Genomic DNA, 107,183 nt, shown 5'->3' with positions numbered 1-107,183 from the left:
CCCGTTCCGGGGAGGAGTTAGGCATTCGCCCCAACCTCTCGCAGCATGTTTTTCGCAATCACCAGTTGCAGAATCTGCGTCGTGCCTTCGTAAATCCGATAAATCCGCACGTCGCGGTAGAAGCGCTCGGCCAGATACTCCTTCAGATACCCCGCGCCGCCGTGAATCTGCACCACCCGATCCGCAACGCGCCCGCACATTTCGGAGGCGAACATCTTCGCGGCCGCGGCCTCGACGATCACATTCTCGCCGCGGTCCGCACGGGCGCAGGCGTCCTTCACCATGCAGTCCGCCGCGTAGATCTCGGCCTTGGAGTCCGCCAGCATCGCCTGGATCAGCTGGAAGTTCGCGATCGGCTCGCCGAACGCCTTCCGCTCCGTCGCATATTTGAGGCCGGTGTCCAGGATGCGCTTCGCATAGCCGACGCTCGCACCCGCGACCGACAGGCGCCCGTTGTTCAGGCTGGTCATCGCTGCGCGGAAGCCGATGCCTTCCTCACCGCCCAGCAGCGCCTCGCCGCCGACATGCACGTCCTCCAGGATCACGTCGGCGATCTGCGCGCCCGCCTGGCCCATCTTGCCGTCCGGCTTGCCGATCGTGACACCGGTCGTGTTGCGAGGGACGAGGAAAGCGGACACGTGCGCGTTCTTCGGTAATGCCTCGGCATTGGTGCGCGCCATCACCAGGATCATGTCCGCGAACGGCGCATTGGTAATGTAGCGCTTGGTGCCGTTCAGGACGTAGCCGTTGCCGCTCTTCACGGCCCGCGTCTTCATCGCGGCAGAGTCGGAGCCGCTGTCCGGCTCGGTCAGCCCGAACGCCGCGACCATGCCGCCGGCGAGCTTCGGCAGCCACTCGCGCTTCTGCTCTTCCGTCCCGAAATTCGAGATCGCGGAGTTCACCATGCCGACATTGATCGACAGGATCGAACGGAAGGCGGGGGCGGCATAAGCGAGCGCCTGGACGAAGCCGATATACTGGCTGACGTTCATGCCCGCGCCGCCATACTCCTCGGGCATCGTCACGCCGAACAGGCCCATGTCGCGCATTTCGGCGAGGATATCGTCGGGCACGCGGCCGAGCTCCTCGACGCGATCCTCGGCCGGGATCAGCCGCTCGCGCACGAAGCGGTCCAGCTGCTCGATGAACGCGTCGTAGATGTCCGGGTCCATGCCCTTGCGGGTGACGTCAAGCATGGCTGTCTCCTCTGACCGGTACGGCCTTCCAGAAATATTTGGTGAAGTGGCGCGCCTCATCCTCCGCCTTGATGCGGAACACCATCCGCATCTCGGCCCCGACCTCGACATCCTCGGGCGCGACCTCGGCGAACTCCGCGACCATCCGTCCGCCATCTTCGAAATCGATCGTACCGTAATAGGTCGGTGGATCGGGCGAATAGGTGAGGGCGTCGGCGGTGTAGGTGACGATCCGCGCGCGCTTGTCGGCCAGCGGATAGTCCTCCATCGGTCCGGTCGACCGGTCATTCGGGTTCACGCCGATTTCGGACTTCGGGAACTGCACCGTGCCCGTCTTGACGTCGCGCCCGCCGACCAGGCCCAGCACAGCCTTGCGGTTACGGTAGAGCGTCGTGCCCGGCTGCTTCTGGTCCATTTCCGCGCGCATGCCACGTTCCACGTCGAGCACGCCTCGGTGGAACAGAAAGCGCATGTAGTTCGCGTCTTCCTGCCGGTCGGCGAGATGGCCTGCAACGCCCTTCCGCGCGGCAAGACGGGCCAGGGCGTCGGTCGCCTCCAGGATCAGCACGTCCGCACCCTGGCCGAAACCGGCCACGAGTATGCGGTCGCCGGGGCGGGTGCGCTCCAGCGCGGCGCACAGCAGGAGCACCGGATGCGCGGCGCCGCTGTCCCCGACCGTCGCGCCCATCGGGTCGAGCACGGCTTCGGCGGCGATCCCGGCCCGCTTCGCAAGCGCCTCGGCCACGCCCTTCGCAGTCACTGGAATCGCCGCGTGCCGGATCGCGTCGCCGCTCAGCCCCGCGCCCTTCAACGCCGCGGCAATCGCGCCGCCGAGCAGCTTGGTATAGCCTTCGTCCCTGATCCAACGGGCTTCCCAGCCATAGGCGTACGGCTCGCCCGACTGGCGGAAATGATCGACGAAGTCGACCGTGCTGCTGTGGACGTGCAGCACCCGCGCGACCAGCTCGCCGGGGCCGACGAAAATGGCCGCCGCAGCATCGCCATAGGCCAGCTCGCCTTCGGACGCGGCGCGTGCCTTGCGTAGATCGGCCGCGGCGATCAGGCATGTGCGGCTGCCATCCAGTGCCTGGATCAGCGCCGACGTTGCGGCACGCAGGCTTCCGGTCACATCCGAAGCGGCCGTCTCATCGGGGAGGTTCAGCGCCTCCTTGACCACGCCTGCGTTCAGCCGATCGGCAAAGGGCAAGGTGGTCGAAGCCACCGTCACGCCGAGCACGCGCGACCGGTCAAAGCCGGTGAGGCACTCCCGCGCCGCCTCGACGGCCATGGTGATCGAATCTTCGTCCCAATTCGCGACCGCTCGCTCGCCCTTGGCCAGGCCGCCCAGACCGGGCGCGAACCATCTGTTTGCCGCAAAGATGGCCGAGCGCTGCAACCGGCGCCGCGGGATATAGGCACCGAAAGCGAGGATCCCGGTTTCGCTCATCCAGCCTGCATAACCGGGCGAAAGGGCGAGTAAAGGGCGGCGATCTACCCGGCCAGGCGCGCGGCGGCGCAGAGGGCGCTGATTAGCAGCCAAGGCCCCATCAGCATCGTCCGGCGCCGTAGCGTCGCGCGCGTCCGCACCAGCGCATCCGCCGCGAAAGCGAGTGCAAGCCCCGCGCCGATCATTGTCCAGAGATAATAGCGCAGTTCCGCTGCGACGCTCGTCGGGAAATAGCTGAGCCCGTAGAGCAATGCTGATGCTGCAAGCGGAAATGCCGGTCCTGCTTTCGCGGATCGCCACGTCGCGAGCAGTACGCCGAGGGCGAGCGCCATCCATGCCGCCGGCCAGCCGAGCGGGGTCGCCGCGCTGGTCAATGCCGCGTCATCGACCCATCGCTGCGCAATTGTGCCGGGCAGGCGGAAGCCCCAGTCGTTAGGGGGCGCCTCCTTGGGGACGGGGCGGTCAATGGCGACATCATGCTGCACGAACAGCCGCGTGTTGATGTTGTAGTGAAGGAGGCGATGGTGAAGATACGCCAGCGGGTGCGCCGCAATGGAGCCTAGCCACCAGCGCACCGGGCTCTGGTGCGCATCCTGGAAGGCATCGTCTATGTCGTAGAAGGTGATCGGGCACGGGGTGCGCGCCCAGAAGCTGTAACTGTCCCATTTTATCGGCGAATAGCAGCGGCGGTTGACCGCCACCGGGTTTGCGACGCCGGTATCCGGAAACTGGTTTTCGCCGGAAAAGCGCGTGATGCCACCCAGATCGAAGATGATCAGCGACAGCTCGACGCCGCTGCGCTTTGCACCCAGCAGGCGATTGGCAACCGGCATGGCCGCGACGAGCACCGACAGTCCGACCAGCATAGAAAGAGTGAGGCGGGGCCGCGTCCGCTTGGCCGCGCCCGGAAGCAAAGCCAGCATCAGCGGCAGGCAAGCGGGCCACGCGTTGAACCGCAGCATCGCCGCAAAGACGAGCAGCGCGATGCCGATCGCGCTCGCCCACACGCCCAGCCGTTCGCGCCAGACCAGCAGCGCCGTCGCTGCGACGAGAGCGCCCGCCATGAGGCTGTCTTTCAGGATCGCTCCCAGCAGCGCGAGAGGGATGGGGAGCAATGCTGTGGCAAGGACGCCCGCAAAGGCGAGGATGCGCCGCTCTTTCAGGCACCAGGCGGCAATCGCGACGAAGCCGCCCCAGTAAAGCGCGATCTGAAGAATCAGCATCGGCGCGGTGCCTGGCTGGATCAGGATCAGCTTGCTCCAGATCCACTCCATCACCGGCGGGTGCCAGTCGTCATAGTCGCCGGACAGCGCCTGGGCGTATTGCCGGATCGAATCCCAGGTGATCAGCCCCGGCCAATAGCCGGCAAGCTGGACGGCCACTGGCAGGCCGAGCAGCGCAAGCGGCGCAAAGCGGAGACGAGCATCACTCATCCGGCCCGCGCTTGACGCGGTTCGGCCGCCGCCGCAAGGCCGAGGCATGAGCGACGATTTCGCCCGCTGGATCGAAGACACGCTCGGCGCGCAGCCCGGGAATCTCAGCCTCTACGAGCGCGCTGCCACGCACAGCAGTCGCGAGGAGGATAATTACGAGCGCCTGGAATTTCTCGGCGACCGCGTGCTCGGCCTGGTGGTGGCGCGCTGGCTCTACGAGCGCCACCCCGACGAGCCGGAAGGCAAGCTGTCCTGGCGCCTGAATGCATTGGTGACGGGCACGGTCTGCGCAGAGATCGGACGCGAAATCGGGCTGCGCCCGCACCTCCGCCTCGGCAAGCAGGCACGAGAGGATGGGGCGGCCGACAGCGACAACGTGCTGGGCGACGTTGTCGAGGCGCTGATCGGCGCGCTCTACCTGGACCACGGCTTCGATGTCGCCGAACAGTTCGTGCGAGCGCGTTGGGAAGGCCGGATCGATCACCAGCTCCGCGCGCCGCAGCACCCCAAGTCCGCGCTCCAGGAGTGGGCCGCAGCCCACCGGCGCAAACCGCCTTCGTATTCGGTCACCGCGCGTGAGGGGCCGCAGCACAATCCGCGCTTCACCGTCACCGTCTCGATCAAAGGCGCGGGCGAAGCGAGCGCGGAGGGGACCTCGAAGCAGGAAGCCGAGACCGCTGCCGCCAAGGCATTGCTGGAGCAATTGGGATGAGCGAACGCTGCGGCCTGGTCGCGATCGTCGGCGCGCCGAATGCGGGCAAGTCCACCCTCGTCAATGCGCTTGTCGGCCAGAAAGTCGCGATCGTCAGCCCCAAGGCGCAGACCACGCGCACGCGGCTGATGGGCGTCGCGATCGAAGGCGAGGCGCAGATCATGCTGGTCGACACGCCCGGCATCTTCGAGCCGCGGCGCCGCCTCGACCGGGCCATGGTGCAGGCTGCGTGGGGCGGGGCGACCGACGCCGACCTGATCGCGCTGATCGTCGATGCGAAGGCGGGCCTGGGTCCCAAAGTGATGAGCATCGTCGAGGGGCTGAAGAACCGCCCGGAGCCGAAGCTGCTGGTGCTGAACAAGGTCGACATCGCGGCCAAGGACAAGCTCCTTGTCCATGCCCAGCGGCTGACCGAGGCGCTGCCGTTCGAGGCCGTGTTCATGGTGAGCGCCGCGACCGGCGACGGCGTCGCCGACCTGAAGCGCGCGCTCGCCGAACGCGTGCCGGAGGGGCCGTGGCATTTCCCCGAGGACCAGGTCAGCGACATCACCGACCGCATGCTTGCGGCGGAGGTGACACGCGAACAGCTCTACCTCCAGCTCCACGCCGAGCTCCCCTATGCCAGCGCGGTCGAGACCGAAGCTTATAAGGAACGCGAAGACGGCTCGGTCGAAATTCACCAGCAGATCCTGGTCGCCCGCCCGACGCAGCGCGCGATCGTGCTCGGAAAGGGCGGCGCGCAGATCAAGGCGATCGGCGAACGCGCCCGCAAGGAAATCGCGAACCAGCTCGGCCGCAAGGTGCACCTCTATTTGCACGTGAAGGTGAAACTCGACTGGGACGAGGACCGCGGCCTGTACCGCGATATCGGCCTGGAGTGGGTGGAGTGACTTAAACTCCTCCCCGTTCCGGGGAGGAGTTAGCGTTTCAGCACCTCATCCACCCACGCCGGCACCTGTTCCCCCGCGGGCCCCATCCGGCTTTCGGAGAACAGATAGCTCCCCGCCGATGGTTCCAGGTTCAGCTCCAGCGCCCAGGCGCCGCAGTGGCGGGCGGTCTGGACGAAGCCGGCGGCGGGATAGACCGCGCCCGAGGTACCGATCGATACGAACAGGTCGGCTCGCGAGAGCGCCGCGTCGATCCGGTCCATCTGATATGGCATTTCGCCGAAGAAGACGATGTCGGGACGGAGCTTCGCGGCCCCGCATCTCGGGCACTCCGGGGCTGTAAAATCCCCGTTCGCTTCGAGCGAAGTCGAGAAGCGCGCGCTCGGACTAGTCGTTTCTCGACTTCGCTCGAAACGAACGGAATTGGGAGACATAGGACGGTCCCAAGGCATCCGCGCCTCGCACCCTGCGCAAAGCGCCGATTTCAGCTCGCCATGCATGTGCAGCAGTCGCTTCGCCCCGGCGCGTTCGTGCAGGTCGTCGACATTCTGCGTAACGATCAGCAGCTCGCCCGGCCACGCCGCGTCGAGACGGGCCAGGGCCTTGTGCGCCGCATTCGGCTCGACCTCCGCCAGCCTCGCTCGCCGCGCATCGTAGAAGGCGTGCACCAGCGCCGGATCGCGCGCCAGCGCCTGCGGCGTGCACACCTCCTCGACCCTGTGCCCCTCCCACAATCCATCGGGACCGCGGAACGTCGCCAGGCCGCTTTCGGCCGACACGCCCGCGCCGGTCAGCACGACGATGGTCTCGATCCTGCGCATCAGGCGATGATGAACAGCTGGCCGTCCGACGTCCAGCCCGCCAGCACGTAGCGATCCCGATTTCCGGCCGAGACCCGGTATCGCTCCATCGTCCCGCCCACGGCCGGGTAGGATTCGACCAGCCGAATGCCCGCGATCGGCGAATAGATCGCGGGCGGGTCATGCGGCGCGACGGCCCGGAACTCGCGGGCGAGTTCGGGCGCGATCCAATCGGCATCGCGTCCGCCGCCGGTCAGCATCGCAACAAGGCGGGAGCGGCGCGGTTCAGTCGCTTCGGGGCCGTCCGGCAGCGACAGATAGGTCGATCCCGGCGCGATCGCCTCCATCGCCATCATCGGCACATCGGCCAGCGTGCCGTCGCCGGTCGTGCTGTTGATCGTCAGCACCGCCAGCAGGTCGCGCGCGGGGAGCCGCGTCACCTGGGTGACGAAACCCGGCACGCTGCCGCTGTGCCAGTGATAAGGGGCACCGCGCGTTTTACCCAGGAACCAGCCATAGCCGTATGGCACCTCGCGGCCGGTGCTGAGTATGGCCGGAGTGAACATCGCATCGAGCGAGCCCTGTGAGACGAGGCCCGGGGCAGCGAGCGCGCGGCTCCACGGCGCCCAGTCCCGGGCGCTGAACAACAGTCCGCCGTCCGCGGCGGCGGACACGTCGTCGGCCATTCGCACCGCATGCCGTACCTCCCCCTCGGTCGCGTCATACGGTTCGGCGCGGTTCGCGACAGGGTGCTGTGCCGCGTCGGCTCGCGCCTCCGGCAGGCGGGCCGGCGCGAACAGGCGCAGGCGGACATAATCGGCATAGCTCTGCCCGGACACGTCCTCGATAAGCCAGCCGAGCACGAGATAATTGGTGTTGGAATAATGCCACGCCTCGCCGGGCGCGAAGAGCAGCGGCATCATGCCGAGCGCGAAGGTGACGACGTTGCGGGGTTGCCGCCGGTCCCAGTCGGACAGGAAATCGACATAGTCGGGAAGGCCGGAGGTCTGGTGGAGCAGGTTGCGGATCGAGATCCGTCGCCAATGTTGCGGCAGATCCTTCACGTGCCGCCCGATCGGGTCGTCCAATGCGACCCGACCCGCTTCCATCAGCTGCAGCACGGCCAGCGCGGTCACGTGCTTTGCGACCGATCCGATCTGGAACAGCGTGTCCTGGCGCACGGGCACGTCGAACGGAATCGAGGCGAGCCCGTGCGCCCAGAATGCGACAATCGCGCCGCCACGCACGACGCTCAGCGCCGCGCCCACGACCTTGTCTTCTGCCATTCGGGCGGTCAGCGTATCGGTCAGGCTTCTCGGCAGGCGCGGCGCCGCCTTCCCGGTTCCGACCAGCGCCAGCGCGGCGCCGCCGGCAATCAGGCCGCGCCTGTCGAACATTCCGACTTGGGCACGGCGCCTCTCAACTGACGACGATCTCGCCGGTCATGCCGAAGCTGCTGTGCAGGAAATGGGAGCAGTGGAGCTTGTAGGTGCCCGCCGCCGGCGCGACGAGCCGGATATCGACGGTCTCGCCGCCCTTCAGCTCGACCGTGTCCTTCTTGACCTTGGCCTGGTCCGACGGCGCGATCTGGGCTGCCGCGAAGAAAGTGCCGGCATCGAAATTATGGCCGCCGCTCGCGTCGTTGACGAGGTGCAGGCGGTACGCCTCGCCATGCCTCATCTGGATCTTGTCCGGCGTGAAATGGAAGTTCGACAGGTGCACGTCGATCTCATGCGCGGTGCCCCAGTCCGGCGCCTGCGCGCGGGCGGAGGAAGTGAGGGCGAGCAGCGTCAGGGCAAGCAACAGATAGCGCATCGAGCGACTCCGTTTCGGCATCGTCATCATAGACCTGTTCACCCGCCTTGTTCATCCCCGGATTTTCCCCGAAGAAGGGGGGCATGAAGGGGATCGGGATTCTGGGCGTCACCGGCCGGATGGGGCACGCGATCGGCAATGCCGCCGCCGAAGCCGGCATTCCGGTGACCGGCGGCATCGATCGCAAGGGAGGCGTGCACGGCGATCACGCCGATGCTGCCGCCCTTGCTGCGGCGAGCAGTGTGCTGATCGACTTTTCCGCGCCCGCCGCGCTGGAGCGCCATTTGCGGATCGCTGTCGATGCGGAGCGGCCGATCGTCGTCGGGACGACGGGGCTCAAGCCAGAGCATCATGCCGCGATCGACGAAGCAGCCAGACATGTCGCGGTGCTGCAGTCGGCCAACACTTCGCTGGGGGTGAACCTGCTGCGCGGGCTGGTCGAGCAGGCGGCGGCGCGGCTGGGGCCGGATTGGGACATCGAGGTGCTGGAGATGCACCACCGCGACAAGGTCGATGCGCCTTCGGGCACAGCCCTGCTCCTCGCGCAATCGGCAGCCAAGGGCAGAGGGTCGATGCTGAAGGAGCTCGCCCGCTTCGACAGGATGGGGGATCATCCCGAGGGGCGCGAGGAAGGCACGATCGGCTTTGCCTCGCTCCGCGGCGGTTCGGTGGCAGGTGATCACATGGTCATCTTCGCTACCGAAGGCGAACGGATCGAACTCGGCCATCGGGCCGAAAGCCGCGTCATTTTCGCGCGGGGAGCGGTCCAGGCCGCGCTGTGGCTCCGCGACAAGCCGGTGGGCCGCTACACGATGCAGGACGTGCTCGGCCTGTGAACGAAGCGCCTGCCGAGCCGACGCTGGTCCGGCGCCTTGGCCTTTTCGACGTCACCATGCTGGTGATGGGCGGCATCATCGGCTCCGGCATCTTCGTCAATCCGGCCGAGGTCGCGCGGCACGTCTCGACGCCGTTCCTTATCGTTGGCGTCTGGCTGATCGGCGGGCTCATCGCGATCGCCGGCGCTTTCGTTTATGCGGAGCTTGCGGGACGCCGGCCCGAAGTCGGTGGCCAATATGCCTATATCCGCGACGCCTGGGGTCCGGTGCCGGCCTTTCTCTACGGCTGGGCGCTGCTGCTGGTGATTCAGTCCGGGGGCATGGCGGCCGTGGCGATCACGTTCGCGCGCTATGTCCTCGATCTGGGGGCGCTGGGCGCGCCCGAATGGTCCCTTGCGGTTGCCGCGCTGGCGCTGCTGACCGCGATCAACTGCCTGGGCGTGCGCGCGGGCGGGACGGTGCAGAGCCTGCTGATGGTGCTGAAGATCGGCGCGATCCTGATGCTGGTGGCGTGCGGATTGCTGCTTGCGCCGCCTTCGTCCGGAACCCCCGCCGCGCCGTCCGGACTGGCACAGGTCGGCACGCTCGCCGCGATCGGCGCCGCACTGACGCCTGTCATGTTCTCCTATGGCGGCTGGCAGACCTCTGGCTTCGTCTCGGGCGAAATGCGCGATCCCAGGCGCGACCTGGTGCGCGGGCTGCTGTTCGGCGTGCTGGGCGTGGTGACGCTGTACGCGCTGGTCGCGCTGGCCTGTGTAGTCGTGCTCGGGCCGGCGGGTCTGGCGCAATCGCCGACGCCGGCGAGCGACGTCATGCGGGCGGCGCTTGGCAACAAAGGGGCGGCGCTGATCGGGCTCGGCATCGCGATCTCCGCGCTCGGCTTCCTCAGCCAGGGCATGCTGACGACGCCGCGCGTCTATTTCGCGATGGCGGAGGACGGCCTGTTCTTCCGCCGGATCGCCGCCGTCAGCCCCAGTACCCACGCGCCCGTGGCGGCAATCGTGCTGCAGGGCCTCGCGTCCTGCCTGATCGCCGTGAGCGGCACTTACGGCCAGATCCTCAGCTATGTCGTCTCGGTCGACTTCATCTTCTTCGGCCTGACCGGCGCGGCTTTGTTCGTGTTCCGCCGCCGCGATCCGGCCGGCGGCTCGTTCCGTGCGCCGGGCCATCCCTGGACGACCCTGTTCTTCGTGCTCGCCTGCGCCGTAACGGTCGCGGGAACGATCTGGAACAATCCCGTAAACAGCGCGATCGGTTTCGGTATCCTGCTTGCGGGCGTGCCGGTGTGCCTGTTCTGGCTGCGACGGAGGACACGGGCGTGAGAGTGATGGCGTCGGAATACATGTATTGGGCGAAGAACCAGGCGCCGGTCCGCTATGCGCTGGGTTCGAGCGAAGTGCCGCCCTGCCATCTGGATCGCTTTCCGCTCGATATCGCCGACCTCGAGCTGGATGGGCAGAGCCGCTATCGCTATCCGCCGCTGCGCGAGGCGATCGCGCGCCATGCCGGCGTGACTGCGGATCGCGTCGTGCTCGCCGACGGAACCTCGATGGCGAACATGCTGGCCCTCTCGGCGCTGATCGCACCGGGCGACGAGGTCGTGGCCGAGCACCCGGTCTATGAACCGATGGTCGCGACTGCCGAGCATCTTGGCGCGACGATTCGCTCGCTCGAGCGCCGCGCCCCCGATTTCGCGATCGACCCGGCTGCGGTCGAGGCGGCAGTGACGGAGCGCACGCGTGTCATCCTGCTCACCAACCTGCACAACCCGACCGGCAACCTTGCCGACGTGACGGTGCTGCAGGAGATCGGCGCGATCGCCGAGCGCGTTGGCGCGCATGTGGTGGTGGACGAAGTGTATCTGGACGCCGCCATCCCGCCGCAGCGGACCTCGGCGCTGCTCGGCGACCGCTTCGTCGTCACATCCAGCCTCACCAAATGCTATGGCCTGAGCGGCATCCGCTGCGGCTGGATCCTGGCCGATCCGGCGCTGGCCGAGCGCATCTGGCGGCTGAACGAACTGTTCGGCGTCGCTCAGTCCCACGCGGCCGAGCGGCTGGCGCTGGTCGCATTCGAACATCTGGACGAGATCGCCGCCGGCAATGCCAAGTTGCTGCAGCGCAACCGCGCGCTCGCAAATGCCTTCTTCGCCAGCCGCGACGACCTCGAATACGTGCCGATGACCGGCGGCATCACGGCCTTTCCGCGGCTGATCGACGGCGACGTCGATGCCCTGAATCGCCTGCTTCGCGAGCGCTACGATACCTCGATCGTGCCCGGCCGTTTCTTCGGCGCGCCTGATCGGTTCCGCATGGGCGTGGGCGGCCGGACCGACATCGTCGAAGCGGGGCTGGAGCGGCTCGCCAGCGCGCTCGATTCGATGCTATGAAGAAGGCGGACGTGTTCGAGTTCTTCCGCCGCCTGGCGGAAGACGACCCCTCGCCCGAAACCGAGCTCGAATCGATCAACACCTACACGCTGCTGGTAGCGGTCGTGCTCTCCGCCCAGGCGACCGACGCCGGGGTCAACAAGGCGACGCGACGACTGTTCGAAAAGGTGACGACGCCCCAGCAGATGGTCGCGCTCGGCGAGGCGCAGCTGAAGGAGCACATCAAGACGATCGGCCTGTTCAATACCAAGGCGAAGAATGTGATCGCCTTGAGCCAGGCGCTGATCGACGAGCATGGCGGCGAGGTTCCTGCGGACCGCGCGGCGCTGGAGAAGCTGCCCGGCGTCGGCCGCAAGACCGCGAACGTGGTCATGAACACCGCATTCGGCGCCGAGACCTTTGCCGTCGACACCCACATCTTCCGCGTCTGCAACCGCACGCGCCTCGCGCCGGGCAAGACACCGCTCGCGGTCGAGCTGGGGCTGGAAAAGGTCGTGCCGCAGCCGTTCAGGCTCGGCGCGCATCATTGGCTGATCCTGCATGGCCGCTACACTTGCAAGGCGCGGAAGCCCGACTGTTGGCGCTGCGTGGTCGCAGACCTCTGCCCCTACCAGCCGAAGACGCCGCCGCCCGCTTGACGGCACCTGCTGAGAGGCAGAAGCGTTATCATCGATCAATGGGAGGACGTCCGATGCGCGCATTCCTTCTCGTCGCCGCCGCCGCCGTGAGCCTGTCGGCCTGCATGATGTCCAGCAACCAGCAGGCCCGGACAGAACGCAACGAAGCGGCGGCGGTGCTGTCCGCCGACGGCCAGAGCTATGGCGACGGTGCCCGTCTGACCGGCGCGCCGCAGAGCTGCGTCCCCCTGACCGCGATCCGCAACAGCCGGGTGCTCAGCAATCGCGTGATCGATTTCGGCAACGGCCATCGCTGGAGCTACCGCGTCGTGCTGCCGCAGGATTGTCCCAATCTCGGCTTCGAGCAGCGCTTCACCTATTCGACCTCGCTCAGCCAGCTGTGCGCGACCGACATCATCACCGTGCTGCAAAGCCCCGGCATCAGCCGCGGCGCGAGCTGTGGCCTTGCGCCGTTCCAGCCGATCGAGCTTCCGCCGCGCGGCTGAGCGAAAGGCTTGGACAGCGCGAACGAGCCTGCTAAGCGCGCGCCAACGCACCCATAGCTCAGCTGGATAGAGCGCTGCCCTCCGAAGGCAGAGGCCAGAGGTTCGAATCCTCTTGGGTGCGCCATTTCCGTTTATAGAGTGAGCGCTTCAATCCGCGGTCAACGCGCCGAAGCTGCACTGCGGGGGGCCGCTTCGGGATCGCCTGACCGCTCCCAAGGTTCCGCTCGATCCCGATTTCTACCTCGGCGAGCGATACATGGGGCGCGATCTTGTGATCGAGGAAGGCAGTCTTGGACCACGCTCAATTGCCGTCGGTCGTCCGTCCTTCGGGCAGTCGAAGACCGTACGCTGCAAGCGTCGCGAAATGTGGGAACCTCAGCCTGGGAGCGGCATCCAATACCTGGGCAACCCGAACGCAAGGATCGTTACGCAGCGCGTTGCGGCGGGGACGGTCTCGAAGGGAGCAGGACTGATGCGAACCGCTATCCTGTCCGTATTTCTTTGTGCCCTTCCGCTGTGCGACGCGGCGCTTGCGCAAGCGTCGCCTTCGGGAGCGCGGGAGATCGAGATCGATCTGTCCAGCTTCAAATTCACACCGGCGATAATCAGCCTGCAGGACGGGCAAGTCTATCGCCTGCACTTCGTGAACCGGGCCGATGGCGGCCACGATTTCGTCGCCAAGGCCTTCTTCGCCGATGCCCGGATCGCGCCCGAGGATGCGGGCAAGATGAAGGGCGGCGAAGTCGAGCTGAAGGGCGGCGCGCCGGTCGACGTGATGCTGACGCCGCAAAACGCCGGGAGTTACAAGGTCCATTACTCGCACTTCATGCATTCGGCGTTCGGTATGACCGGCAAGATTATCGTTTCTTGATCGGGAAGGAGAGAAGAGAGATGGCGACCGTACCCGAGGCGACCGATCAGCGAAGTGCGCTGCTGCGCTACAACAACGGCGCGATCACGCTGCATTGGCTGACGGTCGTGCTGGTGCTCGCCCAGCTGTATTTGGGTTTCACCTTTGCCGACATGGAGCGCGGGCCTGCACGGAGCGAGTTGTTCACCTGGCACAAGACGGTGGGCGCGACGATCCTTGTATTAAGCCTGATCCGGCTCGCCTGGCGGCTGATGCACAAGCCGCCGCCCTTTCCCGAGAGCCTGCCGCGCTGGGAACGGATCGCGGCGGTTTGGAACCACCGCGCTTTCTACCTGTTGCTGATCGCACTGCCGCTGACCGGGTTGGCGACGATCTCGGCCGGTCATTCGGGCGTGACGAAGCTGGCCGGCGGCGTCTCCCTCCCGCTGATCCCGGGCCTACCGGTATCCGCCGGCGACGGGCTTGGCACGACTCACATGCTGCTGGTTTTCGTGACGATCGCGCTGGTGGTGCTGCACGTCGGCGCGGCGCTGAAGCATCAGTTTATCGACCATGCTCGTGCGTCCGGACGGATGCCGCCATTCCAGGTGCCCGGCAACGAGCCGGTGGAGGTGCCCCAGCGATAACCAGACCGTTGGCGCAGACCGACGGCGAGTAACACGAGCGGGGACAATGAGAGGAGCACGCATATGCGAAACTATCTTGCGTTCGTCGCACTCGTTCGCGTTGCGTTGGCGTGTACTCCGGCCGTAGCCGCGACCGTGTCCGATCCGTTGGGCGATTTCCTGCCCAGCTATATCGGACCACACGACGCGGATCTCGACGTCCTCAGCTTCTCGGCGAAATTCGACAGCGCTGCGTCGCAATTCCTGCTCGGGGTACGTTGGCGGGGACGATCAATCCTGCAGATCCCGGCCTTTATGTAATCGGCGTGGATGCGGGGGCGGGGGCCATCGCTCCGTTCGCCGACATCGGTCGATTCAGGCCTAAGCCCCTCCTGGTCTGATCTGGGCGCCGCCACGGCGGCGCCTTGTTGTGGTCGCGTGTGAATCCCGCTTTATGAGAGGCGAAGTTGTCCCGAGCTGAGATGGCCAACGAACTGTTGTGCGGCCAAGTCGCGCCTTTGCCGATCTCATCAGGCGCCTTCGACGGCCGACCGGCCGCAGCAGATCGATACCCGGCTCGGTTACCTACTCTTTGATCCGATCGGGGCTGCCTTCGTCTTGGCAATCGGTCCTCAAGAGCTTAGCTGAGCTGCTGTTGGGAAGTAGCTTCCGGCGCGAATTGCCGGGGAGGCGTCAACATACTCGCGCCTTGGGGCGCGTGGCGCGCCGGCGGGACCGTTCCGCTTTGCAAGACCAGCGCGATCCGGGGCCGTGCCGGCCGGACCGGACGCGCGGTTTTGCGTCCGGCGGAGATATGCGTGAGTCTCTGTCCATTGCCGTGCGGCGCTGAGTATGTCCGCCGACGCCTGTGCTGCTGCGATCGGTAGGGGCGCCTCGAAGCGGCCGGGTCCGGTCGAGGCAATCCGAGCCGGGCTTGTATTCGGTCTCGCCGAGAAAATCACGCCGCTGATCGGCTGGGTCTTAGGTGTCGCTGCGGCGGGCTATGTCGCGGCGGTCGACCACTGGATTGCCTTCGCGCTGCTCGCCGTCATCGGTGGCAAGATGGTAATCGAGGCGGCGCTCGATAGCGAGGACAGCGCGGACTCCGCGCCATCCCGATCGCGAAATGCGTTCGGCTTGTCGTGACGGCGTTGGGCACCAGCATCGATGCAGCCGCTGTTGGCGTGACGCTCGCGCTGTTGAACGCAAACATCATCGTCATTGCCCTTTCGATCGGTGCTGCCACTTTCCTGATGTCGACCGCAGGCATGCTCGTCGGCCGCGCGATCGGCGCACGTTTCGGCTCGGTCGTGGAGTTCATCGGGGGCGTTGCCCTAATCGGATTGGGTGCCAAGATCCTGGAGCACACCGGCTATCTCCGCTGACCAATCGCTTGGCGGCTCGGGCTTTGATGGAACATGTTGCGATCCCGTAACAAAGCTTAAGCAGAGGTTAACGGCGCCGGGGTAGACGAGCGACTCGTAGCCGGAGGTCGGTAGTGCAGGATCGCCCGAACAAGCATGCTCGATGGACTTCGGAAGATGACGATGAGCTTCGCCGCCGCTGCGAGGCGGGCGAGTACCTCGTCGATATCGCGAGAGTCCTGGGTCGCTCGCAAGAAGGGTTACGGACGCGCTGCAATCTGCTCGGCATTCCGTGCCGCTCCGCACCCAGCCAGCGGGGCCGCGCCATTGCGGCTGAATGACCTGAAGAACGGGCACAGAATACTGCGAGCAGCAACAGGCCTGACCTACTGATTTCTCGCATTGAGCGGGGGGTTATACGGCTCGCTTTAACGAACAATGAGAAGTTCGGCGCGTGCATGGGCTAAAATCTTGGCGGCCCCACTCACGCCGAGAGCGGCAAGAATCGTGGCGACGATTAAATCGGAACGTTCGTTTCGAGCGAAGTCGAGAAACGATTAGCTCCGAGCTCGTGCTTCTCGACTTCGCTCGAAGCGAACGGGGTGGGGTGACGAGCTACCCACCCTTCCAGATCCCGCCGCGCCCGCGACGTCAGCGCCAGCTTGCGTTCGGCCTTTTTCGACTCCGTTGCGAGCGGCGGGAACAGTCCGAAATTGACGTTCATCGGCTGATAGCTGTCGGCCGCCGCGCCGCCGGTGATGTGACCGAGCAAAGCGCCGAGCGCGGTAGTGGAGGGCGGCGGCTCCAGCGCGTGGCCGGCGAGCTCGGCTGCGGCGAAACGTCCTGCCAGCAGGCCGACGGCGGCGCTTTCGATATAGCCCTCGCAGCCGGTGATCTGGCCCGCGAAGCGGATCTGCGGGGCGGAGCGGAGCCGCAACTGCGCGTCGAGCAGCTCGGGCGAGCGGATGAAGGTGTTACGGTGGAGGCCGCCCAGCCGCGCGAACTCGGCGCCTTCAAGGCCGGGAATGGTGCGGAACAGGCGCACCTGCTCGGCATGCTTCAGCTTGGTCTGGAAGCCGACGATGTTCCACAGTGTGCCGAGCGCATTGTCCTGGCGAAGCTGGACGACGGCATAGGGACGCTTGTCCGTCCGCGGGTCGCGCAGGCCGAACGGCTTCATCGGGCCGTGGCGCAGCGTCTCCACCCCGCGCGACGCCATGACTTCGATCGGCATGCAGCCTTCGAAATAGGGCGTGTCGCGCTCCCAGTCCTTGAACTCGGTCTTGTCGCCGTCGATCAGCCCTTGGACGAACGCCTGGTACTGGTCGCGGTCCAGCGGGCAGTTGATGTAGTCGGCGCCGTCGCCCTTGTCCCAGCGCGACTGGAACCAGGCGACCTCCATGTCGATGCTGTCGCGGTGCACGATCGGCGCGATTGCGTCGAAAAAGGCGAGACTGTCGCGCCCGGTTGCAGCGCCGATCGAGCCGGCAAGCTGCGCAGCCGTCAGCGGCCCTGTCGCGACGATCGCCGGCCCGGCGGGCAGGGCGTCGACCCGCTCGCGCATGATCTCGACATTCGGGTGCGCTGCGAGTGCTGCCGTTACGCCTGCCGAAAAGCCGTCGCGGTCGACCGCTAGCGCGGAGCCGGCGGGCACGCGGTGCCGGTCGCCCTCGCGCATGATCAGCGAACCGAGCGCGCGCATTTCGGCATGCAGCAGGCCGACCGCATTGTTATCGGCGTCATCCGACCGAAAGCTGTTCGAGCAGACCAGTTCCGCCAGACCGTCCGTCTGATGCGCGGGCGTGCCCTCGACGCCTCGCATCTCCGACAGCCGCACGCGAAAGCCGGCTTCGGCCAGCTGCCACGCCGCTTCCGATCCGGCGAGGCCGCCGCCGATGATGTGAATGTCGTGTGTTGCCATGTCGCGTGCGGCGATTAGGAGCGCGGGGAAGGGGAGGCAAGGTGGACGCACTGTTCGTGGCCGCGCTGGTTGCGGGGCTGAGCTATTGGCCGGGATCGCACCTGGCGCTCGACCCGGTTCTGCTCGTCGCCTGGAAAGGTGCCGGCGTAGGGCTGCTCGCGCTCTGGGCGGCGGTGCGGGCGCGTGACGCCAACGGGCGGCTGCTGGCGGCCGTGCTGGCGCTCGGTGCCGCAGGCGACGTGCTGCTGGAGGCAGCGCGGCTGGAGATCGGCGGCGCGGTGTTCCTGGCCGGACATCTGGTCGCGATCTTCCTGTATCTGCGCAATCGACGGCCCAAGGCGGGCTGGTGGCCGCTGCTGCTGGTGCCGGCGGTGGTCGGCGCCGCGGCGTTGCTGCCGGCCGATCGCTCGGCAGCACCGGGCGTAGCGGTCTATGGGCTGGCCGTATCGGCGATGGCGGCGGCGGCCCTGATGAGCCGCTATCGGCTGGCGGCGGTGGGCGCGGTGATGTTCGTGGTATCCGACCTGCTCATCTTCGCGCGGCTGGGGCCGCTTGCGGGGTCGATCGTGCCGAGCTTGCTGGTGTGGCCGCTCTATTTCGGCGGCCAGGCACTGATTGCCTGGGATGTAGGTGGACGGTGGCGGCCTTAGCCGGCGACCCGGCGGGCGAGCGCGAACACGGCAAGGGCGACCGGAAGCAGCACGATCGCCCAGATCAGCAGGTTGCACACGCGCACGAAGGTTGGCGATTCATCAAAGCTGACATCGTCCTCCACCGCAGGCTGCTGGCGGCGAAGCTGGTCTTCCGCTTCAAGCTTGGCGAGATGACGTCGGGCGCGGTCGAGTTCGCGCTGGAAAGCCGACGGGCCGGACGGTGAGGGAAAGCCCGGCCCCTCCGGAGCCGACGAGCCCGAATGCAGATTGGCGGCAGGAACTTTCCCCAAGCGGTCCTCCCTATGATTCCCCTGTTCTTTCAACGAGTGTGGCACAGGATGTATCCTGCGGAAAGAGGGCGTTGGACAGGAGACCGGGATGCGCGTGTTCACGATCGGCTATGAAGGAGCGACTGTCGACGAGGTGCTGGCGGCGCTGGCGCGGGCCGGGGTGGCGCAGGTCGCCGACGTGCGCGCGATCGCAGCATCGCGCAGGCCGGGGTTTTCGAAGACATCGCTCGCCGCCAGTCTGGCCGAAGCGGGGATTGGCTATCGTCACCTGCGCGCGCTCGGCACGCCCAAGCCCGGCCGCGATGCGGCGAAGAAGGGCGACCGCGCGACCCTAGAACGCGTCTATGCCGGCCAGCTGGAGCTTCCCGAAGCGCAGGCCGAAACGGCGGCGCTGGAGGGGATGATCGCAGACAAGCCGACCGCATTGCTGTGCTTCGAACGCGATCCGGCAATGTGCCACCGCACGCTGCTGATCGCTGCCGCATTTCCGAATGCGGAGGTGGTCGACCTGTTCGCGGGCTGAAAAGGCCAAGTAAAGCAGCAGGCGACTGCAAGCGGGAAGAGTTAACGTGCCGTATGGAGACGGTTTGAAATAGTTAGGTTAACGCGTTCGTAAGCAGGCTTCATGCGCGGTATGAGTCTCGCACCAGATTGGACTGCGTGTGAGAAGGGGTTGAGCATGAACGGGTCTGTTGCTTTTGCGGCCGGAGCGATGGCTGTTGTCCTCGCGTTGCCGGCGTCGGCGACCACGACGGTGTCGTTTCACGGTGGATCGGGCGCGCTGCCCGCCAACGCCAGCATCATCGAGGATTTCGAAGGGTTCGCGCCCGGCACGCCCGGCGGAGCAATCGGACCAAGCGCATTCGTCTACAACGACAGCGTGAGCGGCCAGTCGGCACGCCCGGCGTTCGGCAGCACGGGCAATTTCGCTTCGGTGCTGACCGGCGGCGCCTATACCGCGGACTTCGGGCCGACCAAGGCGTTCTCGTTCGTGCTCGGGTCGCTCGACACCTACAACACGCTGACGCTGAAATATGAAAACGGCACCAGCCAGGCCTATATCGGCGGCCAGATCATCAACGATCTGAACTTCCCCAGCGGCAACCAGATCAGCGGCGAAACCAATGGCGTCGTGACGTTCACGGCAGCGGCCGGCCCGCGCATCGTGGGGGCCGTGTTCCAGTCGTCACAGAACTCGTTCGAGTTCGACAATCTTGCGACCGGCGCGGTGCCGGAACCTGCGACCTGGGCGCTGATGATCGGTGGCTTCGGATTGATCGGCGCGGCCTCGCGCCGGCGCAATCGCCCGGTCGTCACCTACGCCTGAACCATCACCAAGGGGGGTGAAGGAAGCGCCGCCGGCCCTGAACCGGCGGCGCTTTTTGCTACTGCCAGGATAGCCCCCGGCGTGCACCTCGGCCGCTCTACTGGATGCGCTTTGCCGAGATGATCGGGATGCGCTGCTTGATGACCTGGTTCTTCATCGCGCCGCGGCCGCGGCCGATCCAGGTCGGGGCGGCAAGGATCTTCTTCACCACGCCCATGCCGCTGACGACGTGACCGAAGGCGGCGTAGCCGGGATATTGGCCGCGCGCATCCAGCGAGGGCTGGGCGCCGACGCAGATGAAGAAGTCGCCCATCGCGGTGCCCGGCGCGTTGCGCGCCATCGATATGGTGCCGTCGAGATGCTTCAGGCCGGTCTTGCTGGTCGGCTCATGATCGATCGAAAAGAAGGCGCGGCGCATATTGTGATCGATGCCGCCCTGGATCAGTCCGAATTGCGGCGCCGAAGGCGAGCGCGCGGCGCGGTAGAAATCGGTGCCGTCGAACTTCCCCGCCTCGACATAGTGCAGGAAATTCTTGGTCGTGATCGGCGCCTGCTTTTCGGCGAGCTCGACCACGATCGTGCCGAGCGTGGTCTTGATCGCCACCCGCGGCGCGGCGAGCGCAGGGGTGGCGACAAGGGCGACGATCAGGGTGAGCAAACGCAACATGAGCGGATCGCAATAGCCTTTCGAATCTGAACGAACTCAGACCCGTTAAGAGACGTCGGGATCAGGTGACGGAGAGCCGTCCTCCTCACCCGAGGCCAGGTCCTCGCCCACCGTCGCGCCGGGTTCGGGCGCGATATCGCGATTTTCCTCGAAAGCATCCTCTTCCTCGCTTTCGTCGATCTTCGCCGCGGCCACGACATGTTCGTCGTCGGCCACGTGGAAGAGGCGGACGCCCTGGGTGTTGCGGCCGATCACGCGAATATCGCCCACGGTCGTGCGGATCAGCTTTGCCTGGTCGGTGACGAGGATGATCTCCTCGCCGTTCTTCGCCGGGAAGCTGGCGACCACGTCGCCGTTGCGCTCCGACATCACGATGTTGGTGATGCCCTGGCCGCCACGGTTGGTGCGGCGATATTCATAGGCGGAGCTGCGCTTGCCATAGCCGTTGGCGGTGACGGTCAGGATGAACTGCTCCTTGTCCGCCATTTCGGCGAACCGGTCGGCGGACAGCGACGGCTCGCCATCCTTTTCGGCCTTCCACGGCGCGAAGCGGAGATAATCCTCCTTCTCTTCCTGGGTCGTCCCGGCACGCTGCAGGATCGAAAGGGAGATCACTTCGTCTCCCGCTGCAAGGCTGATGCCGCGCACGCCGGTGGCGGTGCGGCTCTGGAACTCGCGCACCGCCGTCGCCGGAAAGCGGATCGCCTTGCCCCCGCGTGTGGCGAGCAGCACGTCGTCACCTTCGGTCAGCAGCTCGACCCCCACCAGCCGGTCCGAAGCATCGCCGTCCTCATCCTCGCCGAAGCGCATCGCGATCTTGCCCGCCGTCGGGATGTTCTTGAACGCATCCATGGAGTTGCGGCGGACAGTACCATGCGCGGTCGCGAACAGGATGTGGAGATCGCCCCAGCTCTCCTCGTCTTCCGGCAGCGGCAGCACGGTCGTGATCGTCTCGCCTTCGGCAAGCGGGAGCAGGTTGACCATCGGCCGCCCGCGTGTCGCCGGGCCGCCTTCGGGCAGGCGCCAGACCTTCTTCCGGTAAACGCGGCCGAGGGTCGAGAAGAACAGCACCGGCGAATGGGTCGAAGTCACGAACAGCTCAGTGACCGCATCCTCATCCTTGGTCGCCATGCCGGCGCGGCCCTTGCCGCCACGCTTCTGCGCGCGGAAGGCATCGAGCGGCGTGCGCTTGATATAGCCGCCAAGGGTCACGGTCACGACCATATCCTCGCGCTCGATCAGGTCCTCGTCCTCGATGCCGTCGAAGGCGGGAGCGATCTCGGTCTTGCGCGGGGTGTCAAACTCGGCGACGACAGCCTCGAGTTCGGTGCGCATGACCGCGTAGAGCTTCGCGCGGTCGCCAAGGATCTCGAGCAGCGCGCCGATGCTGGTCGCCAGCTCCTGCAACTCGCCGCCGATTTCGTCGCGGCCGAGCGCGGTCAGGCGATGCAGGCGCAGGTCGAGGATCGCGCGCACCTGGGCGTCAGAAAGACGATAGCTGTCGCCCTCCACCTCATGCTCGATCGCCTCGACCAGGCGAATATAGGGCGCGATTTCGGCGATCGGCCATTCGCGGTTGAGCAGCGCGGCGCGCGCTTCGGCCGGGCTTGCCGAGGCGCGGATGATCCGCACGACCTCGTCCAAGTTGGTGACCGCGATGACGAGGCCGAGCAAGATGTGCGCCCGGTCGCGGGCCTTGGCGAGCTCGAATTTCGACCGCCGCGTAATCACTTCCTCGCGGAACTTCACGAAGGATTCGATGATGTCGCGGAGGTTCAGCAGCTCCGGCCGGCCGCCGCGGATCGCGAGCATGTTGGCGGAAAAGCTCTGCTGCGCCGGCGTGTGGCGCCAGAGCTGATTCAACACCACGTCGACCTGCGCGTTGCGCGCCAGGTCCAGCACGATGCGGACGCCGAGCCGGTTCGATTCGTCGCGGATGTCTGATACGCCTTCGATCCGCTTGTCCTTGGCGGCCTCGGCGATGCGCTCGACCAGCGCGTTCTTGCCCTGCTGGTAGGGAATTTCGGTCAGCACGATCGAGCGGCGGTCGCCCCGGCCTTCCTCGATCGTGTGGCGCGAGCGGACGATCACCGATCCGCGGCCGGTGGTGTAGGCGTTGCGGGCACCGCCCTGGCCAAGGATGATCGCGCCGGTCGGGAAGTCCGGGCCCGGCACATACTGGATCAGCTCTTCGGCGGTCAGCGCGCCATTGTCGATGAAGGCGAGGCAGGCGCGGACGACTTCGCCGAGATTGTGCGGCGGGATATTGGTCGCCATGCCGACGGCGATGCCGCCGCTGCCGTTGACCAGCAGGTTCGGGAATCGCGCGGGAAGCACCTGCGGCTCACGTTCTGAGGCATCGTAATTGGGCTGGAAGTCGACCGTGTCCTTGTCGAGGTCTTCCAGCAGGGCGTTGGTCACCTTGGCCAGCCGCGCCTCGGTGTAGCGCATCGCCGCCGGCTCGTCCGGGTCCATCGATCCGAAATTGCCCTGGCCGTCGACCAGCATCACCCGCATCGACCAGTCCTGCGCCATGCGCGCCAGCGTCATGTAGATCGCGGCGTCGCCGTGCGGATGATATTTACCCATCACGTCGCCGACGATGCGGCTGCACTTGCGGTACGGCCGGCCGGCGACATAGCCCGCCTCCTGGCAGGCATAGAGGATGCGGCGGTGAACGGGCTTCAGCCCGTCGCGCACGTCGGGAAGCGCCCGCGCGACGATCACCGACATCGCATAGTCGAGATAGCTCGACTTCATTTCGTCGACGATATTGACGGGTTCGATGTCGCTGGACGGGGCAGAAGGCGGCGGCAGAGTGGCCAAGTTTCGGTTCCGGTGATTGCTGATGGGGCGCAGGATGCGCCGGATCACATTGTCCTAACGGGGCTGCGCCGGAAACGCCACCCCGCGCGCACGCGTACGCGCGAGGGAGCTGTGGACAATCGTCCGCATCGCATCGCGCCGGAGCGGTAACGTGGTGGCCCGACTGCGTCAAAACGGGTTCAAGTCGCGTTCAGTGGCGGAACGCCAAATAGGCCGTCGATCCCGCCGCTTGTCCGGCGGTGGGCCGAAGTATAGGGGGGCGATGAGCGACCGTGATCGCGCGAGATGTCCCCCTCGAGAGGAGAGAGTTGGAATGAAGGTTTCGAAACTGGCGCTTGGACTGGCGCTGGCCGCCGGCTTCGGCATGGCGAGCCCATCGCTGGCGAAGGACAAGAAGGACGCTGCAGCGGCGCAACCCGCGGCCTGGGCGCCCAAGCTGGACAAGGGATTCCGCAACGCCGCTGCCCCGCTGCAGAAGGCGATCCAGGCGAAGGATTATGCGACCGCGCAGACGCTGCTGCCGGCGGCCGAAGCCGCGGCACAGTCGCCCGACGAAAAGTTCGTGCTCGGCCAGTTCAAGCTGCAGATCGCGACCGGCACCAATGATGCCGCCGCCCAGGCGACGGCGGTCAACGAAATGATCGCCTCGGGGTCCGGCCCCGCCGACATGAAGGGCCAGCTGCTCTTCTACCAGGGCCAGTTCGCGTACAAGGCCAACAACTTCCCGGCGGCGATCCAGGCGCTGAGCGCGGCGCAGCAGGCGGGGTATGCGCCCAAGGACGCGAACGGCCAGCCGACGCAGGATCTGAACCTGCTGCTCGCGGAATCCTACTTCAAGACGAACCAGGTGCCGCAGGGCCTGGCCGCGGTCGACAAGGCGATTCAGGCCGAAAAGGCCGCAGGCCGCAAGCCGCCGCAGGAATGGTACGGCCGCGCCGCTTCGATGGCCTACAAGGCAAAGCTGATGCCCGAAGTGGCGAAGTGGACCCGCGCCCAGGTGCTCGAATATCCGTCGCCTGAAAATTGGCGCAGCGCGCTCGTCATTTTCGGCGACGCCAACCATTTCGACGACCAGACCCAGCTGGACCTGATGCGCCTGCAGCGCTTCGCCGGCGCGCTGTCGGGCGAACGCGACTATTACGAATATGCGGTGCTGGCCGACAAGGTCGGCCTGCCGGGCGAGGCCCAGGCCGTCGTCAACGAAGGCAAGGCCAAGGGCGCCTACAACGCCAGCAGCAAGGCCGTGAGCGACATCGGCACGGCCGCAGGTGCCAAGGTCGCGGCCGACAAGGCCTCGCTGGCCGCGGCCGAGAAGAGCGCCGCCTCGGCGCCGACCGGCAAGGCCGCGCTCGGCACCGCCGACGCCTATTTCGGCTATGGCGACTATGCGAAGGCGGCCGCGCTGTACAAGCTGGCGCTGCAGAAGGGCGGCGTCGACGCGAACACCGCCAATCTGCGGCTCGGCATGGCGCTTGCCAAGGCCGGCCAGCCCGCTGAAGCGAAGCAGGCGCTGGCCCAGGTGACGTCCGGCCCGCGCGCCGAACTCGCCCAGTTCTGGACCCTGTGGGTCGATCAGAACGCGGGCAAGGCCGGCTGATCAGTCGCGGTCGAACGAAGGAGCAGCCCCGGCGATCGGAACGCCGGGGCTGTCTTTCGATGTGCGGATGGTGAGCGAGGTCTTGACGCTCGCCACATTGGGGGCTGTGGTCAGCTCCGAGGTCAGGAAGCGCTGGAACGACTGAAGATCGGGCGCGACGATCTTCAGGATGAAGTCGATCTCGCCATTCAGCATGTGGCATTCGCGCACGTCCGGCAGGCCGGCGACATGCTCCTCGAATGCGCGCAGTTCATGCTCGGCCTGGCTCTTCAGGCTGACCATTGCGTACACGGTGATGCCATAGCCGAGCGCGGCCGGATCGAGCCGCGCATGATAGCCCCGAATCACGCCCGCCTGTTCGAGGCCGCGCACGCGGCGCAGGCAAGGCGGCGCGGTCAGCCCGACCCGGGCGGCCAGATCGACATTGGTCATCCGTCCGTCCTCCTGGAGCGCGGACAGGATTTCGAGATCGACCGAATCGAGCGACTGGGCCGGCATACGCAATACCTCGCGAGAAGCTGAGGGGCGGCTTATAATATAATTACGGCCGCTCGCAATTGTCTCACTTTGCTACGGCAATTTTTCAGGCCTGTCGGTCGGGTCCGGGCCGCGCTATCCCGTGCATCGGGGTGGAGGAAAGGGCTCAGGTGCGATTCGACGACAGGCTTGCGACGGCGCTCGGCCAGCCGGCGGACGTTCCCGCCGCGCGGCAGGTCGTCTGGCGCCAGCTCGTCGACCTGCTGAGCCAGGGGGACGACGAAGCTTCGGAGCTGCGCGACCTGGCGTTCGAACGGCTACGGCAGTGGCGCGGGGAGGTGCCGATCATCGGCCGCCAGAGCGCGGCGATGCTGCTGCTAGGCGACCAGCCGGTCCCGACCGATCTGATCGAATTCTTCGCCGAAGACGCGACGGTCGTGTTCGCGCCGTTGCTGGCCGGGGTCGAGCTGCCCGGCAAGGTGTGGCGCAAGCTGATTCCGCGTCTTTCGCCGGTTGCCCGCGCACTGCTCCGCCACCGCCGCGACCTGCCCAACGGCGCTCTCCGGGCACTCGAGGCGTTCGGGCCGGCAGATCTGGTCATCGAGGGTCCGGCGGCGCCCGAGCTGCCGCCTGAACCGGAAGCGGCGCACGAGGAGCACTATGCGGCGCCCGACATCCGCGAGCTGCGCGCCCGCATCGACGCGTTCCGGGAACGGCAGCTCCACGCCGAGCTGACCGAGCAGACCGAATTCAGCTTCGAGACCGGCGCCGACGGCGTGATCCGCTGGTGCGACGCCGCGGCGCGCGGTGCGATCGTCGGCCTGTCGATCGCCGATGCGGCACCTGGACAGGCGCACGGGGTGGACGGGCAAGCAGCGGGCGCGTTCCGCCGGCGTGCGCCGTTCCGCGACGCGCGGCTGACTGTCGCTCGTGCGGGCCCGGCCGGGGGTGCCTGGTGCATTTCCGGAGTGCCGAGCTTCGACGCGGCGACGGGGCGCTTCACCGGCTATCGCGGGACCGCGCGCCGGCCGCGCGTTGGCGAGCGCGCCGAAGACGTCGGGCTGCTTGGCTCCGCGCTGTCCGGCGATTCGCTGCGGCAGCTCGCGCACGAGGTTCGCACACCCCTGAATGCGATTGCGGGCTTTGCCGAGATGATCGAGCGGCAGATGCTCGGGCCTGCGCCGCGCGCCTATCGCGATCGCGCGACCGCGATCCTTGAGGAAACGCAGCGCCTGCAGGACGTGCTCGACGACCTGAACGAAGCGGCGCAGCTCGACGGCGGGGTGCCGCCGCTGGCCGCGGAAGAAGTCGATTGCGCGATGCTGCTGGCGCGCGTGACGTCCGCGCTTGGACCGCTCGCCACCGATAAGAAGGTGACGATCGCGCTGGCGATCGCCCCCCATTGCGCGTCGGTGATGATCGATCCCGGCGCGATCGAGCGGATGGCGACGCGACTGGTCAGCGCAGCGATCGGGCTGGCGCGCCCGGGCGAGCGGATCGCCGTCGAGCTCGCACCTGGGGACGGGGCGAAGCCGGAAACGCTGCTGGCCGTCGAACGGCCGGCCCTTGTTACAGGCCAGGACGAGGCATCGCTGTTCGAAGCCTGCGACATCGCCGGCGAGGAGGAAGGCGCACCGCCTCTGCTCGGCCTTGGCTTCACGCTCAGGATGGTGCGCGGCGTCGCTCGCAGCGCCGGGGGAGACCTGGCGATCGCGCCGGACCGGTTCCGCGTGCGCCTGCCGGCGGTCGCCGTGCAGCATGCGCCCCGCCCGGCAGAGCACGCTGCCTGCTCGCCGGGTGCCGGGCCGCTTGCCTAGCCGCCCATCGCTCCGCTATCGCGCGCCGACCGGGCGGGGCCTGTAGCTCAACGGTAGAGCCAGCCGCTCATAACGGCCAGGTTGGGGGTTCGAATCCCTCCGGGCCCACCGGTGCGCCGGGCTAGGTCGCAGCGTCGCTGCGACCAGCCGCAGGCGCACCCGGCCGGCCTCGCCAGCAGCGAGGACCGACGGCGTGGCTTCGCCACGCCGCTTGCCCAAGCAAATGGAGAAGAGCCGTCGCGGCAAAGCCGCGCCGTCGGTCCTTGTTGCACAAGGCCGGCCCGTCCGGTTGCGTCGTTGAGATAGCTTCGCTATCTCGCCGCGCAGCCGGACGGGGAGTAGCGCAGCCTGGTAGCGCATCTGCTTTGGGAGCAGAGGGTCGCAGGTTCGAATCCTGTCTCCCCGACCATCCTCCTCCGCCGCACATAGGGCACCAGCCATTCATTCCGGGGGCCGGTGCTGATAGTCTGCCCGGCATGATCGAGATCAGGACCGAGCGACTGCGGCTTCGCCCTGCCACGGCCGCCGATCTTCCGTCGATCCATTCGATCCTCAGCGATCCCCGTGCGACGGCCTATTGGTCGACGCCGCCGCATCAGTATCTGGAGCAGTCACGCGCGTGGTTGCGCGGGATGATCGACATTCCTGCCGATGAGGGCGAGGATTTCGTTGTCGAGCAGGATGGGCGTGTGATCGGCAAGGCTGGCTTGTACCGGTTTCCCGAGATCGGGTTCATCTTCAATCCCGAGATGTGGGGGCGCGGTTTCGCCGCAGAGGCGCTTCGGGCCGTGCTCGACCGCGCTTTCAACCTTCACGGGCTTGCATTCGTCGAAGCCGATGTCGACCCCAGGAATGAAGCTGCGTTGAAGCTTCTGGCTCGGCTAGGCTTCCGCGAGTCCGGCAGAAAAGAGCGAACCTGGCTGGTCGGGGAGGAATGGTGCGACAGTGTGTATCTGCGCCTCAGCCGCGCCGACTGGCTGAAGCAGAATAGAATCTGAGTCGTTCGTAATCCATGCCGGTCTGGGCAAACGAAAAAGGGCGGCTCCTTTCGGAACCGCCCTTCGAAAGCCTTGAAGCAGCGAAAGCTTACTTCTTCTTCGCGGCCATCGTGTTCGCTTCGGCAGCGTTGACGGCAACGTTGTTGTCGCCCGCTTCCTTCGCGGCGTCGGCAGCGGCCGAGGCGTTGTTGGCAGCGTTCTCGAGCGTGTTCTCGGTCGCGGTGTTGGTCGCGTTGTCGGCGGCCGCTTCGAGGTTGTCGGCGGTGTTGTCGAGCGCCGCGGCGGTGTTGTCCGACGCGTTCTCGGCCGGCGTGCTCTTGTTGCAGGCAGCCAGCGAGATCAGGCCGGCGGCAGCAACAACAACGATCAGCTTCTTCATTCCTGTGCTCCCCAAGGGAAATAACGTGCGCCCGGCCCGATGCCGTCGCGCCGGCGGTAATTAGCGGGAACAGAGACTTAGTCAAACTGTTTCGGTAGAGATTAATCGCGACCGCCGGCGAGGGATTCCGGAGCGTTCGCCACGATCGCCAGCATCGCCGTCCAGGCGGCCACGTTCTGCGCCAGCTGATCCGGATCGATCTTGTCGAGCGTGTCGTCGGACGTGTGGTGGACATCGAAATATCGAAGGCCGTCCTGGTCGAGATCGATGCCGTTGCTGCCGGCGCGCACCCAGGGGCCAAGATCGGCCCCGGCGCTGGCGGTGCCCGAGCCCTTGGTGATGCCGAGCGGCGCGAGCGCGGCCTCCAGCCGGCCGGTCAATGGCGCGGACGCGGCATTCAGCTTGGTCTCGAACCGCCAGACGCGATCGGCGCCGAAATCGGATTCGCTGACGGATGCGTGCGGTTCGGCCTTGTGCCGGTCGAAATAGGCCTGCCCGCCATTGCCGCCGATTTCTTCACTGCCGAACCAGATCACGCGGATCGTGCGGCGCGGGCGGCCGGCGTCCATGATCTGCTTGGCGGCGGCCGCGGTGATCGCCACGCCCGCGGCGTCGTCGATCGCGCCGGTGCCCAGATCCCAGCTGTCGAGGTGACCGCCGATCGCGACGATGCCGGCGCCGGGATCCGTCCCTGGCACTTCCGCGATCACGTTGCCGGACTGGCGCGGGCCGGTCCTGCGCGGCGTAACCAGCAGGCGCAGCGTGATCGGCTTGCCTTGCGCGACGATCCGCTCGATCTGGTCCGCATCGGGGTTGGAGAGCGCGGCTGCCGCGATCGGGGTCACGCCGGCTTCGAAGTTGGTGACGCCGGTGTGCGGCACGCGGTGGCTGTCGGTGCCCAGCCCGCGGATCACGATCGCGACAGCGCCTTTCTGCGCGGCGATGCTGGGCGCAGAGCGGCGGACGGCGCCGAAATAGCCGTAGCTCGATCCGTCCTGCGCCGGCCGCATTTCGTTGCCGACATAGACGATCTTGCCCTTGATCTGGTCCGCGGGCGCGGCTTGCAGCGCGGCGACGTTCGCAAACGCGACCAGCGGCGCCTCGACGCCGTCAGCCGGGGTCGCGCCGCTGTTGCCGAGCGCGGTCAGCGCGAGCGGCTGCGGATAGGGCGTAACGATCGCGCCGCGCTCCTCGCCCCGCTCCCAGCCGGGGATATCGAACGTCTCGACATGCACATTCTTGAAGCCGAGGCTTTTCAGCTTGGCAACGGCCCAGTCGCGTGCGCGTGCTTCCTGCGCGCTGCCGGCGAGGCGAGGGCCGATCTCAGTCGTCAGCCCTTCGGCAATGGTCCAGGCGGTGTCGTCCTTCAGCGCTGCATCGCGCAGCTTCGCCGGATCGTGCGGCGGCGCCGCGGCGACCAGAAGGAAGGGAAGGGCGAGCAGGGCGAGCCGTTGTTTTTGCATGGGTGCGCCCTAACTATCCGAACACATGTTTGCCAAGCCCCGGACGCTTCGCTACGGGCGCGCGCAAATCCGTACATTCTCGAACACCGGAGACCGTGGCCGATGGCCGTGCAGTATAGCTTCGTCATGAAGGGTCTGACCAAGACCTTCCCGGGTGCGCCCAAGCCGGTGCTCAACAACATCCACCTGCAGTTCCTGCCCGGAACCAAGATCGCGATTATCGGCGTCAACGGCGCCGGCAAGTCGACCTTGATGAAGATCATGGCCGGCTATGACACCGAATATCAGGGCGAAGCCTGGGCGGCGGAGGGCATCCGCGTCGGCTATCTGGCGCAGGAACCGGCGCTCGATCCGAACAAGACAGTCAAGGAAAACGTGATGGACGGCGTTCGCCCCGTTGCGGACCTGGTCGATCGGTTCAACGAAATCTCGAACCTGATGGCCGACCCGCCCGAGGACGCCGATTTCGACGCGCTGATGACCGAAATGGGCGAGTTGCAAGAGAAGATTGACGCGGTGGACGGCTGGACGCTCGACAACCAGCTCGAGATCGCGATGGATGCGCTCCGCTGCCCGCCGGGCGACTGGCCGGTCACGAATCTGTCGGGGGGCGAAAAGCGCCGCGTCGCGCTCTGCCGCCTACTGCTCGAAAAGCCCGAAATCCTGCTACTCGACGAGCCGACCAACCATCTCGACGCCGAGAGCGTCCAATGGCTGGAAAAGCACCTGATCGACTATCCGGGCAACGTCATCCTCGTCACCCACGATCGCTATTTCCTCGACAATGTCGTGAACTGGGTGCTGGAGCTCGATCGCGGCCGCGGCATTCCGTTCGAGGGCAATTACTCCAAGTGGCTCGAGGCGAAGGCCAAGCGCATGGAGCAGGAAGAGCGCGAGGAAGCCGGCCGCCAGAAGGCGATCAAGGACGAACTGGAGTGGATCCGGCAGAGCCCGAAGGCGCGCCAGACCAAGTCCAAGGCCCGCATCCGCGCGTTCGACGAGCTGGTCGAAAAGCAGAACAATCGCGCGCCGGGCAAGGCGCAGATCGTCATCCAGGTCCCGGAACGGCTCGGCGGCAAGGTCATCGAGGTGAAGAACGTCTCGAAGGCCTATGGCGACAAATTGCTCTTTGAAGACCTGAGCTTCACCTTGCCGCCGGGCGGCATCGTCGGCGTGATCGGTCCGAACGGCGCCGGCAAATCGACCCTGTTCCGGCTCATCACCGGCCAGGAGAAGCCCGATTCAGGCGAGGTCGATATCGGCCCGACCGTGCAGCTCGGCTATGTCGACCAGAGCCGCGACGCGCTCGACGCCGGCAAGAATGTCTGGGAGGAAGTCTCGGGCGGCCACGACCTGATGACGATCGGCAAGCACGAGATGTCGACACGTGCCTATGTCGGGGCGTTCAACTTCAAGGGCCCGGATCAGCAGAAGAAGGTCGGCCAGCTCTCGGGCGGCGAACGCAACCGCGTGCACATGGCCAAGATGCTGAAGAAGGGCGGCAACGTGCTGCTGCTCGACGAGCCGACCAACGATCTCGACGTCGAGACGCTGCGCGCGCTGGAGGAAGCGATCGAAAGCTTTGCCGGCTGCGCGGTGGTCATCAGCCACGACCGCTTCTTCCTCGATCGCCTCGCGACCCACATCCTCGCGTTCGAAGGTGACAGCCATGTCGAATGGTTCGAAGGCAACTTCGAAGCCTATGAGGAAGACAAGCGCCGCCGGCTCGGCGACGAAGCCGACCGTCCGCATCGGATGAGCTACAAGAAGCTGACGCGGTAGGCTTGGTCGGCGCCTGACAGGCGTTCGTCGAGCGGGGCTTTGACAGGTAACGTCCGGCGTGTTGCTGTTCGCGCACGTCGGAGGACCATCGATGCGCCAGCTTGTTGCCGCCTGCCTGCTTGCCTTTTCGCCCATGGCCGGGTTCGCGGCGACGACGTCGGTCTCGAGGCTCGTCGAACGCGCGGTCGCCGATCCGTCGCGTCCGGGCGACCAGCGCGCGGCGGATGCGTTCCGGAAGCCGGCCGAGACGATCGCCTTTGCCGGCGTTCGGCCGGGCATGGTCGTCGGCGAATTCTATCCCGGCGGCGGCTATTTCACGCGAATGCTGAGCGACGTGGTCGGGCCCAATGGTCACGTCTACGGGATCGAGAACGATCGCTGGAAGAGCGCGGTAAAGGCCAACGCGGCGCTGCTGGCCGACGGACGGCTGAACAATGTTTCGATCGAAGCGGCGCCGTTCGGGACCGCCCGCTTTCCGCGGCCGCTCGACCTCGCCTGGGTGACGCAGAATTATCACGACCTCAAGATCCCCGAATATGGCATTGTCGACACCGCTGCATTCAACCGCGCGGTATTCCAGGCGCTGAAGCCGGGCGGGACCTATTTTGTGCTCGACCACGAAGCGCCTGCGGGGACCAGCGATGCAGCGATCGCGAAGCTGCACAGGATCGAGAAGGCCCGAGTCATCCGCGAAGTGACCGCTGCCGGGTTCAAGCTGGCCGCCGAAGGCAATTTCCTGCGCAATCCGGCGGACGATCGCAGCCTCCCGATCTTCGACAAGAAGGTGCAGGGCAGGACCGACCAATATGCGCTCAAATTCGTGAAGCCGCGCTGACCGAAACCTAGCCGAACTTTGCCGCCTGTCGCTCGTTCCCTCGTTTGAGGAGCGAGACATGACGACCGAGGTTCTCAGCGCCGGCACGGCGGAGCTGATCGCAAGGGCGGCCGAGCCGCTGCCCGATATCGCCGACCCGGAGTTCGGAGCCTTCTTCGACCGCTTCGGCGACGCGCGCGTGGTGTGCCTGGGCGAGGCGAGCCACGGCACGTCGGAGTTCTACCGCGCGCGCGCCGCGATCACGCGGCGGCTGATCGAGCGTCACGGCTTCACGATGGTCGCGGTGGAGGCGGATTGGCCGGATGCGGCGGTGATCGACCGGATCGTGCGCGACAAGCCCAAGCCGGCCGAGGCGGAAGCGCCATTCAAGCGCTTCCCGACCTGGATGTGGCGCAATGCCGAGTTCGCGGCCTTCGTTGCCTGGCTGCGCGTGCATAACCGCTCGGCCGAGCGGCAGGCGAGCTTCCATGGGCTCGATCTCTACAACATGAACGGGTCGATCGGCGCCGTGATCGGCTATCTCGACCGGGTCGATCCGGAGGCGGCCGCCGACGCGCGGCGCCGCTACGGCTGCCTGAAGCCGTGGAAGGAAGAGCCGGCGATCTATGGCCGCATCGCGCTCAGCGAAGGCTATGGGCGGTGCGAGGAGCCGGTCGTGCAGATGCTGCGCGACCTGTTCGCCAGGCAGCAGGCCTATGTCGACGACGATCCCGACGCCTTTATAGACGCCGCCCAGAATGCGCGCCTGGTCGCCAATGCGGAGGCCTATTACCGGGCGATGTATCATGGTTCGGCGGCGAGCTGGAACCTGCGCGACGAGCATATGGCCGACACGCTGGAGCTGCTGCTGCGCTGGAAAGGCCGCGATGCGAAGGCCGTCGTGTGGGCGCACAACAGCCACATCGGGGATGCGCGATTCACCGACATGGGCGCGACCCGCGACGAGCTGAACCTGGGGCAGCTGGTCCGGGAAACGCATGGCGAGGAAGCGCGGCTGATCGGTTTCGGCACGCATGACGGCACTGTCGCTGCGGCGGACGACTGGGACAGGCCGATGAAGATCAAGCAAGTCAATCCGTCGCGGCCCGACAGCTATGAGCGGCTGATGCATGATAGCGGTGAAGCCCGCTTTGCTCTTGATTTGCGCGAGGGCGAGCATGCCGAGGCGCGGGCAGCGCTGATGGAAGAGCGGCTGGAGCGCTATATCGGCGTCATCTATCGCCCCGAGACCGAGCGCTGGAGCCATTATTCCGAAGCGACGCTGCCGAAGCAGTATGACGCGTTCGTCTGGTTCGACCACACCCAGGCGGTCACGCCGCTGCCCGGCCCGGAAGAGCATGGCAGCGACGAAACCTGGCCGTTCGGGCTTTAGGCGCTCAGGCCGGAACCGGCTCGGCGTTGGTGGGCTCGCCGGTCGGCACGTTGTTCGCCTGCCGGCGCTTGTCCGCCATCACCTTGTAAACCCGCATCCGTGCGCGGTTGACCGAGCCCAGCGGCCGGTGCGCCTCAAGACTGTGCGCGGGCGAGAAGGACAGCCGCTCCTCGTCGCCGCGATGCGGGCCCGTCGGATCCGCGTCCTGCGGCTTGATCACCAGCCGCGCGACTTCGCGGTACGGGCTTTCCTCCTGCGACCAATGGGCGGTCGCGTTCTCGACCGGCATCTTGTCCAGATCGGTGCAGAGCTGCACTTCGACCGCATATTCGGCGCCGCGCGCGCGCAGTTCCGGCGCGACGGTTTCCCGCAGGCCATTCTCGCTCTGGATGTCGATCTGCTGATCCGGATCGAACGAAACCGGGCGGACGCGCAGCTTGGCGATATAGTCGCCGAAGCGGAGCGGCGTCTGGCTGAAATAGGTTTCGGTCAGCGGGTTGAGCTTCGGATGGCCGTAGAAATCCAGCACGTCGCTGTTGAGGCCGATCGCGTTCAGCGCAGCATTCGTCACACGCGACGTTGTCGACACGGCCTGCTTCACACCTTCCGGCATGGGCGTCGCCATTTCGGTCTGCGTGATTTCGGCAACGAACGTTTTTGCGCTGCGAGCGATGAACGTCTCGCCGGTGTCGAGCACCCAATCCTGCGTCTGGTCGCCGTGCAGGGTCGGACCTTCGACCTCCAGCACCTTCATCGCAAAGCCGCGCGGCGTCGAGACGCGGCGATCATCGAGAAACTCGCCCGGCACATGCGCCATGCGGATGATGACGGGGTAAGTGTTGGCCTTGGCGAACAGGCCCTGCCGCAATTCCTCCGGCAACCCGTCCGAGACGCGCAGCTCGCCGGTTGCGAGCGCATGCGCCTTGGCGTGCGAGGTGCGCAGCGCATGGTCCTCGCGCTTCTCGACGATCTCGCCGCCCTTGCTCATCACCTTGATGATCTTTTCGGCCGTCTCGACTTCGTCATCGCCGATCTTTTCGACATCGTCGCTGTACCGCACATACCGGTCAAACATGCTAGCCTCCAGTGGTTCGGGACGTGAACGAAGCCTGTCCGGCTTCGTTGCCCGGCCGCTGATCTTTCCCGTGACGGGGCCTGTTCGTTCGGGTTTTGATCTTCTAACATCGGGGCATGGCGAAACCTCAGAAACGCTATGTCTGCCAGGTCTGCGGGTCCGTCTCACCGAAGTGGGCGGGGCAATGCCTCGATTGCCAGGAGTGGAACACGCTGGTCGAAAATGCCGGCGCGGTCGTGACGCCGTTCCAGGCGCGGCACAATCTCCAGTCCGGCGGTCGCGCGATCACGCTGGTCGGGCTGGATGCCGATGTGCCGCTACCCGACCGGATGCCGACCGGCATCGCCGAGCTCGACCGGGCGCTGGGCGGCGGCTTCGTCGCGGGGTCGGCAACGCTGATCGGCGGCGATCCGGGGATCGGCAAGTCCACGCTGCTGCTCCAGGCGACGGCGAAGCTTGCCGCGGCGGGCAAGGCTGTCGCGTATGTGTCGGGCGAGGAAGCGGCGGATCAGGTGCGGCTGCGTGCACGCCGGCTCGGCCTGGGTCAGGCGCCGGTGCAGCTGGCGGCGGCCACCTCGGTGCGCGACATCCTCACCACGTTGCAGGGTGCGGCGCCCGACCTGCTGGTGATCGATTCGATCCAGACGATGCATTCGGACCTGATCGAAGGGGCGCCGGGTACGGTCAGCCAGGTCCGCGCCTCAGCCGGCGAACTGATCCGGTTCGCAAAGGAACGCGGGACCGCCGTCGTGCTGGTCGGGCATGTCACGAAGGACGGGACGATCGCCGGGCCGCGCGTGCTGGAGCATATGGTCGACACCGTGCTGAGCTTCGAAGGCGAGCGCAGCCATCAATACCGCATCCTTCGCGCGATCAAGAACCGGTTCGGCGGCACCGACGAGATCGGCGTCTTCGCGATGGGCGAGCTGGGATTGGACGAAGTTTCAAATCCTTCCGCGCTGTTCCTCACGCATCGTGACGAGACGGTGAGTGGCGCGATCGTGTTCCCCGCGCTGGAGGGCACGCGCCCGGTGCTGGTCGAGATCCAGGCGCTGACCGTGCGGCTGGCGAGCGGCGCCACACCCAGGCGAGCGGTGGTCGGCTGGGACGCCGGCCGGCTGGCGATGATCCTGGCGGTGCTGGAAGCACGCTGCGGCCTCAGCTTCTCCAGCGCCGAAGTGTATCTGAACGTCGCCGGCGGATACCGCTTGTCCGATCCCGCGGCGGACCTGGCGGTGGCGGCTGCGCTGGTCTCTGCCCTGACCGAGCGGCCGCTGCCGTCCGACGCGGTCGCGTTCGGCGAAGTGGCCTTATCGGGCGAAGTGCGGCCGGTGGCACACGGGGCCCTCCGGTTGAAGGAGTCGGCAAAGCTCGGCTTCGAGCGGGCGCTGGTGCCGGTGAGCGCGAAGGAAGGGGCGGGAATGAAGCTCTCGAGCTTTGCGCGGCTGGGCGCTCTCGTTGACCATCTTCTTGGGCGCGGGTAGCCAGCCCGCCATGACCGCTCTGGATATCGTCGCGTTGGTGTTGCTGGGCGGAGGCGCCGTGTTCGGCGCGATGCGCGGGTTCGTGCACGAGGCGCTGTCGCTGATCGCCTGGGTGCTGGCGGTGATGGCGGTGACCTTCTTCCACACGCCGGTGATGAACGCCTTGGCCGCGCCGATCGGATCGGTGTCCGGCGCCGCAGTCGCGGCCGTCGTGCTGCTGTTCGGCGGCACCTTCGTTGTCGGGCGACTGCTTGCGAGCGCGCTTGGGAAACGGACGCGGCAATCGGTACTGGGGCCGGTCGACCGCGTGCTCGGCTTTGGCTTCGGCTTTGTGAAGGGACTGATTCTGGCCGCGCTGCTGTTCCTGCTGGCGACGCTGGTGATCGACACGGTGCGTGGCGGTCCCGCCCACCGGCCGGACTGGATGCGCAAAGCGCGGACCTATTCGCTGATGAGCGCGACCAGCCGGGCGATGGTCGACTATATGAACCAGCGGCGCGGCGCGCTTCGAGCCTCCGACAACAGCGCGGCGGCCCGATGAATGCGCCGCTCTACGATGCCGCGTTGCTGCGGCTGGCGACGACGATCCCGCATCTCGGGCGGCTGCCTGAGCCGCAAGGCTCGGCCGAGAAGCGCTCAGCCGTTTGCGGCAGCCGCGTCGCTGCGGACGTGGTGCTGGACCGCGATGGACGCATCGCCGCGCTTGGCCTGGACGTCTCCGCCTGTGCGCTCGGGCAGGCTTCGGCCAATCTGATGGCGTCGCACGCGATCGGCCGGTCGCCCGAGGAGCTCGCTGACGCCCGCGACGCTCTCGCCGCCTGGCTCGCCGGTGAGCGGGAGACGCCAGGCAGCTGGCCCGATCTCGACCAGCTCGCACGCGCGCTGCCGCACACCGGACGGCACGCCGCGATCCGGCTGCCGTTCGAAGCGGTCGCCGAGGCGGCAGAGCGCGCGCGGGGCTGATGGAGGCGCACGGGCCCGGATCGCTGCTGCGCGACGGGTTCGTCATGCTGGGCGCCGCGCTGGTGCTGGTGCTCATCTTCCGCCGGTTGGGACTGGGCGCGACGCTCGGCTATCTGATCAGCGGGGTTATTATCGGCCCGCAGGTGCTCGGCCTCGTCGGCGATGCGCAGGGCAAGCTCGGCATTGCCGAGATCGGCATCGCGCTGCTGCTGTTCCTGGTCGGGCTCGAGCTGTCGCCCGCGCGGCTGTGGCGGTTGAAGCGCGACATTTTCGGCTTCGGCCTGATGCAGGTCGTGCTCTGCGGCCTGGCGCTTTCGGCGTTCGTTTATGCAGTGACGCCGCTCACGCCCGCGGCGGCACTTGCGATCGGGTTGCCGCTCGCTTTGTCCTCGACCGCGCAGGTGCTGCCGATGCTCGAATCGGCGGGGAGACTGCGGACGCCGTTCGGGCAGCGCGCCTTTTCGGTGCTGTTGTTCCAGGACCTGTCGATCGTGCCGCTGATCACGATCGTCGCCGCGATGTCGCGCGCACCCGACGCAGCGAATGCGCCGCCGGGCTGGCTGCTCGCGCTTTACACGGTGGGCGCGGTGATCGGCCTGGTGCTGGCCGGCCGATACATCCTCAATCCGCTGTTCCGGCTGATCGGAGGCTTGGGCGAGCGCGAATTATTCGTCGCCGCGGGACTGTTCGCGGTTCTGGCCAGCGCGGCGGCGATGCAGTCGCTGGGCCTGTCGACAGCGCTGGGCGCTTTCGTGGCCGGCGTGATGCTGGCCGATTCGCCCTATCGGCACGAGCTCGAGGCCGACGTCGATCCGTTCCGGTCGATCCTGCTCGGCCTGTTCTTCATCGCGGTCGGCATGCTGCTTGACCTCCACGCGATCGCCGAGCGGCCGCTGTTCGTGATCGCGATCGCTGCCGGGCTGGTCGTGATCAAGACCGCGATCATCCTAGGGCTGGCGCGGCTGTTCGGGCAGGATTGGCGCACTGCGCTCGCGACCGGGCTGCTGCTGAGCCAGGGCGGCGAGTTCGGGTTCGTGCTGTTCGCGCAGGCGCAGCGGGCGCTGCTGATCGCGCCCGAAGCGGCAAGCCTGTTCGGCGCGGTGGTGACGCTATCGATGGCGACGACGCCGTTCCTGATGATGCTCAGCCGCCGTTTTCGCGAGCCGCCGCCCAAGCAGCGCGCCGATCTCGAAGGCCCCCGGAACGACTGCGCCAACGCGATCGTCGTCGGCTGGGGCCGGTTCGGCCAGACGGTCGGCTTCATGCTGGCGCTGCAGGGCATTTCGGTGACGATTATCGACCGCAAGGCGACCCAGGTCGATGTCGGTACGGAGTTCGGCGTCAAAGTCTATTTCGGTGACGGCACGCGGACCGACCTGCTGCGCCAGGCCGGGGCCGAGCAGGCGCAGCTGCTTTTGTTCTGCATCGACGGCGGCGCGCTCGATCGGGAAGCGATGGAGGCGATCGTCCAGTCGTTCCCGAACGCCCAGATCTTCGTCAGGGCCTATGACCGGCGGCAGCTGATGAAGCTCGACGGTGCGCCGATCGCCGGCACGGTGCGCGAAGTCTATGAATCGGCGATCTGCATGGGGCGGATGGCTTTGGCCGCGGTCGAGGTGGACGAGGACGAGATCGACCGCACGGCGGAGCGTTACCGCGAAATCGACACCAAGCGCCTCGCGGCCCAGTCGAAGGCCGGCGACCTGCATGCGGGCGACGAGCTGATGATCCGCCCCGCGGAGCCGGCGCCGCCTGGAGATGCCATTCCCATTCCGGCGGAGAGCGGTTGATGTTGTGGCTGATGCGATTGGCGGCCTTGTCCGCGGCGATAGCGATCGGTGCAGGTGCGTTCGGCGCGCACCGTTTCTCCGGCAAGGAAGCTGAGTGGCTGCGGACCGGCGGCCTTTACCAACTGATCCATGCCGTCGCGGTGCTGGCGCTTGCCCGCGCGGCGGCGGCGGGCCCGCTCTGGACCTTGCTCGGCGGCGCAGCTCTGTTCGCGGCAACTTTATACGCGATGGCGTTCGGCGCGCCGCGCTGGCTGGGAGCGGTCACGCCGATCGGCGGCGCGCTGATGATCGCTGGTTGGATCTGGATGGCGCTGACCATCCGAAGTTGACATGTATTGTAAGGCGCCGGCGTGCCGACATTGCTGGTTGCGGTTTCAAGGAGTATAAATTGCGTACCTGATCCTGGGGATGAGGAGAGCAACGATGGCCATCGCTCAACCTGCCGGCCAAGTCGCCGCGCCTGTCTATGACGTTCGCAAGATCACCAGCGCTGACATTCGCGAGTCCCTCGCTCAGGGATGGGACGACTTTCTCAGCAAGCGCGGCGACCTGATTTTCGTCGGCATTCTCTATCCGCTGATCGGCCTTTTTGCGGCCGTGGTGGCTTTCCAGGGACCATGGCTGCCGCTGTTCGTGCCGGTCGCGGCCGGCGTCAGCCTACTGGGCCCGGTCGCGGCGATCGGTTTCTATGAGCTCGCCCGCCGCCGGGAGGCGGGGTTGGAATCCGACTGGTCGCATTTCTTCGATGTGCGCAAACGCCCCGCCTGGGATTCGATCCTGGGCGTCGCGGCCCTGCTCGTCATCATCTTTGCGCTTTGGGTCGCAGCCGCCGGTGCGATCTACACCGCGCTGATCGGCCCGGCTCCGGAATCCGTGAGCGGCTTTCTCGGGACCGTGTTCACGACGCGGGAGGGCTGGGCGTTGATCGTGATCGGCAATCTGGTCGGCCTGTGCTTCGCAGCGCTCGTGCTGACGATCAGCGTGGTTTCCATGCCGATGCTGGTCGACAAGGACGTGGACGCACGGACGGCGATCGGCACGTCGGTGAACGCGGTCATGGCCAACAAGGGCACGATGATCGGGTGGGGCCTGATCGTGGCCGCTCTGCTGGTCATCGGCTCGATCCCGGCCTTTATCGGCCTGGCGGTGGTGCTGCCGGTTCTCGGTTACGCGACCTGGCACCTCTACACGCACCTGGTCGCGCGCTGAGCCGCCCGGCTCAGGGCGTCACGCTGGTGACCTTCGCCGGAGATGGGGGAGGGGCCGCTGCGGGCGCCGGAAACGGCGGCTTGCTCGCGCTCATCGTCGCGAGATAGGCAAGCACATGCGCCCGGTCGCGCGGGTTGCGGAGACCCGTGAAGGTCATCTTCGTACCTGGCACGGCGCGCCCTGGGCTCGTCAGGAAATGGTCCAGTTCCTGATAAGTCCATTGCCCGCCAACCGCCTTCAGCGCCGGCGAATAGGCGAAACCCGCGTGGCTCGCGACCGGACGACCGACCACGCCCCATAGATTGGGGCCGATCCGGTTGGGGCCGTTCTGGCTCAGGTCATGACAGGCCATGCAGACTTGCGCCGTCCGCCGCCCCTTTTCCGGATCGGCCGAGGCGAGCAACGTCCCCAGATCGGTTGGCGCTTCGGCCGACGCGATCCCCGTATCGGCGGAAACAAATACCGACGCCTTTTCGATATGGCCGATATAGCCCTTCAGCTGCTCACGTTCTTCCTTGCTCCCGACCACAGGCCATTCGCGCTGCACGGCGGCGAGGTCGACCGGGGGCACGCCGGTCGGGGCATAGCTTCGCTGCTGCGGGTAGGTTGGCGAGACCAGCACGCTGCCGATCCACATGCTGACCGCCATCACGCTGCACGCGAGCCCGATACCGGCGCCGATCTTGGTCTTTTCCCAGCGGTCCATGGTCAGCCGCCTCCGCCCAGGAAGATGACGCGCGTCCAGAAAGTGTAGCCGGATTCGATCGACATCAGCAGGATCAGCGTGCCGAGCGCCAGCGGCGGCACCAGGATCGCATAGACGAGCGCCAGCCGCTCCCAGGCCATGTGCATGAAGATCGAGACGATCAGCCCGGCCTTCAGCACCATGAAGGTGATGATCAGCGTCCAGCGCAGCGCCCCCTGCAAGTGAAAATAGTCGACCAGGTACGACATCGTGCTGAGCACGAACAAATAGCCCCAGACCTGCAGATAGACTTTGATCGGATGCTGCTGCCCTGGCGCGTGCGTGGCCGGTGGCGGATTGTCTTCGACGATGTGCATCGGCGCGTGGTTCATGCCCGCCTCACCACAGATAGAAGAATGCGAAGATGAAGACCCAGACCAGGTCGACGAAGTGCCAGTACAGGCCGGCGATCTCGACCGCGCTATAGTCGCCCTTGCGGTCGTAATGGCCGCGCCACACTTTCGAGGCGACGATCAGCAGCATGATCACACCGATCGAGACGTGCAGCCCGTGGAAACCGGTGATCATGAAGAAGGACGCGCCGAACTGCGCCGCGCCCATCGGATTGTACCAGGGCCGCACGCCTTCGGTCAGGATCAGCTTCGACCATTCGAATGCCTGCATGCTGACGAACGTCGCGCCGAACAGCGCCGTCGCGACCATCAGCCGGGCCGTGGCCTTGCGGTTGCCGCGGTAACCGAAATTCACTGCCATCGCCATCGTGCCTGACGAACTGATCAGCACGAACGTCATGATCGCGATCAGCAGCAGCGGCACGGAGACGCCGAACACGTTCAGCCCGAACACCTCGGCCGTGTTCGGCCAGGGCGCGGTCACCGACGACCGCATCGTCATGTAGGAGACGAGGAAGCTCGAGAAAATGAATGTGTCGGAGAGGAGGAAGATCCACATCATGGCCTTTCCCCAATGGACGCGGCGGAACACTTCCTGGTCCGCCGCCCAGTCGCCGGCAAAATCGCGCAGGCCCTGCGGCACCCCGCCGGGCTCCGTTGTCACGATCGTCGTGCGCTGATCCATCGCAGCTCCTTCACGTTTCAGGTCGACACGAACAGCCCCATCATCACCGTCCAGACGAACAGCAGGAAATGCCAGTAGCGCGCGCAAAGCTGGACGGACCGGGCAACCGGCGCCGATATCGAGCCGGCGAAAATATGACGGGCGGTCAAGGCCCAGGCGACCAGCCCGCCGACGATATGCAGCCCATGCAGCACCGAAATCAGGTAGAAGAAGGCCAGGGCGGGGTTGCCGAGAATCGTTTGCGGGAAGGGGAAGGTGAACAGCGGGTCGCCGACCTTGCACAGCCCGGCGGTGAACAGCAGGACATAGCCCCAGTCGCTGAGCTTGCGCCAAAGCAGGATTTGCCCGGCGAGAAACGCGACGCCGAGCAACCCGCCCGCGATCACGCCTGCGCGCATGGTCGCGGCGTCGCCGCGCCGGGCACTTCGGTCCGCGATCAGGAAAGCCAGGCTGCTGGCGACCAGAATCGCGGTGTTGACCCATAGCGGCGGGGGCAGGCGGAGCGAGCGCCAGTCATTGCCTTGCGATCCCGCCGGCACGCCGTGCCCCATGCGCATCACATAGGCCATCGTGGCGAGAGCGAAGATCATGCCAACGACGACCAGGAAGAGCCCGAGGCCGATGCCCCGATCCCAGGGTCCCTGCTCATGGTCGCGCTGAATCCGGGCCGCACCGGCAACGCCGGGCGTGAGCCAGGGCTTTTCGGTCAGGGTATCGAACACGCTCATGCGGGCGCCCGGCTGCCGGCGGCCCCCGGCGGTTCGTTTTGCGGGATGAAATCATGTGCTGCGCCGGGAACGCTGTAGTCATAGGCCCAGCGATAGACGGTCGGCAGCCGCGGTCCCCAATTGCCGTGCGTCGGCGGCGTATCGGGCGTCTGCCATTCCAGGCTCGCCCCGCCCCAGGGGTTGGGATCGGCCTTGGGCCCGCGGAAATAGCTCCAGATCATATTATAGAAGAACAGGAATTGCGCCGCGAACACGATGCCGGCCGCGATCGTGATGCCCATATTCACATAGTGAACGGAGGGTGGGATGAACGCCGTCTCTCCCAGCGCATAATAGCGCCGCGGCACGCCCAGAATGCCGATATAGTGCATCGGCATGAAGATCGCGTAGGCGCCCAGGAACGTGACCCAGAAATGCGCGCGGGCGAGCGTCTCGTTCCACATCCTGCCCGTGATCTTCGGATACCAATGATAGATCGCACCGAAGATCACGAGAATCGGCGACACACCCATCACCATGTGGAAATGACCGACGACAAAGAACGTGTCGGACAGCGGCACGTCGACGCTGACGTTGCCGAGGAACAGCCCGGACAGCCCCCCATGGATGAAGGTGAACAGGAAGGCGATCGCGAACAGCATCGGCACGCGCAGATGGATGTCGCCGCGCCAGAGCGTCAGCAGCCAGTTGTAGACCTTGATCGCGGTCGGGATCGCGATGATCAGCGTCGATGTCGCGAAGAAGAACCCGAAATAGGGGTTCATGCCCGAGACGTACATGTGGTGCGCCCAGACGAAGAAGCTCAGCGCGCCGATAATGATGATCGCCCAGACCATCATCCGGTAGCCAAAAATGTTCTTGCGCGCGTGGACGGAGATCAGGTCCGAGACGATGCCGAACGCCGGCAGCGCGACGATGTACACTTCCGGGTGGCCGAAGAACCAGAACAGGTGCTGGTACAGGATCGGCGATCCGCCGACATGCTGCGTCAGCTTTCCCATCGAGACGATCTGCGGCACGAAGAAGCTCGTGCCGGCGACCGCGTCGAGGATCGTCATCACCGCCGCCACGAACAGCGCCGGAAAGGCGAGCAGGCCCATGATCGAGGCGACGAAGATGCCCCAGACGGAGCAGGGCATCCGCATCAAGGTCATGCCCTTGGTGCGCGCTTGCAGCACCGTCGTCACATAATTGAGGCCGCCCATCGTGAACGCTGCGATAAAAATCGCGAGCGACACCATCATCAGAATGATGCCCCAGTTCGATCCAGGCGTGCCGCCGGTGATCGTCTGCGGCGGATAGAGCGTCCAGCCGCCGCCGGTCGGGCCGCCGGGCACGAAGATGCTCGACAAGAGCACGATCACTGAGAGCAGGTAGAACCAGTAGCTGAGCATGTTGACGAACGGGAACACCATGTCCCTGGCGCCCACCATCAGCGGGATCAGGTAATTGCCGAACCCGCCCAGCAGCAGGGCGGTCAGCAGGTACACGACCATGATCATGCCGTGCAGCGTGACGAACTGCAGGTAGTTCTCAGGCTGGATGAAGTGAAAGCGGCCGGGAAAGCCCAGCTGCAGCCGCATCATGAACGACAGCACCAGCGCGATGATGCCGACGCTGATCGCGGTCCCGGCATATTGGAGCGCGATGACCTTGTGGTCCTGGCTCCAGACATATTTGCCGATCCAGCTCTTGGGATGATGGAGCGGCCTCAGGTCGTCAGCGATTGTCGCCATCAGCGTGCCACCCTCTTGCTCGGGTTCGCGTCCGCGCGGGCAAGGCGGGTTCGGCCCTCGCCGGCCTGCGCCATCATCTGGCCGAACGTCATCTGGTCGCCGAGCCACTTGCGGTAGCTCGCTTCGTCTTCGACCACGACGGTGCCGCGCATCTGGCTGTGGCCGGTGCCGCACAGCTCCGCGCAAAGGATATCGAACGAGCCTTTCTGGGTGGGGGTTAGCCAGAAATAGGTGACGATACCGGGCACCAGGTCCATCTTCGCGCGGAATTCGGGCACATAGAAATCGTGCAGCACGTCCTTGGAGCGCAGCACCATCTTGACCGGCCGGTTCACCGGCAGATGCAGTTCGGCGGTGTCGACGATCAGGTCGTCGCGCCCATAGGGATCGTCCGGATTGAGGCCGAACGCGTTGTCGGCGGTGATGCGCGCCGGCTCCGCGGTGCCGAGCACGCCGTCGCGACCCGGCAGCCGGAAGCTCCAGCGCCATTGCTCGCCATTCGCCTCGACCACCGCCGCGTCCGCCGGCACGGTCACATACTGGTTCCAGGCGAGCAGGCCGGGCGCAAGCATTCCGGCGATGCCGAGGGCGGTCCAAAGGGTCAGACGCTTCTCGAGCCGGGAATTCTCAGGTTCGTAATGGGCCCGGCTTCCCGGCCGATGCCGGTAGCGCCAGATCGTCAGCGCCATGAACAGGTTCAACGCGACGAAGGCGACCGCGCAAATCCACATCGTGATGATCAGCGCGGTGTCGATCGATCCCCAATTGGACGCGAGCGGCGTCATCCACCACGGGCTCAACCAGTGGAACAGCAGTGAGCCGAGCACCAGCGCTGCGATGACAATGGCCACGATCATGCTCTTCGCCCCCTGCGCACAACGCAGACCGGAAGAGCCTGACCTGGTTCAACCGATCTACACGGGAACCAAAGCAAATTACGGACAGAGCATATCTTTGATTGGGGCCGGAGGGAAGCGAGTCCGCCATGATCATTCAAAGGTGGGCACTAAGTTCGCCGGCATCAGTCCTCCCCGCCTTGATGCTCCAGAGCCCAGGCGTGATGCGGCGTTCGAGCGTTCGTATCGGCGAAAGGCATCAAGGTCCTCTTGGCTGGGTCTCTGGGCAAGATCATTTGCTGAGCTCTGCAATCAGGCATCTCAGCCATGCCAGCCCTGCGTCCGATGAGGCCCGGCTGTGGCTGATCATCGCCAGGTCGATGCCGCTGCCCTCTTCCTCGGTTTCCAGAATGCGAAGTCCAAGCCGGGTCGCCTCGTTGCGGGCTAGGCGTCGGGGGACGAGTGCCACCATGTCGGTTTGCGCCACCACGGCCACGGCGGTCATGCCGTCATAGACGATTGCGGACACCGGGCCGCCGTCGGTCGGAGCGCCTCCCTGATGCGCGTTCTTCAGCAGCTGTCGCTCGAGCGGCCCTTCGGCGAGCAGCGTCCTGACCGGCTCGAACTCTCGCCGGGTCGCGATGACCAGATGCGGGTTCCGGAGGACCTCGCCGAGAGCCAGCGTCAGCTTGCAGATCGGGTTCGTTCTGGACGCGATCCATACCAGGTCCTCGCGAAACAGAGTCTCGATCGTCACGCGCTCGGGGACGCCGTCAAAAGCGCCCAAGGCGAGTTCGACGGTCCCCTCGTCGAGTTCGGCCAGCAGGCCTGCGCTGACGGGTACGATGCGGAAGGTAATCCCCGGCGCAATCTCTCTCGCCCGCGCGACCAGCTTTGGAATCAGCAGGGCACAGAAATACGACCCGGCTGCCAGCGTGAAGGTGCGGACGGCCTTGGCCGGGTCGAACTCGAGCGGCATCATCGCGGCCGCCAGCCGGACCAGGCCTTCGCGGATTTCGGGAGCCATCGCGCGGGCGCGAGCGGTGGGTTGCAGCGCGCCGCCGGATCGCATGAACAGCGGATCGCCGACGGATTCGCGCAGCCGCCGCAACGCATGGCTGACCGCCGATTGCGTCAGGTTCAGCCGCTGCGCAGCCCTGGTGACGCTGCGGAGGTCATGAAGGGCGTCGAACACCGCCAGCAGATTCAGATCGATGGGGATCATGAAGGCGGCTCATAGAGCATGGGACGAGAATTCATTAGCATCATATAAAACTCGCCCTATCTAGCCGCCGAAACAGATCGTCGGCAGCGCCGCTCCGCCGATCCTGCATTATATGGGGTCAAGGTGGCGGATAGCGCTTCTCACATCGAAGCCCGGCGAGACGCGCAGGGGCACGACGTGCTCGGCGACGAGTTTTCCGGCGACAGCAACACCGTTTCCGAACGCACCGCGCCCAGACAGCCTTCGGAATCGGGAGAAAACGAAGAGCCTCCCTCTCGTCTCCGCCGGCTTCGAAAGCCCCTGCTGCTCCTTGCCCCGGTGATCGTGATCCTCGGTGCGTTGTTCTTCTATCTGCACGGCGGTCGCTACGAATCGACGGACAACGCCTTTCTTCAGTCCGGCCTTGTCTCGGTCAGTCCCAACGTCGCCGGCCGGGTGATCGCGGTCGAGGTTCGCAACAACCAGGTCGTGCACAAAGGCGACGTGCTGTTCCGGATCGATCCGGAGCCCTATCAGGTTGCGGTCGACGAGGCGCAGGCCCAGTTCGCCGCGGCTGTGACCGACGTCGGCTCGCTGCGCGCCAATTATGCGCAGGGCCAGTCGGAGCTCGCGGCCGCTCAGCAGCGGCTGTTGTTCGCAAACCGCGAGGCAGCCCGCCAGAAGGCGCTGGTCTCCGAGGGGATCTCGAGCCAGGCGCAATATGATCAGGCGCTGCTTGCCGCACGCACCGCGGCCCAGGCGATCGAGACCGCGAAACAGCATAATGCGAGCGTTCAGGCCTCGCTGTCGGGCGATGTCGGCACGCCCGCAGCCAACCAGCCGAGCGTGCGCCGGGCGCAGGCCGCCCTCGATCGCGCCAAGCTCAATCTCAGCTACACCGTGGTTCGTGCCCCGCAGGACGGCATCGCGGCCAAGGTCGATCAGCTTCAGGTCGGCGACTATGTCACGGCCGCCAAGCCGGTGTTCTCGCTCGCGGGAAGGCGGATCTGGGTCGAAGCCAATTTCAAGGAAAATCAGCTGCGCTATATGCGGCTCGGCCAGCCCGCGACGATCAAGATCGACGCCTTCCCCGACCTTGACCTGACCGCACACGTGACCAGCTTCAGCCCGGGCACCGGCAACAGCTTTTCCGTGCTGCCGGCCGAGAATGCGACGGGCAATTGGGTGAAGGTTGTCCAGCGTTTGCCGGTCGAACTGACGATCGACCGCGTGCCGAACGACGTGCCGCTCCATGCCGGGCTCAGCGTCGAAGTCACCGTCGATACGGGCCATCAGCGGCACCTGTTCGGGCCCGACACACGGCCCGTCGCTCCCAGGGCGGGGGCTGCGCAGTCCCGGTGATGGACCGCTACCCCGACGCGATGACGCGTCGTTTCATCACCGCATCCGTCATGGCCGCGACGGTGATGAACTCGCTCGATTCCACCATCGCCAACGTCGCATTGCCGCACATGCAGGGCAGCGTCGCCGCGTCGGCGGACCAGATCACGTGGGTGCTGACGTCGTACATCATCGCTGCCGCGATCTGCACGCCGCTGACTGGCTGGCTGGCCGGACGGTTCGGGCGCAAGCGGCTGATGCTGTTTTCGATCGTCGGCTTCACGATCGCGTCAGGACTGTGCGGGATTGCGGTCAACCTGGGCGAGCTGGTCGGGTTTCGCCTGCTCCAGGGCATTTTCGGCGCGGCGCTGGTCCCGATGAGCCAGGCCATCCTGCTCGACATCAATCCGCCCGAGCGGCACGGTCCGGCAATGTCGATCTGGGGCATGGGCGCGATCCTTGGCCCCATCATCGGCCCGGCGCTCGGCGGTTGGCTCACCGACAATTACAACTGGCGCTGGGTGTTCTTCATCAACCTGCCGATCGGCATGTTGGCCTTTGCCGGGCTTTGGTTCTTCCTCAGCGAGAGCAAGGCGACCGAGCGGACGAAGCTGGACCTGTTCGGCTTCGCAATGCTGGCGCTCGCCATCGCCTCCTTTCAGCTGATGCTCGACCGGGGGCAGCAGCTCGACTGGTTCTCCAGCCTGGAGATTTGCGTCGAGGCGGTCGCGGCGGCCTTCTTCCTTTATCTGTTTATCGTCCACACGCTGACGGCGCGTCATCCGTTCATCAACCTCGCGCTGTTCGCGGATCGCAATTTCGTTTCGGCATCGGTTTTCGGCTTTTTCCTGGGCGTGCTGATCTTTGCCGTCCTGGCGCTGCTGCCCCCAATGCTGGAGGAGCTGATGGGCTATCCTGTCGTGCTCACCGGTCTCGTCACCGCGCCGCGCGGGATGGGCACGATGGTGTCGATGATCATCGTCGGGCAGCTCATCAAACGCGTGGACCCGCGCATCCTGATCGGCACCGGCCTGGCACTCGCCGCCTGGTCGACGTACAAGATGAGCGGCTTTTCGTTGGGCATGGACGAAAGTCTCGTCATCTCGTCGGGGTTCGTGCAGGGCATCGGCACCGGCCTGATTTTCGTGCCCTTGTCGACAGTCGCGTTCGCCACGCTGAATCCCCGGCTGCGCAACGAGGGCGCGGCGATGTTCACGCTGATCCGCAATATCGGCTCGGCGATCGGCATCTCGGTCTTGCAGTTCATGACGATCCGCAACGCCAGCACGGTGCATGCACGGCTGGTGGAAGGTGTGGGGCCGGACAACCCCGCGGTCGCGCGTGCGATGCCCGATCTCGATTTCTCGTCGATCGCCAGCCTCGCGCGGCTGAACGGCGAAATCACCCGTCAGGCGGCCATGGTGTCCTACATCGACGCCTTCTACGCCCTGTTCGTCGTCACCTTGGTGGTGGCGCCCCTGATCCTGTTCATGCGCCCGCCCCGCAAGGGAGCGGCGGCGCCCACGATGCATATGGACTGACCGTCATGCCTTCCCTGTTTCGCTCCGCCTTGCCGGCGCTCGCAGCTGCTTCGATGCTTGGCGGCTGCACCGTCGGTTCGAATTTCGAACGCCCTGCTGCGCCGGGGACAACCAACTATGTGTCGCCGGGCGAGAGTGCCTCTGTGCGCGGCGCGGGACCGGTTGCCGTGGCGGGCGCGGGTCCGGCATTGCACTGGTGGACCGCGTTCGGATCGCCGCGCCTGGACGAACTCGTCGATCAGGCGATTGCCCATAATGCCAGCCTGGAGGCCAGCAACGCGACGCTCGCCGCTGCGCGCGAGCAGGTCAACGCTGCGCGCGGACGGCAGCTGCCGCAGGTCGGCGTCAATGGCCGGGTCGAGCACGAGCAGGTCAATCTGGCGGCGTTCGGCTTCGACAACCCCAGCGGCAATCCCGAGTTCACGCTCTATTCGATCGGCGGCGGCGTTTCGTACGATCTCGACCTGTTCGGCGGCAATCGTCGCCGGGTCGAAAAGGCTGCCGCTCAGGCCGAAACGCAGTTGCGCCAGACCGAGGCCGCCCACCTGACCATCGCCGGTCAAGTGGTCAACCAGGTGCTGCTGATCGCTGCGATCCAGGCCCGTATTGCGACCGCGCAGACGTTGCTGGCGGAGGATCAGCGCAATGTCGACCTGACGCAGAAGCGGCAGCGGGCAGGGGAGGGCACGCTGGTCGAAGTGTTGAACGCGCAGAGCCAGCTCGAAAACGATCGCGGCGACCTACCGCAACTCGGCCAGCAGCTTGCCGAGGCGCGCCATCTGCTGGCCACGCTCGTGGGCATCCCGCCTTCCGAGCTCGGCCTGACCGATTTCGATATGGACCGGCTGACTTTGCCGACACAGGTGCCGGTGACGCTTCCGTCCGAGCTCGTCCACAAAAGACCGGACATCCTGCAGGCGGAGGCGCAGTTGCACGCCGCCACCGCCAATGTCGGTATTGCGACCGCGCAGCTTTATCCCTCGATCACGCTCGGGGCGACGGCAACGCAGGGCGCCCCCGATCTGGGCGATGTGCTGGGCAGCGCCTTTCGCGGCTTCGACCTGTTCGCCGGACTGGCGGCGCCGATCTTCCACGGGGGCACGCTGAAGGCCGAGCGCCGCGCGGCTATCGATCAGGCGCGCGCCGCCGATGCGACGTACCGCCAGACCGTGCTCGACGCCTTCCGCCAGGTCGCTGACCTGCTCAAGGCGATCGACAGCGACAACCGGTCGGTCGCCAACCAGCAGGAGGCCGTCAGCGTCGCGCAACGATCGCTCGGACTGTCTCGCCGCAGCTTCGAGGTCGGCAATTCCGGCATTCTCCAGGTGCTGGAATCGGAGCGCCTGTACCAGCGCGCGACATCGAACCTGGTCGAAGCGCGTGCCCGTCAGTTCCTGAACGTGGCGCGCCTGTATGTCGCGACGGCCGGCGGATGGATCGGTCAGCCGGCCCTGGCCCAACGCTGAAAAATGCCCGGACGGCTGGAGTGCCGCTCTGAGATCGATTAGCCTTCCGGCCAAGCGGCTGGGATGGTGTTCCGATTGTCTGAAACATATGACTTCGTGATCGTCGGGGCCGGCAGCGCCGGGTGCGTGCTCGCAAATCGCCTGTCCGCCGACCCGGACACCCGCGTGCTGCTGCTCGAGGCCGGGCGGGCCGACAAGGGACTGATGTTCCACATGCCGGCCGGCATCGCCCAGATCTTGCCGCCGGAGAAGCAGCACCGGGCGAACTGGAATTATTGGACGGAGCCGCAGCGGCACCTGAACGGGCGCCGCCTCTACTGGCCTCGCGGCAAGGCGCTGGGCGGCTCCTCTTCCATCAACGGCATGGTCTACATCCGCGGCCATTCCAGCGACTATGATCAATGGGCGCAGTCGGGCTGCGTCGGATGGGGCTGGCATGACGTGCTGCCCTATTTCCGGCGCGCCGAGAGTTCGGAACGCGGCGCCTGCGAATTTCATGGCGGCGAGGGCCCGCTGCACACCTCGATCCGACACGCGGATCACCCCTTCGTCGATGCCTTTCTGGGCGCGTGCGATCAGGCGGGTATCGGCCGAACGGACGATTTCAACGGCGCCCGGATCGAGGGCGGCGGCATCTACGATTCGACGACCAGGGATGGCTGCCGGTGGTCGGCCGCGAAGGCCTATCTGGAGCCGGCGCGCACCCGCCCCAATCTTGAGATTTGGACCGATGTGCTGGTCGAGCGGGTGCTCTTTGAAGGGCGGACGGCCAAGGGCGTCCAGCTCCGCCGCGCCGGGTCACAGCAGGCGGTCAGCGCGCGCGAGGTGATCCTGTGCGGCGGCACGATCAACTCGCCCCAGCTGCTGATGCTGTCCGGCGTCGGCCCCGCGGAGCAGTTGCGGGAGCACGGCCTAACGGTCGTGGCGGACAGCCCAGAGGTAGGCCGCAATCTGCAGGATCATCTCGACGTCATCCTGCAATGGCGCTGCACGCAGCCGATCACGCTCAACGCCAATGCCGGCCTGATCCCGAAGCTTGCGACGCTCCTGCAGTGGCTGCTGCGCAAGCAAGGGCAGGGCAGCTATATTCCGACGCCGCTCGGCGCCTTTTTCTCGACCCGGCCCGGGCTCGCCGCGCCCGACATGCAGATCCATTTCGTGCCGGCGCTGGTGCCCCCGCACGGCCGCGGCGGAATCGGTGCGGAGCACGGTTTCCAGATGCACCTGTGCCAGCTTCGGCCCGAAAGCCGCGGCACCATCCGGCTCAAGTCCGCGGATCCAGCAGCCCATCCGGCGATCGATCCCGACTATCTTTCGGCGCCCGCCGATCTCGAAGCGCTCCTGGCCGGTATCGACGTGACGCGCCGGATCGCGCAGGCGCCCGCCTTCGCTGAATACCGGGGCGCCGAAGTCTGGCCAGGCGATGCCGTCACCGGCAGGGAGGAACTGGTCGCGGCGATCCGCGACTGGGCGGAAACGATCTATCACCCGGTTGGCACCTGCCGCATGGGCGCCGATGAAAACAGCGTTGTCGACCCGAACCTGAAGGTCCGCGGCCTGACCGGGCTCCGCGTCGTCGATGCCAGCATCATGCCGACCCTGGTCACCGGCAACACCAACGCCCCAACGATCATGATCGCCGAGAAGGCGAGTGACCTGATCATGGCCGAATGCAGCCGCGATCGAGCCGCTTGAGATCGGGCTTACCTGCGTCTTGCGGACGGGTGGGTTCCTGCCGAAAAGAAGCTCGCGCTGGGAACAAGGGGACTCGGTAAAATGAAGCTGCCATTTGTCGTCGCGAGCCTCGCGGCTGCGCTTGCCACAGGGTCGAGCCTGGCCGCCGTCTCTTTCGCCGACCGTGTGTTGCCGCCCAGGACAGCGCCGCAGCCCGCCATCCGCCCCTTCGTGAAGGTCGACGCCCCGCGGATCGCGCTTCGTCATGTCCGCATCATCGACGGCACGGGCCGGCCGCCGCTCGAAGATCGCACGATCCTCCTCGAAGGCGGCAGGATCACTGCGATCGATCTGGGTTCTGCATCCCTGCCGGCGGACGTGACGGTCGTGGACCTTGCGGGCCGGACGATCCTGCCTGGCCTCATCGGCATGCACGATCACATGTACTATATCGCGCGCCCCGATCTCGATGCGGACGGGCATGCCGACGTGCCGACTCCGCTCGTCCCGCAGATGACGTTCAGTGCGCCGCGTCTTTATCTGGCCGCCGGGGTGACGACGATGCGCACGACCGGCAGCGTCGAGCCCTACACCGACCTGAACGTGAAGGCCCAGATCGACGCGGGTCTGCTGGCCGGCCCGCACATGGACGTGACCGGACCCTATCTTGAAGGGAAGAACAGTCCCTTTATCCAGATGCACCAGCTGCGAGACGCGGAAGACGCGCGCGACACGGTGGCCTTCTGGGCAGGTGAAGGCGTGACGTCGTTCAAGGCGTACATGAACATCACGCGCGACGAGCTCAAGGCGGCCATCGACGAAGCGCACCGGCACGGCCTGAAGCTTACCGGCCATCTCTGTTCCGTCAGCTACCCGGAAGCCGCCGCGCTCGGGATCGACAATCTCGAGCATGGGTTCTGGGTCAATACGCAGAACGATCCCGGCAAGCAGCCGGACCTGTGTCCAAAGACCGTCGGCGCGCCGACGCTTGCCGGAATGGACGCGGACAGCCCGGCTGCCCGCGCGCTCATCAAGACGCTGGTCGACGCCCATGTCGCGATCACCTCGACGCTTCCCGTGTTCGAGCCCAGCTCTCCCGATTACCGGGCCTTGCCGGACGGCGCCCTGGCGACCCTCACGCCGCAGGCCCTCGCCGATTATCAAAAGCTCCGGCGGCTCACCGAAACCGCGCCGCCTGAACGAAAGGCCGCGCGCGCAAAGCTCTGGTCGAACGAGCTGAAGCTGGAGCGCGCCTTCGCGACGGCCGGCGGCTTGTTGATCGCCGGCCCCGATCCCACCGGCGCCGGCAATGTCATCCCCGGCTGGGGCGACCAGCGCGCGATCGAGCTGCTGGTCGAGGCCGGGTTCACGCCAGTGGAAGCGATCCGGATCGGGACGCTCAACGGTGCGACCTATCTCGGCCTGGCCGACAGGATTGGCTCGATCGCACCGGGCAAGAACGCCGACCTGATCGTCGTGCGTGGCGATCCGTCTCGCACCATTGCCGACATCGAGCAGGTCGAAATCGTGTTCAAGGACGGTATCGGCTATGACAGCGCCGCGCTTCGCGCATCGGTGAAGAGTAGATACGGACAATATTGAAGCCGGCCCGCCGCGGCACCGGCAAGATTGACGAGAGTTCTCTCCCGATGAGGGACGGCAGCGAACCCGCGCACGGGCAGGAGAGCGGGCCGGGCTATGCGCGCGGAAGCGTCGCCTATCGCTGCCTGACCATCGCGATGCTGTTCGCCGGCTTTTCGACATTCTCGATGCTCTATTCGGTGCAGCCGCTCCTGCCGCTGTTTGCCGCGGAGTACGGCCTCAGCGCCGAAGCGGCATCGCTTGCCGTCTCCGTGGGGACGGGCGCGCTTGCGCTCGGGATCCTTATCGCAGGCGTGGCTAGCGACCGCCTCGGGCGACGGCCTTTGATGGTCTTTGCGATGATGAGCGCGGGCGCGTGCACCTTCGTCGCCGCGATCGCGCCCGGCTGGCCATCTTTGCTCGCGCTGAGGCTGTTGACCGGCCTGGCGCTTGCCGGCGTGCCTGCCGTGGCCATGGCCTATGTCGCCGAGGAGGTGCGCGGTCACGATGTCGGGTCCGCGATGGGCCTGTACATTGCCGGGAGCGCTCTGGGCGGGATGGGCGGCCGATTGATCGCCAGCCTCGTCGCGAGCGTTGGAGGGTGGCGATGGGCGGTCGGCGCGGTCGGCGTCCTCGGGCTCGTCATGGCCGAAGCATTCCGCAGGCTGGCGCCGCCGTCCCGAGGTTTCATTCCCCGGCTCGCCAGACAAGGAGGGACGTTGGAGCTGCTGCGCGATCGAGCGCTCCCGCTGCTCTATATGGAGGCGTTCGTGCTGATGGGCGTCTTCGTCACCGTCTACAATTATGCCGGATTTCGCCTGATGGGGCCGCCATACCTGCTGAGCCAGGCGGCGGTTGGCGCCGTGTTCCTGCTCTACATCGTCGGTTCGGCGAGCTCGGCATGGTTCGGAGCGCTTGCCGGGCGCATCGGCCGCCGGCGCATCTTCTTGGTAACGGTGCTCATCCTGATCGCGGGCGTGGGGATCACATCCGCGCGGCCCCTGGCGCTTTTCATCCTCGGCATCGGCGTGGTCACGGCCGGGTTCTTCGGCGCCCATTCGATCGCAAGCAGCTGGGTCGGGCGGCGCGCGCTCCACAATCGGGGGCAGGCCGCGGCGCTGTACCTCTTTGCTTACTATCTCGGCTCGAGCGTGCTTGGTTCCGCTGGAGGCGTGGCCTGGACAAAGGCCGGCTGGCAGGGCGTCACATGGTTTTGTCTGGCGCTCGGCGCGGTCGCACTCGCAGGCGCAGTTGCCTTGGCGCGCGTGGCGCCGCTGTCGATCCCTGACCCGCAGCCTAAAGCACCCGTCGAAGCCTAGCGGAAGGGAGGCCGCGAGCCGTTGAAAATTGGCCCAGGTGCGCGTTGTCGGACAGCGCGGCGCTTGCTAGCCTTTGCTTCATGACCCGCACCATCCTCCTCGCGACCGCCGTTTTTGTATCTTTCCCCTCCCTGCTGCTCGCGGCCGAGCCGACAAAGCCGCGGTACGGCACATGGGGTGTCGCGCTGGCGGACATGGACCGATCGGTGAAGCCTGGTGACGGCTTCTTCGACTTCGCTGAAGGCACGTGGCTGCGCACCGCCCAGATTCCCGCCGATAAAAGCGGGGCGGGATACAACTATCAGCTGCCCGACGAAGCCGAAGCGCAGGTGCGCGCGATCGTCGAAGAAGCAGCCGCGAAGCCCGCCGATCCGATCGCGCAGAAGGTCGGCGATTTCTATGCCGCATGGATGGACGATGCCGGCATCGAAGCGCGCGGCCTGACCCCGCTGAAACCCTGGCTCGCACGGATCGATGCAGTGCACACGCGTCAGCAGCTCGTCGCGCTGATGATGCAGCCCGGTTACGCCTCGCCCGTGGATGTCGGCGTCGGTGTCGATCAGGACGATCCGACCCGTTACACCGCCGTCGCGCACCAGGCACGGCTCGGCCTGCCGGTCCGCGACTATTATCTCGACCAGGGCGAGAAGTATGTCGGTATCCGAAAGGCGTATCGCGACTATATCGTGCGCATCGGCACGCTCGCCGGACTGAGCGATCCGGAAGGCCGCGCGGACCGCATCATCGCGCTCGAAACGAAATTGTCTCAGGACCAGTGGACGCCCGAGCAGCGCCGCGATCCGGTGGCGACGCACAACCCGATGACCCGCGCCCAGCTGATGCAGCTTGCGCCCGAGTTCGACTGGACGCCGACGCTCGCCGGCATGGGCCTCGCGAATGCGGAGCGCGTCGACGTGGCGGAAAAGAGCGCGGTGGCGGCTGCGGGAAAGCGTCTCGCCGACGTGCCGCTTTCGACCTGGAAGGAGTATCTGACCTTCCGCTTCATCAGCGATCATGCATCCTACCTGCCCAAGGCTTTCGACGATGCACGATTCGGCTTCTACAGCCACACGTTGAACGACGTGCCCGAGCAGCGCGCGCGGTGGAAACGCGGCATGGCGATGATCGACCAGAGCCTGGGCGAGGCAGTCGGCCGCATCTATGTCGAGCGGCATTGGGCGCCGGAGACGGCACGGCTGGCCGACGAGATGATGAGCGACATCCGCGCCGCCTATGCCGACAAGATCGCACATGCCGCCTGGATGGACGAGCCGACGCGCAAGGCGGCGCTGACCAAGCTCGGCACCTTCGATCCGCGCATCGGGCATCCGGTCAAATGGATCGACTATTCGAACCTCAAGGTCGGCCGCACCGACCCGCTCGCCAACGCCGTCGCGTCCGATGCCTTCCAGTGGCAGCTCGATCTCGCCCGCTTCCCGCATCCGGTCGATCGCACGCTCTGGGACATGACGCCGCAGACCGTGAACGCCTATTACGATCCGACGATGAACCAGATCACGGTCCCTGCCGCGATCCTGCAGCCGCCCTTCTTCGATGCCGCCGCCGATCCGGCCGTCAATTATGCCGAGACCGGCGCCACGACGATCGGCCATGAAATGGGCCACGGCTTCGATGACGAAGGCCGCCAGTTCGACGAGAAAGGCCGGCTGCGCGACTGGTGGAGCAAGGCGGCGGCCGACAAATACAAAGTCAAGGCCGACCGATTGGCCGCGCAGTTCGACAGCTACGAGCCGATTCCGGGCGTCCACATCAAGGGCCGGCTCACCTTGGGCGAAAACCTGGCCGATCTGGGCGGGCTGGAGACAGCCTATGCGGCGTATCGCCGCTATGTCGCGCGTCATGGCGAGCCGCCGGTGATCGACGGCTTCACCGGCGACCAGCGCTTCTTCATCGCCTATGCACAGGCATGGCAGGGGAAGCGGCGCGAGGGTGCGCTTCGGCAACAGCTGCTCAGCAACCCGCACAGCCCCGACCAGTACCGCGTCGACGGCATCGTCCGGAATTTCGACCCCTGGTACGCGGCCTTCAACGTGAAGCCCGGCGACAAGCTCTATCTGCCGCCCGATCAGCGCGTGCACGTCTGGACGGAATAAGCGAAGGCGCGCGCGGCGATCAGCCGAACGCCAATGCGGCCATCGCCGGATTGGCAAAAGTCAATCGTGCGGGGCTGGTTGTCTGGCATCCTTCCACGCGACCGGCGCAGTGGCGGCCACGAAGACCAGGAACGCGATTTGGCTCATCGTGAATGCACTGGATGCCACGGCCTCGACGAGAGAGCCGTGGAGAGGATGGGCAGCTACGAACCAGAGATTGTGTGCGACGTCTGAAACGATGATCGCGACGGTCAACGCAATTCCTGCTCGCGGGCGGAGGATGAGCAGCACGGCTGCGAGCGGATCAAGGAAGGTAAGGCTGCTCCAGTACAGCGCGGTTGCGGCAGGCAACCATTCCGGGAGCCAACCATGGGCGAGCACTGCCCGCCCGTGATTGACGGTCGCTCCGGCCAAGCAGAGCGCATAGGCGATCCTGATCCAAGAGCCGCGTCGCTGCACTAGGCATCACTAACATGAATTGTCCGACGTCGTATAAGTCTCGACTATCAGCGATATCCGCTAACCGCCTGCCCCGGAGGCCGGCTGACGGAGAGCGGCTCACGATCGATCCGTTGGTGCAGCTTGCTGGTCATCCTGCAGCGGAGCACGGTAGCACCGATCTGCCCGTTCCAAACATACCCGCTTCTTAGGAAACGGCACCCAGCTGGTCACTGGCTGCTTCTCCGGACCTGGTCAGGCGAATGGCAGCCTGCCCCAAAGCGGTCGTTCGGAGCAGCGGCTGCGAACGGCCAAGGCGCCGACATTTGCTATGCCCCAAAAGGGGACGAACAAGCGACCGTTCGGCTCCGTCATTGGAGACGGAATGCGCGTCGGCCGCTTGCTGCCAAGCCGACGGTCGCGTCAGCGGGTAATGCTGTCGTAGAAAGCGTCGATGTCCTGCCGCAGCCGCGCCGCCGAGCCCGGCTCGATATAGATCATGTGGCCGGACGGGTAATATTTGTAGGTGATGTTGGCCTTGAGCGCGGGGTCCAGCTCCATATGCTCCAGGTCATAGTCGGCGCCCGCGAACGGCGTCGCCATGTCGTAATAGCCGTTCAGCGACAGCAATTTCATCTTCGGGTTCTGCCGCATCGCCTGGCTGAGATCGACCGACGTGTTGGCGGCGAACTGGCGGGCATTGCCGGGCGCCTTGTGCTTCCAGTCCCAGGCCGGGCCGATGCCCGAATAGAAATTCGGGCGATAGGTCAGCTTGGTCTGATAGCCGAGATCATTGAACAGGTAATTGTTGATCGCGGCGATGAACGCGCCCGAGATCGCTTCGTTGGCGGCGTCGAACTCAGGGCCCTCGCCGCCGGCATCCGCGTCGATGCCGTCGAAGCGGCTGTCGAGACGGCCGACGGTACGGCGCTGATCGCGAAGCAGCTCCTTGCGGAAGCGATCGGGCCCCGGGCGCAGGTTGTTGCGCAGCAGGAACTCGGGCGAGACGCCGATCAGCGCGGCCGCCTGCTGCGCCACCTGGTTCCGCTCCTCCGGCGTCAGACGATCGCCCTTGGCAAGTGCGGCGGCATAGGGGCCGGTCGCGAACGCCTGCGCCTCCTTGGCAAAGGCATCCAAGTCGGCCGGCTTGTTGGCGATGCGATTATGATACCAGGCTGTCGTCGCGAACGTCGGAAAGACGTTGACGTGCATCTGATCGACGGATGGATCGAACAGCAAAGGAATGTCCAGCACCGTCGACATGATCGTCGCGCCGGCAAGCTGCACGCCGCGCTGCTGGAGCACATAGGTCAGGCCACCGGTGCGCGTCGTGCCATAGCTCTCGCCCAGTAGGAATTTCGGCGACGCCCAGCGGTTGTTGAGCGTCAGATAGCGCTGGATGCCACGCGCGAAGGCGTCGAGATCGCCATCGACGCTCCAGAAATCCTTGCCCGTCGCCTTGCCAAGCGGGCGCGACAGGCCGGTGCCGATCGCGTCCAGGAAGACCATGTCTGTGCGGTCGAGGATCGTGTCCTGGTTGGGGACGAGATGGCCCGGCTCGCCATGCAGCGTGTCGAATCCGGGCACGTCCACCTTCAGCGGTCCATAGCTGCCCATGTGGAGCCACATCGACGAGGAGCCGGGGCCGCCATTGTACAGGAAGGTGATCGGGCGCGGCTTTCCGCCTTTCGGCGCGTCGAGCACATAGGCCGTGTAGAACATTGACGCGATCGGCTCACCCTCGTCGTTGCGGATGGTGAGCGTGCCGGGCGTGACGGTGTAGTTCAACGTGGCCCCGCGGAAGGGGATCGAGCGGTGCCGCGACACCGAATATTCGGTCGCGCTGGCCTGCGCGGTCTCCGACTTGTCGGGCCCGGCAATCGATCCGGATGGTGTCGCGTCGGCGGCGTTGCCGGGCTCGTCCGAATGCTTGGCTGGTTGCGGTCGAGCAGCCTTGTCGGCGGCATGGCTGGGCAGTGCGACTGCCATGGCGACGGTGGCGAGCAGAGTTGCAACGATACGCATGTTTCGGATCCCCGCGAGAGTTCTGCAGGGTCGCTAGCCGATCGTATACGGTTTGGGCAAGCGTGCTGAAGCACAATGGCCAAAGCTGGATGGAAATGGCGCGCCAATGTGACTTTCCCGGCCGCGGTTGGCGTCGGGAGGGGGCCCGGCATTCTCACGCGGACTCCCGCGGTCGATGCGGCAGCCCCGGCCTCTATTCGGCCGGTGCAAGCCGCGGGTCGGATCCGGCGAGCGGGGTCGGATCGAGGTCGGGCACGCTTTGCGCCTGGGCGGCGCGCGGAACCGCTATCGTCCGCGCGTAAAGGGCGACTGCCATGCCGAACATCATGAAAATCAGCGGCACGTTGTCCTGCTGGCTGAGGACAAGGCGGATCACGAACAGCACCGCGATCGCACAGGCGATCGGCAGCGCCATCTCACCCTCCTTGCTGTCCGACGAGAGGTAGGTCTGGCCCATCAGATAGAAGGTGTAGAGGAACATGCCGAAGAAGCAGACCAGCCCCACCAGGCCGTAATCGATGCCGGTCGTGATGAAATAACTGTCGACGGTGATCATTCCGCTCGGTGAGTGGAAATCGAGCGTGATGCCGCTCTGGCCGGTGCCGTAGCCCAGCGGGTTCTTGAACAGCTTGGGCCAGAACAGCGAGAATTGCTCCTGACGTGCCTGGTCGCTGAAGCCGGTCGAGCCGCCGCCGAGCGTTCGGACGCGAACCGCCGGCACGGTGAACATAGAGATCAGTAGCGCCATCGCGCCGAACGGGAACGCAAAGCTGATCGCCGGGCCGAGAATGTCTCGCGCCTTAGTCGCCCATCGTTTCCATCCCCACAGCAGCAGGAACACTGCATGGCTGACAAGCCAGCCGATGATGCCCAGGCGCGAATGGGTCAGGACAATCGCGCCCCACAGCATCAGGTCGAACGAGATCCAGAAGACGATTGTGCCAAGCCTGTTCGTCGCGAAGGCGCGACGAAGCGCGAACGGTGCCAGGATCGCTAGGAACTCCGCCAGGCAGAGCGAAACCGAAAAGACCGAAGCGGCGCGGTAATGGCCGTCACGGACGGCGCCCGCGAGAATGCGCTGCAGCGTTTCGTCTTCGACGGTTAGGAAGCTCGGGATGTGGTTCGCCCAGAGCAACTCGCCGTTCCGGACCTCCAACGCCGCAATGACGCAGTTCACCACCCCCGCAAAGAGCATCAGCAGTTCCCAGCGGCGAAGCGACTTGTAGCCGTCGAACAGGTAAGTGGCCGTGAGCAGCGGAATGCCCCAGATGAAGGCCTGGTTGATGGATGAGTTGACCGACCGGATCGGAATGTCGCTGAACGGAAGCGTAAGCCAATGCCACGCAAAGTAGAGCCCGGCCATGATCCAGAAGGGCCGGGTGGCGATCATACGCTCACGCAGACGGTGGCGCATTTCCCTCGACATGGCGAGGCAGAGCAGCAGGCTCGCGGCCAAGGCCCAGGACCAGAGCCGCCGGAACGAAATCCAGGCAAATCCCGGGATCTGGATCGCCATGTAGTCCGGCCACAGGAACAGTGCCATATTGAAGCCGACAAAGCACACGCCGACGAGCACCAGCGGTCCCGGACCCTCGTCGGGAAATGCCCAGAGAACCAATGCCACCAGCAACAGGATCGGAAAACTGACATATAGAAGCAAGGTGGGGGGCAGCAGCACGACGCTGAGGCCGTAGAACAGCCCCATCAGGACAACGAAGACGTAGAACAGGGCCTTGACCGTGAATCGTCTCAGCCGCGAAGGCTCCTGGCGGTAGCTGGGCAGCACCGCCGCGGGCGTGGTCATTCTCGACCCCCAGGCACCCAAACTCGCCACGTTCGCACTCCCGATCCGACCATGATCGATTTACCGCAGCCAATCCCGAAGAGCCAGCCGCAAAACCAAAGGATTAGCGCGCAGCTCGTGTTCCGGGCAGCGCGGCGCATGCACCTTACAGGAGCTGGACGAATTCCGTGATGATGCCGCGGGTCGCCGCGGGCCTCAGGAAATTGCAGATGAAGTTCCCGGCGCCCTTCACCGGCTCCGGCTCCAGCATCTCGATCCCCTGCGCCCGATAGGAATCCATCAATTCCACCAGGTCGGGAACTTCGAACGCGATATGGTGCAGCCCGCCCGCGCCCTTGTTGAACGATTGCAACCGGCCGCCGTCGGGCACGACGAACTCGACCGGTGAGCCGACCGGGCTCTCGGTGAAGATGCAGAGGGCGTGGAACTGCGGCACATAGCCGCGATAGGCTTCCTTCAGGCCGAGCAATCGCATCAGCGCCGTCACCGAATCCTCGTCGGGCTGGACGATGCCGACGTGGTGGAGCGGGGGACTGTCGAGCATCACTTCGCCTTTCGAAGGAGGGCCGAAACCGGCCCGACAAGCTGGTTCGTCAGGATGGACGCGCCGTGGGCGGTCAAATGTCCATAGTCGGCATAGAGATCCGATCGGCGCGAAAATCTGTTCGCGGCCCAGATCGGTCCGAATTGCGCGTACAGCGCGCCTTCCTGCAACGCGCTGGGGCCGGTGTAATAGGGCAGCGACAGGAACGCGACCTGCACGCCCTTGGCCTGCGCTTCCTTCGCGATCTCCCGAATGAAGTGACGTTCGTCGCCGAATTCCAGGTCGCGATAGCGATCGGGCAGGATGGGCGGGTTGTTCGACCGCTCGAGCTTGGTCACGCCGCGGTGAAGCTCCTTCAGGCCACCCGGCTTGGTCCCGTTCTTGATGCGGCCGTCGGGCAGGATCACGTCGCCCGTCGTGTCGACCACCGACCCGCGATATTGCGACGGATCGAAATGCAGCGACAGCCCGAACAGGTCCGGGAAAAACCGCGCGGCGAACAGCTCCAGCTGGCGGAACGGCAGGTAGATCAGGTCCGAGAAATAATTGAGGTCGCCGATATAGCCGGGGTCCACGATGTCCGCGGCGGGCGCGATATATTTGTAGGCGGAGTGCCCAAAGCGGGACGGCTTCTCGATAACGCCGACGACGATCAGCTTGGGCCGCCGCGTCTTCAGCAGTTCATGGACGATCAGCGCGTTGATGTTGCGCCCGTTCTCGGGAAGCCCGAAATTCACGACGTGCGAGGGAAGACCTCTCGCCGCGAGCTCCTGGCCAAGCTGCACGGCATTGACGCCCTGGGTGAGCCGGGATGGGCCGACGAACGCGACGTCGATCGGCGTCGGGTCGAAATGAATGCGTTCGTAGATCCAGCGTGCGTTGGCGTGGATCGTCCCGTCGAGAAGCTGCCACCGCTGATACGGCACGTCCGGCAATGCGGATGCCGCCGCCCCGAACAGCAGCGTCAGCCCCAGCATCAGGCACAAGCGGTTTCGCCAGAACCGGCGCATCAGAAGTTGAAGTACAGGAAGATCGCCTGCCCCCTCTGGATGAAGAGAATGCCGAGCAGCAGGGCCAGCGCGCCGAAGATCAGGCCCTTGATGTCGGGCCGCCACACCAGCGAGATCCGGGGCGGGGACACGCCTTTCCATTCGTCCCAGTTATAGGCGGGATCATAATTGCGCATCAGCTGCTGCGTGTTGGGGAAGAGGGCGACGATCAGGATGCCGATCGCCGAATAGGCCAGCACGCCCAGACCCAGCGTGCTCCAGCCGGCGGCGGTGATGCCGCTCAACCCGGCCATGCCGTGCCAGATCTCCATCGCGTCGCTGACGCTCGCCGCGCGGAACAGCACGTTCCCGAACGCGATCGCGCAGAGCGTCACGGCCTGGTAGCCGGCGATCTGCAGGGCGCTCGCCTCGCGGATGGGCAAGCCCTGCTTCTTCCGCCTGCGCCGGCGATGCTTCTGGTTTTCGCGCCAGACCTCGTTGATGCAGATATAGCCGGCGTGCAGGACCCCGAACAGAACGAAGGTCCAGCCAGCCCCGTGCCAGATCCCCACGGCGACGAAGGTTATGAACGTCGGGATGCCGATGCCGACCGCGAACTGGCTCCAGCCCGTCAGGCGCTTTTCGGCCGCATAGCGGTTCAGCGGTAGCGACAGCGGCTGGAAGATGTACGACACGATGAAGCGCTGCAGCGTCATGTGCCAGCGCCGCCAATAGTCGATGATGCCCGTCGCTCGCAGCGGGGAGTGGAAATTCAGCGGCAGCTTCACGCCGAACATGCGCCCGAGCCCGATGGCCATGTCCGAATAGCCGGAAAAATCGAAATAGAGTTGCAGCGTGAAGGTGACCGCCGCCACCCAGCCGCCGACGAAATCGATCTCGCGGCCGGACACCTCGTTGAACAGCGGGTTGGCGTAGGCCGACAGGGTGTCGGCCAGCACCGTCTTCTTGAACAGGCCGATGCTGAAGATGACGAGGCCGATCATCAGGTTCTTCGAGCGGATGAACCCGAACGCCCGGCTTTTGAGCTGGGGGATGATCTCGCTGTAATGGACGATCGGGCCGGCGATCAGCTGCGGGAAGAAGGCCGCGAACAAGGCGAAGTCTGTGAACCCGGTCTTGCGGGCCTCGCCGCGCCGGATGTCGATCAGATAGGCGATCTTCTGGAACGTATAGAAGCTGATCGCGAGCGGCAGGGCGATGCGCCCGATCTCGTAATTGGTCCCCAGCAGAAGGTTCGCGTTATCAAGGGCGAAGTTCGCGTATTTGAAATAGCCCAGCATCGCCAGATCGACGCTGACGCCGAATGCGGTCCACATGTTGGAGGATCGGCGCTGGCCATTCTCGCAGCACCGCTCGATCTGCGTTCCCACCCAATAATTGAAGCAGATCGAGAAGGCGAGGAGCGGGAGGTATTTCGGGTTCCACCACGCGTAGAAGAAAAGCGAGAGAGCGGTGAGCGTCCACTTCGTCAGTGCGCCTCTGCCCGCGACCGCCCAGACCAAAAAAAGGGCGATCGGCAGGAAGCCAAAGATGAAGACGAACGAGTTGAAAAGCATCTAGCGCTCGGAGCTCTCAGGCTGCTCGGGCGGTAAGGCCGACGGACACGCTGATCCTGTTCTTGATCGCCTTTTCGATCGGGCGCGCCTGGGTCGCGTAAAGCTCGCTGGCCTCGATCGTCAGGCCCGCCGCCTCGACGAGCGCGGACACTTCATCAGGCGTCGAGAAGAGGTAGATGTGATCGGGCGACGGGCTGTTGATCGGCACGTTCACGAACAAGCGACCGCCCGGCTTGAGCGCCGTTTTCAGGAACCGCACCGCGGTCTGCGGCTGTTCGAGGTGCTCCAGGACCTCCGAAATCACGATCAGATCGTATTGCTGATCGGGTTCGGCGGCCGACAGGATGTCGACCTCCGTCAAATCGACGGGTTTTGAAACGCCGAGCGTGTCGAGCGCCTTTCGCGTCTCGGCGAGCGAGGTCGCGCTGACATCCCATGCCGCGACGCTGCGGACATGCGGATGCTGGGCCGCGAAGAAGACGGCCAGTCCGTGCCCGGGACCGATTTCCAGATAGTCGAACGGCTCCCGGGTCGGCCGCAACACACGGTCGAGAAACATGTCGAACGTGCCGAGATGGTTGTACCAGAGCGCCTGCGTCAGCAGCAGGCCGCTGACATAGGGCTCCATATATTCGGGCCGGGAATAGACCTCGGCCTCGGCGTCGGCGAAGGTCGCGAGCCGATAGCGCCCCTCCCGGTGGAAGAAGAGTTCTTCCTGCCGAAGCTGGTCGCAGGTCCACTTGTAGCCTTCGGCGAAGTGGCGCTCGCGGCCGGCGATCAGGCGGCGGGTCGCCGCGGCGACTTCCTCGGTCGTCGCCATCTGGCCGTCCGAACGCGCGCCCATGCTGCGCGCCAGATAATCCTCATGGTCCGGCCAGACGTCCAGAACGTCACGGACGAGCGCCTGTGTTTCCGGGTAACCGCTCAGGTTCCCCATGGCCGGTGACGTCAAGCAGCTTTCTCCCTCGAAACGCTCAGGACAGAGTCGATGATGTTCATCGGCAGGTCGGGAACGCGATAATCCTCCAACGGAAGCTGCCACCGCGTTCCGCCATCCCCAGCCGCGCCGGCCGGTTCGAAGCCGAGCTTGGCATAGTGATCGACGACGATCACATTCTTCTTGGTCGGCAGATACTCCCCAACCAGCCATTTGGCTCCCGCGCGGCGGGCCGCTTCGACCAGGTGAGACAGGACGGCTTGCTCGACATCGCGGCCCAGCACACGGCAGCTCATCAGCCAGGTGTCGATGTCCCACGTGTCGCCGTTGTCGCGCGCGATCAGGACGGAGATGATCCCGTTGTCGCCAAGACGGTCGGCCAGGCGGACCTGGACCAGATGGAGGCGTGGATCGCTCTCCATCGCCGCCAGTTCCTGCTCTGTATAGCGCCGCGTCGTCAGGTTGAACTGGTTCGACTTGTTGATCAGCTGCGCAACGCGCGGCCGCGTCAGCCGGTCTACCGGACCGATCGTGCAGACCATGTCCAGCGACTTCAGATAGGATGACAGATCCCCGGCCGATGCCAGCATCGACGCCCGTTCGGCATTCGCCTGATATTGGGCGGCCCGCTCCCGGTCTTCCGCGGTGAAGGTCACCGTGTCGAAATAGCCGGCCGCGGCAATGATGCGCGGATAATGGGCAGGGTCTTCCGGCATTTCCGGAACGGCAACGGCGGGCAGGGCGCTGCGGACCTGCTCCCGCTCGAACGGGTTGTCGTCCATGAAGACGAGCGCATCGACGCCGATGTTCAGCGCCTGCGCGATGGCGCGGAGGTTCGTCGCCTTGTCCGTCCAATTGGCCTGGAACACGGCGATGTGCTGATCCTTCAGCAGCATTTCCGGATGTTCGGCGAACGGAATCCGCGCTGTCGCTTCCTCGTTCTTGGAACAGACGGCAAGGACGATGCCTCGTTCCCTGAGATTGAGCGCCATCCTCTGGATCGCAAGGAATGCTTCGCCCGTGGAGGAGCCCTGGCCGAGAACGATGCCTTCCACGCCGTCGTCGCCGATCACCCCGCCCCAGAGCGTGTTGTCGAGGTCGAGGACCAGTGCCTTTTTGGATCGCCCTTTGACCGTCGCGATCGTGCGGGCGACGATGTCGCAGAACAGCGGAATGAGATCCGGTGCAAAGCTGAGCTTGGACGCGTGCCAGTGGCGCGGATCGTCCCATGCCTCCGCGCCGATGGTCGCGGCAAGGCGGCCGATATCGACCAGCACGATATCGCCGGCGCGCGCCATTTCGACGAGAGATTGATTGAACCTCTCGGTCATCGAAATCGGGGAGCCGCCCTCGACCCGATCATAGCTTCCGAACAACGCCTCGACCGGCAACGGGAGGGATTGGACCAGAACCGGCCCCCGAATGCTGGGCTTGAGCGCTGCAACGATCATCTTCACGCGCGCCAGCGCCGCCTCGACGCGCGCTTCTGCTTCGCCCGGCGCAAGCGCCGGGTCGTCCAGGCCCATGATGCGGCGGTCCAGCCCCAGGAACACCATGTCCAGCCCGCTGGTGTGCAGCGGGTCGTTCGGGTCGGTGACTTGCTGGACGGCGGCATTGTAGTGGCCGACCATGACGTCGAGCAGCAATCCATGCCGCACGCCGCTGCCCACCAACGGAGCGGCGAGCAGCGACAGCGTGCCGTCCCCGATCAAGCCGATCTTGAGCGCGGCCAGGTGACCGGACGCTATGGGAGAAGAGAGTGCGATCCGGCCCAGTTTCGAGAGCTGGCTTTCGTCCAGCCGATAGGTCGCGATGCGGTCAAGGCGCGCCGCGGAATCGGCCTCGCCAGCGCTGGCGGCCGCACCGAGCGCCTTTATCTGATCGCGAATGTCAGCCGGCGCAGCAGGCAGCCATGACATCTCTCGAAACATAGCAGGCACAACCTCAGCTGGTCTTGGCCTTCAACTTGTCAACCAAGTCGCCGACACTCTCAAGACTTTCGATCTCGGCATTGGTGAACTTGACGTTGAACTCTCGTTCAATGGCAACCATAAGCCTGATGTGGCTAAGGCTGTCCCATTCCTCCACGTCTTCGGCTGTAGTATCACGAGTAACGACCAAATCGTCTTCGTCGAAAACATCTGCCATTATTTCTTGCAGACGTTCTAAAATCGCTTCATCATTCATCTATGATGACCTCCACCGGCGGGTCTGATAGGCGACGGCACCGCGTTCCGCAAATTGTTCGATCCAGTGCCGGACTTGCCCTTGCCCGCCTGCCGCTTAAGGACCTCCTAACCTAACATCGGCAGACGAAGCCACCGCCGCCGGGTTCCGAAAACGGAGTTGCAGCATTGCACGTGTCCATCTGCATCGTGGCCTTCCATAATCCGGGGGACATCGTGGAGTGCCTGGCGGCACTGGAGGAACTGGATCACCGGGATTTCGAGGTGGTCGTCTGCGAAAACGGCGACGCCTCCGCCTATCAGGCGCTTCGGCAGGTCGCGCCGTCCGAATTGTCAGGCGGCCAGCCTGTTCAGCTTGTCCATGCGCCGACGAACCCGGGCTATGCGGGCGGCGTCAATCGATGCATCGCCGCCAGTCGCGACGCCGACGCGTGGTGGGTCCTGAACCCCGACGCGCGTCCGGACCCTGGCGCCCTGACCGCGTTGCTGGATCGCCTGACGATGGGCGACGTCGATGCGGTCGGCGGATGTCTCTATTACCCGAGCGGACTGATCCAGGCGGCGGGCGGCCGTTGGCGGCCGCGGCTGGCGCGCGTGGAGTCGCTGGGCCGCGATCGGCCTGTCGACCAGCCGATCGAGCGGCACGCGATCGAATCCCGGATGACGTTCATTCACGGCGCCGCCATGCTGGTCAGCGCCAGGTTCGTCGACGTCGCCGGCCCGATGCGAGAGGATTATTTCCTTTATTGCGAGGAAGTCGAATGGTGTGTCCGGGCGGTCAAGGCCGGGCTGCGGCTCGGCTTCGCGCCGGACGCACGGATCCTTCACGCACAGGGGAGCACGACCGGGTCGGCCGACGATATCAGGAAAAGGCCCCGGCTTCCGATCTATATGGACGAGCGCAACAAGCTCTTGCTGGTGCGGGATTCGTCTCGAGCGGATCTCCTCACAGCGCTTCCGGCGGCGATCCTGCTCCTGGTTCTCCGGTACGCGCCGAAAGGCGCCTGGGCCCAGCTCCGCTATGGCCTGCAGGGCATTCTAGCCGCCTTGCGGAATGAGCGCGGCAAGCCCCGGAGCATGGGCAAGGCGGCATGACGGCAGGCGTCGATCCGGTGCCGGCCGAGCCGATCGTGACGGTCGTCGTGCCGCATTACGGCGATCTGCCGGGCCTCGACCAATGCCTGCAAGCCTTGGCAAACCAGAGCATCGGGCCCGAGCGATACCGGATCATCGTGGCCGACAACGACTCCCCCGAAGGAGCGGAAGCGGTCTCGCGGGTCGTGGACGGGCGCGCCGATCTGGTCTTCGTCGAGGAGCGCGGCGCGGGGCCTGCGCGGAACGCCGGCGCCGGGCATGTCGCGACACCCTTCATCGCCTTCACGGATTCCGATTGCGTTCCCGACCAACGGTGGCTGGAAGAGGCTCTTGGCTGCTTTCGCGGCTCTCCGGCCCCCGATTTTGTCGGCGGCCGGGTCGACGTGCTGGTGGACAGGCCGAGCGCCTTGACCCCGGCAGAGGCTTTCGAGCGCGTGTTCGCTTTCGACAACGAAGCCTATGTGCGGAAAAAAAAGTTCACCGTCACCGCAAACCTCGTCTGCCCCCGGACGGTGTTCGACCGCGTCGGGGGGTTCCGGAACGGCGTTTCCGAGGATCTCGACTGGTGCCATAGGGCCGCGGAGGCGGGGTATCGCATCGGCTATGCGGACGGCGCGAGCGTCGGACACCCTGCTCGCCGCACGCTTTCCCAGTTGACCAGAAAGTGGAGCCGCATTCAGAGGGAAACCGCGTCGTTGACGATGCGCCGCCCAGGCGGCCGGCTGCGCTGGCTGGTCCGGTCATGGCTGATCCCGCTGTCCATCGCGCCGGGTCTCGTTCGCATTTGCCGCACCGACAAGCTGACAGGCTTCGGTGATCGCTGGCGCGCTTTCCTGGGTCTTGCCTATATCCGCCTGTGGCGCTTTTTCGATGCCCAGCGGATTTTTCTCAGTCACAGGCCGGACCCGGACTAGGCCGGGCAGTGTTGTCGCCTCGGTTGTCGATCGGCCAGAACTGCCGATAGTCGCGTGAGGCAAAAGCATGCACAACCCATCGGCTGAATGGACCTACAGGAGCGACGGCATGCGGATTGCGACCCGGTCACTTATCGTCTGCAGCCTTGCCGGGTTGATCGGCGCCGCCACGCCGGCTTCGCGATCGAGCATTGTCGTTCGGGACGCGGCATCGCTGAAAGCGGCGATTGCCGCGGCGCGGGGCGGCGAGACGATCCTGCTGGCGCCGGGAGACTATGGCGACGTCGTTGTCGCCAAGCATCAGTTCGCGAAGCCGCTGACGATCCAGTCCAAGGACAATGGAGACCCTGCACGATTTGAGCGCCTGGAGATCGTGTCGTCGTCGAACATCATCGTGCGACAGGTGGATGTCGGTGGCCCGCTCCGCCCGGGGGAAAAGGATTTCACCGCGATCGTCCGCATTTCCGGCGCCGATCACATCCGGCTGGAAAAACTGGCCGTGCACGGCTCTCTCAATGGAGACCCGGAGGATGACGGCCGCGGCGCCGTCGTCGTGCAGAGCCAGGCCGTCACGATCTCCGGAAGCAGCTTCCGCGAACTTCGCGTGGGCGCGGTTTTCGACAAGTGCAGGTCGGTGGAACTGTCGGGCAACAGCTTTGAGGACATGCGATCGGACGGGACGGACGTCGCCGACTCCTGGGGCGTCCGGGTGCTTGGAAACCGGTTCTCGGACTTTCACCCGCGGCAAGGGGATCATCCGGACGCCATCCAATTCTGGATGACGGGGAAAGGCATAGGCTCTGGCGACATCGTCATTCGAGACAATGTGATCCTCCAGGGCTCAGGCGTCGGACCGCAGGGCATTTTCGTGTCCGACGCGAGGGACGGCAAATATACGGGCGTCGAGATCTCCAACAATCTGGTCTACTCGAACGACCATTATCTCGGCATCTATGTTTCGGGCGCCGTCGCGCCGCGGATATCGGGCAACACGACCCTGTCAGCTCCGAAGGACGGCAAATATCTGAGGATCGCCGTCGCGCGATCGGACTCGCCATCGATCGAATCCAATGTTGCCGAGCAGATCGACGTCGACAACAAGGTCATGTCTTCGGGCGGGAGCAACATGATCGTCGACCGCGACAGGTCGACCAACAAGCTGAGCCTGCTCGACGCGCATGGCAGCCCGAAAGGCATTTCTGCGCTGATGGTCAACGGCAAGGGCTACCGGCCTCCGGACGTTCCGGGCTCTTAAGGCAATGCGGCCTTCGGTCTATGCCGTCGGTCGCGATGTGCTAACAGACCGCAAGCTTTACCGCGCCCCCGCGACCCTGAGCGGGGTTGGCGCGATCTTTCAGGCGGAGTGTTGATTTGGCGCGGACGCAGGCGGCGGATTATGAGCAGCGGCGGGAGGCGATCCTGGATAAGGCGGCGCGGTTGTTCGCGCGCCGAGGCTTCGACGGCAGCTCCGTCGCCGATCTGGCGGACGCATGCAGCACGTCCAAATCGCTGATCTATCACTATTATCCGTCGAAGGAGGACATCCTCTACGCGGTGATGTCGTCGCACATCGACCAACTCGTGTCGGACGTGGACGGTGTGCTCGCAAAAGGCGGCGACGCCGCAGCGCAGCTCGATGCGCTGATCCATGCCTTCATGGATCACTATGTCGGCGCGGCGGACCGGCAGAAGGTGCTGTTGAACGAGCTCGACAGCCTGCCGGCAGAGCAGCGCGCGACGATCGTCGCCCGGCAGCGGAAGGTGATCGACGCGACCCAGGCGTTGCTGGTCGCGCTCGATCCGGCCCTTGCCGATGATCCTGCACAGGCGCGTGCGAAGACGATGCTGTTGTTCGGCATGATCAACTGGACGCACACTTGGTACGATCCGGAAGGTCCGATCCCACCCGCCCGGATCGCCGACATGGCGCTCAAAATGATTCACGCGTCGTAATCGAGCACGACGTCGTCGCTGAGCGGCACGGCCTGGCAGGTGAGCACATAACCCTGCGCCACTTCCTCGGGGCTGAGGCCGTAGTTCGCTTTCATTTCGACTGTGCCGGAGACGAGCTTGGCGCGACATGTCGCGCAGACGCCGGCCTTGCAGGCGAACGGGGCGGGCAGGCCGGCGGCGCGGGCGTTTTCGAGGATGCTGCCCTTGTCCGCATCGAAGGCGAGACGGCGGCGGCGGCCGTCCAGCGTCACCTGCACAACGCGGCCGGCGGCGTCCTGCGCGAGCGAGCGGACCCGCGCGGCCTGCTCCGCGCTCATCGCGCCGACCGTGAAACGCTCGATCAGGATGCGATCCTTCGCGACGCCGGCCGACAACAGCGCGGCCTCCGCGGCGTCCATCATCGGCCCGGGCCCGCAGATGAAGGCCGCGTCGATCGCCTGCGGCTCGACCAGCGACGACAGGACCTCGGCGATCTTTTGCTGGTCCAGCCGGCCGTTGAACAGCTCGACCTCCTCATCCTCCTCTTCGAGGAAATGATAGATTTGCAGCCGCTCCATGAACCGGTTCTTGAGCGCGGCCAGCTCTTCCAGGAACATGATCGTGTTCGATGAGCGGTTGCCGTAGAGCAGGGTGAAACGGCTGCGCGGCTCGACCGACAACGCGGTCTTCAACAGCGACAGCACCGGCGTGATGCCCGAGCCGCCGGCAAAGCCGACATAGTCGCGCGCGGCGGCCGGATCGAATGCCCAGGTGAAGCTGCCGTGCGGTGGCATCACGTCGATGGTGTCGCCCGGCTTCAGCGCCTCGTTCGCCCAGTTGGAAAAAAGTCCGCCGCCGATCCGCTTGATCGCGATGCGGAGCTCGTCCTCGTGCGGGGCGACGCAGAGGGAGTAATTGCGGCGCACATCCTCGCCTTCGATGTCGGTGCGCAAGGTCAGGTGCTGGCCTGGGGCGAAGCGGAATGCCTCGCGCAGCTCCGCGGGCAAATGGAAGCGGAGCGACACCGCGTCATCGATCTCGCGGCGCACGTCGGCGATGGTCAGGCGGTGGAAGGCGGCGGACATGGCGGTTCCGTCAATGGCATTTGAAGCGGTCGAACGGCTCGGCGCAGGCCCGGCAGCGCCACAGCGCCTTGCACGGGGTCGAGCCGAAGCGGCTGACCTCCTCCGTGTCGGCGGAACCGCATTGCGGGCAGGTCGCCGTCGCGGCGGGGGAGGGCGGCGCGATGCCGTAGGCCTGGAGCTTGGCGCGGCCTTCGGGCGTGATCCAGTCAGTCGTCCAGGACGGTGACAGCACGGTTTCGATCGCCACGTCGCGATAGCCGGCCGCGTCGAGCGCGGCGCGGATCGACGCCTGGATCGCGAGCGTCGCGGGGCAGCCGGTATAGGTGGGGGTGATCGTCACCCGGTGCGGCTCGACGCTGCGGACGATGCCGAGGTCGAGGATCGAGAGGACGGGGAGTTCGGGGTCGGGGACGTTCTCGAGCACGTCCCATATCCGTTTCTCGACTTCGCTCGAAACGAACGGAGAGGTTCTGTCATCCTCTCTTGATCCGTTCGTTTCGAGCGAAGTCGAGAAACGCCGTCCGGCCACGCCCATCACCATGTCGCGTCGGGATAGGCGCGGGGCAGGAACTGCATCACCGCCAGCAAATGGCCGAGATGCTCGCTATGGTGCCCCTTGCGTCCGCCCACGACCGCGCGCGGGTAGACGGGCAGGGGAAGCGTCGCGTTCGTCAGAACGCGCCCGACGACATCATCGAAGCCGGGGCGGAGCGCGGCCTTGTCGACGCCGATCGCAGCGTCCACCAGCGCCTGCTCGACCGCGTCCATCTGGAACAGCTCGTCGACGAAGCGCCAGTGCCAGTCGAGGCCGTCGATCATCCGCTGCCGGCTTTCCTCGCTGCCATCGCCCAAACGGATCACCCAATCGGCGGCAAGGTCGGCGTGGTAGCGGACTTCCTTGACCGCCTTGGCCGCGATCTCCGCAAGGCGCGGCGCGGCCGAGTGCTGCAGCGCTTCATACAGTGCCGCCTGATAGGTCGAGAACAGGAATTGCCGCGCGATCGTGCGCGCAAAGTCGCCGTTCGGCTGCTCGACCATCAGGCAGTTGCGAAAGGCGAGCACGTCGCGATGGAAAGCGAGCGCGTCTGCATCGCGGCCCTGGCCCTCGAGCTCTCCGGCAAGGCCGAGTAGCAACGTCGCCTGCCCGATCAGGTCGAGGCCTAGGTTCGCGAGGCTCAGATCGATTTCCAGCTGTGGGGCGTGCCCGCACCATTCGGTGAGCCGCTGCCCCAGGATCAGCGCATCGTCGCCGAGCCGAAGCGCATAGTCTGCGATAGCATCGCGATGCTGGTCGAGCGCAGGCGCATCGAAATTGCCTGCATGGCTCGCGCGCTCGGCCGTCGCGACGTCCTCCGGCTGGATGGTCGGCAGCGACGGCATCAGATGTGCTTCACTTCCGGCGGGATCTCGTAGAAGGTCGGGTGGCGATAGACCTTGTCCTCGGCGGGCGCGAACATCGGCCCGGCCTGGTCGGGGTCGGACGCGACGATGTCGGCCGACTTGACCACCCACAGGCTGACGCCCTCCATCCGGCGCGTGTAGGTGTCGCGGGCATGGCGCACCGCCAGCTCGGAATCGGGCGCGTGGACCGATCCGACATGCTTGTGGCTAAGGCCGCCGCGCGAGCGAACGAACACTTCCCAGAGCGGCCAGTCGCGGTTCATGCCGCCGCCCTCGCCGTGCGCTTCGCTTCATGGGCGAGCGCCGCCTCACGCACCCAGGCGCCGTCGTCCCAGGCCTTGCGGCGCGCTTCCATCCGCTCCTTGGCGACAGGACCTTCGCCGCGGACGACCGCGTAGAATTCCTCCCAATCCACCTCGCCGAAATCATAGCCGCCCTTGGCTTCGTTCCACACGAGGTCGGGATCGGGCACGGTCAGCCCGAGGAACTCCGCCTGCGGCACGGTGATGTCGACGAACTTCTGGCGAAGCTCGTCATTGGTGTCGCGCTTGATCCGCCAGCGCATCGATTGGGCGGTGTTCGGCGAATTCTCGTCGGACGGCCCGAACATCATCAGGCTCGGCCACCACCAGCGGTTCAGCGCGTCCTGCGCCATTGCCTTCTGCTCCGGCGTGCCGTTCGCCATGGCGATCATGATCTCGTAGCCCTGGCGCTGGTGGAAGCTTTCTTCCTTGCAGACCTTCACCATCGCCCGGGCATAGGGGCCATAAGAGGTGCGCTGCAGCGGCACCTGGTTCATGATCGCCGCGCCATCGACCAACCAGCCGATCGCGCCGATATCGGCCCAGGTGAGCGTCGGGTAATTGAAGATCGTCGAGTATTTGGCTTTGCCCGAATGCAGCGCCTCGATCATCTGCTCGCGGCTGGTGCCGAGCGTTTCCGCTGCGCAGTAGAGATAAAGGCCGTGCCCGCCTTCGTCCTGCACCTTGGCGAGCAGCACCGCCTTGCGCCGAAGCGACGGCGCGCGGGTCAGCCAATTCCCCTCGGGCAGCATCCCGACGATCTCGCTGTGCGCATGCTGGGAGATCTGGCGGACGAGGGTGCGGCGATAGGCGTCCGGCATCCAGTCCTTGGGCTCGATGAACTCGTCGGCGGCAACGCGCGCCTCGAACGCTTCCAGCAGCGCCGGATCCTCGCCGCCGATCGAAGCGACCTTTGCGGGATCGGGCTTGCCCATTTCGGTGGTATACATGACGGCGCCTTTCGCTCGGCTGAGGCGGGCAAATTAAAATAACCCGACCGATCGGTCAACTAATTGTCAGCGGAGGCGTTCCACCGCCATCGCAATGCCCTGGCCGACGCCGATGCACATCGTCGCGACGCCATAGCGCGCGCCACGGCGCTGCAGTTCCTCGGTGACGGTCAACGCCAGCCGTGCGCCCGACATGCCGAGCGGATGACCGAGCGCGATCGCGCCGCCGTTCGGGTTCACATGCTCGGCATCGTCGGGAAGACCGAGCTGGCGAAGAACGGCAAGGCCCTGCGCGGCGAACGCTTCGTTGAGCTCGATCACGTCCACATCGCCGATCGAGAGGCCGAGCCGTTCGAGCAGCTTCTGGGTGGCGGGTGCGGGGCCCATGCCCATGATCCGCGGCGGCACGCCCGCGACGGCAGTGCCCAGGATGCGGGCGCGGGGCGTCAGGCCATGCTTCTTTACGGCCGCCTCACTGGCGATGATCAGCGCGGCGGCGCCGTCGTTCACGCCGGAGGCATTGCCGGCAGTCACGGTGCCGTCGGGGCGCACGATCGGCTTCAGCCGGGCGAGCGCTTCCATGCTGGTCTCGCGCGGATGCTCGTCCCGGTCGACCGTGACCGGATCGCCCTTCTTCTGCGCAATGGTGACCGGCACGATTTCGGCAGCAAGGCGGCCCGAGGCTTGTGCCGCCGCTGCCCGGCGCTGGCTCTCGACCGCGAACCGGTCCTGGTCTTCGCGCGTCACCTGGAACTCGGTCGCGACATTCTCCGCCGTCTCCGGCATTGAATCGATGCCATATTCGGCCTTCAGCTTCGGATTGACGAAGCGCCAGCCGATGGTCGTGTCGTAGACCGCATTGCCGCGGCTGAACGCGCTTTCCGCCTTAGGCATCACGAATGGCGCGCGGGTCATGCTTTCGACGCCGCCGGCGACGATCAGCTCGGCCTCGCCCGCCTTGATCGCGCGCGCGGCGGTGCCCACCGCGTCGAGGCCCGATCCGCACAGTCGATTGATCGTGCTGCCCGGAACGTTTGTGCCAAGGCCGGCGAGCAGCGCCGCCATGCGGGCGACGTTGCGGTTGTCCTCCCCCGCCTGGTTGGCACAGCCCAGGATCAGGTCGTCGACGCGGGCCCAGTCGAGCCCGGGATTGCGTTCAGCCAGCGCGCGCAGCGGGATCGCGGCGAGATCGTCGGCGCGGACCTGCGCCAGCGACCCGCCATAGCGGCCGATCGGCGTGCGGACGGCGTCGCAGATGAAAGCTTCGGTCATAAATCCTCCAGGGTGGGGCCGCCGACAGCGCGGCTGAGGCCCTGCATTTCGGCGATCACGCGGCCGTCTTCGCCGGTGACGGTGATCAGATAGATGCCGCTGCGTCCGCGCAGCGCCGTCTCGCGCGCCTCCGCGACCAGCCGCTCACCGGCGCGGCCGGCGTCGAGGAAAACGATGCTCCCCGATTGCGCGACCGTTTTTACGTTCCGCGAATTGCAGGCGTAAGCGAACGCGGAATCGGCAAGCGCGAAGATCATGCCGCCATGCGCGATGCCGAAGCCGTTGAGCATGGTCGGGGTGAGGCGCATCGCTACGCGCGCATAGCCCGCGTCGGCCGCTTCAAGCTCCAGTTGCCAGGCAGCGCCGGTGCCTTCCTGCGCGATCATGCCGCGCGCGACGGTCATTGCATCGATGGATGGCGGGTGCTGCACGAAAGGCCCGATATCCGGCCGGGGCGGCACTTGCCAATGTTTGTTCGACCGATCATTCGGGAAAAGAGAACGGAGAGGCACGCATGTATCGGACGATCCTTTTCGACCTGACCGACGGCGTGGCCCGGCTGACGCTCAATCGCCCGGACCGGCTCAACAGCTTCACGGCGGAAATGCACGGCGAGGTCGCGGATGCGCTGAATCGGGTGACGGCCGCGAACGGAGCTCGGACGCTGCTGCTGACCGGTGCCGGCCGCGGCTTTTGCGCCGGGCAGGACCTGAACGACCGCGCGGTCGCGCCCGGCAGCGCGCCGATCGATCTCGGCGATTCGGTCGAGCGCTATTACAACCCGCTGATCCGGCGGCTGACCTCGCTCGACATGCCGGTGATCTGCGCGGTCAACGGCGTCGCGGCGGGCGCGGGCGCGAACATCGCCTTTGCCTGCGACATCGTGCTCGCGGCCCGCAGCGCGAAGTTCATCGAATCTTTCGCGGCGATCGGCCTGATTCCGGATTCGGGCGGAACCTGGGTGCTGCCGCGCCTCGCCGGCCTGCCGCGCGCCCTCGGCATGGCGCTGACTGGCGAGCCGATCACCGCCGAGCGCGCCGAGCAATGGGGCCTGATCTGGAAATGCGTCGATGACGAGGCGCTGATCGACGAGGCGCAGGCACTTGCCGCCCGCTTTGCCGCCGGCCCGACCCTGGGCCTCGCCGCGACCAAGCACGCGATCCGTGGATCGGGTCTCAAGACGCTCGACGAAGAGCTGGACAATGAGCGCGACCTGATGCGTCGGCTGGGCAATTCGGCCGATTATCGTGAGGGCGTCGCGGCGTTCCTCGAAAAGCGCAAGCCGGTCTTCACCGGGCGCTGAGCTGGAGTTTGATGATGGGCATCGTCCAAAGTTTCGCCCAAGGCCATTGGGTCGCGCCCAAGGGCAATGTGGAACCCGTCCATTCCGCACTGACCGGCGAAGTCGTCGCAGAGCTTGGCAGCGAAGGCCTGGATTTCGGTGCGATGGCCGGTCACGCCCGGCGGATCGGTGGTCCGAACCTCCGGCGCATGACCTTCCACGAGCGCGCGGCGATGCTGAAGGCGCTTGGCCAGGCGGTGATGGCGCGCAAGGAAGAGCTGTACGCGCTCGCCTTTGCGACGGGCGCAACGCGGGCCGACAATTGGATCGACATCGAAGGCGGCGCGGGCACCCTGTTCTCGTTCGCGTCGAAGGGCCGGCGCGAGCTGCCCAACAGTCAAATCCTGATCGACGGCGACACCGAAATCCTGGGCAAGACCGGCAGCTTTATCGGCCAGCACGTCTACACGCCGCTGCAGGGCGTGGCGGTCCATATCAACGCGTTCAACTTCCCGGTCTGGGGTATGCTGGAAAAGCTTGCCCCGACCTGGCTCGCCGGCATGCCCGCGATCGTGAAGCCGGCGCAGCAGACCGCTTACGTCGCCGAAGCGTGCGTGCGGATCATGCTGGAAACCGGGTTGCTGCCCGAAGGCGCCATCCAGCTGGTGTCGGGCAAGGCGGGCGACCTGCTCGACCATCTGACCGGGCAGGACGTGATCGCCTTCACCGGCTCCGCGCGCACCGCCGAGCTGCTGCAGCGCCACCCGGTCGTCGCGCGCGAGGCGGTGCGGTTCACGGCCGAGCGGGATTCGCTGAACGCCTCGATCCTCGGGCCGGACGCGGCGCCGGACAGCCCGGAGTTCGAGCTGTTCGTCAAGGAAGTGGCGAAGGAAATGACGGTGAAGGCGGGGCAGAAATGCACCGCCATCCGCCGCGCGCTCGTCCCCGCTGCGCTGATCGATGCAGCGCAGCAGGCGCTGTCGGCCCGACTGGCCAAGACGGTGATAGGCGATCCACGCGTCGAGGGTGTGCGGATGGGCGCGCTGGTCGGGCGTTCGCAGCTCGACGATGTGCGCGAGAAGATCGCGGAGCTGTCGCGCCAAGCGCCGATCGTGTTCGGCGATCCGGAGCATGTCGAACTGGTAGGCGAAGGGCTGGAAGGAGGCGCCTTCATCTCGCCGATCCTGATGCGCGCCGACGATCCGTGGGCGGCGGATGCGATCCACGAGGTCGAGGCGTTCGGTCCGGTCTCGACGCTGATGCCGTATCGCGACCTGGATGACGCGGTCGCGCTCGCCAATCACGGCAAGGGATCGCTGGTCGTTTCCGCTTTCACCCATGATCCGGATGTGGCGCGCGAGCTTGTGCTGGGCTCGGCGTCGTTCCACGGCCGCATGGCGTTCATCGACCGTGACTGCGCGGGGGAGTCGACCGGTCATGGCTCGCCGTTGCCGGTGCTGACCCATGGCGGCCCCGGCCGCGCCGGCGGCGGCGAGGAGCTGGGCGGCATCCGCGCGGTCAAGCACTTCATGCAGCGGACCGCGCTCCAGGGCAGCCCGGCGATGCTGAGCAAGGTCGTCGGCCAGCAGCTCGCCGGCGCGCCGATCGTCGAGGGCGACCGTCACCCGTTCCGTCTGCGCTTCGGCGAGCTGGAACCCGGCTACAGCGTCCAGACGAAATTCAGGAAAGTTACCCTCGAGGATATCGAGCACTTTGCGCATTTTACCGGCGACACGTTCTACGCGCACATGGACGAGGAAGCGGCGAAGGCGAGCCCGATCTTCGGCGGCCGCGTCGCGCACGGCTATCTGATCCTGTCGTTCGCGGCCGGCCTGTTCGTCGATCCGGCGCCGGGGCCGGTGCTGGCGAACTACGGCCTCGAAGGCCTCCGGTTCGTGAAGCCGCTGAAGCCTGGCGAGAGCATGAAGGCGGTGCTGACCGCCAAATCCAAGACGCTGAAGACGCCGGACATGGGCGAGGTCCGCTGGAACGTGCGGGTCACGAACCAGGATGACGAGCTGGTTGCGACCTATGACCTGCTGACGATGAACGCGGTCTGATGCTGCGGCGCGGAGGATTGGCGTACGAGCGGGGCGGCACCGACGGGCCGCTGCTGGTGTTGATCCACGGCCTGGGCGCGACCGCGGGAGTCTGGTCTTCGATGCTGGCGGAGCCGCACGGACGCTGGATCGCGCCGGACCTGCCGGGGCATGGCGGCTCGGATCATGGCGGCGGCTATTCGGTCGAAGCACTCGCCGCTGCAATCGGTGGCCTGATCGAGGCCGAGCGAGAGGGACAGGAGGTCACGATCCTCGGCCATTCGCTGGGCGGGCTGGTCGCGATCGCGCTGGCCGGGAGCGGGCTGCCGCTGCGCGCCGCCTATGGTCTCGGCATCAAGGTCGACTGGAGCGACGAGGAGCTGGCGCGTTTCGCCGGACTCGCGGCGCGGCCGCCGAAGCTGTTCGACGGCGAGGCCGAGGCGCTGGCGCAGCATCGCCGCAACTGCGGACTGGGCGAAGTGGCGCTTGATTCCCCGCTACTCGCGCGCGGTGCGGCCATGCAGGGCGGCCAGTGGCGCGCGGCGATGGACATGGCCGCATTCGCGGTGGAGCGGCCGCGCATGGCGGAGCTGGTTGACGCCGCCCGCTGCCCGGTGCGGCTGGCCTGCGGGGAGGGCGATGCGATGATCTCCGCCGAGCGGCTGCGCGATTTCGACGCGAAGGCATTCGCGATTCCCGGCGCGGGCCACAACGCGATGGTCGATGCGCCCGGCGCGGTCTGGGACTGGCTACAGGCGACGCCGTGACGCCGGCGCCCTGGTCACCGAGCGAGCCGCCGGACGGCTTTTTCGACGATCCGTTTCCTTTCTATCGGCAGCTCCGCGAAGAAGCGCCGATCGCACGGGCGTCGGACGGATCGGTGCTGCTGTCGCGCCATGCCGATTTGTCGGCGGTCTATCGCGACGCGGTGTCATTCAGCTCCGACAAGCGCGTCGAGTTCGCGCCCAAATATGGCGACGGCCCGCTCTTCCGGCACCATACGACCAGCCTGGTCTTCAACGACGATCCCTATCACGGCCGCGTGCGCAAGCGACTGGTGGGCGCACTGACGCCGCGCGCGCTGGCCGCGCTGGCGGAGGCGCTCGGCCCGTATTGCGAGGCGCTGCTGGATCGTTTTGCGGAGCGCGGCGGCGGCGATGCGGTCGAGAGCTATGCGGCGGCGGTGCCGGTACGGGTGATCGGCGACATGCTGGGCGTGCCCGAAGCCGATCGCGGGGCGTTGCGCGGCTGGTCGCTTGCGATCCTGGGTGCGCTGGAGCCGCAGCCGGGCCCCGAGCGGCTGGCCGCCGGCAATGCGGCGGTGTCGGAGTTCTCCGACTATTTGGACGAGTTGATCGAGGCGCGGCGCCGCGCACCGGGCGATCCGGAGCGCGACCTGCTGACTCGCCTCATCGCCGGCGAAGGCGACGAAATGCTGACGCCCGCCGAGCTGATCCACAACGCGATTTTTCTGCTCAACGCGGGGCACGAGACGACGAGCAACCTGATCGGCAGCGCGCTATACATTCTGGCGACCATGCACGATGTTCGCCGCGCGTTGATCGCGGACCCGGAGGCGGTGCCCAGTTTCGTGGAAGAAGTGCTGCGCTTCGAAAGCCCGAACCAGCTCGGCAACCGCCGCGCTGTGCGCGATGCGGAGATCGCTGGCGTGCCCATTGCGGCGGGCACCCAGATCACGCTGGTGATCGGCGCCGCGAACCGCGATCCGGCCGCCTTCGCGGCCCCGGAGACGTTCGATGTCCGCCGCGCGCCCAATCGCCACCTCGCCTTCGGTGCCGGCCCGCACCAATGCGCCGGCCTCAGCCTCGCACGGATCGAGGCACGGATCGCGATTGCCGCCTGGCTGCGCCGGTTTCCGGAATTCGGCCTCGCCGGACACCCGCATTGGCAGCACCGCGTCCGCTTCCGCGGGCTCACCGCGCTGGACGTCGCACTATGACCGTCGACTATGGTCCGGCGTCCGCCGACGAGCTGCGCGCGCTCCAGCTGAAGCGGCTGAAAGCGACGCTCGCCCATGCCGCCGCCGATTCTCCGCACTATCGGCGCGCCTTCGCAGACGCGGGCGTCCACCCGTCCGATCTGCAGTCGCTGGACGACATCGCCCGCTTCCCGTTCACCACCAAGGCCGATCTGCGCGCGCAGTATCCCTTCGGCATGTTCGCCGTGCCGATGGAGCAGGTGTCGCGCATCCATGCCTCGTCCGGCACGACCGGCAAGCCGACGGTGGTCGGCTACACGGCCGAGGACATCCGCATCTGGGCCGAGCTCATCGCCCGCTCGATCCACGCCGCCGGCGGGCGGCCCGGAATGAAGGTGCATGTTGCCTATGGCTACGGCCTGTTCACCGGCGGCCTGGGCGCGCATTATGGCGCCGAAGCGCTTGGCTGCACCGTCATTCCGATGTCGGGCGGGCAGACCGAACGCCAGGTCCAGCTGATCTGCGACTTCGCGCCCGAGATCATCATGGTGACGCCGAGCTACTTGCTCGCGATCCTCGACGAGTTCCGGCGCCAGGGCATCGACCCGGCTGCAAGCTCGCTCCGCTACGGCATCTTCGGTGCCGAACCCTGGACCGAAGCAATGCGCGGCGAAATCGAAAGCGCATTCAACCTCAAGGCGACGGATATTTATGGCCTGTCCGAAGTGATGGGCCCGGGCGTCGCGCAGGAATTCGTCGGCGGCGCGCCCGGGCCGACGATCTGGGAAGATCATTTCTATCCTGAGATCGTCGACCCGGAAACCGGCGCGGTGCTGCCGGACGGCGAGGAAGGCGAGCTGGTCTTTACGTCATTGACCAAGCAGGCCCTGCCGATCATCCGCTATCGCACCCGCGACCTGACGCGGCTGCTGCCCGGTATCGAAACGCCGATGCGACGGATGGCGAAGATCACTGGCCGATCCGACGACATGCTGATCATCCGCGGCGTGAACGTGTTCCCGACGCAGATCGAGGAGCAGGTGCTGAAGTGCCCCGGCCTCGCGCCGCACTTCCTGATCGAGGTCAGCCGGCCGGATCGGATGGACGAGGTGAGGATCAAGGTCGAGGCACGCGCAGCGGACGGCGGCGAGGCTGCACATGGCCGCCTGCTCGCCGCTTACGTCAAAGAGGTGGTCGGCATCAGCGCCGCTGTGGAGGTGGGCGCGCCCGGCTCGCTGCCGCGCTCGGCCGGCAAGGCGGCGCGCGTCATCGACCTACGCCAGCGCTAGACCGGCATCGCGGTCGTGTACTTCACTCGGTTGAGCGCGAAGTGCGACGAGGAGCTGGCCACCGCGGGGTGGTTCAGCAGCGTGTGCATCAGGAAGCGCTCATAGTCGCGCACGTCGGCGACGGCGATCCGCAGCAGATAGTCCCATTCGCCCGACATCGAATAGCAGTCCATCACTTCGGGATGCTCCTGCACGAACGCTTCGAAGCTCGATCGCACCTCCGCCGTGTGGCTCTTCATCCGCACCTGGCAGATCGCGTCCAGCCCGCGGCCCACCTTCACCGGATCGACGAGCCTTACTGTCGGCCCGAGCACGCCGGCGGTCTCCAGCGCCTTGATGCGTCGCCAGCAGGATGCGGGCGAGGCGGCAACTTCCTGCGCCAGGTCGGCATGGCTGATCGCGCCGTCGCGCTGCAGCACGCGGAGAATCCGGCGATCGAGGGCATCCAGTTCGGCTGCGTCACGAGCCGGTTGAGATGTTTGTTCCATGATTGCCCGACATTTCGCGCTGTTTCGGTCGCAGACTATCGAAAATGGACGGAAACAGAAATGATTTTACGCGCCAGATGCTCTATGTCTTTCTCATGGCCACCATTCTTGATCCCGCGCCGAGCCTGGCGCCCGCCGCGCCGGCCGATGCTGGCATCTTCGATGCTCTTGCGCTCCAGCCTGCCGATCCGCTGCTTTCGGTGATCGGTGCCTTCCGCGCCGATCCGCGGCCCAACAAGATCGACGTCGGCGTGGGCGTGTTCCGGACGGAAACGGGCGAGACGCCGGTGTTCCGCGCGATGAAGACGGCTGAGCGCCGGCTGCTGGAGACGCAGGACACCAAGGCCTATCTGGGTCCGGAGGGCGATATCGGTTTCTTCCAGGCGCTGAGGCCGGTCGTGTTCGGCGCGGCCGATCCCGGCGAGCGGGTATTCGGGCTGCAAACGCCGGGCGGCACCGGGGCGCTGAGGCTTGCGGCCGAGCTGATTGCGCAGGCCCGGCCCGGTGCGCGCGTGTTCCTCGGCACGCCGACCTGGCCCAATCATCCGCCGATCCTGAAGAAGACGGGCCTGGAGCAGGTCGCCTACCGGCATTTCGACGCCGAGACGCAGGCGGTGTGCTTCGATGACGTCGTGGCGGCGCTGGAGAGCGCAGGGGCGGGCGACGTCGCGCTGCTCCAGGTCTGCTGCCACAATCCGACAGGCGCCGACTTCACCGTCGAGCAGTGGCACGAGATCGCCCGCATCCTCGGCCGTCGCGGTGTGCTGCCGTTGCTGGACCTCGCCTATCAGGGCCTGGCCGAAGGGCTGGATGCGGATGCCGCGGGCGTGCGGATCGTGCTGGATCAGGTTCCGGCCGCGCTGATCGCCTATTCGTGCGACAAGAATTTCGGGCTTTATCGCGAGCGCACGGGCGCGCTGTTCGGCATCGCGGCGAGCGGGGAGCGCGCGCGGATCGCGCATTCGAACGTGCTCGCGCTTGCCCGCGCCGCCTGGTCGATGCCGCCGGATCATGGCGCAGCGGCCGCGCGCATCATCCTTGTAAGCCCCGAGCTTTCCGCCGATTGGCGCGCAGAGCTGGCCGAAATGCGCGACCGGATCGTGTCGATGCGCGAACTGCTCGGCACGATCGATCCGGCGTTCGCGCCGCTGGCACGGCAGCACGGCATGTTCTCGACGCTGCCCTTGTCGCCGGAGCAGGTGCGGCGGCTGCGCGAGGAGTTCGCGGTGTACATGCCCAATTCCGGCCGCATCAACATCGCCGGCCTGACGCGCGGCAATGTCGAGGCGTTCGTCCGTGCCGTGAAGAGCGTGCTGTGATGGCAGCGCAAGCGCCGGCGATCGACACGCATCGCGGCAATGCGCCGCACCCGGCCTGGGACTGGCGGCGCGTCGCCTATCTGGTGCAGCTTTCGCGCGCGCTCGACAAAATGGAAGAGACCCGGCTCGTGCCGGAGAAGAAGGTGCTCTACCAATTCTCCGCCCGCGGGCACGACATGGCGCAGGTGCTGCTGGGGCTGCGGTTGACCGATCCCGTCGATGCGGCGTGCGGTTACTATCGCTCCCGGCCGATGTTGCTGTCGCTGGGCGTGCCGGTCGAGGATGCGCTCGGCTCCGCGATGGGCCGCGCCGGCGGCTATTCGGACGGGCGCGATATCGGCGTCGTCTTCAACTATCCGAACCCGCACGGCGCCTCGGCGCTGCCGATGTGCGGCGGCGTCGGCGCCCAATATACCCCGACTGCCGGCTGGGCGCAGGCGATCGAATATTATCGCGCCGAGCTGAATGACCCGGCCTATGACAAGGCGATCGCCGTCGTGCTCGGCGGCGAGGCGAGCTGTGCGACGAACGGCTTCTGGGCGGCGCTGACGATCGCGACCACGCAGCAGCTGCCGATGCTCTTTTTCATCGAGGACAATGGCTACGGCATTTCGGTGCCGTCTTCGTTCCAGACGCCGGGCGGCGATATTGCGGCGAACCTGGCCAGCTTTTCGGGCCTCGAGGTCTTAAGCGGCGACGGCACCGAGCCGGCCGAGGCGGCGCGGCTGGTCGATCGCGCGATGACCCATGTTCGGGAGCGGCGCGCGCCGGTGCTGCTGCGGCTGACCGTGCCGCGGCTGCAGGGCCACAGTTTCCAGGATACCCAGACCTACAAGGGCGACGCGGTCGTGAAGGCCGAATGGGCGCGCGACCCGCTGCCGAAGCTGAAGTCGTTCCTGGTCGGATCGCTGCTGAGCGAAAGCGAATGGGACGCGATCGAGCGCGACGCTGCCGAGGCGGCCGAAGCTGCGCGCGAACGCGCCGAAGCCCGACCTGTCTCCGATCCGGAGCAGGTGACGCGAAACGTCTTCTTCGAGGGCGAGATGCAGGCCGAAGGCGGCCAGTGGACGCACGGCTATGAGCCGCCGTCCACCAGCGAGACCCCGACGCCAGACGGGCAGCGCATCAATATGGGCGCTGCGATCCGCCGGACCCTGGAGCAGGAGTTGGAGGCGAACCCGCGCGTGCTCGTGTTCGGCGAGGATGTGGGGCCGAAGGGCGGTGTCCATGCGGTGACGCTGGGCCTGCAGGAGAAATTCGGCGCGTCGCGCGTGTTCGACACCAGCCTGTCCGAGGAAGGGATTGTCGGTCGCGCGGTCGGCATGGCGCTGGCCGGGCTGATGCCGGTGCCGGAAATCCAGTTCCGCAAATATGCCGAGCCTGCGACCGAGCAGATCAACGATTGCGGCACGATGCGCTGGCGCACCGCCAACCGCTTCGCTGCGCCGATGGTGCTGCGCGTGCCCGGCGGCTTTTTCAAATGCGGCGACCCGTGGCACAGCCAGACCAACGAAGTCGCCTTCGTCCATCAGCCGGGCTGGAAAGTCGCGGTGCCGTCGAATGCGGAAGATGCAGTGGGGCTGCTCCGCGCATCGCTCCGCGGCAACGATCCGGTGATTTTCTTCGAACACCGGGCGATGCTGGACGATTCCTGGGCGCGGCGGCCGTGGCCTGGCGATACGTTTGTGCTGCCGTTCGGACGGGCCAAGAAAGTGGCGGACGGCGACCAGATCACGATCGTCACCTGGGGGGCGATGACGCTGCGCTGCGAGACGGCGGCGGGGCACGTGCCGGCCGACGTGATCGACCTGCGCACGCTGATGCCCTGGGACCGCGAGATGGTGCTGGAGTCGGTCCGCCGGACGCGGCGCTGCCTGATCGTGCACGAGGATATCCGGACGGCGGGCTTCGGCGCGGAAATCGCGGCGGTGGTGGCGGACGAGGCGTTCCTCGACCTGGATGCGCCGGTGGCGCGGCTGACGATGCCGGATATTCCGAGCCCGCATAATCCGGTGCTGCTCGATTGGGCGGTCCCTTCGGTCGAACGCATCCGCGCTAAGATCGACGAATTGGTGGCGTTCTGATGAGCGGCAAGGTCGACATCACGATGCCCGCCGAGCTGGAGGGCACCAAGGCCGTGGTGCGCAGCTGGCTGAAGGCGGTCGGCGAGACCGTGCGCCGCGACGAACCGCTGGTCGAGCTCGAGACCGACAAGGTCACGACCGAAGTGCCGGCCCCCACCGACGGCGTGCTGCTGGAGATCCTGCTGGAGCGCGATGCGGAGGCGGAACCGGGCGCATTGCTCGGGCGGCTCGGGGCTTCGCTCGGAACCAACAGACCCGTTCGGGCTGAGCCTGTCGAAGCCCTCCCCTCTCTTTTTTCGGTATCGCAAGAACAAGGGAGGGCTTCGACAAGCTCAGGCCGAACGGAGTGGGGGATCAGCACAGAGCAAATCCGCGAACACCGCTTGTCGCCGGCGGTCCGCCGCGCGATGTGCCAGCACAACCTCGATCCTGCCGTCATCCGCGGCACCGGCAAAGCCGGGCGCATCACGCGCGCCGATGTAGACGCGCATGTCGCAGCACGCGCCGCCGCGCCTTCGTCCGGCAGCCGCATCGTCCCGCATGATCGCATGCGCCGTCTGATTGCCGACAACATGCTGGCGAGCGTCACGACGGCGCCGCATGTCACGGCCGTGTTCGAGGCCGATTTCAGCGCGATCATCGCGCACCGGGCGAAGCACAAGGCGGCCTATGAGCGCGACGGCATTTCGCTGACCTACACGGCCTATATCGTCGCCGCCTGCGTCGAGGCGATGCGCGCCGCGCCCGCGATCAACAGCCGTTGGCACGCCGATCACCTCGAACTCTTCGATGACGTGAACATCGGCATCGGCACCGCGCTTGGCGACAAGGGCCTGGTCGTGCCGGTCGTCCACCGCGCGCAGGAACTGTCGCTGCAGGGGATCGCCGCGCGGCTGCACGACTTGGCGGCGCGCGCCCGCTCGGGCCAGCTGAAGGCCGCCGACATGAAGGACGGCACCTTCACCATTTCGAATCACGGCGTGTCGGGATCGCTGGTCGCGGCGCCGATCATCATCCAGCAGCCGCAATCGGCGATCCTCGGTGTCGGCAAGCTGGAAAAGCGCGTCGTCGTGCGCGAGGTGGGCGGCGTCGACACGATCCAGATCCGGCCGATGGCGTTCGTGTCGCTGACGATCGACCACCGCGTCGTCGACGGGCACCAGACCAATGCGTGGCTGACCGCGTTCGTGCTGGCGCTGGAGAGCTTCAGCGGCTAGAGCGGTTAGCGATCAAACCGGCCCCGCTCGTCCCGAGCGAAGTCGAGGGGCGTTGCTCGAAGCCTGCGCCTCTCGACTTCGCGCTGCGCGCTCCGCTCGGGACGAGCGATCGGTTGCAGGCTACGCTAAAGCCCGCTCAGGAAACTGCGCACGTTCGACCCCAGCGCCGCCGTCGCATAGCCGCCTTCCTGGACGATCACCGTCGGCAGCCCCACAGCCGCGATGTCGCCGGCGAGTGTCCGGTAATCCTCGGTCGTCAGCTGGAAATATGAGATCGGATCGCCTTCGAACGTGTCCGCGCCGAAGCTGACGACCAGCAGGCCCGGATCGAACGCCCGGATCGCAGCAAGCGCGCGCGCCTGGGCCGCGCGAAACTCCGCCAGCCGCGCCCCGCGAGCCAAAGGCAAATTGAGCGTGGCGCCTTCGCCCGGGCCGCCGCCGATCTCGTCCGCGTGCCCCCAATAGAAGGGGTAATCGGTCGCGGGATCGGCGTGGACAGAGGCGTAGAACACGTCGCCGCGTTCCCAGAATATGTCCTGCGTGCCGTTCCCGTGGTGATAATCGATGTCGAGGATCGCGACGCGCTTCACGCCCGCATCGCGCGCCCGCTGTGCAGCGATCGCGGCCACGTTCAGATGGCAATAGCCGCCGAAATAATCGGCACCCGAATGGTGGCCGGGCGGCCGGCAGAGCGCGAAGGCAGCGCGCTCGCCCGTCAGCACCGCGTCGGCGGCGGCCACGGCCGTCTGTGCGTTCCAATAGACCGCGTCCCACGTCCCTTCCGCGATCGGCGTCGTCGCGTCGAAGCTGAATTGGCCGAGCAGCGCGTCGATCCGGTTCAGCCGCAAGGGCCTGCGGCCGACGATCGGCCAGGCATAGGGAATCGGATCGCCGTCGCGTCCAGCCTCGCGCCAGAGCGCGTGCGCGGACTTCAGGAAATCGACATAGTCGGCGCTGTGGACCGCCAGGATCGGCGCCTCGCCGCGATCTGCCGGGCGTTCGGTTTGGGCGATTACGCGCAGAATGGATTCGGCCCGATCCGGCGTTTCCTGATAGGCGGTGAACGCCCCGTTGTGCAGCTCCGCCACCGGGGCATGGCGCAATTGGCGGGGATCGAAGAAGGCGCGCATCTTAGCCGTCCAAGGCTTGCCGGACGGCGCGCGCGACCTGGCCGGCCTGGAATGGCTTCCGGAGCGTCGGGATGTCGCCGTCATCCTCGTCGCTGCCGCGTAGTTCCTCCGGGGCATAGCCGGTCGCGTACAGGATCGGCAGTTCGGGACGCTGCTGCCGGACCAGGCTCGCGAGCCGGCGGCCATTCATGCCGGGCATGACGATGTCGGTCAGCAGCAGCGCGATCTCCGGCTTCTTCTCGATGACGGAGAGGGCTTCCTCGCCGCCACTGGCTTCGAGAACGGAGTAGCCAAGTTCGCAGAGCGTCTCGACGGTGATGCGGCGAACCTGGTCTTCGTCTTCGACGACCAGGATCACTTCGTCGGCACGGCCGGTCGGCACGCCTTCATCCCGAGCCGGGGCTTCGGGAGGCGAGGCCTCGCTTTTCTGGTCGCGCGGCAACAGGATGACGATGGTCGTGCCGCGCTCGGGTGCGGAGATCAGCTCGAGCGTGCCGCCCGATTGCGTCACGAAACCATAAACCTGGCTCAGGCCAAGGCCGGTGCCGCGGCCGACGTCCTTGGTCGTGAAGAACGGTTCGAACGCCCGCGCGGCGACCTCTTCGGGCATGCCGTGCCCGGTGTCGCGGACGGTGATCGAGACAAAGTCGCTCGCCGAGCTCGATCCGGCGGGCGTGTCGGCGCTGCGGCGCAGATTGGCGGTGGCGATCGTCACCGTGCCGCCGTCCGGAGTCGCGTCGCGCGCATTGATCGCGAGATTGACGATCGCGTTTTCAAGCTGGGCCGGGTCGGCGAAGCAGCGCCACAAGCCGTCCGCCAGCACTGTCTCCAGCCGGATTCCCTTGCCCAGCGCGCGGTGCAGCAATTCGGCCATGCCAAGGATGAGGGCATTGGCGTCCATGGCGCGCGGGGCGAGCGGCTGGCGCCGGCCGAAGGCGAGCAGCCGCTGCGTTAGCTGCGCGGCGCGTATGGCGCCTTCGCGCGCATGGCCGACGGCGCGGCGGACCCGGTCCGGATCGTCCGCCCGCCGTTCGGCGAGATCGATATTGCCGATGATGATCGCGAGCATGTTGTTGAAGTCATGCGCGATACCGCCTGTGAGCTGACCGATCGCCTCCATTTTCTGCATCTGGCGCACCTGCGCTTCGGCTTCGGCGCGCGCGCTGCCTTCGTCGATGAGTCGCGCATTGGCGTCGCGCAGTTCGGCGGTACGCAGCGCTACTTCGTCTTCGGTCCGCGCGGTGGCGCGCTGCTGCTGCAGCATCAGGATCGCGACCAGCAGGCTGATCAGTGCGCCGCCGCCGGCGACGACGATCGGCAACGGAAACGTCTCCGCCTGATCGAATCGGGGCGTCGAGGTCAGCCGGACGATCCAGGTTCGTCCGACGGTATCGATGCGTCGGATGCGCTGGACCGACGGCCGGGCCTGCACCGGGCCGCTGCGGAACAGCAGCTGGTCTTCGTTCGCGGCGACATCAAAGATTTCGACGGTCAGTTGCGACAAATCGTTGCCCGCAAAAGTGGCGTTGAACAGATCATAGGCGCGCAATGGGCTGTACACCCATCCCAGCAAATGCCGCGGCTCCGCGCCGCTGCCGCCATTGTCGAACAAAGCGAGATAGATCAGGAATCCCGGCTGCTTGACCGGGTCGATTTCCTGCACCAGCCGGACTCGGCCGCTGACGCGGGCCGTATTTCCTTTGCGGGCGGCGTCCATGGCTTCGCGGCGGGTTGGTTCGCTCAACATGTCGTAGCCGATCGCGGAGCGGTTGCGTCGATCGAGCGGCTCCAGATACTCGATCGCCGAGTAATCCCGCCGCGTGCCGGGCGGCCACACCCTTAGATCGGGAAAGCCGAGTGCGGACGCCTGACGCTCGAAGGCGGCCACCCGCGCCTTGTCGGGCAGATAGGCTGCATAGCCGATGCCCAGCACGCCGGGATAATAGCGATCGAGACGAAGCCGGGCGACGAAGTTCCGGAACTCGTCGGACCGGACGTCATCCGATGCCTTGAAGAAGCCGGCGGTCGCACGAAGCAGAGTGAGCTGCGCCAGCATGCGTGCGTTGATTGCGCCGACGGCGTTGTCGGCCAGCGCCTCGAACCGGGCCGAACGCCGCGCCGCTTCGGCGTGCGATACGGCCGCCGCCGCGGCCAGCGATGCCGCGAGGCCCAGCAGAAACACGAGCAACGGGATAAGGTCGCGGCGGCTACGCTGCATCGCATGCGCGTATCATGCGGCTCGCTTTAGTCCAAACGTACTCACGTTCCTTTCGGCAGCGCATAGGCGACGATCGAATCGCCCGCTGCCGTGCCGAGCGTGCCGTGCCCGCCGGCAGCGATCACGACGAACTGCCGCCCGCTCGCCGCCGACCAATAGCTCATCGGCGTCGCCTGGCCGCCGGCCGGCAGCCGCGCCTTCCACAGCACCTTGCCGGTCGCGGTATCATAGGCGCGCAGGTAGTAATCGAGCGCCGAACCCATGAACGCGACGCCGCCGGCCGTCACCATCGGTCCACCGAGCGACGGCACGCCCAGCTTGAACGGCACCGGGATCGGGCTTTCGTCGCGGATCGTGCCGTTGCGATGCTGCCACGCGACCTTGCCGGACACGAGGTCCAGCCCGGCGACATACCCCCAGGGCGGCGCCTGGCAGGGCAGCCCGATCGGCGACAGGAACGGGTTCAGCGCGACGGCGAAGGGGGCGCCGTAATTCGGATTGTAGCCCTTGATATTGGAGCCTTTCATGTCCGAGCCGCCGGCCGGACCGGTCTGTCCTTGCAGTTCCGGCGGCATCGATCGCGTATCGCGCGGCAGGACCGGCTTTTGCGGAATCAGGCGATCGACGAAAGCCATGTAATTGGGATGGGCGAAGGCGATCATCCGGATCGGGTCGATCGCCATGCCGCCCCAGTCCATCACCCCGAAATTGCCGGGGAAGACGAGCGAACCCTGGGTCGAGGGCGGCGTGAACGGCCCCTCGTAGCGCAGCCGGTGAAACGCGATCCGGCAGACCAATTGGTCGAGCATCGTCGCGCCCCACATGTCCGCGCCCGTGACGCGCTTGGCCGGCATGAAGCTCACGCTCGAAAAGGGCTGGGTGGGGGAGAGGCGGTCGCCCGGTGCCGGATCGCCGGGGACAGGCCGCTCCTGAACCGGGAAAACCGGCTGGCCGGTGCGGCGGTCCAGCACGAAGATGTTGCCGGTCTTGGTCGACTGCACCAGCGCAGGGACCCGGCCGCGGCCGGGCAGCTCCAGATCGACCAGCGCAGGCTGCGCCGGCACATCCATATCCCACAAGTCATGGTGCACGGTCTGATGGACCCAGCGCGGGCGTCCGGTATCGATGTCCAGCGCGATGATCGCCGACGAGAACCGCTCCGTCTCCGGCGTGCGGCGGCCGCCCCATTGATCGACCGCGGCCATGCCGGTCGGGATGTAGACGAGGCCTAAGGCTTCGTCGGCGGCGGCAATCGTCCAGCTGTTGGGCGTCGAGGGCACGTAGCGGCCCGTTCCCGGCGGCTGCGGCGACGTATCGTTCGGGTTGCCCGGATCGAAGCTCCAGACCGGCCTTCCCGTCACCACGTCATAGGCGCGGATCACGCCCGAGGGCATGAAGTTCGACTTGTTGTCGAAGACGGCGCCGCCCAGGATCGCCAGATTGTGCGCGATCACCGGCGGCGAGGTGACCTGCCACCAGCCGCGCTGCCAATCGGGCGCGCCGGGCCAGAGATTGACCTGCCCGTTATTGCCGAAGCTGCGGCACGGCTGCCCGGTGCGGGCGTCCAGCGCGATCAGCCGGGCATCGTTGGTGCCCATGATGATCCGCTCCGGGCACTCGCCATTCGGCGCACGCGAAGCGCCGGGCATCGCCGCCGAATGATAGGAAACGCCGCGACAGGTCAGGTGCTGCATCTGCTTGCTGTCTATGATGTGCGGATCGAAACGCCAGACCTGCTTGCCCGTCTCTGCATCGACCGCGAACACGATGTTGTGCGGCGAGCAGAAATAGACGAGGCCGCCGACCTTGATCGGCGTCACTTCATAAGTGAACTCGTCGGGGTCGCCCGGCCGCTTCATGTCGCCGGTGTGGAATTCCCATGCCTTTTCGAGCTTGCCGGCATTGTCCGGCCGGATCTGGTTCAGCGGCGACCAGCGATCCCCGCGCCAGGACCGGCCATAGGCCGTCCAGTCCTGTTGCGGCACGTTGCCGTACAGGCTCGCCGCCAAAGTCGCGCGCGGACCCGGCAGCGTGCCGTCCAGATCGTGCGGATTGCCGAACGCGGCGACGATCGCGACCAGCACCGCCAGCCCGATCGCGCCGACCAGGGGCCATGCGGGCCCGGGCCAGCGCGCCGTCCGCTCCAGGCGCCGAACGACCCAGGGCAAAGCGAGTAGGATGGCCAGGATCACCAGCAGGTCGCCGCGCGGGGCGAGCTGCCAGAAGTCGAGCCCCACTTCGGCGAGCGCCCAGATCATCGTGCCGACAAGGAGCAGCGCGTAGAGCCAGAGGGCGGCCGGGCGGCGCTGCCAGAGCAGGACGGCGCAGCCGATCAGGGCGAGGCCCGCAATCAGGTAATAAAGGCTGCCGCCCAGCGCCACGAGCCACGCGCCGCCGATGCCCACCGCAAGCCCCAGCAGCGCCAGGACAACAGCAAGGACCATCAGCAGCAGGGATCGTCTCGGCCGCGCTGCATGTTCGCGCGCATCAGCCTCAGTCGTCATGGACCGCTCCCGATTGTGAACACAGGTTAAACACGGCGGACGCGAAATGGTTCGCATCGGAATGCAACGCCGTTATGCCTTTCGCTTTCTGAGGGCCCCGGCATGAGCGAAGCGCACACGATCTCGCAAAATCCCGATATCCGGTTCCTCGGTCGGATGCTCGGGAACGTGATCCGGCACTATGGCGGAGAGACGCTGTACCGGCGCACCGAATATATCCGGTCCGCCTCAGTCGATCGCGCGCGGGGATTGGCGGACGCGGAGTCGATCGACCCGGGGCTGGATGCGCTGAGCCTGGACGACACGCTGGCGTTCGTGCGCGGGTTCATGCTGTTTTCGATGCTCGCGAACTTGGCCGAGGACCGGCAGGGTGTCGCCGCCGAACCGGGCGCCGATGTTGCCCACGCGGTCGAGCGGCTGCGCGGCGAAGGCATCGGCGATGAGGCGATCGCCGCATTGTTGAAGGACGCGCTGATCGCGCCGGTGCTGACCGCGCACCCGACCGAAGTCCGGCGCAAGAGCGTGATCGACCATCGCAACCGCATCGCCGAGCTGATGCAGTTGCGCGACACGGGGGCCGTCGAAACGCCGGAGGGGGAACCGGTCGAGCTTGCGATCGAGCGGCAGATCGCCTTGCTGTGGCAGACGCGGCCGCTCAGGCGCGAGCGGCTGTATGTTGCCGACGAAGTCGAGACGGCGCGCACCTATTTCCAGGATGTGTTCCTGCCGGTGCTGCCGGCGCTCTATGCGCGTTGGGAGCGGGCACTGGGTGAGCGGCCGCCAAGCTTCGTCCGGCCCGGATCGTGGATCGGCGGCGACCGCGACGGCAACCCCTTCGTCACCGCCGACTCGCTGCGGCTGGCGCTGTCGCGCGGCGCGGAAACGGCGATCGCGCATTATCTCGACTGCCTCCATGCGCTCGGCGCCGAGCTGTCGGTGTCGTCGGGTCTGGCGGACGTCGAACCCGCGGTGATCGCGCTTGCCGAGGCGAGCCATGATGAGGCGGCGGCACGGATCGACGAGCCGTATCGGCGGGCGATCTCCGGCATCTACGCGCGGCTGAGCGCCAGCTTCGAAGCGTTGACCGGACACGCGCCGCCGCGGCCGACGCGAATCGTCGCCGACCCCTATTCTTCTCCGGAGGCGTTGGCAGCGGACCTGCGCGTGCTCGGCCGATCGATCGGCGGGGCAGGCGGGCCGCTCGCTGGGCCAGGGCCGCTTGGCCGGCTGATCCGCGCCGTCGAAACCTTCGGCTTCCACATGGCGACGCTCGATCTCAGGCAGAACAGCGCCGTGCACGAACGCGTCGTCGGCGAGCTCCTCGCGCGCGCTGGGGTCGAGGCCGTTTATGCGGCGCTCGACGAAGCCGGGCGCGTGGCCCTGCTGCTGCGCGAGCTCGGGTCCGCCCGGCTGTTGTCCAGCCCGTTCGCAGACTATTCGGATGAGACGCGCAGCGAGCTCGAAATCGCGCGCGCGGCCGCCGAAGCGCATGCCCGCTACGGACCGGCTTCGATCCGGGCCTATATCGTCTCGATGTGCAAGTCGGTCTCCGACCTGCTTGAGGTGCATATCCTGCTGAAGGAAGCCGGGCTTTTCGTGCCGGGCAAGCCGCCCGCGATCATGGCGGTGCCGCTGTTCGAGACGATCGCCGACCTGGAAGCGGCGCCGTTCATCATGCGCGACTGGTTCGGGCTGCCCGGCATCGTCGAGTGGGCGCGCGAGCGCGGCCGGCAGGAAGTGATGCTCGGCTATTCCGACAGCAACAAGGACGGCGGATACCTGACGTCGGTGTGGTCGCTGTACCGGGCCAGCGAGGCGCTGCGCGACATTTTTGCGGAAGCGAGTGTCGCGATGCAGCTGTTCCACGGTCGCGGCGGCGCGGTGGGACGTGGCGGCGGATCGTCCTTCGCTGCGATCCGCGGACAGCCGACCGGCACTGTCCAGGGCTGCATCCGCATCACGGAGCAGGGCGAAGTAATCGCCGCCAAATATGGCACGCCCGAAAGTGCCGCCACCAACCTGGAAGCGATCACGGCGGCGACGCTGCTGGCGAGCCTGGAGCCGCCGTCCTTGTCCGGCAGCGACAAGGCGCGCTTCGAAGATGCGATGGCCGAGCTGTCGCGCACGGCATTCCAGGACTATCGCGGGCTGGTCTATGAAACGGACGGGTTCCGCAGCTTCTTCCGCCAGATGACGCCGATCGCGGAGATCGCGACGCTGAAGATCGGCTCTCGTCCGGCAAGCCGCACCAAATCCGACGCGATCGAGGATTTGCGCGCGATCCCGTGGGTGTTCAGCTGGGCCCAAGCGCGCGTGATGCTGCCGGGCTGGTACGGGGTCGGTCACGCGCTCGCAGCATTCGGCGACAAGGCGCTGCTGCGCGAAATGGCCGAAGCGTGGCCCTTCTTCGCGCCGACCCTCGGCAATCTGGAGATGGTGCTGGCCAAGTCCGATATGGGAATCGCTGCACGCTACGCCGGCCTTGTCGAGGACCGGCAGACGGCCGACGCGATCTTCGGCCGAATCCGCGATGGCTGGTACCGGACACGCGACATCTTGCTCGAGGTGACCGACCAGAGCCGTCTGCTCGAGAAAACGCCCGGTCTCGACACCTCCATTCGTTTGCGGATGCCCTATGTCGAGCCGCTCAACCTGCTGCAGATCGAGCTGTTGAAGCGGCATCGCGCCGGCGAGGCCGATCCGCGTATTGCAGAAGGCATACAGCTTTCGATCAACGCGATCGCCACCGCGCTCAGGAACAGTGGCTGATCGCTCGCGTTTCTTTGAAAAGGGGCTTGCCGTGCCGGCCGGCTTTTGAAAGTCTGTCCGGCGGGAATGATGGGGAAGTGACGATGATTTTATTCGCATTGGCGTTGTTGCAGGCGGCCGCTCCAGTCCAGACGAACACGACGGCTGAACCGGCCGCGGCGCCAGCCGCCCAGCCGGAGGAAACGGCTGACGCGACGCCGCCCGCGCCGAAGATGAAGCGGGTGTGCCATACGGAGATGGATCCGCGCGTGAACACGCTCGCGTCGCGACACCGGGTGTGCAGCTACGTCCAGGCAGACGCAGACAAGGACAAGGCGCCGAGATAGACGCCGCTGGTCAAGTGCGCCCAAGCGTGCAAGCCTGGGCGGCATGACCGATCCGATCCTCTGCACGCGCGACGGTTCGATTCTGACCGTCACGCTCAATCTGCCCGACAAACGCAACCCGGTCTCCGACCCGGCGGTGATCGACGCGCTCGAACGCGCGCTGCTTGCTGCCGATGCGGATATCGGCGTCCGTGCGGTGATCCTGACCGGCGCGGGCTCCGCCTTTTCCTCCGGCGGCGACTTGAAGGCGATGAAGGCGGGGAGCGGCCTGCGCGCGCCGCTGCCCGCGCAGACACGACGCAATTACCGCGAGGGCATCCAGCGGCTGCCGTTGCTGTTTCATGCGCTGGAAGTCCCGGTGATCGCGGCCGTGAATGGCCCCGCGATCGGCGCCGGCCTCGATCTCGCCTGCATGTGCGATATAAGGATCGCCGCGGAAAACGCTATATTTGCGGAAAGTTTCGTGAAGGTCGGGATCGTTCCGGGCGATGGCGGCGCCTGGCTGCTGCCGCGGATCGTCGGCTTTTCGAAGGCGACCGAGTTGGCGCTGACCGGCGAGACGATCGGCGCGGACGAGGCGCTCAGGATCGGGCTGGTGTCGCGCGTCGTGCCTGGCGGAGAGCTGATGGCGGCGGCACGGGAGATCGCCGACAAGATCGCTGCCAACCCGCCGCACGCGGTGCGCATGACCCGGAGGCTGCTGCGTGAAGGCCAGACCGCGACGCTCGCCAACATCCTCGAAATGTCCGCCGCGATGCAGTCGCTGGCGCATGCGACGCGCGACAATGACGAGGCGATCGACGCGTTCCTGGAGAAGCGGCCGCCGCGCTTTACCGGCGCATAGATGTTCGACGCGCTTCAGCTCACCCGCATTCCGGCGGAGGACGAGGCGCTGCGGGGCAAGGTGCGCGCGCTGATCGCCGAGCATGTGCTGCACCGCCCGGTGACGGAGCGGGTGCGATCCTGGATGGGGATCGATGCCGATTTCAGCCGGGCTCTGGGCGCGGCGGGATTGCTCGGGCTGACGCTTCCCGTCGACTATGGCGGCGCCGGGCGGGGACCGTTCGCGCGCTATGTCGTGGTCGAGGAACTGCTGGCGGCGGGCGCGTCGGTCGGGCTTCACTGGATCGCCGACCGGCAGAGCGCGCTCGTCATCCTGACGTTCGGCACCGAAGCGCAGAAGCGATCCTACCTGCCGCGCATCTGCCGGGGCGAATTGTTCTTCTGCATCGGCATGAGCGAGCCGGAGGCGGGCTCTGACCTCGCATCGGTGCGGACCGGCGCGGAGCGGACCGAGACCGGCTGGCGACTGACGGGCCAGAAGATCTGGACCACGGCCGCGCACCTCTGCGACTATGCGATCGCGCTGGTGCGGACCTCCGGCACTGCGGCCGACCGTCACCGGGGGCTGTCGCAATTCATCGTCGACCTGAAGGCGCCGGGCGTCACGATCCGCGGGATCGAGGACGCGACCGGCCACCGCGATTTCAACGAGCTGTTCTTCGACGGCGTCGAGCTGGCGGCGGACGCGCTGCTGGGCGAGGAAGGCGCGGGCTGGGCGCAAGTGAATGCCGAGCTTGCGTTCGAGCGCAGCGGCCCCGAGCGCATCTGGTCGAGCGCAGTGCTGCTCGACAGCTGGATCGGGCACCTGAAACAGGCCGGCGCCGATGAAGTGCGGACCGAGCGGGTCGGCGGCTTCATGGCGCAGCTCTCGGCCTTGCGGGCCCTGTCCATCGCCGTCACCGCCCGGCTCGCGGCGGGCGAGCAACCGGTGGTCGAAGCGTCGTTGGTCAAGGATCTGGGCACAAGTTTCGAGCAGGCAATCCCGGCCGCCATCGCCGACGATCTCGGCGGTCATCCGGATGAAGCGGTCGCGCCGCAGCTAAGGGCGGCGCTGATCGACGCGCTGGCGCTGGCGCCGGCCTATTCGCTGCGCGGCGGCACGCGCGAGATCCTGCGCGGCATCATCGCCCGCGGCCTGGGGCTGCGCTGATGGAATTGCGCGCCGCATTCGAACGGCTGCTCGACGCGAACGCCGGCGATGCGCTGATGCCCGCGCTGGACGGGGCCGGATATCTCGACGCGCTGCGGGAGCTGCCGCTGAGCGAGGTCGAACCCCTGTTGCGCGCGCTCGGCGCACGCGCTGTCGACGCGCCGGTTGCGGAGACGATGGCCGTGCGGGCGGTCGCGGCGCCGTCGCGTTCGTTGCTGGCGGTCATGGCTGCGGCGGAGATGGCGGGCATCGGCGAGCGCCTGCTCGAGATGAGCCTGGAGCATGCAAACACGCGACGCCAGTTCGGCAAGCCGATCGGCGGGTTCCAGGCGATCCAGCAACAGCTCGCGGTGATGGCCGAGCAAGTGGTGCTGACCCGCATCGCCGCCCAGTCGGGCTGCGCACATGGACTGGAGCCTCCGCTCGTCGAGGCCGCAGCCGCCAAGAGCGTCGCAAGCAGCGCGGCGCCAACGATCACGGCCATCGCCCATGCGGTGCACGGTGCGATTGGGATTGCCCGGGAGTTTCCGCTGCACCGGTTCACCGCCCGCCTTCATGCGCTTCGCATGAGTCATGGTTCCGAAAGCTATTGGAATCGCACGCTTGGCAAGATCAGGATCGAAGCAGAAGCGGAGAACTCGCTCGATTTCTTGCGCCATGTTTAAAGAGCGGCGACAATAGCATCCATTAACTATAGCGTGTCCCAGGACGGGTCACGGCATGGTTTCTGCGCGCTTTACTATGTCCACTCATAAGCTCATTCTACGAATAGATTTTGCGAGTCGCCGCAATAAGGCGACCGTCGTTCGGGGCGCACCGGAAGCATTGGGGGTGATTGAATGCGCGGTTTCGTCGTGCCTCTTGCGATCGCGTTTGCGAGCGTGAGCCTTGGCGCGTCCGCGGCGCAGGCGAAGACCATCTTCATCCACCTGCCGACCGAACGGCCGTTCGGTCGGGATAGCGCGCTCTACGATTTTACCTTTAAGTCCAGGAGCGAGAAATTTGAGTCGGCGCTTGTCTTCTTCAATCTGAACGGCGGCACCCGCTATGGCTGCGGCGTTCATGTCGGCGCGCGCTGCACGCTGCATGCCGCGGGGCAGACGCTTACGCTCGCCGGGCTCAGCAATGGCGTCGTGGGCAGCTTCGCCTGGTCCCAGAGCCCGACGTTCGACAATCATCCGCTCGAGATCAGCATCGGCGTGTCGCTGACGCCGCTCGCGCTCAGCCATTTCGACAGCGCCATCACGCTGGTCAGCGCGGTGCCCGAGCCGGCAACATGGGCATTGATGATCGCCGGGTTGGGTCTGGCGGGCGCGCAGTGCCGGCGCCGCCGGCGGACCGCGGCTCAGCGGAGCTGGCTGTCCTTGCTGCCGCGCCGATTGATGCCGCCGCGCACCACCGCCGCGTCGCGCGCCGATTGGCACGGGACGCAGGTTCGCGTGCCCGGCAGAGCACGCCGGCGCGGCTCCGGAATCCGATCGCCGCAATCTTCGCAATATTCGGTGCCTTCGCCGGCCGGAATGCGCGCGCGGGCGCCAAGCACGGCGTCCTTCACCGTGTCGTCGATCTGATCCTGCACCGCCCCATCGGGCGCCCATCCGCCTGCCATCGCTGACATCCTGTTTCGTACGGTCCCGCTACCGAAATAGGCAGCGGCCGCGCGCATTCCAGAGGCGCGATGCCTCGCTCGGGCTGGGCAACATGGACGACTTTTACATGGAATCAGGAAAATTTCCCTTCCCCCATGTTTGAGCCGCAAGTCTGAACAGGGTCAAAGAGCCGCCGCCGAGGCATGACTCGGCGGAGCGAGCAGCTTAACGCCTCGAATGCGGTGTAGGACAGCGCAATTCACTCGGCCTGGCTGAGCTTCCCGCGCGCGATCACTTGCGCCTGAATTTCCGCCGCCCCTTCGAAGATGTTGAGGATGCGCGCGTCGCAGAGGATGCGGCTGATCTCGAACTCCAGCGCATAGCCGTTGCCGCCGTGAATCTGGAGCGCGGCGTCGGCATTCGCCCAGGCAGTGCGCGCGGCGAGGAGCTTGGCCATGCCCGCCTCGATATCGCAGCGGCGCCCCAAATCCTTCGCGCGGGCGGCGCGGTAGGTGAGCTCACGCGCGGTGACGATCTCGGCCAGCATCATCGCGAGCTTGTCGGCGACGCGCGGGAAGTCGAGGATCGGGCGGCCGAACTGCTTGCGATCGTTGGCGTACGCCCAGCCAAGCTCGAACGCGCGGCGGGCGACGCCGACGGCGCGCGCGGCGGTCTGGATGCGCGCGCCTTCGAAGGTGCGCATCAGCTGCTTGAAACCCTGGCCTTCCTGGCCGCCCAGCAGTGCATCCGCGGGCGCCGTCATGCCGTCGAACGAGAGCGCATATTCGCGCATGCCGCGATAGCCGAGCACCTCGATCTCGCTGCCCGCCATTCCGGGCGCGGGGAAGGGATCAGCGTCCGTACCGCGTGGTTTCGGCACCAGCAGCATCGACAGGCCGCCATAGCCGGGCACATCCGGCCGGGTGCGGGCGAGCAAAGTCATCAGGTCCGAGCGGGCGGCGTGCGTGATCCAGGTCTTGGCGCCATGGATCGTCCAGCCGTCCGGTGTTCGCACTGCGCGCGTGGCGAGGCTCGCCAGGTCGGAGCCGGTGTCGGGCTCGGTGAAGACGGCGGTGGGCAACACGTCGCCGCTCGCGATCAGCGGCAGCCAGTGCGCTTGCTGCGCCTCGGTGCCGCCCGAAAGGATCAGCTCGCCGGCGATTTCGGAGCGGGTGCCGAGCGAGCCGGCGCCGATCCAGCCGCGGCTCAGCTCTTCTGTCACCACGCACATGACGAGCTTGCTTAAGCCCAGGCCGCCAAAGCGTTCGGGAATGCAGATCCCGAACGTGCCGAGCGCGGCGAGTTCTTCGATCGTCTGATCCGGGATCAATGCGTTGGCGAGATGCCAGCCATGCGCGTGCGGCAGGATGCGATCGTCGGTGAAGCGCCGGAACTGATCGCGGATCGCGTCGAGCGTTGCGTCGCCGAGCGCGTCGTCGATGCCGCCGCCGCTGCGCAGATGCGCGATCAGGGCGGCGCGGGTCTCGGCGGTATTGCCGGCCGTGGCGAGCGGGTGATGGGGGCCCGTATCGAGGCCGAGGTCGGACGGACGGACGATCTCGTTCTGCCCCATCGGCAGTCCGCCGGCGAGCTGGGCGAGCGTTTCGCCGAACGCGATCCGAAGCAGGAGCTGTTCGCCGGTGCCGAGGGCATCTCGGCTCTGGAGCGCGTGAGCCCAATCGAGCAGCGCGGCGAGCGCTTCGACACTGGTTTCGATCCAGGCATAGCCGTGCGTAGCGCGCTGCTCGGCATCGAGCGACGAAGCGGCGACCCGGTGCGCCACGGCTGCCCGTGCGCGCCCGGCATAGTCGCGTGCGGCGGCGAGCGCGTCTTCCAGCTCCGCGATCATCCGATCACGCCTGTGTCGTGCAGGCGTCCGATTTCGGCCGAGGAGAAGCCGAGCCGTTCGGCGAGCACCCGGTCCGTGTCTGCGCCGAGCCTGGGCGCGGCGCGCGGCGCCTCTCGCGCCTGGGCGGGAAGGGTGGCGAACGCGCCGGCAGCGGGATAGGCGAGGCCGCTCGGATTGTCGGTGGCGCCGAACATCGGATTGTCGCCGACCAGCGCGGGGTCGCGGGCCGCCTCCAGCGTAGTGCGATAGGCGCCGTAGCAGCAGCCCTGGCGTTCCAGCTCCGGCACAAGTTCGTCCGCGTGGCGGGCGGCGACGGCCCGTTCGACCAGCGGGAATAGCGCGTCGCGATGCTGGAAGCGGACGCCTTCGTCCCGCGCAAAGCTGACGCCGCGTTCCGCTTCGATTCGAGATACTTCCGCGTCGATGTTCAGAACCGCGACGAGCCCGTTCCACTGCCGGGGCGTGATCGCCATCAGCATCAACCGCTTGCCGTCGGCCGTGGTGAAATCCCGGCCGAAGGCGCCGAACACATCGTTGCCCAGCCGCGGACGGTTCGCTCCGGTGGTCAGCGCTTCGGCGATCATGCCGAGATTGGCGACGCTGCCGGTCGCGACGTCCTGCAGCGGCACGCGGATTTCGCCGCCCTTGCCCGTCGCGTCGCGGTGCCGGATCGCGGCAAGCATCGAAAAGGCAGCATAGGCGCCCGTCAGCAGGTCCCAGGCGGGGAGAACATGATTGACCGGCGCGTCGCCCAGCGCCGCGGGGCCGGTGAGCTGCGGCAGGCCGATGGCTGCATTGACCGTATAGTCGAGCGCCGGCCCGCCATCGGCCGTCCCCATCACGCGAACGGTGATCAAATCGGCGCGGCGAGCGGCGAGCGCGTCGTGGGCAAGGAAACCGTCAGCGGGGAAGTTGGTCAGAAGCTGCCCAGCGGCGGCGGCGAGGGCCTGGAGCAATTCGCGCCCTTCCGGCCGGCCGAGGTCCAGTGCGACCGACTCCTTCGCGCGGTTCAGATTTTCCCAATAAAGGCTGGCCCCGTTCGGCGCCTGCGGCCAGCGCCGGAAGTCCGGCCCGCCGCCGACCTGATCGACCCGGATCACCTCCGCGCCCATCTGCGCCAGGTACAGCCCGGCCGTCGGCGCGGCGACGAACGAGGAGGCTTCGACGACGGAGAGGCCGGAGAGAAGCGGGTACATTCAGTATTTGATCATGATCCGCCGGGCGAGGGCGGGGGACACTTCGCTGACGGCACGCAGCAACTTCGTTGCGCCGATATAGGCTTGCTCCTGGCCGGTCTCGATCGCCTTGACGATCGCCGCCGCGCAATCGGGCGCGGACATTTTCTTATGCCGGTTCTGCTCGGTCATCCGCGTCTCGACCACCGGCGGCAGCGCCTCGGTGACGGTGATCCGCGTGTTCCTCAGCTGATATCGCAGCGTCTGGGTGAAGCTGCGCAGCCCGGCCTTGGTCGCGCAATAGACCGGGCCGGCGCCGCGCGGCGCGATCGCCAGGCCCGAGGTCACGTTGACGATCGCCGCCTCCGGCCGCTCGCGCATGGCCGGCAGGAACGCCGCGATCAGGTGCATCGGCGCGTTCAGGTTCAGGAAGATCGCGCGGTCGGTCTGTTCGAGGTCGAAATCGCCGAGCAAATCCGACGGGCCGCTCGTGCCGGCATTGTTGACGAGGATGTCGAGCGGGACGCCGCTCAGCTCATCGACGACGCGGTCGCATCCGGCCTGGGTCGAGAGGTCCGCTTCGATCGCCTGGAAACCGGCATCCTTTGCAGAAGCGAGCCGGCCGGCATCGCGGCCGCACACCGCGACGATCGCGCCGCGCTGCTTCAGCTGGCGCGCGACTTCCAGCCCGATTCCGTCGGTGCCGCCCGTAACCAGCGCGGTCTTCCCCATGATCCGCATGATGCCCCCTCCATCATCGTTGCCGCTTATCGTGGTAATGCCTAACTCTGGCACCCGATGTCCCGTCCGCAAAGCCCCGATCGATTCAACGAGGAAACCGCGACCTATTCGGTCCGCGGCGCCGATGCGCCGGACCTGGAGCAGGGCGTCGCGGTGATCCGCAACGTGCTGAAGACGCTGCCGGTGCGGCCCGGCGTCTATCGGATGCACGATGCGCGGGGCGACGTGCTGTATGTCGGCAAGGCGCGGGCGCTCCGGAACCGGGTCACCAACTATACCCAGGTCGCGCGGCTGTCGAAGCGGCTGCAGCGGATGGTCGCGCAGACGCGGTCGATGACGATTGTCACGACCAACAACGAAGCGGAGGCGCTGCTGCTCGAGGCGCAGCTGATCAAGCGCTATCGCCCGCCGTACAATGTGCTGCTGCGCGACGACAAAAGCTTTCCCTACATCCTGCTGCGGGCCGATCATGCCTTCCCGCGCGTGCAGAAGCATCGCGGGGCGCAGAAGATCAAAGGCAATTATTACGGGCCGTTCGCCAGCGCCGGATCGGTGACGCGGACGCTGAATGCGCTGCAAAAATTGTTCCTGCTCCGCTCCTGCTCCGACAGCTTCTTCGCCAACCGCTCGCGGCCCTGCCTGCTTTATCAGATCAAGCGCTGCTCGGCGCCGTGCGTCGGCCGGATCGACGAAGCCGGCTATGCCGAGCTGGTCGGTGACGCCAAGGCGTTCCTGGCGGGCAAATCGACCCAGGTGCAGGCCAAGCTGGGCGCGGCGATGCAGAAGGCCGCGGAAGCTATGGATTTCGAGCTGGCCGCCGTCTACCGGGACCGGCTGAAGGCGCTGACCTTTATCCAGGGCAGCCAGGCGATCAACGCGGAAGGCGTGGGCGACGCCGATATCTTCGCGCTCGCCTGCAAGGCCGGGACGATGGGCATCCAGGGCTTCTTCATCCGCGGCGGCCAGAATTGGGGGCATCGCAGCTTCTTCCCGTCGCACACGGAGGACTTGAGCGAGGACGAGGTGTTCGCGAGCTTCCTGATGCAATTCTACGAGGAAGTGCCGCCGCCGCGCACGATCCTGCTCGACCGCGAGCTGGCCGAGGGCGCGCTGATCGCCGAGGCGTTGGCCGAGCAGGCCAAGGGGCGGGTGACGATCTCCCAGCCGCAGCGCGGCGACCGGCGGCGGCTGATCGAGCAGGCCAAGCGCAATGCCGAGGAAGCGCTCGAACGCCGCATGGCCGAAAGCACGACGCAGGCGAAGATATTGCGCGAGCTCGCCGACCTGTTCGAGCTGGACGGGCCGCCGGATCGGATCGAGGTGTTCGACAACAGCCATATCATGGGCACCAATGCGCTGGGCGCGATGGTCGTCGCGGGGCCCGAGGGGTTCCGCAAGAACAGCTATCGCAAGTTCAACATCAAGCGGCCGGAGACGGCCCCTGGCGACGATTTCGCGATGATGCGCGAAGTGTTCGAGCGCCGCTTCGCCCGCGCCAAGAGCGAGGACCCGGACCGCGAGGGCGGCGACTGGCCGGACCTGGTGCTGATCGACGGCGGGCGGGGCCAGCTCAATGCCGCGATGCAGTCGCTGGAGGAAATCGGAGTCGAGGACGTCGCGCTGGTCGGCGTCGCCAAAGGGCCGCATCACGGCCGCGAGGGGCGGGAGGTGTTTCACCTGATGGACGGCCGCGAGCTGACGCTACCGGTCAACTCGCCGGTGCTGTTCTACCTTCAGCGGCTGCGCGACGAGGCGCACCGCTTCGCGATTGGCGCGCACCGGCAGAAGCGCGCCAAGGCGATCGGCGTCAGCTCGCTGGACGAGGTGCCGGGCATCGGACCGGCGCGGAAAAAGGCGCTGCTGATGCATTTCGGCACGGCCAAGGCGGTGCGGTCGGCAAGCCTGGAGGATTTGCAAAAGGCGCCGGGGGTGTCGCGCTCGGTCGCGCAACAGATCTACGACTTCTATCATGCGCGGTGATGCAGCCCCTCTCCCCTGCGGGGAGAGGGCGACTCGCGCGAAGCGCGAGCGGGGTGAGGGGGCCCGGAGCCTGTC

General features: G+C 66.4%; 97 protein-coding genes, 3 tRNA genes and 1 pseudogene. 55 read left to right on the top strand and 46 right to left on the bottom strand.

The window, feature by feature from the left end:
• Positions 1-17: 17 nt before the first annotated feature.
• From SCH01S_RS04755 to SCH01S_RS04745, 3 genes are read right to left on the bottom strand one after another with little or no spacing between them, the layout of a single operon-like run.
• On the bottom strand, positions 18-1,196 hold the full coding sequence (locus tag SCH01S_RS04755) for an acyl-CoA dehydrogenase family protein (protein WP_046347625.1): 1,179 nt from the start codon (positions 1,194-1,196) through the stop codon (positions 18-20).
• Positions 1,189-2,643, bottom strand: a complete 1,455-nt coding sequence (locus SCH01S_RS04750) for an OB-fold domain-containing protein (protein ID WP_046347624.1) — start codon at positions 2,641-2,643, stop codon at positions 1,189-1,191. Before SCH01S_RS04750 ends, SCH01S_RS04755 begins: the two co-directional genes overlap by 8 nt.
• Positions 2,644-2,687: 44 nt before the next feature.
• The gene (locus SCH01S_RS04745) at positions 2,688-4,076 is read right to left on the bottom strand and encodes a hypothetical protein (RefSeq protein WP_046347623.1); all 1,389 of its coding nucleotides are present in this window, start codon (positions 4,074-4,076) and stop codon (positions 2,688-2,690) included.
• A 46-nt stretch (positions 4,077-4,122) separates the two neighbouring features.
• Here SCH01S_RS04745 and rnc point away from each other — a divergent pair, with 46 nt between their 5' ends.
• Positions 4,123-4,788: a ribonuclease III gene (gene rnc, locus SCH01S_RS04740; protein ID WP_046347622.1), complete on the top strand. Its 666-nt coding sequence runs from the start codon at positions 4,123-4,125 to the stop codon at positions 4,786-4,788.
• Positions 4,785-5,678, top strand: coding sequence for a GTPase Era (gene era / locus SCH01S_RS04735; RefSeq protein WP_046347621.1), 894 nt, complete (start codon positions 4,785-4,787; stop codon positions 5,676-5,678). The genes rnc and era overlap by 4 nt, the downstream gene beginning before the upstream one ends.
• A gap of 29 nt (positions 5,679-5,707) precedes the next feature.
• Here the strand turns inward: era and SCH01S_RS04730 are convergent, their stop codons facing one another.
• The 3 genes from SCH01S_RS04730 to SCH01S_RS04720 are packed head-to-tail and all read right to left on the bottom strand — an operon-like array spanning position 5,708 to position 8,290.
• A complete protein-coding gene (locus SCH01S_RS04730; protein ID WP_046347620.1) occupies positions 5,708-6,496 on the bottom strand; it encodes an NAD-dependent deacylase in 789 nt (262 codons plus the stop codon).
• The gene (locus tag SCH01S_RS04725) at positions 6,496-7,872 is read right to left on the bottom strand and encodes a serine hydrolase domain-containing protein (protein WP_046347619.1); all 1,377 of its coding nucleotides are present in this window, start codon (positions 7,870-7,872) and stop codon (positions 6,496-6,498) included. The genes SCH01S_RS04730 and SCH01S_RS04725 overlap by 1 nt, the downstream gene beginning before the upstream one ends.
• A 22-nt stretch (positions 7,873-7,894) precedes the next feature.
• Positions 7,895-8,290: a cupredoxin domain-containing protein gene (locus tag SCH01S_RS04720; RefSeq protein ID WP_046347642.1), complete on the bottom strand. Its 396-nt coding sequence runs from the start codon at positions 8,288-8,290 to the stop codon at positions 7,895-7,897.
• Positions 8,291-8,373: 83 nt separating this feature from the next.
• Between SCH01S_RS04720 and dapB the strand changes: the two genes are divergently transcribed.
• The 11 genes from dapB (at position 8,374) to SCH01S_RS17320 (ending at position 15,499) form a co-directional block, all read left to right on the top strand.
• On the top strand, positions 8,374-9,126 hold the full coding sequence (gene dapB, locus SCH01S_RS04715; RefSeq protein WP_046347618.1) for a 4-hydroxy-tetrahydrodipicolinate reductase: 753 nt from the start codon (positions 8,374-8,376) through the stop codon (positions 9,124-9,126).
• Complete coding sequence (locus SCH01S_RS04710; protein WP_046347617.1) at positions 9,123-10,448, top strand: APC family permease; 1,326 nt, start codon at positions 9,123-9,125, stop codon at positions 10,446-10,448. The genes dapB and SCH01S_RS04710 overlap by 4 nt, the downstream gene beginning before the upstream one ends.
• A gap of 5 nt (positions 10,449-10,453) precedes the next feature.
• Complete coding sequence (locus tag SCH01S_RS04705; protein ID WP_052733777.1) at positions 10,454-11,515, top strand: aminotransferase class I/II-fold pyridoxal phosphate-dependent enzyme; 1,062 nt, start codon at positions 10,454-10,456, stop codon at positions 11,513-11,515.
• Positions 11,512-12,153 carry an endonuclease III gene (gene nth, locus SCH01S_RS04700; RefSeq protein WP_046347616.1) on the top strand — a complete coding sequence of 214 codons (642 nt, stop codon included), beginning with the start codon at positions 11,512-11,514 and terminating at the stop codon, positions 12,151-12,153. Before SCH01S_RS04705 ends, nth begins: the two co-directional genes overlap by 4 nt.
• 53 nt (positions 12,154-12,206) lie before the next feature.
• Positions 12,207-12,638 (top strand): hypothetical protein, encoded by a 432-nt coding sequence (locus SCH01S_RS04695; RefSeq protein ID WP_157032798.1) that lies wholly within the window; start codon positions 12,207-12,209, stop codon positions 12,636-12,638.
• Between the two features lie 47 nt (positions 12,639-12,685).
• Positions 12,686-12,762 (top strand) — tRNA-Arg (locus SCH01S_RS04690).
• Between the two features lie 348 nt (positions 12,763-13,110).
• Complete coding sequence (locus SCH01S_RS04685; RefSeq protein WP_046347615.1) at positions 13,111-13,509, top strand: cupredoxin domain-containing protein; 399 nt, start codon at positions 13,111-13,113, stop codon at positions 13,507-13,509.
• A 20-nt stretch (positions 13,510-13,529) separates the two neighbouring features.
• A complete protein-coding gene (locus SCH01S_RS04680) occupies positions 13,530-14,135 on the top strand; it encodes a cytochrome b (protein WP_046347614.1) in 606 nt (201 codons plus the stop codon).
• Positions 14,136-14,198: 63 nt separating this feature from the next.
• Positions 14,199-14,435, top strand: coding sequence for a hypothetical protein (locus SCH01S_RS16320; protein ID WP_157032797.1), 237 nt, complete (start codon positions 14,199-14,201; stop codon positions 14,433-14,435).
• Between the two features lie 531 nt (positions 14,436-14,966).
• Entirely contained in the window at positions 14,967-15,260 is a 294-nt protein-coding gene (locus SCH01S_RS17325; RefSeq protein WP_281174957.1) for a manganese efflux pump MntP, read from the top strand.
• Between the two features lie 5 nt (positions 15,261-15,265).
• Complete coding sequence (locus SCH01S_RS17320) at positions 15,266-15,499, top strand: manganese efflux pump (protein ID WP_281174956.1); 234 nt, start codon at positions 15,266-15,268, stop codon at positions 15,497-15,499.
• 496 nt (positions 15,500-15,995) lie between these two features.
• On the opposite strand, the gene trmFO is transcribed toward SCH01S_RS17320, so the two are convergent.
• Entirely contained in the window at positions 15,996-17,399 is a 1,404-nt protein-coding gene (gene trmFO / locus SCH01S_RS04670) for a methylenetetrahydrofolate--tRNA-(uracil(54)-C(5))-methyltransferase (FADH(2)-oxidizing) TrmFO (RefSeq protein WP_046347613.1), read from the bottom strand.
• Positions 17,400-17,440: 41 nt separating this feature from the next.
• On the opposite strand from trmFO, the gene SCH01S_RS04665 reads away from it, so the two are divergent.
• Positions 17,441-18,049, top strand: a complete 609-nt coding sequence (locus SCH01S_RS04665) for a lysoplasmalogenase family protein (RefSeq protein WP_046347612.1) — start codon at positions 17,441-17,443, stop codon at positions 18,047-18,049.
• On the opposite strand, the gene SCH01S_RS16315 is transcribed toward SCH01S_RS04665, so the two are convergent.
• Positions 18,046-18,342, bottom strand: coding sequence for a hypothetical protein (locus SCH01S_RS16315; RefSeq protein ID WP_157032796.1), 297 nt, complete (start codon positions 18,340-18,342; stop codon positions 18,046-18,048). The genes SCH01S_RS04665 and SCH01S_RS16315 overlap by 4 nt on opposite strands.
• 88 nt (positions 18,343-18,430) lie before the next feature.
• On the opposite strand from SCH01S_RS16315, the gene SCH01S_RS04655 reads away from it, so the two are divergent.
• Positions 18,431-18,865, top strand: coding sequence for a DUF488 domain-containing protein (locus SCH01S_RS04655; RefSeq protein WP_046347610.1), 435 nt, complete (start codon positions 18,431-18,433; stop codon positions 18,863-18,865).
• Between the two features lie 156 nt (positions 18,866-19,021).
• Positions 19,022-19,669, top strand: coding sequence for a PEPxxWA-CTERM sorting domain-containing protein (locus SCH01S_RS04650; RefSeq protein ID WP_169746355.1), 648 nt, complete (start codon positions 19,022-19,024; stop codon positions 19,667-19,669).
• Between the two features lie 97 nt (positions 19,670-19,766).
• On the opposite strand, the gene SCH01S_RS04645 is transcribed toward SCH01S_RS04650, so the two are convergent.
• Positions 19,767-20,336: a peptidylprolyl isomerase gene (locus SCH01S_RS04645; protein WP_046347608.1), complete on the bottom strand. Its 570-nt coding sequence runs from the start codon at positions 20,334-20,336 to the stop codon at positions 19,767-19,769.
• Positions 20,337-20,381: 45 nt separating this feature from the next.
• Entirely contained in the window at positions 20,382-23,162 is a 2,781-nt protein-coding gene (gyrA, locus tag SCH01S_RS04640; protein ID WP_046347639.1) for a DNA gyrase subunit A, read from the bottom strand.
• A gap of 313 nt (positions 23,163-23,475) precedes the next feature.
• On the opposite strand from gyrA, the gene SCH01S_RS04635 reads away from it, so the two are divergent.
• Positions 23,476-24,759 carry a hypothetical protein gene (locus tag SCH01S_RS04635; RefSeq protein WP_046347607.1) on the top strand — a complete coding sequence of 428 codons (1,284 nt, stop codon included), beginning with the start codon at positions 23,476-23,478 and terminating at the stop codon, positions 24,757-24,759.
• Here the strand turns inward: SCH01S_RS04635 and SCH01S_RS04630 are convergent, their stop codons facing one another.
• Positions 24,760-25,257, bottom strand: coding sequence for an Lrp/AsnC family transcriptional regulator (locus SCH01S_RS04630; protein WP_046347606.1), 498 nt, complete (start codon positions 25,255-25,257; stop codon positions 24,760-24,762). It lies immediately after the preceding gene.
• A gap of 149 nt (positions 25,258-25,406) precedes the next feature.
• Here SCH01S_RS04630 and SCH01S_RS04625 point away from each other — a divergent pair, with 149 nt between their 5' ends.
• From SCH01S_RS04625 to SCH01S_RS04610, 4 genes are all read left to right on the top strand, one after another.
• Entirely contained in the window at positions 25,407-27,053 is a 1,647-nt protein-coding gene (locus SCH01S_RS04625) for a sensor histidine kinase (RefSeq protein ID WP_046347605.1), read from the top strand.
• 36 nt (positions 27,054-27,089) lie between these two features.
• Positions 27,090-27,161 (top strand) — tRNA-Ile (locus SCH01S_RS04620).
• 224 nt (positions 27,162-27,385) lie between these two features.
• Positions 27,386-27,462 (top strand) — tRNA-Pro (locus SCH01S_RS04615).
• A 67-nt stretch (positions 27,463-27,529) separates the two neighbouring features.
• Entirely contained in the window at positions 27,530-28,051 is a 522-nt protein-coding gene (locus tag SCH01S_RS04610; RefSeq protein ID WP_046347604.1) for a GNAT family N-acetyltransferase, read from the top strand.
• An 88-nt stretch (positions 28,052-28,139) separates the two neighbouring features.
• On the opposite strand, the gene SCH01S_RS04605 is transcribed toward SCH01S_RS04610, so the two are convergent.
• Entirely contained in the window at positions 28,140-28,430 is a 291-nt protein-coding gene (locus SCH01S_RS04605; RefSeq protein ID WP_046347603.1) for a hypothetical protein, read from the bottom strand.
• A gap of 101 nt (positions 28,431-28,531) precedes the next feature.
• Positions 28,532-29,893 carry a M20/M25/M40 family metallo-hydrolase gene (locus SCH01S_RS04600; protein WP_046347602.1) on the bottom strand — a complete coding sequence of 454 codons (1,362 nt, stop codon included), beginning with the start codon at positions 29,891-29,893 and terminating at the stop codon, positions 28,532-28,534.
• A 102-nt stretch (positions 29,894-29,995) separates the two neighbouring features.
• Here SCH01S_RS04600 and ettA point away from each other — a divergent pair, with 102 nt between their 5' ends.
• From ettA to SCH01S_RS04585, 3 genes are all read left to right on the top strand, one after another.
• Positions 29,996-31,675, top strand: coding sequence for an energy-dependent translational throttle protein EttA (gene ettA, locus SCH01S_RS04595; RefSeq protein WP_046347601.1), 1,680 nt, complete (start codon positions 29,996-29,998; stop codon positions 31,673-31,675).
• A gap of 91 nt (positions 31,676-31,766) precedes the next feature.
• A complete protein-coding gene (locus SCH01S_RS04590; protein WP_046347638.1) occupies positions 31,767-32,510 on the top strand; it encodes a class I SAM-dependent methyltransferase in 744 nt (247 codons plus the stop codon).
• A gap of 58 nt (positions 32,511-32,568) precedes the next feature.
• Entirely contained in the window at positions 32,569-33,882 is a 1,314-nt protein-coding gene (locus SCH01S_RS04585) for an erythromycin esterase family protein (RefSeq protein ID WP_046347600.1), read from the top strand.
• 4 nt (positions 33,883-33,886) lie between these two features.
• On the opposite strand, the gene SCH01S_RS04580 is transcribed toward SCH01S_RS04585, so the two are convergent.
• Positions 33,887-34,957: a catalase family protein gene (locus tag SCH01S_RS04580; protein WP_046347599.1), complete on the bottom strand. Its 1,071-nt coding sequence runs from the start codon at positions 34,955-34,957 to the stop codon at positions 33,887-33,889.
• A gap of 116 nt (positions 34,958-35,073) precedes the next feature.
• On the opposite strand from SCH01S_RS04580, the gene radA reads away from it, so the two are divergent.
• From radA to SCH01S_RS04550, 6 genes are all read left to right on the top strand, one after another.
• On the top strand, positions 35,074-36,441 hold the full coding sequence (gene radA, locus SCH01S_RS04575) for a DNA repair protein RadA (protein ID WP_046347598.1): 1,368 nt from the start codon (positions 35,074-35,076) through the stop codon (positions 36,439-36,441).
• Positions 36,442-36,451: 10 nt separating this feature from the next.
• Complete coding sequence (locus SCH01S_RS04570) at positions 36,452-36,982, top strand: CvpA family protein (RefSeq protein WP_046347637.1); 531 nt, start codon at positions 36,452-36,454, stop codon at positions 36,980-36,982.
• Positions 36,979-37,404, top strand: a complete 426-nt coding sequence (locus SCH01S_RS04565) for an iron-sulfur cluster assembly scaffold protein (protein WP_046347597.1) — start codon at positions 36,979-36,981, stop codon at positions 37,402-37,404. Before SCH01S_RS04570 ends, SCH01S_RS04565 begins: the two co-directional genes overlap by 4 nt.
• Positions 37,404-39,194: a cation:proton antiporter domain-containing protein gene (locus tag SCH01S_RS04560; protein ID WP_046347596.1), complete on the top strand. Its 1,791-nt coding sequence runs from the start codon at positions 37,404-37,406 to the stop codon at positions 39,192-39,194. Before SCH01S_RS04565 ends, SCH01S_RS04560 begins: the two co-directional genes overlap by 1 nt.
• The gene (locus SCH01S_RS04555; protein ID WP_046347595.1) at positions 39,194-39,523 is read left to right on the top strand and encodes a DUF423 domain-containing protein; all 330 of its coding nucleotides are present in this window, start codon (positions 39,194-39,196) and stop codon (positions 39,521-39,523) included. The genes SCH01S_RS04560 and SCH01S_RS04555 overlap by 1 nt, the downstream gene beginning before the upstream one ends.
• Positions 39,524-39,617: 94 nt before the next feature.
• The gene (locus SCH01S_RS04550) at positions 39,618-40,403 is read left to right on the top strand and encodes a DUF2189 domain-containing protein (RefSeq protein WP_046347594.1); all 786 of its coding nucleotides are present in this window, start codon (positions 39,618-39,620) and stop codon (positions 40,401-40,403) included.
• Between the two features lie 10 nt (positions 40,404-40,413).
• Here SCH01S_RS04550 and SCH01S_RS04545 read toward each other — a convergent pair whose 3' ends face one another.
• The 7 genes from SCH01S_RS04545 to SCH01S_RS04515 all read right to left on the bottom strand — a co-directional run bounded on the left by SCH01S_RS04545 (position 40,414) and on the right by SCH01S_RS04515 (position 46,711).
• Positions 40,414-41,109 (bottom strand): c-type cytochrome, encoded by a 696-nt coding sequence (locus SCH01S_RS04545; RefSeq protein ID WP_052733775.1) that lies wholly within the window; start codon positions 41,107-41,109, stop codon positions 40,414-40,416.
• 2 nt (positions 41,110-41,111) lie between these two features.
• Positions 41,112-41,480: a cytochrome C oxidase subunit IV family protein gene (locus tag SCH01S_RS04540; protein ID WP_046347593.1), complete on the bottom strand. Its 369-nt coding sequence runs from the start codon at positions 41,478-41,480 to the stop codon at positions 41,112-41,114.
• Positions 41,481-41,487: 7 nt separating this feature from the next.
• Positions 41,488-42,186: a heme-copper oxidase subunit III family protein gene (locus SCH01S_RS04535; protein ID WP_046347592.1), complete on the bottom strand. Its 699-nt coding sequence runs from the start codon at positions 42,184-42,186 to the stop codon at positions 41,488-41,490.
• 17 nt (positions 42,187-42,203) lie between these two features.
• Entirely contained in the window at positions 42,204-42,914 is a 711-nt protein-coding gene (locus SCH01S_RS04530) for a cytochrome c oxidase subunit 3 family protein (protein ID WP_046347591.1), read from the bottom strand.
• Positions 42,911-44,650, bottom strand: a complete 1,740-nt coding sequence (locus SCH01S_RS04525; RefSeq protein WP_046347590.1) for a cytochrome c oxidase subunit I — start codon at positions 44,648-44,650, stop codon at positions 42,911-42,913. The genes SCH01S_RS04530 and SCH01S_RS04525 overlap by 4 nt, the downstream gene beginning before the upstream one ends.
• The gene (locus SCH01S_RS04520) at positions 44,650-45,507 is read right to left on the bottom strand and encodes a cytochrome c oxidase subunit II (protein ID WP_046347589.1); all 858 of its coding nucleotides are present in this window, start codon (positions 45,505-45,507) and stop codon (positions 44,650-44,652) included. Before SCH01S_RS04520 ends, SCH01S_RS04525 begins: the two co-directional genes overlap by 1 nt.
• A 271-nt stretch (positions 45,508-45,778) precedes the next feature.
• Entirely contained in the window at positions 45,779-46,711 is a 933-nt protein-coding gene (locus SCH01S_RS04515) for a LysR family transcriptional regulator (RefSeq protein ID WP_052733773.1), read from the bottom strand.
• A gap of 177 nt (positions 46,712-46,888) precedes the next feature.
• On the opposite strand from SCH01S_RS04515, the gene SCH01S_RS04510 reads away from it, so the two are divergent.
• The 7 genes from SCH01S_RS04510 (at position 46,889) to SCH01S_RS04480 (ending at position 57,726) form a co-directional block, all read left to right on the top strand.
• Positions 46,889-48,052, top strand: coding sequence for an HlyD family secretion protein (locus tag SCH01S_RS04510; protein ID WP_046347634.1), 1,164 nt, complete (start codon positions 46,889-46,891; stop codon positions 48,050-48,052).
• Positions 48,049-49,572, top strand: coding sequence for a DHA2 family efflux MFS transporter permease subunit (locus SCH01S_RS04505; RefSeq protein WP_439645801.1), 1,524 nt, complete (start codon positions 48,049-48,051; stop codon positions 49,570-49,572). The genes SCH01S_RS04510 and SCH01S_RS04505 overlap by 4 nt, the downstream gene beginning before the upstream one ends.
• Positions 49,573-49,577: 5 nt before the next feature.
• A complete protein-coding gene (locus SCH01S_RS04500; protein WP_046347587.1) occupies positions 49,578-51,038 on the top strand; it encodes an efflux transporter outer membrane subunit in 1,461 nt (486 codons plus the stop codon).
• Between the two features lie 75 nt (positions 51,039-51,113).
• Complete coding sequence (locus SCH01S_RS04495) at positions 51,114-52,733, top strand: GMC family oxidoreductase (RefSeq protein ID WP_245612156.1); 1,620 nt, start codon at positions 51,114-51,116, stop codon at positions 52,731-52,733.
• Positions 52,734-52,814: 81 nt separating this feature from the next.
• Entirely contained in the window at positions 52,815-54,314 is a 1,500-nt protein-coding gene (locus SCH01S_RS04490) for an amidohydrolase family protein (protein WP_046347585.1), read from the top strand.
• Between the two features lie 47 nt (positions 54,315-54,361).
• On the top strand, positions 54,362-55,612 hold the full coding sequence (locus tag SCH01S_RS04485; RefSeq protein WP_046347633.1) for an MFS transporter: 1,251 nt from the start codon (positions 54,362-54,364) through the stop codon (positions 55,610-55,612).
• Positions 55,613-55,692: 80 nt separating this feature from the next.
• The gene (locus SCH01S_RS04480) at positions 55,693-57,726 is read left to right on the top strand and encodes a M13 family metallopeptidase (RefSeq protein WP_046347584.1); all 2,034 of its coding nucleotides are present in this window, start codon (positions 55,693-55,695) and stop codon (positions 57,724-57,726) included.
• A gap of 60 nt (positions 57,727-57,786) precedes the next feature.
• Here the strand turns inward: SCH01S_RS04480 and SCH01S_RS04475 are convergent, their stop codons facing one another.
• From SCH01S_RS04475 to SCH01S_RS04435, 9 genes are all read right to left on the bottom strand, one after another.
• Positions 57,787-58,140, bottom strand: a complete 354-nt coding sequence (locus tag SCH01S_RS04475; RefSeq protein ID WP_217995411.1) for a hypothetical protein — start codon at positions 58,138-58,140, stop codon at positions 57,787-57,789.
• A gap of 447 nt (positions 58,141-58,587) precedes the next feature.
• Complete coding sequence (locus tag SCH01S_RS04470) at positions 58,588-60,189, bottom strand: S10 family peptidase (protein ID WP_052733771.1); 1,602 nt, start codon at positions 60,187-60,189, stop codon at positions 58,588-58,590.
• Positions 60,190-60,382: 193 nt separating this feature from the next.
• Entirely contained in the window at positions 60,383-61,993 is a 1,611-nt protein-coding gene (locus tag SCH01S_RS04465; protein WP_046347582.1) for an O-antigen ligase family protein, read from the bottom strand.
• 145 nt (positions 61,994-62,138) lie between these two features.
• Entirely contained in the window at positions 62,139-62,537 is a 399-nt protein-coding gene (locus SCH01S_RS04460; RefSeq protein WP_046347581.1) for a VOC family protein, read from the bottom strand.
• Complete coding sequence (locus SCH01S_RS04455; protein ID WP_046347580.1) at positions 62,537-63,547, bottom strand: hypothetical protein; 1,011 nt, start codon at positions 63,545-63,547, stop codon at positions 62,537-62,539. The genes SCH01S_RS04460 and SCH01S_RS04455 overlap by 1 nt, the downstream gene beginning before the upstream one ends.
• Positions 63,547-65,103 carry an MBOAT family O-acyltransferase gene (locus SCH01S_RS04450; protein WP_046347579.1) on the bottom strand — a complete coding sequence of 519 codons (1,557 nt, stop codon included), beginning with the start codon at positions 65,101-65,103 and terminating at the stop codon, positions 63,547-63,549. Before SCH01S_RS04450 ends, SCH01S_RS04455 begins: the two co-directional genes overlap by 1 nt.
• Before the next feature lie 16 nt (positions 65,104-65,119).
• Positions 65,120-66,055: a class I SAM-dependent methyltransferase gene (locus SCH01S_RS04445; RefSeq protein WP_169746354.1), complete on the bottom strand. Its 936-nt coding sequence runs from the start codon at positions 66,053-66,055 to the stop codon at positions 65,120-65,122.
• On the bottom strand, positions 66,052-67,959 hold the full coding sequence (locus SCH01S_RS04440) for an HAD-IIIC family phosphatase (protein ID WP_052733770.1): 1,908 nt from the start codon (positions 67,957-67,959) through the stop codon (positions 66,052-66,054). Before SCH01S_RS04440 ends, SCH01S_RS04445 begins: the two co-directional genes overlap by 4 nt.
• 25 nt (positions 67,960-67,984) lie before the next feature.
• On the bottom strand, positions 67,985-68,227 hold the full coding sequence (locus SCH01S_RS04435) for an acyl carrier protein (RefSeq protein WP_046347576.1): 243 nt from the start codon (positions 68,225-68,227) through the stop codon (positions 67,985-67,987).
• A gap of 173 nt (positions 68,228-68,400) precedes the next feature.
• Between SCH01S_RS04435 and SCH01S_RS04430 the strand changes: the two genes are divergently transcribed.
• The 4 genes from SCH01S_RS04430 (at position 68,401) to SCH01S_RS04415 (ending at position 72,188) form a co-directional block, all read left to right on the top strand.
• A complete protein-coding gene (locus tag SCH01S_RS04430; RefSeq protein WP_245612158.1) occupies positions 68,401-69,321 on the top strand; it encodes a glycosyltransferase family 2 protein in 921 nt (306 codons plus the stop codon).
• The gene (locus SCH01S_RS04425) at positions 69,318-70,235 is read left to right on the top strand and encodes a glycosyltransferase family 2 protein (protein ID WP_046347574.1); all 918 of its coding nucleotides are present in this window, start codon (positions 69,318-69,320) and stop codon (positions 70,233-70,235) included. Before SCH01S_RS04430 ends, SCH01S_RS04425 begins: the two co-directional genes overlap by 4 nt.
• A gap of 109 nt (positions 70,236-70,344) precedes the next feature.
• Entirely contained in the window at positions 70,345-71,490 is a 1,146-nt protein-coding gene (locus SCH01S_RS04420) for a right-handed parallel beta-helix repeat-containing protein (protein WP_169746353.1), read from the top strand.
• A gap of 116 nt (positions 71,491-71,606) precedes the next feature.
• A complete protein-coding gene (locus SCH01S_RS04415; protein WP_046347572.1) occupies positions 71,607-72,188 on the top strand; it encodes a TetR/AcrR family transcriptional regulator in 582 nt (193 codons plus the stop codon).
• Here SCH01S_RS04415 and paaE read toward each other — a convergent pair.
• The 7 genes from paaE to paaI all read right to left on the bottom strand — a co-directional run bounded on the left by paaE (position 72,176) and on the right by paaI (position 77,581).
• A complete protein-coding gene (paaE, locus tag SCH01S_RS04410) occupies positions 72,176-73,252 on the bottom strand; it encodes a 1,2-phenylacetyl-CoA epoxidase subunit PaaE (protein ID WP_046347571.1) in 1,077 nt (358 codons plus the stop codon). The genes SCH01S_RS04415 and paaE overlap by 13 nt on opposite strands.
• 10 nt (positions 73,253-73,262) lie before the next feature.
• Positions 73,263-73,787, bottom strand: coding sequence for a 1,2-phenylacetyl-CoA epoxidase subunit PaaD (gene paaD, locus SCH01S_RS04405; RefSeq protein ID WP_084689394.1), 525 nt, complete (start codon positions 73,785-73,787; stop codon positions 73,263-73,265).
• Positions 73,787-74,632, bottom strand: a complete 846-nt coding sequence (gene paaC / locus SCH01S_RS04400; RefSeq protein WP_084689391.1) for a 1,2-phenylacetyl-CoA epoxidase subunit PaaC — start codon at positions 74,630-74,632, stop codon at positions 73,787-73,789. Before paaC ends, paaD begins: the two co-directional genes overlap by 1 nt.
• Positions 74,632-74,916: a 1,2-phenylacetyl-CoA epoxidase subunit PaaB gene (gene paaB, locus SCH01S_RS04395; protein WP_046347570.1), complete on the bottom strand. Its 285-nt coding sequence runs from the start codon at positions 74,914-74,916 to the stop codon at positions 74,632-74,634. The genes paaC and paaB overlap by 1 nt, the downstream gene beginning before the upstream one ends.
• The gene (gene paaA, locus SCH01S_RS04390; protein ID WP_046347569.1) at positions 74,913-75,905 is read right to left on the bottom strand and encodes a 1,2-phenylacetyl-CoA epoxidase subunit PaaA; all 993 of its coding nucleotides are present in this window, start codon (positions 75,903-75,905) and stop codon (positions 74,913-74,915) included. Before paaA ends, paaB begins: the two co-directional genes overlap by 4 nt.
• 66 nt (positions 75,906-75,971) lie before the next feature.
• The gene (gene pcaF / locus SCH01S_RS04385) at positions 75,972-77,177 is read right to left on the bottom strand and encodes a 3-oxoadipyl-CoA thiolase (RefSeq protein WP_046347568.1); all 1,206 of its coding nucleotides are present in this window, start codon (positions 77,175-77,177) and stop codon (positions 75,972-75,974) included.
• Positions 77,174-77,581, bottom strand: coding sequence for a hydroxyphenylacetyl-CoA thioesterase PaaI (gene paaI, locus SCH01S_RS04380; RefSeq protein WP_052733769.1), 408 nt, complete (start codon positions 77,579-77,581; stop codon positions 77,174-77,176). Before paaI ends, pcaF begins: the two co-directional genes overlap by 4 nt.
• A 110-nt stretch (positions 77,582-77,691) precedes the next feature.
• Here paaI and paaG point away from each other — a divergent pair, with 110 nt between their 5' ends.
• The 5 genes from paaG to paaK are packed head-to-tail and all read left to right on the top strand — an operon-like array spanning position 77,692 to position 83,726.
• Positions 77,692-78,480, top strand: coding sequence for a 2-(1,2-epoxy-1,2-dihydrophenyl)acetyl-CoA isomerase PaaG (gene paaG / locus SCH01S_RS04375; RefSeq protein WP_046347567.1), 789 nt, complete (start codon positions 77,692-77,694; stop codon positions 78,478-78,480).
• An 11-nt stretch (positions 78,481-78,491) separates the two neighbouring features.
• The gene (gene paaZ / locus SCH01S_RS04370; RefSeq protein ID WP_084689390.1) at positions 78,492-80,519 is read left to right on the top strand and encodes a phenylacetic acid degradation bifunctional protein PaaZ; all 2,028 of its coding nucleotides are present in this window, start codon (positions 78,492-78,494) and stop codon (positions 80,517-80,519) included.
• Positions 80,519-81,265, top strand: a complete 747-nt coding sequence (locus SCH01S_RS04365; RefSeq protein WP_046347565.1) for an alpha/beta fold hydrolase — start codon at positions 80,519-80,521, stop codon at positions 81,263-81,265. The genes paaZ and SCH01S_RS04365 overlap by 1 nt, the downstream gene beginning before the upstream one ends.
• On the top strand, positions 81,262-82,458 hold the full coding sequence (locus tag SCH01S_RS04360; RefSeq protein WP_217995410.1) for a cytochrome P450: 1,197 nt from the start codon (positions 81,262-81,264) through the stop codon (positions 82,456-82,458). The genes SCH01S_RS04365 and SCH01S_RS04360 overlap by 4 nt, the downstream gene beginning before the upstream one ends.
• Positions 82,455-83,726 (top strand): phenylacetate--CoA ligase PaaK, encoded by a 1,272-nt coding sequence (gene paaK, locus SCH01S_RS04355; protein ID WP_046347563.1) that lies wholly within the window; start codon positions 82,455-82,457, stop codon positions 83,724-83,726. Before SCH01S_RS04360 ends, paaK begins: the two co-directional genes overlap by 4 nt.
• Here paaK and SCH01S_RS04350 read toward each other — a convergent pair.
• Complete coding sequence (locus tag SCH01S_RS04350; protein ID WP_046347562.1) at positions 83,723-84,214, bottom strand: Lrp/AsnC family transcriptional regulator; 492 nt, start codon at positions 84,212-84,214, stop codon at positions 83,723-83,725. The genes paaK and SCH01S_RS04350 overlap by 4 nt on opposite strands.
• Positions 84,215-84,309: 95 nt before the next feature.
• On the opposite strand from SCH01S_RS04350, the gene SCH01S_RS04345 reads away from it, so the two are divergent.
• Genes SCH01S_RS04345 through SCH01S_RS04335 form a run of 3 tightly spaced genes read left to right on the top strand, consistent with a single transcriptional unit; the run spans position 84,310 to position 88,834 of the window.
• Positions 84,310-85,533, top strand: a complete 1,224-nt coding sequence (locus tag SCH01S_RS04345) for an amino acid aminotransferase (protein ID WP_046347628.1) — start codon at positions 84,310-84,312, stop codon at positions 85,531-85,533.
• A complete protein-coding gene (locus SCH01S_RS04340; RefSeq protein ID WP_046347561.1) occupies positions 85,533-87,617 on the top strand; it encodes a transketolase C-terminal domain-containing protein in 2,085 nt (694 codons plus the stop codon). The genes SCH01S_RS04345 and SCH01S_RS04340 overlap by 1 nt, the downstream gene beginning before the upstream one ends.
• Positions 87,617-88,834, top strand: a complete 1,218-nt coding sequence (locus SCH01S_RS04335) for a dihydrolipoamide acetyltransferase family protein (RefSeq protein WP_046347560.1) — start codon at positions 87,617-87,619, stop codon at positions 88,832-88,834. The genes SCH01S_RS04340 and SCH01S_RS04335 overlap by 1 nt, the downstream gene beginning before the upstream one ends.
• A 125-nt stretch (positions 88,835-88,959) precedes the next feature.
• Here the strand turns inward: SCH01S_RS04335 and SCH01S_RS04330 are convergent, their stop codons facing one another.
• The 3 genes from SCH01S_RS04330 to SCH01S_RS04320 are packed head-to-tail and all read right to left on the bottom strand — an operon-like array spanning position 88,960 to position 94,686.
• Positions 88,960-89,964: a histone deacetylase family protein gene (locus tag SCH01S_RS04330; RefSeq protein ID WP_046347559.1), complete on the bottom strand. Its 1,005-nt coding sequence runs from the start codon at positions 89,962-89,964 to the stop codon at positions 88,960-88,962.
• A 1-nt stretch (position 89,965) separates the two neighbouring features.
• Complete coding sequence (locus tag SCH01S_RS15705) at positions 89,966-92,182, bottom strand: CHASE domain-containing protein (RefSeq protein WP_052733768.1); 2,217 nt, start codon at positions 92,180-92,182, stop codon at positions 89,966-89,968.
• Positions 92,183-92,223: 41 nt separating this feature from the next.
• A complete protein-coding gene (locus tag SCH01S_RS04320) occupies positions 92,224-94,686 on the bottom strand; it encodes a membrane-bound PQQ-dependent dehydrogenase, glucose/quinate/shikimate family (RefSeq protein ID WP_046347558.1) in 2,463 nt (820 codons plus the stop codon).
• Between the two features lie 102 nt (positions 94,687-94,788).
• On the opposite strand from SCH01S_RS04320, the gene ppc reads away from it, so the two are divergent.
• Positions 94,789-97,455 carry a phosphoenolpyruvate carboxylase gene (gene ppc, locus SCH01S_RS04315; protein ID WP_046347557.1) on the top strand — a complete coding sequence of 889 codons (2,667 nt, stop codon included), beginning with the start codon at positions 94,789-94,791 and terminating at the stop codon, positions 97,453-97,455.
• On the opposite strand, the gene SCH01S_RS16735 is transcribed toward ppc, so the two are convergent.
• Positions 97,439-97,711 (bottom strand): hypothetical protein, encoded by a 273-nt coding sequence (locus SCH01S_RS16735; RefSeq protein ID WP_169746352.1) that lies wholly within the window; start codon positions 97,709-97,711, stop codon positions 97,439-97,441. The two genes, ppc and SCH01S_RS16735, sit on opposite strands and share 17 nt — an antisense overlap.
• A gap of 113 nt (positions 97,712-97,824) precedes the next feature.
• On the opposite strand from SCH01S_RS16735, the gene SCH01S_RS04305 reads away from it, so the two are divergent.
• From SCH01S_RS04305 to SCH01S_RS17470, 4 genes and pseudogenes are all read left to right on the top strand, one after another.
• On the top strand, positions 97,825-98,625 hold the full coding sequence (locus SCH01S_RS04305; RefSeq protein ID WP_046347555.1) for a crotonase/enoyl-CoA hydratase family protein: 801 nt from the start codon (positions 97,825-97,827) through the stop codon (positions 98,623-98,625).
• Entirely contained in the window at positions 98,626-99,774 is a 1,149-nt protein-coding gene (locus SCH01S_RS04300; protein WP_046347554.1) for an acyl-CoA dehydrogenase family protein, read from the top strand.
• Complete coding sequence (locus SCH01S_RS04295) at positions 99,774-100,439, top strand: acyl-CoA dehydrogenase family protein (protein ID WP_052733767.1); 666 nt, start codon at positions 99,774-99,776, stop codon at positions 100,437-100,439. Before SCH01S_RS04300 ends, SCH01S_RS04295 begins: the two co-directional genes overlap by 1 nt.
• A gap of 585 nt (positions 100,440-101,024) precedes the next feature.
• Positions 101,025-101,108: pseudogene (locus tag SCH01S_RS17470) on the top strand (PEPxxWA-CTERM sorting domain-containing protein); the annotation flags it as partial.
• Between the two features lie 11 nt (positions 101,109-101,119).
• Here the strand turns inward: SCH01S_RS17470 and SCH01S_RS17075 are convergent.
• From SCH01S_RS17075 to SCH01S_RS04275, 4 genes are all read right to left on the bottom strand, one after another.
• On the bottom strand, positions 101,120-101,383 hold the full coding sequence (locus tag SCH01S_RS17075; RefSeq protein WP_046347553.1) for a DksA/TraR family C4-type zinc finger protein: 264 nt from the start codon (positions 101,381-101,383) through the stop codon (positions 101,120-101,122).
• A gap of 239 nt (positions 101,384-101,622) precedes the next feature.
• The gene (locus SCH01S_RS04285; RefSeq protein WP_046347552.1) at positions 101,623-103,212 is read right to left on the bottom strand and encodes an acyl-CoA dehydrogenase family protein; all 1,590 of its coding nucleotides are present in this window, start codon (positions 103,210-103,212) and stop codon (positions 101,623-101,625) included.
• Positions 103,209-104,408 carry a CoA transferase gene (locus SCH01S_RS04280; RefSeq protein ID WP_046347551.1) on the bottom strand — a complete coding sequence of 400 codons (1,200 nt, stop codon included), beginning with the start codon at positions 104,406-104,408 and terminating at the stop codon, positions 103,209-103,211. The genes SCH01S_RS04285 and SCH01S_RS04280 overlap by 4 nt, the downstream gene beginning before the upstream one ends.
• On the bottom strand, positions 104,409-105,128 hold the full coding sequence (locus SCH01S_RS04275) for an SDR family oxidoreductase (RefSeq protein ID WP_046347550.1): 720 nt from the start codon (positions 105,126-105,128) through the stop codon (positions 104,409-104,411).
• A 57-nt stretch (positions 105,129-105,185) separates the two neighbouring features.
• On the opposite strand from SCH01S_RS04275, the gene uvrC reads away from it, so the two are divergent.
• Entirely contained in the window at positions 105,186-107,108 is a 1,923-nt protein-coding gene (gene uvrC / locus SCH01S_RS04270; protein WP_046347549.1) for an excinuclease ABC subunit UvrC, read from the top strand.
• Positions 107,109-107,183: the final 75 nt, after the last annotated feature.

Source organism: Sphingomonas changbaiensis NBRC 104936, assembly GCF_000974765.1.
GTDB classification, from domain to species: Bacteria; Pseudomonadota; Alphaproteobacteria; order Sphingomonadales; family Sphingomonadaceae; genus Sphingomonas_B; species Sphingomonas_B changbaiensis.
This window is presented reverse-complemented; position numbering and strand designations above follow the sequence as displayed.

Coding starts and splice junctions, on each gene's coding strand:
- SCH01S_RS04755 (WP_046347625.1), bottom strand. CDS start 1,196: ATGCTTGACGTCACCCGCAAGGGCATGGACCCGGACATCTACGACGCG.
- SCH01S_RS04750 (WP_046347624.1), bottom strand. CDS start 2,643: ATGAGCGAAACCGGGATCCTCGCTTTCGGTGCCTATATCCCGCGGCGC.
- SCH01S_RS04745 (WP_046347623.1), bottom strand. CDS start 4,076: ATGAGTGATGCTCGTCTCCGCTTTGCGCCGCTTGCGCTGCTCGGCCTG.
- rnc (WP_046347622.1), top strand. CDS start 4,123: ATGAGCGACGATTTCGCCCGCTGGATCGAAGACACGCTCGGCGCGCAG.
- era (WP_046347621.1), top strand. CDS start 4,785: ATGAGCGAACGCTGCGGCCTGGTCGCGATCGTCGGCGCGCCGAATGCG.
- SCH01S_RS04730 (WP_046347620.1), bottom strand. CDS start 6,496: ATGCGCAGGATCGAGACCATCGTCGTGCTGACCGGCGCGGGCGTGTCG.
- SCH01S_RS04725 (WP_046347619.1), bottom strand. CDS start 7,872: ATGTTCGACAGGCGCGGCCTGATTGCCGGCGGCGCCGCGCTGGCGCTG.
- SCH01S_RS04720 (WP_046347642.1), bottom strand. CDS start 8,290: ATGCGCTATCTGTTGCTTGCCCTGACGCTGCTCGCCCTCACTTCCTCC.
- dapB (WP_046347618.1), top strand. CDS start 8,374: ATGAAGGGGATCGGGATTCTGGGCGTCACCGGCCGGATGGGGCACGCG.
- SCH01S_RS04705 (WP_052733777.1), top strand. CDS start 10,454: ATGGCGTCGGAATACATGTATTGGGCGAAGAACCAGGCGCCGGTCCGC.
- nth (WP_046347616.1), top strand. CDS start 11,512: ATGAAGAAGGCGGACGTGTTCGAGTTCTTCCGCCGCCTGGCGGAAGAC.
- SCH01S_RS04695 (WP_157032798.1), top strand. CDS start 12,207: ATGCGCGCATTCCTTCTCGTCGCCGCCGCCGCCGTGAGCCTGTCGGCC.
- SCH01S_RS04685 (WP_046347615.1), top strand. CDS start 13,111: ATGCGAACCGCTATCCTGTCCGTATTTCTTTGTGCCCTTCCGCTGTGC.
- SCH01S_RS04680 (WP_046347614.1), top strand. CDS start 13,530: ATGGCGACCGTACCCGAGGCGACCGATCAGCGAAGTGCGCTGCTGCGC.
- SCH01S_RS16320 (WP_157032797.1), top strand. CDS start 14,199: ATGCGAAACTATCTTGCGTTCGTCGCACTCGTTCGCGTTGCGTTGGCG.
- SCH01S_RS17325 (WP_281174957.1), top strand. CDS start 14,967: ATGTCCGCCGACGCCTGTGCTGCTGCGATCGGTAGGGGCGCCTCGAAG.
- trmFO (WP_046347613.1), bottom strand. CDS start 17,399: ATGGCAACACACGACATTCACATCATCGGCGGCGGCCTCGCCGGATCG.
- SCH01S_RS04655 (WP_046347610.1), top strand. CDS start 18,431: ATGCGCGTGTTCACGATCGGCTATGAAGGAGCGACTGTCGACGAGGTG.
- SCH01S_RS04650 (WP_169746355.1), top strand. CDS start 19,022: ATGAACGGGTCTGTTGCTTTTGCGGCCGGAGCGATGGCTGTTGTCCTC.
- SCH01S_RS04645 (WP_046347608.1), bottom strand. CDS start 20,336: ATGTTGCGTTTGCTCACCCTGATCGTCGCCCTTGTCGCCACCCCTGCG.
- SCH01S_RS04635 (WP_046347607.1), top strand. CDS start 23,476: ATGAAGGTTTCGAAACTGGCGCTTGGACTGGCGCTGGCCGCCGGCTTC.
- SCH01S_RS04630 (WP_046347606.1), bottom strand. CDS start 25,257: ATGCCGGCCCAGTCGCTCGATTCGGTCGATCTCGAAATCCTGTCCGCG.
- SCH01S_RS04610 (WP_046347604.1), top strand. CDS start 27,530: ATGATCGAGATCAGGACCGAGCGACTGCGGCTTCGCCCTGCCACGGCC.
- SCH01S_RS04605 (WP_046347603.1), bottom strand. CDS start 28,430: ATGAAGAAGCTGATCGTTGTTGTTGCTGCCGCCGGCCTGATCTCGCTG.
- SCH01S_RS04600 (WP_046347602.1), bottom strand. CDS start 29,893: ATGCAAAAACAACGGCTCGCCCTGCTCGCCCTTCCCTTCCTTCTGGTC.
- ettA (WP_046347601.1), top strand. CDS start 29,996: ATGGCCGTGCAGTATAGCTTCGTCATGAAGGGTCTGACCAAGACCTTC.
- SCH01S_RS04590 (WP_046347638.1), top strand. CDS start 31,767: ATGCGCCAGCTTGTTGCCGCCTGCCTGCTTGCCTTTTCGCCCATGGCC.
- SCH01S_RS04585 (WP_046347600.1), top strand. CDS start 32,569: ATGACGACCGAGGTTCTCAGCGCCGGCACGGCGGAGCTGATCGCAAGG.
- SCH01S_RS04580 (WP_046347599.1), bottom strand. CDS start 34,957: ATGTTTGACCGGTATGTGCGGTACAGCGACGATGTCGAAAAGATCGGC.
- radA (WP_046347598.1), top strand. CDS start 35,074: ATGGCGAAACCTCAGAAACGCTATGTCTGCCAGGTCTGCGGGTCCGTC.
- SCH01S_RS04570 (WP_046347637.1), top strand. CDS start 36,452: ATGACCGCTCTGGATATCGTCGCGTTGGTGTTGCTGGGCGGAGGCGCC.
- SCH01S_RS04565 (WP_046347597.1), top strand. CDS start 36,979: ATGAATGCGCCGCTCTACGATGCCGCGTTGCTGCGGCTGGCGACGACG.
- SCH01S_RS04560 (WP_046347596.1), top strand. CDS start 37,404: ATGGAGGCGCACGGGCCCGGATCGCTGCTGCGCGACGGGTTCGTCATG.
- SCH01S_RS04555 (WP_046347595.1), top strand. CDS start 39,194: ATGTTGTGGCTGATGCGATTGGCGGCCTTGTCCGCGGCGATAGCGATC.
- SCH01S_RS04550 (WP_046347594.1), top strand. CDS start 39,618: ATGGCCATCGCTCAACCTGCCGGCCAAGTCGCCGCGCCTGTCTATGAC.
- SCH01S_RS04545 (WP_052733775.1), bottom strand. CDS start 41,109: ATGGACCGCTGGGAAAAGACCAAGATCGGCGCCGGTATCGGGCTCGCG.
- SCH01S_RS04540 (WP_046347593.1), bottom strand. CDS start 41,480: ATGAACCACGCGCCGATGCACATCGTCGAAGACAATCCGCCACCGGCC.
- SCH01S_RS04535 (WP_046347592.1), bottom strand. CDS start 42,186: ATGGATCAGCGCACGACGATCGTGACAACGGAGCCCGGCGGGGTGCCG.
- SCH01S_RS04530 (WP_046347591.1), bottom strand. CDS start 42,914: ATGAGCGTGTTCGATACCCTGACCGAAAAGCCCTGGCTCACGCCCGGC.
- SCH01S_RS04525 (WP_046347590.1), bottom strand. CDS start 44,650: ATGGCGACAATCGCTGACGACCTGAGGCCGCTCCATCATCCCAAGAGC.
- SCH01S_RS04520 (WP_046347589.1), bottom strand. CDS start 45,507: ATGATCGTGGCCATTGTCATCGCAGCGCTGGTGCTCGGCTCACTGCTG.
- SCH01S_RS04515 (WP_052733773.1), bottom strand. CDS start 46,711: ATGATCCCCATCGATCTGAATCTGCTGGCGGTGTTCGACGCCCTTCAT.
- SCH01S_RS04500 (WP_046347587.1), top strand. CDS start 49,578: ATGCCTTCCCTGTTTCGCTCCGCCTTGCCGGCGCTCGCAGCTGCTTCG.
- SCH01S_RS04490 (WP_046347585.1), top strand. CDS start 52,815: ATGAAGCTGCCATTTGTCGTCGCGAGCCTCGCGGCTGCGCTTGCCACA.
- SCH01S_RS04485 (WP_046347633.1), top strand. CDS start 54,362: ATGAGGGACGGCAGCGAACCCGCGCACGGGCAGGAGAGCGGGCCGGGC.
- SCH01S_RS04480 (WP_046347584.1), top strand. CDS start 55,693: ATGACCCGCACCATCCTCCTCGCGACCGCCGTTTTTGTATCTTTCCCC.
- SCH01S_RS04470 (WP_052733771.1), bottom strand. CDS start 60,189: ATGCGTATCGTTGCAACTCTGCTCGCCACCGTCGCCATGGCAGTCGCA.
- SCH01S_RS04465 (WP_046347582.1), bottom strand. CDS start 61,993: ATGACCACGCCCGCGGCGGTGCTGCCCAGCTACCGCCAGGAGCCTTCG.
- SCH01S_RS04460 (WP_046347581.1), bottom strand. CDS start 62,537: ATGCTCGACAGTCCCCCGCTCCACCACGTCGGCATCGTCCAGCCCGAC.
- SCH01S_RS04455 (WP_046347580.1), bottom strand. CDS start 63,547: ATGCGCCGGTTCTGGCGAAACCGCTTGTGCCTGATGCTGGGGCTGACG.
- SCH01S_RS04450 (WP_046347579.1), bottom strand. CDS start 65,103: ATGCTTTTCAACTCGTTCGTCTTCATCTTTGGCTTCCTGCCGATCGCC.
- SCH01S_RS04440 (WP_052733770.1), bottom strand. CDS start 67,959: ATGTCATGGCTGCCTGCTGCGCCGGCTGACATTCGCGATCAGATAAAG.
- SCH01S_RS04435 (WP_046347576.1), bottom strand. CDS start 68,227: ATGAATGATGAAGCGATTTTAGAACGTCTGCAAGAAATAATGGCAGAT.
- SCH01S_RS04425 (WP_046347574.1), top strand. CDS start 69,318: ATGACGGCAGGCGTCGATCCGGTGCCGGCCGAGCCGATCGTGACGGTC.
- SCH01S_RS04420 (WP_169746353.1), top strand. CDS start 70,345: ATGCGGATTGCGACCCGGTCACTTATCGTCTGCAGCCTTGCCGGGTTG.
- paaE (WP_046347571.1), bottom strand. CDS start 73,252: ATGTCCGCCGCCTTCCACCGCCTGACCATCGCCGACGTGCGCCGCGAG.
- paaD (WP_084689394.1), bottom strand. CDS start 73,787: ATGGGCGTGGCCGGACGGCGTTTCTCGACTTCGCTCGAAACGAACGGA.
- paaC (WP_084689391.1), bottom strand. CDS start 74,632: ATGCCGTCGCTGCCGACCATCCAGCCGGAGGACGTCGCGACGGCCGAG.
- paaB (WP_046347570.1), bottom strand. CDS start 74,916: ATGAACCGCGACTGGCCGCTCTGGGAAGTGTTCGTTCGCTCGCGCGGC.
- paaA (WP_046347569.1), bottom strand. CDS start 75,905: ATGTATACCACCGAAATGGGCAAGCCCGATCCCGCAAAGGTCGCTTCG.
- pcaF (WP_046347568.1), bottom strand. CDS start 77,177: ATGACCGAAGCTTTCATCTGCGACGCCGTCCGCACGCCGATCGGCCGC.
- paaI (WP_052733769.1), bottom strand. CDS start 77,581: ATGACCGTCGCGCGCGGCATGATCGCGCAGGAAGGCACCGGCGCTGCC.
- paaG (WP_046347567.1), top strand. CDS start 77,692: ATGTATCGGACGATCCTTTTCGACCTGACCGACGGCGTGGCCCGGCTG.
- paaZ (WP_084689390.1), top strand. CDS start 78,492: ATGATGGGCATCGTCCAAAGTTTCGCCCAAGGCCATTGGGTCGCGCCC.
- SCH01S_RS04365 (WP_046347565.1), top strand. CDS start 80,519: ATGCTGCGGCGCGGAGGATTGGCGTACGAGCGGGGCGGCACCGACGGG.
- paaK (WP_046347563.1), top strand. CDS start 82,455: ATGACCGTCGACTATGGTCCGGCGTCCGCCGACGAGCTGCGCGCGCTC.
- SCH01S_RS04350 (WP_046347562.1), bottom strand. CDS start 84,214: ATGGAACAAACATCTCAACCGGCTCGTGACGCAGCCGAACTGGATGCC.
- SCH01S_RS04345 (WP_046347628.1), top strand. CDS start 84,310: ATGGCCACCATTCTTGATCCCGCGCCGAGCCTGGCGCCCGCCGCGCCG.
- SCH01S_RS04340 (WP_046347561.1), top strand. CDS start 85,533: ATGGCAGCGCAAGCGCCGGCGATCGACACGCATCGCGGCAATGCGCCG.
- SCH01S_RS04335 (WP_046347560.1), top strand. CDS start 87,617: ATGAGCGGCAAGGTCGACATCACGATGCCCGCCGAGCTGGAGGGCACC.
- SCH01S_RS04330 (WP_046347559.1), bottom strand. CDS start 89,964: ATGCGCGCCTTCTTCGATCCCCGCCAATTGCGCCATGCCCCGGTGGCG.
- SCH01S_RS15705 (WP_052733768.1), bottom strand. CDS start 92,182: ATGCAGCGTAGCCGCCGCGACCTTATCCCGTTGCTCGTGTTTCTGCTG.
- SCH01S_RS04320 (WP_046347558.1), bottom strand. CDS start 94,686: ATGACGACTGAGGCTGATGCGCGCGAACATGCAGCGCGGCCGAGACGA.
- ppc (WP_046347557.1), top strand. CDS start 94,789: ATGAGCGAAGCGCACACGATCTCGCAAAATCCCGATATCCGGTTCCTC.
- SCH01S_RS04305 (WP_046347555.1), top strand. CDS start 97,825: ATGACCGATCCGATCCTCTGCACGCGCGACGGTTCGATTCTGACCGTC.
- SCH01S_RS04300 (WP_046347554.1), top strand. CDS start 98,626: ATGTTCGACGCGCTTCAGCTCACCCGCATTCCGGCGGAGGACGAGGCG.
- SCH01S_RS04295 (WP_052733767.1), top strand. CDS start 99,774: ATGGAATTGCGCGCCGCATTCGAACGGCTGCTCGACGCGAACGCCGGC.
- SCH01S_RS17075 (WP_046347553.1), bottom strand. CDS start 101,383: ATGGCAGGCGGATGGGCGCCCGATGGGGCGGTGCAGGATCAGATCGAC.
- SCH01S_RS04285 (WP_046347552.1), bottom strand. CDS start 103,212: ATGATCGCGGAGCTGGAAGACGCGCTCGCCGCCGCACGCGACTATGCC.
- SCH01S_RS04280 (WP_046347551.1), bottom strand. CDS start 104,408: ATGTACCCGCTTCTCTCCGGCCTCTCCGTCGTCGAAGCCTCCTCGTTC.
- SCH01S_RS04275 (WP_046347550.1), bottom strand. CDS start 105,128: ATGCGGATCATGGGGAAGACCGCGCTGGTTACGGGCGGCACCGACGGA.
- uvrC (WP_046347549.1), top strand. CDS start 105,186: ATGTCCCGTCCGCAAAGCCCCGATCGATTCAACGAGGAAACCGCGACC.